The following is a 115,343-nucleotide window of genomic DNA, read 5'->3' on the forward strand; positions in this document are numbered from 1 at the left end:
CCGCTGCGAGTGTTGTAACGCTTCAAGCGTTAGAGGATAAAAAAACAGACACGACCTGCAAGGTATGAGCGAGAAACGAGCGATCCTTGTAGGTCTAACCAAGCATATGTACAAGAACCTAAAACCATGTTGATACCTCAGAGCAACCTCACGAAAAATGTGGAACACTTTGTAGGATAATTAAAAAAGTATGAAGCTGGAACAACTACAAAAAGATCATTATTACCACATATATAACCGTGGCATCAACGGCTGTACCATTTTCAAAAATGACAAAAACAAAGACTACTTTCTGAAATTATTCAATAAATATCTTTCTAAAAAAGTGTCCGTTCTGGCTTATTGTTTAATGCAAAATCATTATCATTTTGTAATACGAATTTCTTCAGAGGAAGATAGAGTAATCCAATCTTTTTCAAATTTTTTAATGCGTATGCCAAAGCTTTTAATAAGAGTGTAAATAGAACCGGTAGTTTATTTGAAAAACATTTTAAGCGAAAAGAAATCAGTGGCAATAATTATTTACGGAATCTTATCATTTATGTTCATCAAAATCCGCAAAATACGATTGGTGAACGTTTTTCCTCTTATGGGTTTTATTTAAGAAATAATAAACAATCTCCCTTTCCTTTAGCAACGAAAGAAGGAATTGAACTTTTTGAAAGTATAGAAAATTTTAGGTTTATGCATGAGAAAAAAGTTTTTGACAATGAAGAAGGCTTGGGCTTAGACCTACAAGGTACTCCGCCAAAAAGCGGAGAATACCTTGCAGGTCAGTCTGAGAAAAAAGGACATCCTTTAGGTATGAAAAACATGAAACAAGAATTTGTCAACTACATACATAACTTACAAGACCAGATCACCACTGCACTTGAGCAAGTAGATGGCAAGGCCAAATTTCACGAAGACCCCTGGGAGCGCGAAGAAGGGGGCGGTGGCCGTACCCGCGTTATAGAAGATGGCGCTGTGATTGAAAAAGGCGGTGTTAATATTTCTGAAGTGCACGGCGCGCTGGCACCTGCGATGCAGCAGTATTTTGGTGTAGGCGATGTTGATTTTTTTGCCTGCGGACTCAGTCTGGTCATTCATCCTAAAAATCCGTACGCGCCCACGGTGCACGCGAACTGGCGTTATTTTGAAATGTACGAGAAAGATGGTACGCTGGTTGACAGTTGGTTTGGTGGCGGGCAGGACCTTACCCCCTACTATCTTTTTGAAGAAGATGTGCAGCACTTTCACCAGGTTTGTAAAACTGCGTGTGATGCCCATGATCCCAATTTTTACCTGAAATTTAAAGCCAAGTGCGACGCTTATTTTTATAACGAGCACCGCGGGGAAGGCCGGGGTGTGGGCGGACTGTTTTTTGACCATTGCAAAGCTCAGGAAGGAAGGACAATGCAGGACTGGTACAATTTTGTGACCGAAGTGGGCAATAGCTTTCTGGATGCTTATTTACCTATTCTGAAAAAAAGAAAAGATATTGCCTACGGCGAAAAAGAAAGCACCTGGCAACAAATACGCCGGGGACGTTATGTAGAGTTTAACCTTGTACACGATAAGGGGACGCTCTTCGGTTTAAAAACAAACGGAAGGATAGAAAGTATTTTAATGAGCCTCCCTCCCATTGTACAATGGAAATACGACCACAACCCAGACCTGGGCAGTGAAGAGGAAAAGCTCCTTGAGGTACTCAAAAACCCTAAAAACTGGGTCTAAAATGAATTGTATATTGATTATTGTAAAATGTAAACTGAAAAATAAAATATCTTAAAAGAAATTGATAAGTGCATTTAACCAATATTCATCGTTATTTTATTTAGAAACGGCCTATCAAAAATTTATCGTGAAATTTGAGGTGAAGACACCGCAAAAACTTTAGGCTGTCTGAACCCGATTTTTCCTTGGGTGAGTTCCTAAAATTTAGGTGTTGAACAATAAAATTTAGATAAAGGTTTGTAAGCCTAGATTTTTTTTGGTTCGTTTTTTCATCAATGGAAAAAATGAACAGATTTCATTAAAAAATAGTGTTTAATCGTAAATAAAGAAAAACATGTATCCCTTACGCAGAAATAGAAGATTACGCACCACCCCGGCTCTACGCGCGCTTGTGCGGGAGATAAGCATTACGCCAGATGATTTTATCGTTCCCCTATTTGTGGTGGAGGGAAAAGGCAAAAAAGAGGAAATCAATTCTATGCCCGGCTATTACCGTTATAGCCTCGATACGCTTAAAACGGAGGTAAAAAGCCTCTGGGACTTAGGACTTAAGTCGGTATTGCTTTTTGTGAAAGTAAGTGATAAGCTGAAGGATAATGCGGGTACTGAAGCCATCAATCCTGATGGACTCATGCAGCACGCCATACAGACCGTTAAAGAAGTATGTCCCGATATGGTCGTAATGACCGATGTAGCGCTTGATCCCTATTCGCAATTTGGCCATGATGGTATTGTGGCAAATGGTCAGGTCATCAACGATGATTCTAACGCAATCCTGGCAGAAATGGCACTTTCGCACGCGCGTGCCGGTGCGGATATCGTGGCTCCCAGTGATATGATGGACGGCCGTATTTTTGAGATGCGCACACTGCTTGAAGATGAAGGTTTTGTAGATACCGGCATTATGAGCTATTCGGCTAAATATGCTTCGGCATTTTATGGGCCGTTTCGTGATGCGCTGGATTCTGCACCCGTAGATGCCCAGGATATCCCGAAAGATAAAAAAACGTATCAGATGGATCCTGCCAATAGAGATGAGGCCATTAAAGAAACACTCATGGATATCGAAGAAGGTGCTGATATTGTTATGGTAAAACCGGGTCTATGCTACCTGGATATTGTGCGCGATATCAAAAATACGGTCAATGTACCGGTAGCCGTTTATCAGGTAAGTGGTGAATATGCAATGATCAAAGCAGCTTCAGAGCGTGGCTGGTTAGATCACGATGCTGTTATGATGGAACAGGTTACCGCCATAAAACGCGCCGGTGCAAACCTGATTGCCAGTTATTTTGCCAAGGATGTGGTAAAGTTATTGGGATAAGAACTCAATTGCTTTTTAAAAGTTCTTTATTGAAAATTGTTTGCTATCAACGTATATCTACGTTTTCTGAATTGGAGAAAAATCAACGTTTCCGAAGTCTGGGACTTTGGAAACGATTTTCTCCCAATACAAATTTCCAGCCCTTTATGAAAATCCTCACTTTTCTCTTTTTTATTATGGTTTTCAACCTTTCCGCACAAGAAAAGCAGTCAACCTTTACTCTTTACAAAACTGCATATTTGGAAAAATTAGAGAATTCCAAAAAATATTTGATCGCTTTTGCGGAAGCAATGCCAGAAGAATATTATGATTTTAGACCTGCGCAGGTTGAGATGACTTTTAGTGAGCAATTAAACCACATTCAGCAAAATATGGAATGGCTTTCTTCAACTTATTTGAACAAAGAAGAAAGCGAATTATCAATGATAACGAATGAAAAACAGCGCATTATTGCCAATTTGAAATTTTCCTTCAATGCAGTGTCCAAATGTGTTCAAGATTTAAAAGAAGAAAATCTGGACGAAAAAGTGGATTTTTTTGCCGGGGAAAAAAACAAACTCCAAATCCTTAATCTCCTACAGGATCATGTAACCCACCATCGTGGTCAATTAGCGGTCTATCTTAATTTGAAAGGCATTAAACCGCCAGCTTATACAGGATGGTGATTTAAAAAAGCTTTAACCCTGCAACTTTTAACCCTTCGCTACTCCTGTAATTCTTTATAAATTCCTACCTGTAAGTCCCCATTTTCATTCATATACGCGCGGTACATACCGGGCGTATTGAACTCCATGGAAAGATTGCCGTTATGGTCTAGCGAAACCACACCGCCGGTACCGCCCATATCGGTAAGTTTTTTCTGAATTACCGCGTCTGTAGCTTCTTTTAGGGATATTCCACTATATTCCATCATTGCGGAAATATCGTAAGCTACCAGTCCGCGCATAAAATACTCACCCCAACCGGTAGAAGATACACCACAGGTTTTATTGTTCGCATAAGTTCCCGCGCCAATAATGGGCGCATCGCCAATACGATTATAACGCTTATTGTTCATGCCACCTGTGGAAGTTCCCGCAGCAAGATTTCCATTTTTATCAAGGGCAACACATCCTACGGTCCCATATTTATCATCTTTAATAAAAGGATCGTAAAAGGCTGTTTTTGTATCTTTTTCAGCTGTTTTTTCGGCTTCTAAAGTACGTTGCAGACCGTCATAGCGCTTTTGGGTAAAAAAGTAGGAAGGATCTACGATTTCCAGACCCTGTTCTTTGGCAAATTCTTCGGCACCTTTTCCGCTGAGCAGGACGTGTTCTGAGTTGGTCATGACTTCATAGGCCAGATTGATGGGGTTTTTAATAGTGGTTACCCCTGCAATTGCACCCGCATTCAATGTTTTACCATCCATGATAGAAGCGTCCAATTCATTTTTCCCATCATGGGTAAACACGGCGCCTTTGGCGGAATTGAACAACGGCGAATTCTCCATCACATTAATAGTGCGCTGTACCGCTTCTAAACTTGTGCCACCGTTTTGAAGGATTTTATAACCTGTTTTAATGGCTTCGGTAAGTTTTGCTTCATAAGCAGCTTCCAGGCTATCGGTCATATTTTCCTTTAAAATCGTTCCGGCACCGCCATGAATCACAATCGCGAAATCCTGAACGGAATCCTGCACCGTTTCCATATTGGTCGTGGTTGTTTCCCCATTTTCCGAAGGGTTCTCTTTGCAGCTATAAAGACAGCTGGCAATGGCAATAGCGTAAAAAAATTGTTTCATGTGGCGTGAGTTAGGTCTCTAAAGTAAGGAAAATCGATCAAAACTAATCTTCAAATATGTTCCATTATTGGCAATAAACGGGTAAATATCAGCTTAAAAAGACAATAAAATGAGCTATTCTTAATGCTTTGCTAAAGCTTATAAATTAAGTTCTGGCAGCCACCAAAATGACTATTTTTATGGAAACTGAAACCATGGCCATAAAAAAACCGTTCAACCTTAATAAGTGGGTAGAAGAAAACAGAAGTTCACTGAAACCGCCCGTGGGCAACAAGAATTTGTACCAGGATGCCGGGGATTATATTGTGATGGTCGTGGCGGGCCCCAACGCGAGAAAAGATTATCATTACAATGAAACCGAGGAGCTTTTTTACCAGCTGGAAGGGGAAATTGAAGTGCATGTGCAGGACGAAGGTAAAAAACAAACCATGACATTAGGGCCCGGGGATATGTATTTGCATCCTGCTAAAATTCCGCATTCCCCGGTACGCAAAGAAAATTCCATTGGTCTTGTGGTTGAGCGAAAACGTATCGATCTCAAAGGAAAAGACGGACTGTTATGGTTTTGCGATAATTGCAACAACAAACTTTACGAAGTCTATTTTCCCCTAAACAACATAGAAACCGACTTCTTAAAACATTTTAAGCATTTTTATGCCAGTAAAGAACTGCGCACGTGTGAGAATTGCGGTACGGTAATGCCGGTAGATCCCAAATTTGTCGCACAGGAATAGTTTCATTTAAAATGACATTTAGCATAGCAAATCAGTACCTTCACAACTAAGGTTTTAAAATAAAAGAATACTTATAATTATGGCTTCTACCACTGCAAATTTCAATTTAAATGAGGTACTTAAGGCGCTTTCTATTTCAGAAAAAAATGCCGGTACATCTACCGGTTCAAAAACATATGATAAGGGTGAGGTTTTTGAATCCATTTCGCCGGTAGATGGTAAAACGATCGCCCAGGTTACGACAACGACTTCAGAAGAGTACAATACGGTTTTGCAAACCGCTACAAAGGCTTTTAAGACCTGGCGGAAAATGCCAGCACCACAACGTGGGGAAATTGTACGCCAATTCAATGAAGAACTACGCAGACTCAAAGAACCGTTAGGCAAACTGGTTTCTTATGAAATGGGAAAATCCTATCAGGAAGGCCTAGGCGAAGTACAGGAAATGATAGATATCTGCGACTTTGCAGTGGGGCTATCGCGCCAACTGCACGGTCTTACCATGCATTCTGAACGGCCTGGACATCGTATGTACGAGCAATATCACCCGCTGGGAATAGTGGGCATTATATCAGCATTTAATTTTCCGGTGGCGGTATGGGCCTGGAATACGGCATTGGCCTGGGTTTGTGGTGATGTCACCGTGTGGAAACCTTCAGAAAAAACACCTTTGACCGGTGTGGCGTGCCAACATATAGCGGCCCGTATTTTCAAGAAAAATGATCTTCCGGAAGGAATTTCCAACCTTATCAGTGGGGATTATCATGTGGGGGAAATGATGACCGGTGATTCTCAGATTGCGCTTATTTCTGCAACAGGATCCATCAATATGGGTAAAAAAGTGGCTGCTGTTGTAGGTGAACGCCTGGGCAAGACCTTACTGGAACTTGGCGGTAACAACGCGATTATCGTTACCCCGGATGCTGATCTCAAAATGACGGTAATAGGTGCTGTATTTGGAGCGGTAGGAACTGCCGGGCAGCGCTGTACCTCTACCCGTAGGCTTATCGTGCATGAATCGCGCTACGATCAGGTAAAAAACGCCCTGGTCGAAGCTTATAAACAATTACGAATAGGCGACCCGTTAGACGAGACGAATCATGTAGGGCCATTGATTGATAAAGAGGCTGTTAAAAACTATCAGGTAGCCCTTGAAGAAGTGGTAAAAGAAGGTGGAAATATCATTGTGGAAGGTAGCGTCCTCAAAGGCGAAGGTTATGAGAGTGGTTGCTACGTAAAACCTGCGATCGTAGAAGCCAGTAATGACTATGAGATCGTACAACACGAGACTTTTGCCCCTATTTTATACCTCCTCAAGTACAGCGGAAATGTAGAAAATGCCCTTGATTTACAAAATGGCGTAAAACAAGGACTTTCATCTGCAATTATGACCAATAATTTGCGCGAAGCGGAACATTTTTTAAGTGTGGAAGGCAGTGACTGCGGAATCGCGAACGTGAATATAGGTACTTCTGGAGCGGAAATTGGTGGCGCTTTTGGTGGCGAGAAAGAGACCGGGGGCGGCCGCGAGAGTGGTTCTGATGCCTGGAAGATTTATATGCGCCGCCAGACCAATACCATCAATTATACCACGGAATTGCCATTGGCACAAGGGATAAAATTTGATTTGTAAGTTCTGCTGATCTTAAAAAGTAAAGATTTATAATCCATATAGTAAAAGACAAAAACCTCACAGGTTACGAGATCTGTGAGGTTTTTTAGTATGTTAATTCTAGATATTTTTTAAGTAAGTACTTTTAAAAGGTTCTGAAAGTTCTTAAATTTTAATTTACCTACTCCCCTCCCATTCCCCATAAAACTGCTCCAGGAAACCCTCCATATACTTATGACGGTCTTCAGCGATTTTTCTCGCGGTTTCCGTATTCATTCGGTCTTTTAGCAATAATAATTTCTCGTAAAAATGATTAATGGTGGGCGCCGCCGACTTTTTGTAGGTTTCTGCATCCATATCCATACGGGGTTTTACCTCAGGATCATGGAGTTTACGGTTTTTAAAGCCGCCATAATTGAATGTTCGCGCGATTCCAATAGCTCCTATCGCATCTAATCTGTCTGCATCCTGTACCACCTGTAATTCGGTAGAGTCAAACTCCTTTGCCCTATTGCCACCTTTAAAAGAAATGTTCTTTATAATTAGAATCACATGATCAGTAACACGCTTTTCAACTTTATGCTGATCCAGAAAATCCTGCGCTATTTTTGGCCCTACCGTTTCATCACCATCATAAAATTTTGAATCTGCGATGTCGTGCAACAGCGCTCCCAGTGCCACAATAAAAAGATCAACCTTCTCCCCTTTTGCAATGAGCATTGCGTTCTTGTACACGCGCTGCGTATGAAACCAGTCATGGCCACCTTCCGCATTTTTCAGCGTTTTTTGCACAAAATTAGCCGTAGCGGCTACAAAATCTGCCTGTTTTTCTGATAATTCCATCATACGTTGGTTTTTTTTGCAGTGGTTTTTCTTGGCTCTCTTTCGCGACGGCGCACTTCTGGGAAGTCTGCCAATACTATTTCCTGAACTTTCTGTACGAGCTGTCGTACAGGCATGGAAGACACAGGGATGGGCTCGTGCACGATATGCTTGACATTTACGCCCAGATCTATAGGATAATTGCCCCAGCGCATTAATTTCCAACTGTTATGAATGGTAAGCGGAAGCACCATTGCATCTGGCATTTCCGTAAATAAAGTAATTAAGCCACCAGGGGAAAATGCCCTGGGAATACCGTCTTTGCTTCGCGTTCCCTCAGGGAAAATCACCACGCTTCGTTTCGTTTCGTTCAACGTTTGCGTGAGCTCTTTTATCGTTCTAAGCGATTGTAGCTTATCGTTGCGGTCAATAAGTGCAGAACCGCCGTGACGCAAATTAAAAGAAATACTGGGCACCCCTTTTCCCAATTCCTTTTTACTGATGAATTTGGGATGCACGCGACGCAGATACCAGATTATGGGCGGAATATCATATGGACCCTGATGGTTTGCCACAATAATATAAGGCTGATCACGATTTAATGTATGCGGATTGTCAAAATGAAAAGTCGTTCCCAAAATATTCAAGGAACGCATGAGCATAAAATTGAGATAATCTACACTCTTTTTATGCGCCTGATAGCCAAAAACTTTCAAACACAACCACTGAATAGGATGGAAAAAGACAAGACTTCCAAAAAAACCAAGAAAGAAAAGGATGCTCAGCGGGTAAGCGAATATTTTTCTTAGTAATAGCATAACTCCATTTTTTTTAGAATTAGGCGAAACTATAATTCGCAAAATCTTCTTCTACGGCATCAAAAGCGGCAAAAACATCTGCAGAATCATCGCTGGTCACCATTCTCATACGGTATTCTTTAAAGTTTGGGATTCCCTTAAAATAATTTGTGTAATGTCTGCGGGTTTCAAAGACGCCCAACTTTTCCCCTTTCCAGTCAATGGCCATTTCCAGGTGCCTTCTAGCAGCATCCAGGCGGTCCTGCATACTGGGCGGTGGTAAATGTTCGCCAGTTTTAAAAAAGTGCTTTACTTCCTTAAAAAACCAGGGGTAACCTATGCTCGCACGGCCTATCATTGCCCCGTCCAGACCATAATCATCTCGCATTTGTACCGCTTTTTCAGGAGAATCCACATCCCCATTACCAAAAACTGGAATATGCATGCGCGCATTGTTTTTTACCTCAGCAATAGGTTTCCAGTCGGCTTCGCCCTTGTACATCTGAGCGCGCGTACGACCGTGAATGGCGATCGCTTTGCAACCCACGTCCTGCAAACGTTCGGACACTTCTACGATTTTTATGGAATCGTGGTCCCAGCCCAATCGCGTTTTAACGGTGATAGGAAGTTTAGTATGTTTTACCATAGCTTCGGTAAGCGAGACCATAAGGTCAATATCCTTGAGGATACCGGCACCAGCGCCTTTGGAAACCACCTTTTTTACCGGACAGCCAAAGTTGATATCAATCATATCTGGCCCAGAAGCTTCCACGATTTCCACACTGCGCAACATAGATTCTAAATTGGCTCCAAAAATCTGAATGCCCACAGGGCGTTCTTTCTCATAAATGTCCAGCTTCATGGTGCTTTTTGCCGCATCACGAATGAGGCCTTCACTAGAGATAAATTCGGTATACACCACATCTGCTCCCTGCTCTTTGCAAAGTGCGCGAAAAGGGGGATCGCTCACATCTTCCATGGGGGCGAGCAATAAGGGGAAATCCCCTACATCTATGGTATCAATTTTAGCCAAAACAGTTTTTTTGCAACTGCAAAATTACGAAGAAAAAACAAGATTAAACTGTCTGATAAAATAGCGTAGAAATAAAAGGTTTTGATTCCGAAGAACCATACTAAACATTTTATTTTCAGCACTGTACTTTCATTCCCAATAATTTTACGGCCTGTCCATAATACCTTGCTCTTTGAGGCGTTCACTTTCCTCAGTTGTACTTGCGCGTTCATTATCACTTAGTTTAAAGTTCCCAAAGTTGTAACGCAGTCCAAAACGAACCATACGTGACTCTGGGCGGGCAAAAAAGGAATTATCCTGATTGAGATAACGGGAAGACAAAGGGATATTCATTTGATTAAAAATATCATCAAAATCAATGGTAGCAACCAGGCGATCATCAAAAAACACTTTTCTCACACCCAGATTTACCCCCAGTTGCGATTCATCAAAATGATAGGATCCCGAAATATAATCTGTCATATAATACGTTGTCAGTAATGTCGAAAATGTGCCTTCTTTATCTAATGTAAAGGAATGAACTGTCTGTAAAAACGCACCATTTACATCAGTTTTTACCTGCTGTGCCCCACTTTCTATAGCTGTAAATTGATTTTCCATATTAAAAAAAGAACTATAAATAGATAAATAATACCAGTCCAGGGGAAAGCTGTTGTACGATATATCAAAACTATATTGCCGTGAATAATCCATATTTGTGGTAATAGACTGTAAAGTTCTATTTTGGTTATTTTGAAAGGGCAAAACCGCAGTGGCAGCATCTGTATGGTCATAATACAGATCAAAGGAAAGTTTATTCTTGAAAGTGTAATTAAGGGTAATATTATTTGTGATTGCAGGTTGAATATTAGGGTTTCCCTGATTGAAGTTGTTTTCATTGATAAAAGTCCTAAACGGATTTAAACTCTGGAAACGTGGTCGATCAATACGCCTGCTATAACTGAAACCAAAAGAATGAGTGTCATTTGGCATATGCATCAAATAGAACGTAGGGAAAGGCTCAAAATATTCCTGTGTGTTTACCTGGCCAAGAGAAAGGGAATTGCCCGAAACATCAGTATATTCTCCCCGCAGGCCTAACTGCAAGCTCCATTTGTCCCAATCACGGGAAATGCTCGCGTAAGCTGCATAGATATTTTCCCTGTAGTCGTAAAAATCAGAAAGCGCACCTATAAATTGAGGGTTTTGTTGTTGTATATTAAAAAATATCTGACGGCTTTCTGAATCAATTCCTGAGTACTTCACACCGCTTTCCAACGAAAAACTACCCAGAGCACCAGAATAATCAACCTGACCGGTATAAATATCTGAATTTTGGATCGGAAAGGTGCGGAAGGAATTTTCATTTAAAAGATCGCCATTTCCCATGGTATAGCGCGTAGCAACATCTTGTTGCTGCTCATCTTTGTAATTAATATAATTCGCCTGAGTGGAAATACTGGCGCCGTTTTCTCCCAATTGCCGTGTATAATTTAAATTAAAAAGATAATTATGACCTTCAGTAAGCAACTGACTCTGAGTTGTAAAAAGCGAGTCAAGTTGTGCCTGTGGACCATAAATTTCGGTAAGCCCACCAATGTCTGAATCACTTTTAGGAGTATAGAGCAGGTTTGCACTGACACTCAGCGTATTTTTTTCGTCTATCGTAAAATCCAAAATCGAATTTAAGCTGTGGGAATTGGTACGAGTTGTACGGTCAAAATCGGTTTCCCAATTGGAATTCGTACTTCCGTCAGGTTCAAAAAACCGAATACGGCTTTCTTCAAGTTTGTTATCCTTTCTCGTATTAAAATTATAGGAAGCAAAAGCGTTGAGCCAATCGTTCTTGTAAAATTGACTCGTACCAAAGGAATATTTAGGTACTCGCGCCTGTGTATTTGAGGCATTGACACTACCTTTATAACCTATTGAAATATTCTTTGAAGTAACTATATTTAAAATCGCACCACCCTCAGCATCATATTTTGCAGGCGGGTTTGTAATTACTTCCACAGATTTTACGTTTTCACCGCTAAAACCTTCCAGCAATTGCTGCAGTTCCTGCGCGGTTAGATATACGCGGCGATCGTTGATATACACCTGCGCCGGTCTATTTTTCACGAGGATCTGGTTCTGGCTAACAATAACACCAGGTGTTCTTCGTATAATATCATAGGTTGTACCAGAGGAAACCACGGTGTTTTCAACATTAAAAACCAGCCGGTCTATTTCTTTGCGTATCGTGGGTTTCTTTGTGATAATTATAACCTCATCCAGACTTTCGTGATCATTTTGTAAGATCATGAGCGGGGCTTCCGTAGATCCTTCCACTTCAAAAGGAGCAGAAAAATTGTCCAAAAAGCCCACAAAACTGCCTTTTAGCAGGTATTTTCCCTGCTTTACGGAAGCAAATGAAAAGCTGCCATTTTCTTCAGAAACCGCACCCAGTACAAAGGTGGAGTCTGCCGCAGCAAGCAAAAGAATATTGGCATATCCTATAGGCTCTTGCTGAGCATCCACAACATTACCGTTAATAATAAAATCTTGTGCAAGGCTAAGGTTGGCAATGCAAAAAAATAGCAGAAATAAAAGTCGGTTCTCCATAGGCAGTTAAAATTAAGTTAATAGTTAAATATACAATTAGGCTTTAGACATTTTAACGAAAATTTCGCAATGGATAGGTTAGATAAATTTATTAGCCATTGGGCAATCTAAGCCTTATATTTGCCGGTCAAAGCGGTACTTAAGTATCGGCCTAGGAACTTCTTATGAAAAACATCCGTAATTTTTGCATCATTGCCCATATAGATCACGGCAAGAGTACACTGGCAGACCGTCTGCTCGATTTTACAGGCTCTGTCACTTCCCGTGAAAAAAAGGAACAGCTTCTGGATAGTATGGACCTGGAACGCGAGCGCGGTATTACCATAAAGTCACATGCCATACAGATGGATTATGTACATAACGGTGAACCGTATGTACTAAATCTTATAGACACTCCTGGCCACGTTGATTTCTCTTATGAAGTATCGCGCAGCATCGCTGCCTGCGAAGGTGCACTTCTTATTGTGGATGCGGCACAGAGCATACAGGCGCAGACCATTTCAAATTTATACCTGGCGCTAGAGAATGATTTGGAAATTATTCCCGTGCTCAATAAAATTGACCTTCCCAGTGCAAATCCTGAAGAAGTTACAGACGATATCGTTGATCTTCTGGGTTGTAATGCGGAAGATGTAATCCCGGCGAGTGCAAAAACCGGTATTGGTATCCAGGAAATCCTCAATGCAATCATTGACCGTATCCCTGCGCCTAAAGGAACTGTTGACGAACCGCTACAGGCACTTATTTTTGATTCGGTTTACAACCCTTTTAGGGGCGTTGAAACCTATTTTAGGGTCATTAACGGAAGCATCAAAAAAGGGCAGGAGATCAAATTTATAGCAACAAATAAGTCTTATTTTGCTGATGAAGTAGGTACCTTAAAATTAGTTCAGGTACCTAAAAAAGAAATCAAAGCTGGTGATGTGGGCTATCTAATTACCGGTATCAAAGATGCTCGCGAGGTAAAAGTAGGGGACACCATTACCGATACAAAAGAACCCACTAAAAATCCAATTTCTGGATTTGAAGATGTAAAACCCATGGTTTTTGCGGGAATTTATCCGGTAGATACAGAAGACTATGAAGATCTGCGCTCTTCAATGGAGAAATTACAGCTCAACGATGCCTCCCTCGTATTTCAGCCAGAAAGTTCGGCCGCACTTGGTTTTGGATTCCGTTGTGGATTTTTGGGAATGTTGCACCTGGAAATTATTCAGGAGCGCCTGGAGCGTGAGTTTGATATGACCGTGATCACCACGGTACCTAACGTTTCCTATCACGCGTTCACCATCAGGGATAAAGAAACACCCATTTTAGTCAATAATCCTTCAGATTTACCAGATCCATCGGGAATGGATAGGGTTGAAGAGCCGTTTATCAAAGCTTCGATCATTACAAAAGCAGATTTTGTAGGTCCCGTAATGTCTTTGTGTATAGAAAAAAGAGGCCTGGTAACCAATCAAACCTATCTTACCACAGAACGTGTGGAACTTACATTTGATATGCCGCTGGCAGAGATTGTATTTGACTTTTATGACCGACTCAAAACGGTCTCCAAGGGTTATGCTTCGTTTGATTATGCGCCTATAGGTATGCGCGCTTCACATCTTGTAAAAGTAGATGTGCTGCTCAATGCAAATGTGGTCGATGCCTTGTCTGCACTTTTGCACAAGGACAATGCCTATGATATAGGGAAAAAAATGTGTGAAAAGTTAAAAGAGCTTATTCCGCGCCAGCAATTTGATATTCCCATACAAGCTGCCATAGGTGCTAAAATTATTGCCAGGGAGACCGTAAAAGCTCTTAGAAAGGATGTTACCGCAAAATGTTATGGTGGTGATATCTCACGGAAGCGAAAATTGCTTGAAAAACAGAAAAAAGGTAAAAAACGTATGCGCCAGGTAGGTAACGTGGAAATTCCACAGGAAGCCTTTATGGCCGTACTGAAGCTCAACGACTAATGAAGCAGGTTCAACTCCTTGGGCTGGGCCTCATAATACTCAGTGGCGCTTTATCGCAGTTTACGGGTATAAAGCAGGTTGAGTGGGGGGTATGGGCAATGGCGATCCTTGCGATGGTAGGGATGATACTTGTAATGTATAACTGGTTTAAAACCTGGAAATAAAGGTTTATCCATTTTCAATAAGAACATAAAACAAAAAACCCCGCGTGTGCGGGGTTTTTTGTTTCATATTCTTAAAAAGCTCTACGAATAGTTTAAATCTAAGATTTGCCTGATTCAGAAGGATTTATTTTATTTTTTTCGTCTTTTTCATTGGAGCCTTCCGTAGCGTCTGCTGTCTGTGAAGAAAGGGTCGATTCTTCTGCTTTATTTGTATTGTTTTCCTCTTCCTTCTCGTTAGTCCCTTCGGTCGCGTCTGCCGTTTGTGAAGAAAGGGTGGACTCTTCTTTCGGATTGGTTTCTATACCTTCCAGTTCTTCAACATCAAAAGGTTTACCCATATAGACCAGTTTACAGCCTTCAAACGTTTCTACTTCCAGTTCACTCATATCAGATTTTAAAATCTGAAGATCTTCCTCCTGATTTTTGATAAAAATTGGTATAATGCTTTTATCCTTACGGCTTATTTGTATTAGCCTTTTAAAAGAAGCCTCACTTTCTATCTCAATTTCCTGCATGGAGGGGTAGCTGCGGGCTACTTCGGTAAGGTTGATAAAGTCATCTGTGGGAGAAAATAGCGCCGCATCTGGGGTGGTGAGCGTATCGTTCATCTCATCTGGTGTGATTAAACGGTAAGAGCCATTTTCACCAAAAACATGCTCAAAACGATCAAGCGCGTACTTATTGATATCCCCATTACCGGTAAGGGCCATAAGGTAACCTATGTCATTAAGTTCTATATTGTTCATTAAACTATCGGAGTAAATACTTTCTTCAATAGCATCAAGACCGCGTTCTTTTGCTTTGGAAATATTACCGCTGTTACTATCTACAAGTACTACATGGCGACCGTTTTTCATAAGATATTCCGCGATAATTCGGGAAGCTTTTGAGGCGCCTATGATCACGATACCTTCAGAATTTTTAAGGAAAACACCTACTAATTTGGCAAAAAGCCTTGCCGTGGTGGCATTGAGCAATACCGTACCCAGCACGATCATAAAAACGAGCGGTGTAATATATTCTGCATTGTTAACGCCTTCACTGGCCAGTTTAAGACCAAAAAGGGAAGCGATACCGGCAGCCACAATACCCCGCGGACCTACCCAACTGATAAACAGTTTTTCATTGAACTTTAAACCAGATCCCTTTGCACTCAAGAATACGCCTATGGGTCGCAATACAAAAACCACAACGGCAAAAAGAAGGGCCGCATTCCAGTTATAAACCAGGAACAGATCGTTCATTTCAATATTTGCCGAAAGCAGGATAAAAAGAATGGAAATAAGCAGTACGCTCAAGGATTCCTTAAAGTAGAGCAGCTCTTTGATATTTGGCAATTTCATGTTCCCCATGACCATACCCATGACCACAACGGCAAGCAGGCCGCTCTCGTGGGCAAACATATCAGAAAGCACAAATACGCCCAGCACCGCAGCCAAGGTGAAAACATTGAGTAGATAATGCGGGATGACATTGCGTTTTATGGCAAAAGCCAAAGCGTGTGCAAAGGTGAACCCAAACGTAAATCCAAAAAGAACGATTTTACCAAATTCTTCAAGCGCCACAAGCGTAAATTCACTACCGGCTCCCACACTGATAAATTCAAATACCAAAACCGCAACAAGCGCACCTATGGGATCAATAAGAATCCCCTCCCATTTCAATACAGCAGAAACATCTTTCCGTAAAGGGATATTCCTTAATATCGGAGTAATAACGGTAGGACCGGTGACTATAATAAGCGCGGCAAACAAAAAGGAAATACGCAGATCCAGATCAAAAATATAATACGCGGCCGCACCAGCACCAAAAAAAGTTACCAGCGAACCTATTATAATAAGCTTCGTAATGACCGGGCCCACATTCTTAATTTCACCCAGGCGAAGGGTGAGTCCACCCTCAAAGAGAATAATACCTATGGCAAGGGACACAAAGTTAAAAAGTCGTTCGCCTGGGAAGATACCCAGACCGGTTTCGGCATTCCAAATGGGTTCAATCCATTTTCCACCATCATGGCTCAGTAATGTTGATATGGGACCTACAAAAAGCCCTATCAATATCAAGGGCAGGATGGCCGGAATCTTAAATTTCCAGGCTACCCATTGCGCCAAAATTCCCAATATTATAATTCCACCAAGTTCTAGCATGTATCAAATTTGTGCTATTATACGATTTTCCTATTAAAAACGTGGTAAAGCTAGTCGATTTGGTTGTTAAATATAGCTTAATGGCTACGCATATAAAATCCATTTTAAATGCCTTTCGTACTTTGCATGACTTGATCAAAACCTATGAAACTACATGCTATAGAAGCAGGAAATTTTAAGTTGGACGGTGGTGCCATGTTTGGTGTAGTACCAAAATCTTTATGGTCACGCACAAACCCGGCAGATGCTGATAATATGATAGATATTGCCGCGCGATGTCTGCTCATTGAAGATGGGAAGCGGCTAATTCTAATTGATACGGGAATGGGGGACAAACAAAGTGATAAGTTTTTTTCCTATTATCATCCCTGGGGCGATGCCACGCTTGAGCGTTCCCTAAAAACTAAAGGTTTTCATCCAGATGATATTACTGATGTTTTTCTTACCCATCTGCATTTTGATCATTCTGGAGGATGCATAAAAACTGCTGAAAATGGTCAAAAATTGCTCCCCAGCTTTAAAAATGCGACCTATTGGAGCAATAATGACCATTGGAAATGGGCTACTCAGCCCAATGCACGTGAAAAAGCTTCCTTTTTAAAAGAGAATATTCTTCCTATTGAAGAAAGTGGCCATCTTAAGTTTGTTGAAAAAGGCGAAAAGCCTTATTCTTTTTCCGAAGAAATGGGTTTCGGCATTCTGTTTGTAGATGGTCATACAGATAAACAAATGATCCCGCACATCACCTATAAAAATAAAACCGTTGTGTTTGCAGCAGATCTTTTACCTACGGTGGGCCATTTGCCGTTGCCCTACGTTATGGGTTTTGATACCCGGCCGTTGCTCACACTGGATGAAAAGGAACGTTTTTTAAACAAAGCAGCAGATGAAAATTTCTACCTCTGGCTTGAACATGATGCCCATAATCCCATAATAACGGTAAAACATACTGAAAAAGGGGTTCGTATGGACGAGCGTTTTGAACTTGAAGACTTTTTTGATTTATAAACTATACTACCTTGCCCCAGTGGCAAATAATTCTTGATTTACATGAAAAAAATGATGTTAGCGGCCGTAGGTGCTGCGCTATTTTTAAATGCCTGTGATACACCGGCCAGACTGATTTCCATCCCGGTGGAAAATGTTGATAATAATCCATTAAAAGTTGCTCCGCTAAGCGAGAATACAGAAAAAGCCTGGAGCGCAAAAGACCTGGTAAAAGATACGATCCCGGGAATGAGCGTAGAGCTCGCCTATGCTGAATTTATTAAAGAAGGCGGCGTACCGGTCATTGTAGGTGTCATAGACAGTGGGGTGGATATTGAGCATGAAGATCTCAAGAACAAAATATGGACCAATACAAAGGAAATTCCAAACAATGGAAAAGATGATGACAAAAACGGTTATGTAGATGATGTTCACGGTTGGAATTTTCTGGGAGATGTAGTGGAAGAGCAATTGGAATTCAGCCGAATCATTCAGCAATATGAGCCTATGTACAAAGGAAAAAGCCTTTCTGATATTCCAAAAAAAGAACAGGAGACTTTTAAGATGTACAAAAGCGCCCGGGAAGAATATGATAAGCAGTACAACGAACTTATTGAGCAGAAAAACCAGTACGACCAGATCGTTGAGGTGGTGAAAGCAGCGCATGCAGAAGTAAGCAAAAAACTGGGCAAAGAAGATTATACCGTAGAAGACCTTGAAAAAATGGATGCTAGCGCGCCAGATGCGCAACGCAACAAGGCCATACTTACCCAAATGCTGAGTTATGAACCCAGCATACCAGAATTCCTGACCATGATCACCGAAGGTCTTGAAGACATGAACAAGCGTTTAGAGACTAATTTTAGCCTGGATGCCAATTACCGCAACGTTTTGGGTGATAATCCTGACGATTTGAAAGATGATAACTACGGTAATAACAATGTTATGGGCCCAGACGCAGAGGGTGCCCTTCATGGTACACACGTTGCAGGGATCATCGCTGCACAACGTGACAACAATTTAGGTATGAACGGTGTTGCTAATGACAATATTAAAATCATGGTAGTGCGTGCAGTACCAGACGGTGATGAGCGCGACAAGGACATAGCCCTTGCTTTTAGATACGCAGTAGATAATGGCGCAAAAGTGATCAATACCAGTTTCGGTAAGTACTTTTCAACACATCCAGAATGGGTTTATGATGCGATTAAATACGCAGCAAAAAATGATGTACTGATCGTAAATGCAGCTGGAAATGATGCTGTAGATCTGGACGGCGGAAAAACCATCTATCCCAATGACCAATTAAACAATACAGAAGAATTTGCAAATAATTTTATCACCGTGGGCGCAATCAATGAAACCTATGGTGGAGAGCTTGTTGCTCCGTTTTCGAATTATGGAAAATCAAATGTTGATGTTTTTGCACCAGGAATGCGTATTTATTCTACCGTTCCCGGAAATGAATACAAATTTTTGCAAGGTACATCTATGGCTTCGCCAGAAGTTGCTGGCGTAGCCGCAATGTTACGTTCCTATTATCCGCAGTTTTCCGCAGCGCAGGTAAAAGAAATTTTAATGCAAAGTGGGGTAACTACGAATACGAAAGTAATTGTAGGCGGGGATGCCGAAAATATCCAAAACTTCAGCGCGCTTTCTAAGTCTGCCAAAATGGTAAATATGTACAACGCCTTTAAAATGGCGCAACTTTCAACACAGAACCAATAATTTATGAAGAATATTTTAAGCACTTTAAGTCTTTTAGTTGTCTTTGCTTCGGCAATGGCTCAAGAAAGTTCCTACTGGCAACAGCACGTAGACTACACGATGGATGTAGATATGAATGTGGAGGATTACAACTATACCGGTACGCAAAAACTGGTATATACCAATAATTCACCAGACACCTTAAATCAGGTGTTTTATCACCTGTATTTTAACGCTTTCCAACCCGGCAGCGAGATGGATGTACGTTCTCGTACGATCGAGGATCCAGATGGACGCGTCAAAGATCGTATCTCAAAACTGAGCGATACGGAAATGGGATTTCTCAAAGTCAATAATCTTATGCAGGACGGCAAAGAGCTAAACTATGAGGTAGCGGGTACCGTACTTGAAGTTAAACTGTCGCAACCTATCATGCCGGGAGCGAGTACCACCTTTGATATGGAATTCAACGGACAGGTTCCCGTCCAGATTCGACGTAGCGGTCGCAATAACGAAGAAGGTGTCGCGCTTTCCATGACCCAGTGGTATCCTAAATTAGCCGAATATGATGTGACCGGCTGGCACGCAGATCCTTATATAGGTAGGGAGTTTTATGGTGTTTGGGGTGATTTTGATGTAAATATCACCATTGATGCTGCCTATACCCTGGGCGGTACGGGTTATTTGCAGAACCCTGATGAAATAGGACATGGATATGATGACAAGAAAATGTCAAAAAAGAAGAAAAAAGGCAAACTTACCTGGCATTTTAAAGCACCACGCGTACACGATTTTGCCTGGGCCGCAGATCCTGAATTTGTTCATGATATGATAGATGGAGAAAATGGCGTAAAACTTCATTTTTTCTATAAAAACGATCCAAAACTTGCTGAAAACTGGAAAAAATTACAACCTAAAACCGCTGAATTATTGGCTTATTATAACGAGCATGTAGGTCCATATCCTTATGAGCAATATTCTGTCATACAAGGTGGCGATGGCGGTATGGAATATGCGATGTGCACCCTTATCACAGGAGATCGCAAATACGGCAGCCTGGTAGGGGTAACCGCGCACGAGATGGCGCACACGTGGTTTCAGTTTTTACTGGCCAGTAATGAAACTAAAAATGAGTGGATGGATGAAGGATTTACCACCTACATTTCTACAGAAGCGATGAACGTCATCATGGATGAGAAGAATCCCAACCCACAGTCTGGTAATTACGATTCCTACATCAGGTTAGCAAACAGTGGTATTGAACAACCACAATCTACAAATGCAGACCGTTATGCGCGCAATGCAGCGTATGGCGCTTCGGCGTATTCTAAAGGTGCTGTTTTTCTTGCACAACTGGGCTACATTATGGGAAAAGAGAACCTTGATGAAATGATTCATAAATACTTCCATGATTATAAATTCAAACATCCCAACCCAGAGAATGTAATTCGCACCGCAGAAAAAGTTTCGGGCATGCAATTGGATTGGTATTTGACTGACTGGACACAGACTACAAATACGATAGATTATGCGATAAAGGAAGTAAAAGACGCAGGTGAAGGCAAAACCGAAATTACGCTAGAACGCAAGGGACTTATGCCCATGCCCATAGATTTGTATACAGTGGCAAAAGACAGCACGCAGCAGAGTTATTACATCCCTTTGCGGATGATGCGCGCAGAAAAACCAAATCCTTTTTCTAACATAGAGCGTACGGTTGAAGAAGACTGGCCATGGGCGATGCCCACGTATACCTTTACCATAGATACGCCTTTTGCAGACCTCAAGGAAATCATGATTGATGCAGAGCAGCATATGGCAGATGTGGACCGCGATAATAATGGATGGTCGTCCCCAAAATAACAATTATTTGATTTTAAAAAGCCCGCAATGCTAACCGTTGCGGGCTTTTTTTATTACAAATAATGACATTTTTAACCATTTTTAAGGTTGAAAATGGCAATGAATCGGTTTTGTTTTACTTGTTTATCTTTACCGCAATAGATTTATATTCCACGGTAAAAGAGAATATACTGCACAGTTACTATGTCTCGTTGAGTATTTTGCGAGAAAAGTATTTTATGGCTGGTAGAGGCCACAATAATAAAGGTTCGTCCGCTGAGAAGTAACTTTATTCCTGGTTTCTTTAAGAGAAAAGAAATGTGTGATTTTTAGAAGGAACAATATCTTGATTATCTGATAGTTAACCAATATTTCATAATGCTAAGTAAAAATAAATAAATGGAAAAATTTAAAATATCAGAATCACATGTAATGTTAGGACTAAGAACTGCAATGTCTAATCTTATTATATCTAACTCTTTTATAGATAAAGAACTTCATAATAGTGCAAGCCTAGGAGAAACTATTTATCATTATACTTCATTAGATAGCTTTGTCTCAATTTTAGAAACACAGACATTGTTTTCATCAAATATAAATTTTTTAAATGACAGAAAAGAATACGAATATGGAGTTGACTTAATAAAAGAAGTTATTTCGGGATTTAAAAAAGATAAACAAAATGCACAAATTTTAAACTTATTAGAAAATCATTTAAACCTAATCTATAAATCCGAAAGATATATAACTTGCTTTTCGTTGGATGGTGATTTACTTAGTCAATGGAAGGCTTACGCCAATAACGGAAAAGGTGTTTCAATAGGTTTTGATACAATAAATATTGAGGATCAATGTTTTTCACAAATTATTGGTGGTAAATTAATTGAATATGATAAAGAAAGACAAATAAAGAATATAAAAAGTATTATTAGTCAAATAATACTTTTTTTTGAAACTAATAAACCCAATATTGATTGGGAAGGACACGATTATAACTCAGTAATTGTCCACACAATTTTAGATTTCTTGAGAGAAATTATATCCTCGTTTAAGCATCCAAGTTTTCAAACTGAAAAAGAATTTCGATTAGAATATGAAATAAATGATACATGGAATAAACATGATGATGAAGTTATTAATTTTAGAACAACAGAAAATCTAATAATTCCCTACATAAAATTAACTACACAATATCAAGATTACTTACAAGAACAAAGGGAATCACCAGATGGCTTTCCTGATACGTTTCCAATAAAAAGATTACCTATAAACCAAATTATTATTGGACCATCATTGGAATTCAAAGCTATAAAATTAGTTTTGAATAAATTATTGAAAAAAAAGGGTTACGACAATATCGATATTTCAAGTTCCACAATACCTTATAGAATTTAAAATAAGGGATTTAAAAGCCCGAAATACTTGATATTTCGGGCTTTTTTATGCCAAATAATACACTCTTTTTCAGGTTTTTTGGATTACAAAATCTTAGAAACTCAGTTTCGATTGACTTGTCTATCTTTGCCATTAATTTCCGCCGAAGGCGCACAACCATGAACGAGCAATTTCCCAAGCCCGAAAAACTTAAGCGCGATAAATTAATAGAACAGCTCTTTAAAAGCGGGAAAAGTGCAAAGGCGTTTCCACTGGTTTTAATTTATGGCCAGGCCATTCTTCCAGAAAAAGTACCCATACAAGCCGGTTTTTCGGTTCCTAAACGCAATCATAAGTTGGCCGTTACCCGCAATCGCCTCAAGCGTATTACAAGGGAAACCTACCGTAAAAATAAAACGCTTTTTGAAGTAGGGGAGCAGACCTACACATTTATGTTCATTTATGTGGGAAAAGAAAAAATGAACTACGCCCAGATCAACCGCAGTATGGAAAAACTTATCGCCAAGTTTAATACAGAAGTCAAGAAAGAACAGGAATCTTCTCCAGATTAGTTTGTAAAGTAATAGGATTAAAAAATCTATGATTTGGGAAGGATTCTTGCGTTAGGGATTGCAGTGGAAATCCTTTTTGTGAGGCACGAACAAAAAGATTGAAACGCAAAGCCCGACCCAAAGGGTAACGCCCAAAAACTATAAAAGAATAAAAGAATTAAGCTATTACGGATGTTGCGTTAGGGATTGCAGTGGAAATCCTTTTTATGAGGAACGAACAAAAAGATTGAAACGTAAAGCCCGACCCAAAGGGTAACGCCCATAATTAACTAAAAGTCCAAAAAGTAATTCATAAACTTAAAAATACAAGCTACCCTTAAGAACGTTAACTTCAAAATTGAGATGCTTTCCACTTCATTAACTTTCCCATTATCGATTTTAAAATTCCATTAAAAGTTAAAAAATCATAAAAAAATTTTAAATTCCCACCCAGAAGACAGGAGCCTAAAGCCAGTAGCGTGGGGATTAGGTACCAGCTTTAAACCTTCTTGTAAAAAAACTATCTAAATGTAAATAATTTCATTTCTATCAAAATATACTGATAGAGAATGAGTTAATACTATATGACCTTTACAAAGTAAGCACCGTATGAAAAAGAAAATACTTGTTAGCCTAAGTTTGGGAGTGCTCCTTTTTACCACCGTAAGCTTTAAGAGTGACTTTTTTGAAATAGCAAAACAGCTTGAAATTTTCACTACCCTTTTCAAGGAAATCAACATGAATTATGTGGATGAAGTAAATCCCGCAGAACTTATGGATAGTGCCATTAAGGGCATGTTGCAGGATCTTGATCCTTATACCAATTACTGGACAGAGCAGGAAGTGGAAGATGCCCGCATTACCAATAGCGGTCAATACACGGGGATAGGTGCCGCGGTACTTACAAAAGATAAAAATATAACCCTGATGGAGGTTTATAAGGGGTACCCCGCAGACCAGGCAGGCCTCAAAGCTGGTGATGAGCTCATAGCAATAGGTGGGGTCAACCTTGCGGAATTTGAAAATGATGCCGGCGATCTTCTTAAAGGTGCCCCCGGAACAGAAATCCCCATTGTTTATAAAAGACAGGAAAAGCAACTGGAAACCACTATTAAACGAGAAGAAATTGAAGTAAAAGCGGTTCCTTTTTATTCCCTGATGCCAAATAATGTGGGCTATATTGTACTGTCACAGTTCAATAGAAAAGCCTCTGCGGAAACCGAAGCGGCCATAAAGGATTTAAAAGAAAAAGGAGCAACCTCCCTTGTTCTCGATCTTAGGGGAAATCCCGGTGGCCTTCTTACCGAAGCCATAAATGTGAGCAACCTATTTTTACCTAAAGGGAAACTTATTACCACCACAAAATCTACCATAAAAAAATACAATAAGGATTATCTAACCACTAATGAACCGCTGGATGCGCAAATACCCCTTGCCGTATTGATAAATGGTCGCAGCGCTTCTGCCAGTGAGATCGTTTCAGGGTCACTGCAAGATTATGACCGTGCGGTTGTGATAGGGGCGAGAAGTTTTGGCAAAGGACTTGTGCAGCGCCCTAAAGAACTTACTTATGGCACACAGGTCAAAATAACAATTTCCCGCTATTATACACCCAGCGGCCGCTGTATACAGGCACTGGATTACTGGCATCGAGATGAAGAAGGAAATGCGGTACGTAGGGGAGTGGCAGACTATAACGAGTTTACGACGACTAACGGCAGAACCGTATATGATGGAGGCGGAATTTTGCCAGATGTAGAAGTTCCTTCTGCAAAATTAAGTGCCATCACTGAAGCCTTATTGAGCGATTTTGCCATTTTTGATTTTGCTACGCGGTATTATTATAACCATACTTTTAAAGATCTAAAGGATTTTAAGTTTACAAACGGAGATTATAGGGACTTTGAGGCCTATTTAAAGAGTTCTGGATTTGTTTATAGGACCGAAACAGAAAAGGCACTTGAGAAAGCCTATCTTATTTCAAAAACTGACGACTTGCAGCAGGATATTAGCAGTACTTTTAGTGAACTTTCCAAAACAATTGATATCGCCAAGGAAAAAGAACTTAAGGAAAAAGAGAATGAGATATCAAAACTGCTTATTGATGAACTTGTCAAACGTTATTTTTATAGGGACGGTCTTTACAGATATCAATTAGAAAACAATGAAGTCATCAAACAAGCGGTAGCAGTGTTACAAGATACCAGACAGTATACAGAAATTTTGAATCCGTAATCTCTATAGTTTTCAAAAACACCAGAAATATATCAAAAATTGACCATTATTTGTCTAAAAACGTTTCTCAATGGTGTAAATGCTTATCTCAAACTGGATTAGCTATGTGTTTTAACTAAAAGTTAAGGAAACTTTAAGTTTTTATAATTATCTTTACTGTATGATCACATTAGATAAAAGTACAGAGAAAAACACAGATTTTTTAAGTGAAACCATCCAATATCTAGAGGATAGGGGTTTTGAGAATATCAAAGCTGATATTGAAGGCTTTGAAACTCCAAAATCCTATTTAAAGAAAGGTAGTGAGGTTAGCATAACTCCAGATATCGTTGCTGAACGAGATGGAGAAAGGCATATTTTTGAGATTAGTCTCAAATCTAAAAAACCGAGATTGCTTAAATCCAAGTGGTTGTTTCTTGATGTTTTAAGCAACATGAAACAATACCGATTTAAAATCGTAACTACCCGGGGACATTATAAGTTTACTGATGAAACTTTAAGTTCAATAAATTTAGATAAAAAGATGATTAAAATCTGATTTTACTAACTTTTAAAATGACAAACCCTGATGATTAATTTTATCAGGGTTTCTTATTTTTGATCTTTTTATAGATAATGATTCAGTCAGAATGACATTATTTGGCGATCCTAAACATACGTATATGGGGAATATTATCTTCGAGATATCCTTCTCCCTGTTGCACAAAACCCAGTTCATTATAAAATTTTCTTAAGTATTCCTGAGCAGAAATTTCAATAATCAAGTTTCCGTAAAGTTTTATGACTTCATTTATTGATTGCTGCATAAGTTCTTTACCATAACCGTATTGACGCTCTTTTTTTGCAACTACAACCCTTCCTATACTCGCGTTCTCGAAATAACCACCTGGTTTAAAAATGCGGGTATACGCCACAAGTGATTCATTTTTATAGCCTAATATATGAACGGCTTTTTGATCTTTATTATCTACATCCTGATAGGGACAATCTTGCTCAACAACAAAAACTTCTGCCCTTAAACGTAAAATGGCATAAAGTTCATCTTTATTAAGTTCGGTGTAGGTCTTTATAGTATAAGTTAGGTTTTTTTCCATAACATGAAATAATGTGGTTTTATAGTGGGTAATCTGTTCTTAAGTGCAGGCAATTTTTGATACACGATCTAGGTGTCGCCCACCTTCAAAGGGCGTATTCAAAAAAGTTTCCACCAGTTCAACAGCTTGCTGTTCTGATGTGTACCTGGCGGGTATGCTTAGTATATTCGCATCGTTGTGCGCACGTGCGAGTTGGGCAATTTCCTTGATCCAGCAAAGGGCAGAACGCACTTGTTGATGTTTGTTAGCGGTGATGCTTGCGCCATTTCCGCTTCCGCAGATAATAATTCCATATTCTACTTGCTTACCCGCTACCGCTTCTGCCACAGGATGTACAAAATCAGGATAGTCTACACGATCATCAGAGTCTGAACCGAAATTCAGGACATCATGGCCTTGTTCCTTTAAATAATGCACAATACGGTTTTTATACGCTACACCGGCGTGATCATTACCTATGGCTAGTTTCATAAGGATAAATTTTAGAGATAAATTTCAAAAGTACTAAACAAAGTACTGCGAGTTTGAGCAAACAAAGCTATTTATTGAATTTTATGTATGTTTTCATGAAGTTCATAGGGCTGTGTATAAGTTGTCATCAACTTGTTACAACCAAAGTTTGTTTATTCAATTAAAAAAGCCATACGTGCTTACAAAGTTTCCGTGCAAACATTTATTTCATAAAATCATGAGCCGTTTGTACTCAAAAATAAAGTGCATTTTTAATAAACCCGATACAAAACTTATTAGAAAAAAATGGTTAGAGCGGGTTATCAACAGTTGTGAACAGTGTTCTACAAATCCTTGTAAAATAATTTATTACCTATCTAACAAGTGTTTCATGATACGTTAATAACTCTCAATAAAACATAATACCACAAAAGGAATGTAAAAGTTATACCGTTATTAACAAGCCATAATAAGCAGCATTTATATTTTAAAATTTAAAAAAAGAAAAATGTAATTATATAGAATGTTGATAACTGCAATACCCTAAAAAAAGTGACGTATTGTTTTTTTAAAAAAAAGGGAAAGATCCGTTTATGGAAAAAAAGAGGGTTGCAGGATTTGATCAAATAAGGATTCTGAACACAATCTTGACTATTTGTAAGAAAGAAAAATAGGATTCGAATTATTATCTATTAGAAGGATGAATTGATATACCCAATAACCATAAAAATTCCAGCAATAAAAATTAAAATGAAAAGCAATGACGGCAAATGTTCAGTATTCTTCAAGATTTTCATAGGTCTAATTTTGATTATAAACGAATATAAGCAACATATAGTGTAACAATATTATGATAAAATTATGATAACGTAAAGAAATAGCAAAGTTTTTTTTGCATTAATTCTTAATATACAGGGTATTAAAGGTATTTCACCTCGTAATATTAACGTAATGTTTATGCTGGCCTGCTGTTAGTCTCAAAGATTAGCCCTATTTTTGACAATTAATTTTAGAATACATTTAATGCCAAGGAACAAAAAGAAGAAAACTTCAAATAAATTATCAGATCTTACACAGAGAATACTCAAATTTCTTAGAAAGAGCCCCGGTAAAACTTTTGACCATAAAGAGATTGCAGAACATCTCAATGTAGATGATGCCAAAAGCCGCAATCAGATCGTTAAAGAACTCAATAAGCTAAGCGAAAAAAAGAAAGTCGTTCAACCCAATAAAGGCGAATTTGTCGTAAAAGACAGCAAGCATTACCATACTGGGATTCTGGACGTGGCCTCTAGGGGTGGTGGCTATGTAATGGTTGAAGGTCTGGAAGAGGATATTCACATTTCAGAAAAAAAATTAAACCACGCACTTCACGGTGACGAGGTGAAACTCTATATACATAAACAACGCAGAAGTAAAAAACACGAGGGCGAGATCGTTGAGATCATCAAACGTAAAACCGATGAATTTATAGGGGTTATACAGATACTTGATAATTTTGCTTTTGTTAATACCTCTGCAGAAGGAAAAATGTACACCGATGTTTTTGTACCAAAATCCAATTATAATGGTGCTAAAAACGGAGAAAAAGTACTCGTAAAGCTCGAGGAATGGGAAGAAAAGAGAGATTCACCCACGGGTAAAGTGATCAAAATCCTGGGTATGCCGGGTGAGCACAATACAGAAATACATGCGATACTTGCGCAATATGGTCTTCCCAGCGATTTCCCAGAAGAGGTTGATGATTTTGCCAATAAAATAGATACTTCCATCCAGGCTTCGGAAATTAAGAAAAGACGCGATATGCGCCGTGATCTTACGTTTACCATTGATCCTAAGGATGCCAAGGATTTTGATGACGCGTTAAGTTTTACCATCCTTCCTAACGGAAATTACGAAGTAGGGATTCACATCGCAGATGTGAGCCATTATTTAACTCCAGGTACTATCCTGGACGATGAGGCCTATGAGCGTGCAACATCCGTTTATCTGGTGGATAGGGTAGTGCCCATGTTGCCAGAGATCCTTTCCAATAATGCGTGTTCATTAAGGCCGCATGAAGAAAAATATACCTTTTCAGCAGTTTTTGAAGTAGATAAGGAAACCGCAAAAGTGCATAAAGAATGGTTTGGCCGCACGGTGACTTACAGTGATGCGCGTTTTGCCTATGAGGAAGCGCAGCAAATTATAGAGACTGGAAAAGGCTTTATCCCCGCAGATATTTCCATCAATGGAAAAGAATATTCCGCAGATGATAAAGTTGTTGAAGCCACTTTAGAACTTAATAAACTTGCAAAAATCATGCGCCGTCAGCGTATGAAAAACGGTGCTATTTCTTTTGATAAGGTGGAGGTTAAATTCAACCTTGATGAAGATAATGAACCGGTGGGCGTTTTCTTTAAAACTGCCAAAGATGCCAATAAACTTATTGAGGAGTTTATGCTTCTTGCTAACAGGAAAGTTGCTGAATATATAGGAAAACAAAGCCAGAAAAAGACTTTTGTGTACCGTATTCATGATGAACCTAATGAAGAAAAACTAGCTGCACTGGGTACAATTGCTGGTAAATTTGGTTATAAAACCAACTTTAAGGACCGTAAATCAACCGCTAATTCCCTTAATGGGCTTCTAGAGAACGTACAGGGTAAAAAGGAACAGAACCTTATAGATACCCTCACTATACGTACCATGAGCAAAGCGGTCTATAGTACAGAAAATATAGGCCATTACGGTCTTGCATTTGATTATTATACGCATTTTACATCCCCTATTAGACGTTATCCTGATGTTATGGTACATCGCCTACTACAGCGGTATCTGGACGGCGGTAAATCGGCCAGCGAGGACGAATATGATGCGAAGTGCAAGCACAGTTCAGATATGGAATATCTAGCGACCAGTGCAGAGCGTGATTCCATAAAGTACATGCAGGTGAAGTTTATGCAGGATCACAAAAACGAGATTTTCCTTGGGGTTATATCTGGTGTAACTACCTGGGGTATTTTTGTTGAAATCGTAGAAAATAAATGCGAGGGCATGATACGCGTACGGGATATTGAAGGCGATTATTATGAATTTGATCAAGAACAATATGCGGTTGTAGGCAGAAAAACAAAGAAAGTGCTCACTTTAGGTGATGAAATATACGTTCGCGTAAAAGAAGCAGATCTTGTCAAGAAGAATCTTGATTTTACTTTAGTAGGAAAACAAGAAGAAGTTGATGATGTTTAAAGGCTAACATTTTTGAATATATTTTAAAAGGGAATACAGCATTTGTTGTATTCCCTTTTTTTTTATTGACATACTTTTCCTTTCAGTTTTTATCTATTTAGCAGTATATAAGAAATTATAGAAAGCGATTTAATGATTGCAGGATTAAGATTATGCGGTAAAGAGGGCTAAAACTGCTACATTTGTACAAACGATCCTCCTTTTAAATGCTTCAAGATCTTTCTACAGCCATACCACTAGGATTTTTCCTAGCTTTTTTAGTCGGTCCCGTATTTTTTGTTCTTCTGGAAACGGCCGCAATTAAGGGATTTAGGGCTGCATTATTATTTGATATAGGCGTCATAACCGCAGATATTCTCTTTATTTTAATCGCTTACTTTAGTACAAATAAACTCCTCAACGAACTCAAAGACGATCCGGGCTTATTTATTTTTGGCGGCATGTTGCTTGCGACTTATGGAATTATAAGTTTTTTAAGGGCAAAAAGCAGAGATTTAGATGCTGAAGAAGAGCATCCCACCGTCATTATGAGCCGAAGGAATTATCTTGGAATGGTAATTAAAGGTTTCCTGCTGAATTTTATAAATATAGGGGTATTGGGATTTTGGTTGGTCCTATTAATATCTGCGGGTCCCACCATGGATATGAATCCTGACCGACTCATATTTTTCTTTTCGGTAATTCTATTGACCTATTTAATCGTTGACATTATTAAAATTCTGGTTGCAAAGAAACTGCGCAGCAAGCTAACGCCCTCCCGGGTTGCCAGGATCAAAAAAGGTATAAGTGTAGTGCTTTTTATCTTTGGTCTGGTTTTTATAGTAAAGGGTGCATTCCCTTCAGAGATCTCTAAAATTGAAGAAAAATTTGAGCAGTTTACCCCAGAAACACCTTTTCAGGAGCAGGAAAAGGCTCTTGATAGTGTCCACTAAGAATAAATCAACGGCATAAAAAAAGCTATCTTCTAATTGAAGACAGCTTTTAAAAAGAGAGGTGTCGAGCGGATTCGAACCGCTGTACGAGGTGTTGCAGACCTCTGCCTAGCCACTCGGCCACGACACCTTATATCTTTAAGGGGATGCAAATTTAACTAATTTATTGGGATTTTAAAGCGATTAACGTTTTTTAGTCAATTCTACGCTTACCGCATGTACATCACCATTTATGGGCGGGTTTAATTTACTGACTTCTACCTTTGCTTTTGTAACCATTGATAATTCATCAAGTGCCCTGTTTAGTATACGCTGGCAGACTTCTTCAAGCAATTTGCTTCGTATCGCCATTTCCTCTTTGACGATCTTGTTAAGATGCACATAATCCACCGTATCTTCCAGTTGGTCAGAAACGGAAGCTTCCGTTAAGTCTGCCCATACTTTTAAATCCACCCTGTAATCAGAGCCTATCATGCCCTCTTCCCGCATACAACCGTGATAGGCGTACACTTTTATGTTGTTCAATCGTATTATACCCATTGTTCAAAGGTATTCATTTTACAGAATTTTTTGTTGCTATAATACCTTTTATGAGGACAAAGTGAAAAGCATATGGAGCCGAAGGAATGATAAAGAATAAACCTTCGGCGGAAGCCTAACAGAAATAACCATTAAATAGATGGTAACAACGTATTTTTAGTAATTTTACCCCTTTACATAAACAATCATGGCTGAAGAATATAAAGCACTTAATTTTATAGAACAGATCGTAGAAGAAGATCTAAAAAATGGATACGATAAGAGCGATCTGAGGTTTCGTTTTCCACCAGAGCCTAATGGCTATTTACATATAGGACATTGCAAGGCCATCTGTTTAAACTTTGGCCTTGGGGAAAAATACAATGCCCCGGTCAACTTGCGTTTCGACGATACAAACCCTTCTAAAGAAGAAAAAGAATACGTAGATGCCATTAAACAGGATATAGAATGGCTGGGTTACAAATGGGACAAAGAGTGCTATTCTTCAGATTATTTTGAGCAGTTGTACATCTGGGCAGTTCAGCTTATCAAAGATGGCAAGGCCTATATAGATTCGCAGAGCAGCGAGGTTATGGCAGAACAAAAGGGAACACCTACCAGTCCCGGTACAAACAGCCCGTATAGAGATCGTAGTGTTTCAGAAAACCTGGAGCTTTTTGAACAAATGAAAGAAGGCAAGTTTGAGGAGGGAATGCATGTTCTAAGGGCAAAAATTGATATGCAGGCGCCTAACATGCTCTTGCGCGATCCTTTGTTGTATAGGGTTATAAAAAAAGCGCACCACCGTACTGGCACAAACTGGTCTATTTACCCTATGTACGACTGGGCACATGGCGAGAGCGATTACATTGAACAGATCAGTCACAGTTTGTGTTCGCTAGAGTTTAAGCCGCACCGGCCACTTTATGAATGGCTCGTGGACGAGGTGTATACCAGTAATACCAAACCAAAACAACGAGAGTTTGCGCGCTTAAATTTGAATTATACCATTATGAGCAAGCGTAAATTGCTTACGCTCGTAGAACAGCAGGTAGTCAACGGTTGGGACGATCCCCGTATGCCCACTATCTCTGGATTACGCAGAAGGGGCTACACACCAGGGGCTATACGTAGTTTTATTGACGCCGTAGGTGTTGCAAAAAGGGACAATATCATTGATGTTTCTTTGTTGGAATTCCATATACGTGAAGATCTTAATAAAACCGCGCCCCGGGTTATGGCGGTTCTTGATCCAATTAAAGTGGTCATAACCAATTATCCTGATGACAAAGTAGAATGGCTTGACGCGGAAAATAATCCTGAAGATGAAAGTGCCGGTGAACGTAAAGTGCCTTTTGCAAAAGAATTATACATAGAACGCGAGGATTTTAAAGAAGATGCTGGTAAAAAATTCTTCCGTCTAACGCTTGGAGAAGAAGTGCGGTTGAAAAACGCATACATCATAAAAGGGGAGCATGTCGTAAAGGATACCAGCGGAAACATTACCGAAATCCATTGTAGTTATGATGTGGATTCATTGAGTGGAAGCGGTACCGAGGCCAGTAAGCGCAAAGTTAAAGGGACGTTGCACTGGGTAGCGATAAATCATGCGATTAAGGCTGAAATCAGGCTTTATGACCGTCTTTTCTTAAATGAATCGCCAGATGGTGACAAAGAAAGAGACTTTATGGAGTTCCTAAACCCAAAAAGCCTGCAAAAAATCGTGGGCTACCTTGAACCCAGTTTGAAAGATGTACAGGTAGGGGAAATGTTCCAGTTTCAACGTATGGGTTATTTTAACGTAGATAAGGATAGTACGAGTGATCAACTGGTTTTTAACAGTACCGTACCGCTTCGCGATACCTGGGCTAAAGTTTCTCAGGAAAAACCCGCCGAAAAGAAACAAGCACCAAAACCCAAGCAGCAAATGCCTCAAAAATCTCCGATGGATTACATTAAAAAATCGGGTAAGAAACTGGCAAACCTACCGGATGCAAAACGTATCAATACCATTGCCCAGATCCAGGAGCATGCTAAAAAGGTTGATTACGAAGAGTTGAGTGAACTTTTCAATACTTCGGTAAAGAAAATAGGAACACGTCTGGCGGTTTTAGAAACCTTGAAAGTGCTGATAGCAATGAATAAAGCTAAAAAGACAGACCCTGAAGTCGCTCAATATATAGAAGATATGAGAACTTCTGGTAACGAACTGCTTGAAAACGCAGTTAGTGATCTTTAATTATTGGGTATTATAATCTTTATGCTTACTTATAAATGACAAATAATACGGGAATAGCTGATTTTCAGTCTAAAATAGCCGGTTTTTGAGCTGTTTTGACAAATATTTAAGCTTATTTCTTAATTATTAACCGGTTATTAACGGAGATATACTTGGAACCCTTGTATATTTGGGTTTACTAAACAAAACAATCACCATGTCAAAAACAGGAAACACTTTACTAGCCTTAATAACAGGAGCCGCAATAGGTTCTGTAGTTGCATTGCTTTATGCTCCAGAAAGCGGAGATGAAACACGCAAGAAGATTTCAAAAAATGCTAAAGACGCTAAAAGAAAGTTAGATAAGCAGATCAAAGAAACTTCGGAATCTTTAAGCAGTTCTGCTCAGAAGGCAAAAAAAAACTTTGATCACAAGTTAGAGGAAACCCTTAGCTCAGCAAGTGGAAAAGCAGACGATATTCTCGTTGCAATGGAAAAAAAGCTTGAAGATTTGAGAAGAAAAAATGCACATGCTACAGATAAAGCGGAAGGCGTTGTAGATAATGTAAAAGATATGAATGTACCTAGAGGTGCAAAAGCATAATCAGCCTATGTCTATTTTTAATTTATCTGAAAATTTTAAGATTTTAAGCGATGATTTTCAAACTGCCATGGAGAGCAGTATGGAATTTTACAAGCTTGATTTCTTCGGAAAATTTATGAAAGGTGCTGTTTCTATGGTCAATTTATTGATCATAGGAAGTGCTTTCATGATCTTTCTATTGTTTTTTTCAGTCGCAATTGCCATTGTTATTGGCGATGCTTTAGAAAGCCTCAGTGCCGGGTATTTTATCGTCGCGGGATTTTATTTTGTGTTATTCTTGTTCATGCTTATTTTTGGTAAGCCTATTATTACTAAAAAAGTATTGACTAAATATTCTAAAGTAGTCTTCAACGAGGAAACCCAAAAACAGGTCTTAGATGACAAATTTAAAAAATTAGTAGATTGATATGAAAGTATATTCTTCCTTCGAACAAATTGAGCACGATCTTAAAATTTTAAAATTGCAACAGCAGATCGATAAAGAACAGCTAAAGGCTGACGTTAACGATATGAAAAGCAATTTTAACCCTGTGGGTTCCATTGCTAATACCGTGGGGGCTATTGTCAAGAAAGCTTTTGTTTACAAGGCTGTTGATAAGCTAGTAGGTATTAAAAAGGTCAAGAATAAAAATTACGAATAGCATAAGTACATCAGTACAACTAAAAAATCCCAGATCAAGATTGATCTGGGATTTTTTTGGTTTTATAAAGTAGCTAATCACTTAGTCCAAAGAAGGATCAAAGTCGTCAGTATCTATGCGACCAATAGGAGGTTTTTTACGAGGCTTTTTATTCTTGCCAAGTCCATTTTCAGCATTTTGCTTCTTCATTTGTTCACCTATCTGATTAGAAGCGGCAAAACTAGCGATCATGTTATTGAGCATTTCACTTCCTGCCTGTGGCGAATTTGGCATAAGAATCAGGTTTGAATTGGTTGCCTCTCCCATAGATTGCAGGGTGTCGTAATGCTGCGTTACCACAATTAGTGCAGATGCTTCCTGAGAGTTTATGCCCACATTGTTCAAAACCTCTACAGACTCTTCCAGACCGCGTGCGATCTCCCTGCGCTGGTCTGCTATACCCTGACCCTGTAAACGCTTGCTTTCGGCTTCTGCACGCGCTTTTGCCACGATTTTAATACGATCTGCTTCTGCTTCATATTCTGCAGCAACTTTTTCCCGTTCTGAAGCGTTAATACGGTTCATGGCAATTTTTACCTGCTGGTCAGGATCAATATCTGTTACCAGTGTTTTGATAATATCATAACCATAATCAGTCATGGCCTGATTAAGTTCGCTTTTTACGGCAACGGCAATATCATCTTTTCTTTCAAATACATCATCCAGTTTCATTTTTGGCACTTCAGAACGTACCACGTCAAAAACATAAGAGGTAATCTGGTTTTGTGGATCTTCAAGTTCATAAAAGGCATCATATACGTTTGTTTTCACCACCCTGAACTGTACCGAAATCTTAAGACGTACAAAAACGTCATCTTTCGTCTTGGTTTCCACGATAACATCCAGCTGTTGAATACGCAGGTTTACGCGACCTACCACACGGTCTATAAAAGGGATTTTAAACTGAATACCAGATTTACGAACGCTGGTAAACTTACCCAGACGTTCAATTATTGCCGCAGTCTGCTGGCGCACAATAAATATGGAGGAAAAGAGCAGAATTAGGAGTAGGAAGCCTACAATGGGAAGAATAAACATAATTGTGAATTTAAGTGAAAATAAAAAACTGGGTAATGGCTTTAAAATTACCATTCCCAGTTCATATTTTCTAACTTAATAAACTATAGTTTATCTTTTTAGCTATTTAGAGGGACATCAAAGGCTTTCAATGGCAAAGCGAATACGTTCCAGCGTTTTTTCTTTACCAATGGAGGCAGCTATCTCAAATACATCAGGACCCTGCATCGCACCTACAAGACTCAACCTAAAAGGTTGCATTACCTTACCAAAGCCAAGACCAGATCCCTGAATCCATTCTTTTACGGCAGCAGAAAGAGCTTCTGCGTTAAAAGGTTCTGTTTTGTAGATTATTTCGCATATTTTACTCATGATCTCACCGGTATCCTCTTTCCATATTTTCTTCACTGCTTTTTCATCATAGGAGGTAGGACGTTCAAAAAAGTACCAGCCAGATTCCCATAAATCTGAGATAAAAACAGCACGTTCTTTTAGTAAATGAACCACTTTAGCTACATATTCAGCTGAACTTTCAATGCCTTTTTCTTCAAGGATTTCTTTAAAACCAGCTACTAAAACTGACTCATCTGCAAGCTGCAAATGTTGTTGTTGAAACCATTTGGTTTTATCAGGATCAAATTTTGCTCCGGATTTATGTACGGTATTCAGTTCAAAATCTGCAATAAGTTCTTCTAAAGAGTAGATTTCTTTTTCGATTCCGGGGTTCCATCCTAGAAAAGCGAGCATGTTAATAACCGCTTCTGGCAGGTAACCATCTTCCCGGTATCCGCTGGAACGTGTATCAGATTTTGGATCTTTCCATTCTAAAGGAAATACGGGAAAGCCCATTTTCTCACCATCCCTCTTGCTTAATTTTCCTTTACCTACGGGTTTCATGATCAGTGGGAGGTGGGCAAATTGTGGAGCATCCCAACCAAAGGCACGATAAAGCAACTTATGAAGTGCCAGGGAGGGCAACCATTCTTCACCACGTATTACATGCGTGATTTCCATAAGATGATCATCTACGATATTCGCAAGGTGATAGGTGGGCATGCCGTCACCTTTAAAAAGTACTTTATCATCAAGCACGCTAGTCTGAACTTCCATATCCCCACGTATAATATCATCAAGATAGAGCGTTTCATCTGCAGGTGATTTAAACCGGATCACATGTTCTTCCCCACCGTCCAGCCTTTTCTGAACCTCTTCCGCAGTAAGATTTAAAGAATTATCAAGCTTGTTGCGGTTGTGCCAGTTGTAAATAAAAGTTTTTCCCTGCGCTTCGTGTTCTTTTCGTTCTTTATCTAAAGCTTCTTCGCTATCAAAAGCGTAATATGCATCACCAGAATCAATAAGTTGTTTCGCAAAGGCGAAATACTTATCCTTGCGCTCACTTTGTCTATAGGGTCCAAAATCTCCTTCTTTCCCCGGGCCTTCATCAAATGGAATTCCGCACCAGTTCAACGAGTCAATAATATACTCTTCTGTACGTTCTACATAACGCTGCTGGTCTGTATCTTCAATACGCAAAATGAATGTACCGTTGTTCTTCTTTGCAAATAGATAATTGTATAATGCGGTACGTACGCCGCCTATATGAAGTGGGCCGGTGGGACTGGGTGCAAAGCGCACTCTGGGATTTTGTGACATGTTTGTGGTTTTTGGCCTGCAAAGGTAAATTAATTTTGAAGTACTGCCTATTCAGAACGCATTTGTAGCCTGACGAATACTAGCGGTCAAATTTTTGTAATTTATTTCAGTACAATGCGGTTTATAAATTTTTTAATATATATAGCTTGATGCTAATATACTGTGCACTACGCAGAAAACACGTAAATTTGTGTAAAGCTGCGGGTATTTATATACCTCAAAACACCGTTTTATCAATTTATAGAATAATTTAAGCCAAGGTGAAAAAGCATAATGTCATAGAGGCGAAGCTGGAAGCATTTATCAGCAAGTATTACAAAAACAAACTCCTGCGCGGACTTTTGTTCTTTGTGGCCATAGGTGTGAGCTATTTTCTCCTTGTATTGCTTATAGAATATTTTTTCTGGCTAAGGCCCGCAGGTAGGGCTTTCTTGTTTTGGTCCTTTGTGTTGGTAGAACTTTTTCTTCTTTACCGCTTTATAGGAATTCCCGCTGCGCGATTGTTTAAATTAACTAAAGGAATTGATTTTAGGGAAGCCTCTTATTTAATAGGAGCGCACTTTCCAGAGGTGAGCGACAAACTTACGAACACCCTCCAGCTAAAAGGGCAGGGGAGTGGCTCTGATCTTGCAATGGCCAGTATTGCTCAGAAAGAAAAAGAACTTGACCCCATACCTTTTTCCCTCGCTATAAACTACAGGAAGAATGCTAAATATCTAAAGTATGCCGTTATACCGTTGCTGCTTTTTGTAATTATCAATTTTGTCTTCGGGAAACCTATATTTAAGACCAGTTATGAGCGAATGGTTAATTACGATAAGGCCTATGCTCCGCCTGCTCCTTTCTCTTTTCTGATAGATGAAACAGATTTAAGCACCATTGAAAACAAAGATTTCACAATCCATGCTAATGTAGCAGGATCAGAAATTCCCGAAAATGTACAGGTTTTTATTGATGGTAATGCCTTTTATATGACCAGCGCTGGCGGCGGAAAATTCAGTTATAGGGTAGAGCAACCGGCTACGGACATTGATTTTCATTTGGAAGCGAATGACGTGCGCTCCAGGAATTATAAACTTTCCGTGGTAAAGGCTCCGTTAATTGTTGATTTTGAAATGGCTCTTGATTACCCGGCGTATACATCAAAAAAGGATGAAACTGTGGAAAATACGGGTAACCTTACCGTTCCCGAAGGAACACGCGTCACCTGGAATCTGCAAACTTTAAATACCGAAGAAATCAAATGGATTACTTCAGATTCTACGTTGAACTTTAAGCAGAAAAGCACAGAAGTTTTTAGCATACAACGCACCCTTAGCAGAACTCTTGCTTATGGAATCAGTACGAGTAATGCGGCACTTGCAAATTATGAAACATTGGATTATCGTATTGACGTTATTCGTGATGCCTATCCCACCATAAATGTTTCCATAAAAGAAGATACGGTTAACGGTTTGCAAAATTACCATCAAGGTAGGGTTTCAGATGATTATGGACTTCGAGAACTTCGTCTCGTTTATTATGAAGAAGGGAAGGAAAGAGATAAAAAGTCAAAAAAGTTAGACATTAATGATGGAAATGTGGACCAATTTATTGCCGCTTTTCCAGATACGTTAAACCTGATTCCCGGCACAGCGTATACTTATTATTTTGAAGTGACCGATAATGATGCGGTAAACAAGTATAAGAGCGTTCGTTCCAATGTTTTTAATTTTAAAAAATTAACAAAAGAAGAAGTACAGGATGAACAATTGGACAGGCAACAGGAAACCATAAAAAACCTTGATAAATCACTTGAGAAACGGGAAAAAACAGATGAAGAACTGAAGAAAATTGCCCAGCTTCAGAAGGAAAAACAGGAACTCAATTATAGCGAGCAGCAGCAGCTCAAAAGCTTTATCAATAAGCAACGGCAGCAAGACGCGCTAATGAAAAAATATTCCGAAAGGTTAAAGGAAAATTTGAGAAATTTTAGAGAGAAAAACCAACCGGAAGATAAACTAGATGAACAACTGCAAGAACGTCTTGAGCAAAATGAAGAAAAGTTAGAGGAGCAGGAAAAGTTACTCAAAGAACTTGATGAACTGCGCGAAAAAATAAGCAAAGAAGAACTCAGCGAAAAGTTGGAGAAAGTCAGTCAGCAAAATAAGAATTCAAAGAAGACTTTGAAACAATTGCTGGAACTAACGAAAAAGTACTACGTAGAGCAAAAAATGAAGCGTATTGCGGAGCAAATCAAAGAGTTAGGTGAAAAACAACAGGAATTAAGCAAAAAAGAGGACAATTCACCCGAAAAACAGGAAATATTGAACCAGGAGTTCAAAGAAGTTCAGGAAGATCTTGAAAATTTAGATAAAGAAAATGAAGAACTGACGAAGCCTGTTGACCTTCCAAAAGAGGAAAAACTGGAAGAGGAAATTATAAAAGAACAACAAGATGCTACGGAAGAATTAAAAAAGGAACAAGAAGATCAGGATGAAGGGGAGAAGCAAAACCCGGAAGAAAACAAAAGCGATAGTTCTAAGAAAAAGGCTGTTCAAAAACAACAAAAAGCAGCCGATAAAATGAAACAATTGGCTCAGAAAATGGAGTCACAAATGAATCAGGCCGGTGCGCAAACCTTAGAAGAAGATGTGGATATGTTGCGTCAAATCTTGGATAATCTTGTTCTGTTTTCCTTTAATCAAGAAGATTTAATGCTCGAGTTTAAGGAAATGGACGATCGTAACCCCATGTATTCAAAAAAGCTGGTTCAGCAAAACGTGCTAAGAGAGAATTTTGAACATATTGACGATAGCCTCTTTGCGCTTTCCCTGAGGTTACCTCAGTTGGGAGAGAAAATAAGTGAGGAACTCACAAATGTAGATTACAATTTAGGTCAATCCCTTGAGAGATTAGCTGAAAATCAAATTATGCAAGGAGCCGCAAGCCAACAGTATGTTGTTACCGGAGCGAACACGCTTGCAGATATGCTTTCTTCGATCTTGAATAACATGCAGCAACAGCTTTCCGGTAGTGGCAGCGGTAAGGGAGGTAAACCAACTCCCGGAGCTGGTAGTGCAGGGGAACAATTATCTGATATTATCATGTCACAGGAAGAATTGTCAGAAAAAATGGGAAAGGGTGAATCCCCCGGTAAAGGCGGAAAGAAAGGCGAAAAAGGCGAAGACGGTGATCAGGTTAAACAGGGCGAATCCGGTAAAGATGGTGAAGAAGGCGGTAATGGTGAATCTGGAAAAAATGGTGGTTCTGGTGGAAGTCAGGGTCAAAATGGAATGAAAGAAGGTGATAGATTGAGTGAGGAGCAACGTCTGAAACAATATGAGATTTTTAAAGAGCAGCAGCAAATACGGGAACAATTAGAAAATTTGATTCAGAAGGAAGGTTTAGGTGAAGATGCCAATAATCTGGTCAGGGAAATGAGAAATTTAGAAGATCAGTTATTAAGCGGTGGTATTGATGAAGCAGCTCATAAGCGTATGCAAAACTTGAAACACGAATTGATGAAGCTTAAAGTGGCAGAGCAAGAGCAAGGTCAGGATGAGGAAAGAGAATCCCAAAGCAATAGAAAAGTGTTTGATAATTCCGCCAAATCCATTGAGAAAGAAGCAAAAAATTATTTCAATACCGAAGAATTGTTGAACAGGGAGCCGCTTCCCCTTAATGGTGAATATAAAATTAAAGTGCAAAGTTATTTTAATGGAAACGATGATTGAATTTAATAGTCAGAATGAGTTCGAACTCAAGGGAGAAAGTGCCTATGAAAGTTGGTTAAATACCGTAGCCGAAGAAGAGAATAGAATCATTCAGGAATTGGGTTATGTTTTTTGCAGTGATGCATTTCTTTTAGACCTCAATCAGCAATATCTGGATCATGATACGTTTACTGATATCATAACATTTGATTATTGTGAGGAACAGTTCATTAGGGGTGAGATTTACATTAGTACAGATCGTGTTCGGGAAAATGCTGTAAAGTATGAAGTTTCTTATACGACAGAGCTTAAACGGGTTATGGTTCATGGTTTATTGCACTTGTGTGGGCATGGAGATAAGGGGGGTGCGGAGAAAGCCTTAATGCGCGATATGGAAACGTTTTACATTGATAAGTTCACTTCGTAAGTCTAATATTACCTATTTCTCTTATATTTAGTAACTTTGCGCCCCTTTTAGAAAGGATTGTTAATTAAATGTTTCACGTGGAACAATGAGTTTATTTCAAGATATATACGATGTTATTATAGTGGGAGGTGGACACGCTGGTTGTGAAGCTGCTGCTGCTGCCGCTAACAGAGGAAGCAAAACACTTCTTGTCACCATGAATTTACAGACCATCGCACAGATGTCCTGTAATCCCGCTATGGGCGGTATTGCAAAAGGCCAGATTGTGCGAGAAATAGATGCGATGGGTGGATATAGTGGTATTGTTTCAGATAAGACTGCCATTCAGTTTAAGATGCTCAATATGTCTAAAGGACCCGCAATGTGGAGCCCGCGGGTACAGAGTGATCGTATGCGCTTCGCGGAGGAGTGGAGGCACATGCTTGAGCGAACGCCAAATCTTGACTTTTATCAGGAAATGGTGAGTTCACTAATCGTGGAAGGAGACAATGTTCAGGGTGTGGTTACTTCCCTGGGTATAGAAATTAGATCAAAAAGTGTGGTGCTGACTAATGGTACTTTTCTTAATGGTTTAATACATATTGGAGAGAAAAATTTTGGTGGTGGACGTTCTGGAGAGCGAGCTTCAAGAGGTATAACAGAACAGCTAGTGGAACTTGGTTTCGAATCTGGCAGAATGAAAACAGGTACACCTCCGCGCGTAGATGGAAGGTCATTAGACTTTACTAAAATGGTCGAGCAACCTGGCGATGAACATCCTCAGAAATTTAGTTTTAGTGCTGCAACAAAGCCTTTGGAAACTCAGCGTTCTTGCCATATGGCATATACTAGCAATGAGGTCCACGAAATTTTAAAGACAGGCTTTGATCGATCGCCCATGTTTAATGGGAATATACAGAGTAGTGGTCCCAGATATTGCCCATCAATCGAGGATAAAATAAACAGGTTTGCAGATAAGGACAGACACCAGTTATTTGTTGAACCTGAAGGATGGAATACCGTCGAATATTATATTAATGGCTTTTCGACCAGTCTACCAGAAGATGTACAGTTTAAAGCTTTGAGTAGTGTAAAAGGATTTGAAAAAGTTAAGTTTTTTAGACCTGGTTACGCTATTGAATACGATTATTTTCCACCTACACAATTAAAACATACGCTTGAAACGAAATTGATTTCAGGACTCTATTTCGCCGGACAGATAAATGGTACCACCGGTTATGAAGAAGCTGCTTGCCAGGGAATGATGGCAGGTATTAACGCAAGTCTAAAAGTAGAAGAGCAAGAGCCTTTCATTCTCACCAGAAGTGAGGCCTATATAGGGGTTCTGATAGACGATCTTATTACTAAGGGTACAGAAGAGCCTTATCGTATGTTTACCTCCCGTGCAGAGTACCGTACGCTTATGAGACAGGATAATGCTGACGCCAGACTTACCCCACTATCCTATGCTATTGGTTTAGCTTCTAAAGAAAAATTGAACGCGGTAGAGCAGAAAAAGGAAGAAGCAAAAGATCTTATTGAGTTCTTTGAAAATACCAGCGTGGCTCCTGAAGAAATCAATCCTATTCTAGAAGATTATAATTCTTCTCCGATGTCTCAATCTGATAAAATGGTCAAGGTCTTTAGAAGGCCCCAAATAGCATTAAAAGATATGCTTCTTCTTCAAGATGTAAAGAAATACGTTTCTGATAATAACCTATCTCACGAAGTTTTAGAGCAAGCGGAAATTCAAATAAAATATGCAGGATATATAGAAAAGGAAAAGGCGAATGCCGATAAGTTACAACGCTTAGAAAATATTCGTATACCTGATAATTTTGATTATAAATTATTAAAATCTTTGTCCTACGAGGCACGCGAAAAGCTTACTAAAATACGGCCTACATCCATTTCACAGGCTTCAAGAATTAGTGGTGTATCACCAAGTGATATTTCGGTTATGCTTGTTTATATGGGAAGATAAGGTGATGTTCCACGTGAAACATTCGATAAAAAAGTTTCTATAGTATTTAAAAAATCTACTTGAACTAGGTTTCAATTCATTTAAAACAACTTTGTTTTGGGATACCCATCAAATAAAAATTTTACTGTAAAGGATTATTCGGTAAGTAAAAAAGAATTTGAACTTTGTTATGATGAGCATTATGATCTTTGGAACACGTATCCAAAACCATCCCCAGAAGAATTGAGCGAATATTACGATAGCTCAGATTATATTTCCCATACAGATTCACGACGCTCTTTAACAGATAAATTATATCAACAGGTCAAGAAATGGATGTTTTCCTATAAATTTAATGTTCTTCAAAAACATAAAAACAAAGGAAAAATTCTAGATATTGGGGCAGGAACGGGAGATTTTTTAGAGGAAGCGAAGAAAAGGAATTGGAAAATTACAGGGGTAGAACCTAATTCCGCCGCCAGGGAATTAGCAAAATATAAAGGTGTCAAACTTGAAAGTGAGCTTTCAGAAATTTCAGGTTTCTATGATGTCATTACGCTTTGGCACGTTCTTGAACATGTCTATGATTTGAAGGAATATATTCGATTTTTAAACGCGCATTTAGCTGAAAATGGAGTATTGTTAATAGCTGTTCCTAACTTTAAAAGTTGGGATGCCAGAAAATACAAAGCACAATGGGCGGCTAATGATGTGCCAAGACACTTATATCATTTTTCAAAATCAGCTATTGAACGCTTATTTGCCGAAGTAAATATGGAGCTCATAGATACAAAGCCACTTTTTTTTGATTCTTTCTATGTAAGCATACTTTCTGAAAAATATCGAGAAAACAATTCTCCTTTATTGCGCGGGCTATTATCAGGGTTGAAGTCCAATCTCTCTGCATTGCATTCAAAGGAATATTCTTCCCAAATTTACATTTTAAAACATCAAAACCGCACTACGAGCTCCTAAATCAATTCAGATCGCATTAAATGACATTGATAAGCTAATAATTTTAAAAGCCCTTAAACAGGTTTATACGGCTTTAGATTTAATAGTTTTTATAGATATTTACAATAAATACTATAAATAATAGCTATACGACAGTTTTTAAAGCTATTTCTTTAAAAATTGATCAGACTTTATATTTTTACGTAAAATTAGAAAAACATGAAACGAATATTAGGAGGTATACTTTTAGCAAGTACTTTTTTAAGTTGCAATCAGCAAAAGACTGCGTATGTAAATACCGAAAAAATTGTCAAGGAATATAAGACCATGGCAAATACGCAAGACAAATATGCTAAAATGAATGATGCGCTAATGGCAGAACTTGAGCAAAAAGCTAAAGCATATCAAACTCAGGTAGAGGAGTACCAAAAGAATCAAGGTTCTATGAGCAGTAGCCAGCGTGAGAAAGCAGAACAAGATCTTATGAGTCAGCGTCAACAATTGCAACAGGAACAGCAAATGCGTGGAAGACAAATACAACAAGAGAGTCAGGCGGCAATAGATTCTATTATTAAAGAAGTAAAGGACGAGGTAAAATCTTACGGAGAATCAAACGGCTATGACTTTATATATGGTCAAAACGATGCGGGTAGCATTATGTATGGTAAAGAAGAATACGATGTTACTGAAGAGGTAATCGCCGCTCTTAATAAAGACACCAAAGATTCGATTAAATAATGGCCTTAAAAGGACAAAAAATCAATAAAAAAAGCCCATTTTTCGGGCTTTTTTTATGCTTTTCGATGTAGTAAACGCGTGAGTTTTATAGATAAATCGGTTAAAATTATCTTGGCATTTCCGTTTCGTTCAATATGGTAAGCGGCATCTTGAAGCTCGGTTACAATAGCTTCAATATTATTCCCGTGTACAAAAGGTGCAAATTTAGAAAGATCAAATTGCGTTTGCGGTTGAAGGTACACTAAGGTCTCTGCTTTATAATTGAGCAGGAGCGCCTGTCTGAAAAAATCTACACAATAATCAAGAAAGTTCTTTTGAGTTTCCCTGCCCATACCTGCGATTTGTTCGCTCCAGGAAATAAGGTCCAGTATTGATTTTTTATTTCCCTTTGCCTTAAAAGCTGTTCTCACCCATGCAATAAACCAGAGTTCAAAGTCGTCATCTTCCCCATCATGTTGTAAGAGATGTAACGCTTTATTATAATCACCATTGGCCTGATGTGCTAATTTCTTAGCCAGGGCAGGATCGCAATCTTTGTTTTTTATGAGTGCATTTTGCAAAGCAGCTTCGCCCAGCGCAGGAAATTGTAAGAGTTGGCAGCGGGATTTAATAGTATCAATAATGCGGTCTGCATCTTCTGCGATCAATATAAAAACGGTCCTTTCTGGTGGTTCTTCAATTAATTTCAAGAGTTTATTAGCTCCAGCAGTGTTCATTTTTTCGGCCATCCAGATAATCATCACCTTATAACCGCCCTCGTAACTTTTTAAAGAAAGGGATTTGACCACATCCAGTGCCTCGTCAACACCTATCTGTCCCTGTTTTTTTTCAATACCGATGTGTTGATGCCACTCAAAAAGGCTTCCGTAGGGCTTTTTTGCTACAAAATCCCCCCATTCCTTCAAAAAATGGTTAGAAACCGGATGTTTTTTAACTGTTTCGTTAGTCGCGACAGGAAAAGCAAAATGAAGGTCTGGATGGGAAAGATGATTAAATTTAACGTTACAAGCCGCCGGTCCTCCTTGATTTTCCCCCTGTGAGTTATTGCATATGAGATACTGGGCAAAGGCGATGGCCATGGGCAATACTCCGCTACCGGCTTTACCCACAAAAAGCTGCGCATGTGCCACACGGTTTCTATCTACACTAGTAGTCAGATGATTTTTTATAAATTCCTGACCTATGATATCACTAAATTGCATGGCTCAAATATAACAGATTTGTAACGGTTTGTAAGTAGGCATCTGTTATATTTGTTTTGCTGAAATGGGCAAAATGACGGCCCTAAATCGCGATAATGATTAAAAAAAGTCAATATATTAGTGGAAAATCCCTAACGGACTAATTATTATAGAATACCAACCCTTTATAAAGGATCACATAAACAAATTTTGAAATGAAAACCATAGACGATTTTAATTTTGCAGACAAGAAAGCACTTTTACGTGTAGATTTTAATGTTCCCCTTAATAATGATCATGAGGTTACAGATGCAACACGTATTGAAGCGGCAAAGCCTACTATAATAAAAATCCTTGAAGATGGTGGCGCGGCCATTCTCATGTCTCATCTGGGCAGGCCAAAAGCGCAGGAATCTGAGTTTTCATTAAAGCATATAAAGGAGAAAGTTTCTGAGGTACTTGGAGTAGAGGTAAAGTTTGTGAGCGACTGCGTAGGTGATGAAGCAGAAAAAGCTGCTAAAGACCTAAAATCTGGTGAAGTCCTTTTGCTGGAAAACCTGCGTTACCACAAAGAAGAAGAAAAAGGGGATAAGGATTTTGCAAAAAAGCTGTCTAATTTGGCTGATATCTATGTAAATGATGCCTTTGGAACTGCACACCGCGCACATGCGTCTACAACCGTAGTTGCTCAATTCTTTCCTGAAAAAAAATGTTTTGGTTACTTGATAGCACAGGAAATTGAGAGCCTTGATAAAGTGATGCACAGCGATAAAAAACCAGTATTGGCTATTTTAGGCGGCGCGAAGGTTTCCTCTAAAATTACAGTTATCAAGAATATCCTTGATAAGGTTGATGATCTAATTATAGGTGGCGGGATGGCCTATACTTTTATTAAGGCGCAAGGTGGAAATATAGGCAGTTCAATTTGTGAAGACGATCTGCAGGATCTTGCCCTTGACATATTAAAACAGGCCAAGGAGAAAAACGTTAATATTCACCTACCCGTAGATGTTATTGCAGCAGACGCGTTTTCAGAATTTGCAAACACCCAGGTAGAAGACATTTACAAAATAGCAGATGGATGGCAGGGTCTGGATGCAGGTCCTAAAAGCCTAGAGCATTTTGCCGAAGTTGTAAAGAAAAGCAAAACCATTTTATGGAATGGCCCATTAGGGGTATTTGAGATAGAGCCTTTTTCTAACGGTACCATAAAGTTGGGCGAAGCTATTGCAGAAGCAACAAGCGATGGCGCATATTCCCTTGTGGGCGGTGGAGATAGTGTAGCTGCAGTCAAGGAATTTGGCTTTGATGATAAAGTAAGTTACGTTTCCACAGGGGGTGGCGCAATGTTAGAAATGCTAGAAGGAAAAACACTTCCTGGCATAGCAGCCATTCAAGATTAAGTCTAAAAATTAATCTGTTCCATTTTGATCAAAGAAAAAACGGTTAACAAGCTAGGCTTAGCTGTACTTTTTAGTGTTTCATTATTCGCAGGCGTACATGCCCAGAAAAACCAGAATTCTATTTTGAGGGATTCTCGGGAAAATGGGGTAGTACGCCGCGGTGACACGACTGTGCAATTAAAAAAAATGACAGATCTGCATAAGGATGAAACGGTTAATCTCATTCTTGAAAAGATAAAGGAAGGCGATTCACTGGTTTATCAACTTGATGATGATTCATACGCTTCCGCACTTGATGCGAAGTGGATTGAAGAACTTACCACAGAATCCCTTTATGACTCTATTACAGAAATGGTTCAGGAACAGGACCTGGGAGAAATAGAGTATTCTGAATTGCCTACAGATACCCTAAAAAAGCGTTTAGCGCGATTAAATGCTATTACACCGTTTGATATAGAGTATAACCCCTATCTGGAACGGGTGATCAAGAATTACCTAAAACGGCATAGACCTGCTATGGAAAGACTTATGGGTCTAAGTCATTTTTATTTTCCAGGTTTTGAAGAAACATTAGATAAGTATGACCTTCCATTAGAGCTTAAATATCTGGCCGTTGTAGAGTCCGCTTTGCGACCCCGCGTACGTTCTAGAGCGGGTGCCACGGGGATGTGGCAATTTATGTATGCCACAGCAAAAATACATGATCTGGAAATCAATTCGTACGTTGATGAGCGAATGGATCCTGAACGTTCCACCGAAGCAGCAAGCGAATATTTATCCCGGCTTTATGAGATTTTTGAAGATTGGGATCTTGCTTTGGCCGCCTACAACTCTGGACCTGGAAATGTTTCCAAAGCGATACGGCGGAGTGGGGGATATAAAAATTACTGGAACTTAAGGCCTTATTTACCCAGGGAAACGGCAGGTTATGTTCCTGCTTTTTATGCATTTATTTACGTTTTTGAATATGCAAAAGAACATGGCTATAATCCTGAAAAGCCGCAGTTTAATTACTTTCTCACAGATACTGTACATATCAAAGAGAGCCTGACCTTGAATGAAGTTTCTGAATTTACGGGCGTTTCACTCGCTGAGCTTGAATATCTCAACCCGGTTTATAAATTGAATATTATCCCTAAAACCGAAGATGATCAGTATGCGTTGCGACTTCCCAGAAAGGAAGTAGGTAAATTTGTATACAACGAAGACGCCATTTACGCCACCGTACAGGCAAAGAATGATCAGCGGGAGAAAACCCTTCCAGAACTGCTAGAACAGGCTGCAGGGATCAATTATAGGGTCAAAAGCGGTGATTTTTTAGGTAGGATAGCAAATCGTTATGGCGTTGGGATCTCTCAGATAAAACAATGGAACAATTTACGCTCCAATAAATTGAAAATAGGTCAGCGCCTGCTTATATATCCCAAATAATGCCGACTTAAAATTGAGTTTTCATAACTCAGTTATAGTTTCTCTGCGTATCGTTAAAACACTTTGCCTTACGCTGGAATACTTATATTTTTTCCAAAACAAATTGTACAACATCTATTTACGGAGTGATGGATATTTATTGGATTGAATTTTTGGAGCTAAAATCCACCTCTTTTTCTTCCGTAGGAACTATTTAGACCATTTTGGAATGATTTTAGTGATAGTCTAAAAAACTTCAACTAACAAAAAAGAAGAACCTATCATGCAAAAATTACCTTTGGCATTAATGCTATGCGCCTCCCTTATTTCCTGTAACGATAAGCCAGGCAAACGTATTCTCAGTAGTTCTTCAGGAGGCTTGAATACTTTGACCATCGTTATGCCAAATGAGCTTTGGCAGGGGCCTTTAGGTGAAACCGTTCGAGCAAAATTTGCAGGTTCGGTAGAGGGTTTGCCGCAGGTGGAACCTCTATTTGACATCAACCAAATGCCAATTGAAGCCTTTAAGGGGTTTATGCGCAAGCAGCGTACATTTCTTAAGATAGAAAAGAGCGACACTTTAGATCTAAGCATATTGAATAACCCTTACGCAAAACCACAAACAGGGATTGTCGTAAAAGGGCCAGATATAAATTCAATTATTGGTCTGATTGCAAAAGACAGTGCAACTATTGTAGAAACGTTTAAGAATACAGAGCGAAAAGAGAAGCTCCGTAGAGTCAATCTCGCCCCACAGGAAGACGATATGTTGAGGAAGAATTTTGGTATTTCAATGAAATTTCCCGATGCTTACCGTTATGCAGAAACCAAGAATGATTTTTTCTGGATAAGAAAGGATGTGCCTAATGGCGATATGGATATTACGGTGTACGAAGTACCATTTTCAATGATAGATAAGGATACCAATACTATTGCCGCAATCATAAAAATGCGTGATAGTATAAGCGGAGACAATATTTTGACAGATGAAGGTACTCGTTTTAGAACAGAGCCCGCGTACGCCCCTTATTTGAAAAAAACCACTATAGATGGTAAACCTGCCTGGGAGACAAAAGGCACATGGGATGTAAAAGGAAGGTTTATGGCGGGTCCTTTTGTGAATTACGCCATTAAGGATGAGAAAAATAAAAGGTATTTAATTCTTGAAGGTTTCGTATTTAAACCTTCCTCAAATAAAAGGGATAATATGTTTGAACTTGAATCGATACTGCGATCTGTTCGTTTTATCGATGAGAAATAATTAAATGAACCAAGAAAAAGCCCGATACAAGATTTTGTATCGGGCTTTTTTATTTTTTAAAAACTGTTGGATTGTTTAAGATTTTTTTTCTTCAATCTTTTCGTCAGCCAGCGGTGTGTTGTCTTCTTTAGAAGCATCTTTAAATTCTTTTATACCGCTTCCCAGACCGCGCATCATCTCTGGAATTTTCTTACCTCCAAAAAGAAGTAAAATAACCAGAACGATAATACCAATTTGCCAAGGGCCTACCATTCCTAAAAATATTGTCAATGCGTTCATAACTTTTTATTTAGAAAGTAAATATAAAAAGAAAAGTACAAACGCAAGCCTTTCTTAAGAAAAATTAGCATGTGTCATCCTATCATTTAATTTTATATTTGTCCTATGCTTTATTAACTATGACGGCAAAAAAGAAAATAAGTAAAATAAGACTAAAGAGAAGGCTCATGCACAAGTACCGCCTGGTCATTCTCAATGAGGATACCTTTGAGGAGCGGGTATCATTTAGACTTAATCGTCTGAATGTCTTTATACTGGTGGGTTTTTCTACAATTGCAATTATCCTTCTCACTTTTTTTTTAATCGCCTACACGCCCCTTCGGGAATATATTCCCGGCTATCCTTCCTCAAAGCTTAGAAAGCAAGCTACCCAGTTGATGTTTGAAACAGATTCTCTAAAACGTAGTTTTGATATTAACAGGCAATATTATGCGAGTATACGCAAAGTACTTACAGGTGATAGTCTGGCGGTAGATTTTAATAAGGATTCTACGATTGCGACAAATGAAAATCAAAGTTTCACCATTGATGTTCAGCCTTCAAGAGCTGACTCCCTATTGCGTGAAAAGGTGGCGCAAGAAGATCGCTATAACCTGTTTAGTCCAGCCACAGCAGCGGTGACCAATACCCTTTTCCCACCCGTCAAGGGAACCATCACCGAAGCGTATGATATAGATACCAAACATTATGCAGTTGATGTGGCCGTGGTAAATGACGAGCCCGTTAAAGCAGCGGCAGATGGGACGGTTATTTTTTCTGAGTGGACGGCAGATACAGGTTTTGTGATTATTTTAGAGCATGCCGGTAATTTGATTTCAGTATACAAACATAACGCTACCTTAAATAAAGAACAGGGTGATCTTGTAAAAGCGGGCGAAGTTATAGCTACGGTGGGCTCCACAGGTACTTTAAGTACGGGGCCTCATCTCCATTTTGAATTGTGGAGCGGCGGCTATCCAGTAAACCCCGTTAATTATATAAATTTTGAATAGCGCATGTCTATAAAGTCTTTTGCAGCAAAAATTTTTGCGCGTTATACCGTTTCCAAAACCCAAAAATGGTCTTCCCAACCCATAAAGACCCAGGAAAAAGTATTTCAGGAATTGATCAAAAAAGCAGCTTCAACAAAATTTGGCCAGGATCATCATTTTGATAAGATTGAAAATCCAGCACAATTTGCCAGGCAGGTGCCCGTACGGGATTATGAAGAACTCAAAGGGTATATAACACGTGTGGTAGATGGTGAAAGTGATATTCTCTGGCCTGGAAAGCCCATTTATTTTGCCAAAACTTCAGGTACAACTTCCGGGGCGAAATATATTCCTATTACCCATGAATCTATGCCCACTCACATTAAGGCGGCAAGAAACGCGATCTTAAGCTATATCGCAGAAACCGGTAACGCAGATTTTGTAGATGGAAAAATGATCTTTTTACAGGGAAGTCCCACCTTAGATGAAAAAAATGGAATTAAGTTGGGTCGGCTTTCCGGCATTGTGGCGCACTACGTACCAGGCTATCTGCAAAAGAACCGTTTACCCAGCTGGGAGACAAACTGTATTGATAACTGGGAGGATAAGGTGGAAGCTATCGTAGCGGAAACTACATCAGAAGATCTACGGGTAATAAGTGGCATTCCATCATGGGTGCAAATGTATTTTGAACGTTTACAGGCAAAAAATGGTCAAAAAGTAGGTAAAATCTTCCCCAATTTCAATCTTTTTATTTACGGTGGGGTTAATTATGAACCTTACCGAAAAAAGTTTGAAACCCTTATAGGCAGGCGCGTAGACAGTATAGAGCTTTTTCCTGCAAGTGAAGGTTTTTTTGCTTATCAGGATACCCAAAAAGAGAACGGAATGCTATTGCTGCTTGATTCCGGTATTTTTTATGAGTTCATAATCGCAGATCAATTTTTTGAAACAGACGCAAAGCGCTTGACCATTGGCGAAGTGGAACTGGGCGTTAATTATGTCATGATCATTTCAACAACGGTAGGTTTATGGGCTTATAATGTGGGAGATACCATTCAGTTTACGAGCAATTCCCCTTATAGGATCATTGTTACGGGACGCATAAAACATTTTATATCTGCGTTTGGTGAACACGTTATTGGTAATGAAGTAGAACGCGCGATCGCTTTGGCAGGAGCAGGTTTTGATGCAGAGGTAACCGAATTTTCGGTTGCTCCACAGATAAATCCCGTTGAGGGCCTTCCTTATCATGAATGGTTTATTGAATTTGAGAAAGAGCCAAAAAACCTTAACGCTTTCGCGGAAGCGATTGACAACGCGCTACAGGATCAGAATTCCTACTACAAGGATCTGATTACCGGCAAAGTATTACAAACCTTAAAGATAAGTCTCGTAAAGCGGGGTGGTTTTAACGATTATATGCGATCTCAAGGCAAGCTGGGCGGACAAAATAAACTACCGCGCCTGGCGAATGATCGAAAAATTGCAGATGCTTTACCAATAAGCGATTTTTAAAAAAAGTATATTTGCCCCTATGAGTATAACCAATACAGACGATAGAACGAGGGCTCAGGAAAGCTCTAGTGCAATTGAACGTATGTATATCACCATGCGCCACCTTTTTAATCGTGGTTTCTATAAGCCCATGGGCGTTTCTGGTGAGACTTTACGTGAATCGCTCCTTATCCTAAGGCCCGAAATTTATGGCGCGGTAGCTGAGCAAAAAGTAGAACTTGATGGACTTCTTTATGTCATAGACCGTCTTCCCGAAGGTATTGAAGAATGCCGTTACATAAACCTCACCAGTGACGAAGGTTATAAAAATTCGCATTTTAAGCCTATAATTCCCCCTAAAAGGAGAAGAAACTGTTACCGTATCGATGAGGAACAGATGAATATTGAAATTACGCGCGGCAGGTCTGAAATCTATGACATACTTACACACCTCACCTTTTTGTTTATAGAATCGCATAAAATAATGCGCCGTGTAATCATCAATGAAGAGGGCAGCACCACCAGAGACTGGAAAAAGTTGGAAAAAATGGTGCTGAGTGAAGAAGAGCCCACACAAGCCGAGCGCGAGATTGCACTTACACACACCGCAAATATCCTGGGCAGGACATTTCAGGAAGTAAGTACCATTTATGGAAAATTCGCCACTGTAAAAAACAATAAACGCTTCTTAAAAATCATTTACTGGTTAGGCAAACGCGCTATTGAAGAACGGCTGGAAAGTGATAAACGCATAGTTTCCTTTACTCCGGTATTACGAGAACGTCTAGGCCATCACATACACGGTGAGGTCTGGGCAAATAATATTAAAAAGACCCTTGTTGAGAATGGCCTGATCAACCGGCCACTTCATATCATAAGTGCTAATATGCACAGTGTGATGAATACCCTTTTTGCTCCCGTGGCATTAGAAAAGGAAATGAAGAAAAAGACTAACCTCGAAATCTATGAAATACTGAGCGATTCTTCTAACGGAAAATTGCGAACCAGGGTAGAAAAAACGGCCCTTGCAAATGGCATGTTATTTTTACCAGATCAAAGCGGGACCAATATAGATATACAGATTTTTGATACCTCAAAACTGGAGATTTCACTCAATAATTTTTGTCACAAAAAAGATTACGATAAAGGAAAAGAGCCCGTTATCATTGTAATGGATTATGCCTTTGGTGAGCAGGCCTATGAAACGATGGAAGAACTTCTTAAACCCTATGAAAAGGGAAGGGAAACCATTTATCTGGACGTTTCTTCCATTTCTATGATGGGTAAGGCCGGCGTTCTTGAAGGGGATAAAGGCGACATTATGATCCCTAAAGCGCATCTTTTTGAAGGTACGGCAGATAATTATCCATTTGATAATGAGCTTAAAAAGGAAGATCTGGAAGGCAATGATATCTCCGTATTTGAAGGTGCTATGATCACTGTTTTAGGTACTTCATTGCAAAACCGTGATATCCTTAAGTTCTTTTACGAGAGTTCCTGGAATGTTATAGGGCTGGAGATGGAAGGAGCCCACTATCAGAAAGCCATTCAGGCAGCAGCAAAATTGAGAGGAAATATAAGTGATAAAGTGAAAGTACGTTACGCTTACTACGCATCAGATAACCCGTTAAAGACAGGAAGTACGCTCGCAAGTGGTGGTTTAGGGACTTCTGGTGTAAAACCCACGTACCTTATTACCGAAAAAATCCTTGAACAAATATTCAATTCATGAGAAATGACAATGACGTTTATGTAGATGACGTTTTTGATAAGTTAAAGCAATTTATCAAACGTATTCTAAGGCTTATTTTTAAGTTTTTTAGTCTGCTATGGGCAAAAAAACTAATTTTTCTAGCCCTTATAATCATTGGTCTTGGTATTGGGTTTTTTCTGGATATGAACAAGGAAACGCATTATGAGTCAATTTTGCAGATCAGAACTTTTCAGCCCGGTACAGAATACGTTTATAATAGCATTGACAACCTCAATAAAAACCTGAGGGATTCTACTTATTTGAGAGAAAATGGTTTTGAAAGCCAGGAGTTGCAAAGCATTGAAATCACTCCTATGGCAAATATGGAAGATCTGCTTTCTACATTCGGGAGTGAGGATTCAAGGACGTTGGAAACCCTGATCCTTAATACAAGTACGCAGGATTTGCTTACTTCGGAATTTTTTAGGTCACAATATGCGCAGCACCGTATTGACATGAAATTCGGTAAGAACTTTGATAAAAATACGGTATCAAATTTTTTAAAATTTATAAACGAAAACCCTTATTATCAGGATCTTTATATACTCAATCATGAGTCTTTAGCCAAGCGGATTGAAGAAGATCAAAATTCCATCAAACAAATAGATTCCGTTATTATCAACTACAACGGAAATTTGAAAGAGGGAAATTCGAATGGACCAGTTACCGCCTTTATAAGTGAGCAGCGGGCAAGTAGTATTTTTGAGTTACTTCAGTTCAGAAATTCACTTGTAAAAGAAGTAGAAGTGCTCAAAGCAGAAATGCAAGAACTTAAATCCCCTGTCACCCTGACAAACAATCCCATTATATTAGAGCAGGATGGCCTTGTGAAAAACAGTACATTGTTTCTTCCGTTACTGTTAGCAGGTATTTTTATAGCCCTTTTACTTATAGTTGCATTGTATAGAAAAATGAAACTCTGGGTTCAACAACCTTGATCAATTTTATCATGAGGACACCCAGTTTACGTACCATATATACGGTTTTGTTCTTACTGGGTATGTTTTTTATACCATTCAATTCCTGGAGTGGAATTTCTGCTTTAGGAGAATATAGCAGGGAGTCTGCCACTCTTTTTTTTCTTATGGGTGGGGGTATACTTGGTCTCGAGTTCCTTTTAAATAGAAAGATTGTTTTCCCCTTGAAGAACGCAGTTTTTTGTTCTGTGCTTCTTTTTCTTATTTGGTGTGTTTTAACGACACTTTTTAATATTTCAGGTGTAAATAATCATTTTTACAAAGGTATCTCTGGTATTGAACGTTTTTACAGGCAATATTTGTCAATTTTGATCATTGCCTTTTTCTTTTATATTTTTTATATAAACGTTTTAAGAAAAATGACCACGATACTACTTTTAAAACGACTTCGCCTTGTATTTTTAGTTTCTCTAATTGTTATTTCTTTTTATTGCGCATTTGAAACTTTAATTGTTGTTTTTGGCTTAGTCCAATTAAAGCCCATACTTTCTATATTCAACTATTTTCCTTTTACTAAAGTATATTTTATAGGTGATCGCATCTCGGGTGTATCTTATGAAGCTCCCGCCCTGGCGCTTTATCTTATTACCATATGCGGGTGGATGCTTAGTTATATAATCACTTCAAAGGGAATATGGCGTTTTATCCCGGCATTTCTAGTGTTGGAGCTTACTTTTTTTTCTGGGTCCCGTACTGGACTTGTAGTCGTAACTTTACAATACCTGATCTTTTTTGCTGTTTTGGCTTTCTTCAAAAAACATCGAAAAAATATTATTTATCTTTTTTCGGGTTTTACACTTTTAGTGGCCGTTGTGCTGGCCATTAGTGGAGGTAAAATCATTGAGGAGGCCAAGGTTAAATTAAATTCTCTCAATTTTGAGCAAAATTTGCTTACCAGTATTTCAAACCGAAGTCGTTTTGGTATGCAGTATGCCTCGCTGCAGGTTTTTAAAGATAAGCCGGTGATAGGCGTTGGCTTTGGCCAGTTGGCATTTCAAGCCTATAAATATTATCCTGCATGGGCCATTACAGATAATTATGAATTTCGGTCAAATTATAAAAATCAGCGCCGGGATTCTTTTCCCCCTACATACAATCTTTATTTAAGAGTTATGGCAGAATGCGGTATCGTGGGACTTCTTTTGTTTGTGAGCATTATTGTTCTTGCCATATACAGATGCTTTAAATTGATTCGAGATCCAGATGACACTGTTAGAACGTTAGGGATTGTTACCTTGGTTTCGATAATAGGCTTTGCGCTAAACTGGTTCCAGACTGATGCTTTTAGGATCTTTGGATTTTGGATTTGCCTGGCTTTTTTAAGTATACCCTTAAAAACCAGTACAGCTGAACCCACTACAAAAAGCGTAACCAAGATCGTTTCTTAAACTCGAAATTTCACCTAATTTACCGAAACACATACTTTCCAATATTTTTACTTTTGTCGTGGTTTTCCAGTATTTTCGCAGAATAGATTTAAATATCTAAATGACAGTCTATACTTCATCCCTGAGCAAATTACAATTATGAAGTTATCGTATATCGTAGAAGTGGATCCTCTCGTGCATTCTGGGATTATAAAGAAAATAAACAATCAAATTCGTATTTGGAAGGGAATGGGTCACGTTGTGCAAATACTTGTACTCTGGCCAAAAGCTTCTACAACTGATTCAATTAAATATATTGAGGGAGATTATATTTCAAACAAATTTCTAGATAAATTACCACAGGGTTTTCTAAACACATACGCGACTAAAATAATAGGAATAAAAAAAGTTGAAAGCGCTTTACGCGTCTTTCAACCAGATGTAGTCTATATACGTCAGGGAATTTGGTATCCAGGGCTTACAAGCGTTTTAAAGCGTTATAGGACCATTATGGAATTAAATACAGTAGACTTTTTAGAAATGGAGTTTTATTCTGGTCTGAAGAAAAATGTCTATTTATGGGGTAAAAATCGGATTTTAGCATCGATTTCTGGACTCGTGGCGGTTACACCAGATATTTTGAAGCACTATAAAGACCTGGCCATTCCGCAAAAAGTAGTTTCTAACGGTATTGATTTAAGAAAATTTGAAGTCAGGTCAAATACAGATTCCACTCCATCTGTTAACCTTGTATTTGTGGGAAGCGAAAATATGTACTGGCACGGTCTTGATAAAATTCTTGAACTCGCCAACTTATTACCAGAATATCAATTCAATATTGTAGGTTATGATCGCAAAAACATAGAATCGCCTATTACAGATAACGTCAAATTTTATGGCTGGCTGAGTGCTCAGGAACTCAGCGCGGTTTATTCTAAAAGCAATTTAGGAATAGGCTCTTTTGGCAATTATCATGTGGGCAAAAATACAGATAGCACGCTCAAGGTTCTTGAGTATCTGGCTCACGGGCTACCTGTTCTTATGGGGCATCAAGATGTGGATTTTCACGACAGTGATTTTGTTTTTAAAGCAACGGATAAAGATCATAATTTTCTGCCTATAAGTATTATAAAATCATTCATTGAAAACAATAAAAATAGAAGAATTAACCCTACTGAAATAGAACAGGTGGACTCTTCAAATAAAGAGCGAGAACGTCTTGCTTTCTTTGAAGCAGTTGCTAAAGATGTTCCACCCACCGCAAATAATTTTTAACATTGAGTAGTAAGGCTGAAATTGCAATTCTAATTCCCCATTTTAATAATCCGCAGGGATTATTGAAGTCCATAAAATCCATTCAGGAAGATATAGCCTTAGATGTTATTATTGTAGACGATGGCAGTACGAATGAAAGGATCAACGAGGTAGCATTGGATATTTTTGAAAATGAATTACTTAAACTTCATTATATCTATTTGTCAAAAAACTCAGGTATTGAAAACGCATTAAATACGGGTTTAAATTATATCTTGAATAGATCCTATTCATTTATTGCACGTTTAGATTGTGGCGATCTCTGCGTTTCTCATAGGTTTGCTATTCAAAAAAAAGTCCTTTGTGCTGATAAAGCACTTGGCCTTGTAGGCACTTATGTAAAATACATAAACCTTGAGGGGGAGGTTGTACATTCTTTCAAAACCCCCACGAGCTATGGGGAAGTACGAAACAAAATGCATATCAATTCCATGTTTGTACACCCTACGGTAATGATAAAAAGAGAGGTTGTGGAAAATGTGGGTTTATATCCCTACGGTTATCCTGCTGCTGAAGATTTTGCATATTTTTTTAAAATAATCAAGACCTATAAAGCATTCAATATTCCGCAATATTTGCTTTATTATGAGATTAATCCTAATGGTATCTCTTTAAGCCGACGGAAAGAACAGCTTAACAGTCGGTTTAAAATCTTGAAAGAAGAATTTTATTGGGGTTTTTATCCCTGTTATGGCATAGTGCGCAATTTTATAATAAGCAAACTGCCATATTCACTTATTCACAAATTAAAAAAAATACTCAGATAGGAATGGTTGAGGAGTTTAAAAATGACCGCCTTGGTTTTTCTTATGATGTACTCCTGGCATTGCTCACACTCTGCATTCCGCTTTCGAGTGCATTTCCTAATGTATTGCTCGCGCCCATAGCAATTTTATTGTTTTTTAAATTTAACAGGAGAAATATTTACCTAAAACCAGTTTTGTTTTTTGTGCTTACGCTTGCTTTTTTAATACTGTTGGCCTTCATTAAATGGAGTATTTTCAGCGAATTTGACTTTTATTCCCGTATTTTTATAAGTCTTTTTTTACTGGTTTCCGTAGCACACACCACGCGTTTAAAATATATGGAGCGCGCTTTTATAATGGGTACCATACTCGCCATTTTTATTGCAGTTTACAATATAATGGCTTTTGAAAACTTTAAATTTTCGTTTTCCGCTTTTGGAAACACCGCAGAGGTGAATGAACTTTTGCATATAGAGCGCCCCTATTTTGGGTTTTTACTTGCACTGGTGGTTTTTTTATGCCTGCGCCGTAAGGGATGGTTGCATTGCAGTATAGCGGTTATTGCATCAGCTTTTTGCCTTCTTATCGCCGCTAGACTGAGCCTGGGCATTATTGTACTGTTGTGGGCGGTATGGTTTTTCCAGCTATTAAAACCCTTAAACAAATGGCGCATACCGCTTGTGCTGGGAACGATTTTTTTATGCGGAATTGCTCTTTTCAGTAATGAGAATATTCAAAAACGTTTCAAGATACAGGGCGATCTTGATCAAAGCATGGCAAAAGCACTTGATTATGAACCTCGCTACGTGATTTGGCCCTGTACATTTACCACCCTTGGCAGTACCGCAGAAATTCTTTTTGGAGTTGAAAGCAACCAGCAACTTGAACAGCGTCTGGTGGCTTGCTACGGAAACAGTATCAAAAATAACGACTCTAAAAAGACCTATTATTTAGATGAAAAATTCAATCCACACAATCAGTATTTACATATTTTATGTCTGGGCGGTGTGGTGACGTTACTCCTTTTTCTTTTGGGTTTTGGAAGGGTTTTATCTTCTGGTAAGGTACCATTTGACCTAAAAGTACTTACGGTAATGTTTTTACTTTTTTTTATGTTTGAAGCGTTGCTCTATAGGCAGTTAGGCTGTTATCTTTTTGGGATATTTCTTGGCTTATTGGCCAGGGAGGAAAATTATGTTGACGCGATTAAAAAAGCCTCTTTGTAGATTTCTATTAACTTCTTATAGTTTTTATTGCTGTCAAAGTAGGTTTTACAGCGCTCCAGGCTGTTTTTGCCCATAATTAATCGATTTTTTGACTCCTCAAGCTCTTTTAGGGCTTTATTGAAATCTTCGAGATTTTCACATAAAAAACCGGTTTTACCATCTATAACAACATCTTTGTTACCTATTATATTTGTGGCGACTATTGGTTTTTCAAAAGCCATTGCCTCAAGAAGTGCGATAGGCAGACCTTCCCAGGCTGAGGTTTGTAGGTATATATCTATTTCTGAGAGGTATTTTAGTCCAGAGGATCTGGAAATAAACCAGCCGGTTATTTCTATATTGGGTGCGCTAAGTTCTTTTTTCAATTCACCATCCCCTATCCATAAAAAGCGAATGTGAGGATTCTCAAGCGCTACTTTGTTGAATAAGGTGGGGTTTTTCTGTGGCATGGCGCGACCCAGCACACCTACGGTAAGTTTATGTTGGTATTCAGGTTTTGCTCCATAATGCGCGCGCAGTTCTTCTATATTAACACCGTTACGGACTAATTTTGCCGGACCTATTTTTTTTGCAAAGTCATATTCTGTATCACCACATGCGATCGTGGTGCCGGGCACAAAGAATTGAGCTGTTCTTTCTATGCCGTAGTACATTTTAAGGGTTGTGTTTGAAACATCCTTGCGCAAAAAAGAATACCCGTGCGGAGTATAGTAAAGTTTAGACTTAGAGCCTGAGAACAAATGTGCGGCACGACCTAATATACCTGCCTTTGAAGAATGCAAATGCAGCACATCAGGTTTAATTTCCTTTAAAACCTTTTTAAGACTTAAAAAGGAAGAGAAGTCAGCCCTAGGAGATAGCTCCCTTTCCATGGGCACAACAATAAGTTTTATTTTAGAACTTATTTTAGAGCGTATTTTGAGGGGGTCAATACCTTCTCTTTTTTCACTGTAAACGATAGTGGTCTCAAGCATTTCTTCTCCTTCCAAAACCGCTGAAAGATCTTTGAAATAGGAATAAATACCACCGGTTAATGCTTCCACGACATGAAGCACTTTTAACTTTCGCATAAGGTAAAATTGATTCGTGCGAAGGTAAAGTTTTTTTAAAGATTGGGTATGGGGTATGCCATGTACTTGCATTATAACGATGAAGTTTATCATGCATATGTACGGGTAGGACATATTTGTTAGTTAGTTGCTTGAGGTATGCATTCAGATACTTCAATAGTTCCACTCTGTTAATTTTTGGAATGTACGATTACTTTAATATGTTTTAATTTTGAGGTATCTTCGCGCCCCCTTTCTTTTAAAAGGTAATAGGATAACTGATTGATTATGAATTCGAGTTCTGGCAAATATTCATTTGTGATAAGGCCCATACTTTATGTACTGGACTTGCTCATAATATTGAGCCTGGCTCAGATTTTCATAAGTACTTCGCGCGGCTATTTTATTTTCTGCTTTTATATGATCGCCAGTTGGTTAATTACCGCTATGGGGCTGGATTTTTATAAAGTTTACCGTTTTACACCGCTTACCAGAATAGGATATTTACTTCTAAAGCAGTTTGTGGTCTTTACCATGCTGGTCTTTGCTTTTTTTGGCTTTTATAAAGAGTATAACCCGGCATTTATAGTGCTTGCAAAATATATAATGCTATGTTTTGGTGGTGTGGGCTTGTTGCGTATTATTCTATTTATCCTGCTAAAAAAGTACCGTATCCTCATAAGGCGCAATATTCGCAGAGTTGTAATATTAGGTGAAAATCCCAAAACACAGAGATTGAAGGACTTTTTCAGTAATCCTGAATATGGATATCAAATTATATGCGCTTTTGACTTTAAAAGTAAGCATACTGATATAGAAGAAGTTATAGAATTTATTATCAACGAAGATATTGATGAGATATATTGTTCAATAGCAGAACTCAAAAACACTGAAATTAGCAGGATGGTTGATTTTGCTGAAAATAACTTAAAAACCATCAAGTTTTTACCAGATAATAAGGAGATTCTAAGCCGAAAGCTCAATTATCAGTACTACGGTATCACTCCCATACTTTCCCTGCGTACGATCCCTTTAGACACTCCCCTTAACGCCTTTTTAAAACGTGCGCTTGATATCACTATTTCCCTGCTTGTTATTGTAGGTGTTTTATGGTGGCTCACTATCATTCTCTCTATCATCATTTACCGTCAATCTGGTTTGACGGTATTCTTTAAACAAAAGCGTTCTGGGCTTGATAATAAACCTTTCTATTGCTATAAATACCGGTCAATGGCACAAGTGGATTCTACCAAGCAGGTAGAAAAAAATGACCAGAGGGTTACAAAAATTGGTCGTTTTATACGTAAAACGAGTATTGACGAGCTGCCTCAGTTTATAAATGTGCTTAAAGGTGAAATGTCTACCGTGGGCCCCAGACCGCACCCGCTTTACCAGACTGATTTCTATCATTTGCGCGTAGACCGTTTTATGATAAGGCATCTCATCAAGCCCGGTATAACGGGCCTTGCTCAGGTAAGTGGTTATCGCGGTGAAGTTGCTAACGAGATGGACATTAAAAACAGGGTTCGGTTTGATATTTTTTATATAGAAAACTGGTCAATCCTTATGGATCTGCGCATCATGCTAAAGACGATTATCAATGCTATTCAAGGGGAGGAAAAGGCCTATTAATCCCTTTAAATACTTAGATTGATAATAATTCGCATTGAGAATTAGCAAAACTTTAAAAATTACCTATATTTCAAACGATTTAAATACAATTGTTCTATTGAGGATTAATTTAAAAGGACAATCGTGGACCTCCGTAGAGGTTTTTGAAAATCAGTAATTTAAAGCAATTGCAATTCATGGCATCCCGAGCCGGCAGATATTCTTATTTACTTAGACCATTGTTACTGGGCGTAGACTTAAGTGTTTTACTGGCAGCAACATTCTTAATATCACTGCCTCCTGACATTCGGCCAGTGTTATCGGTTTATATAATTGCAAGCTGGTTTATAACGGCAGTCGGTAATGCGTTTTATCAAGTATACAGATTTACAACGCTCTTAAAACTCATCTATTTACTACTAAGACAGTTTATCCTTTTTACTGTTGTCATTTTTGCGTTTTATGGCCTGATCAAAGAGATTAGTATTCAGCTTTTTGAGATCTTTGAATATATCCTTACTTGCCTCATCACTATTTCCTTTATTAAAATAGGTATTTTCAACCTGTTGAAGAAGTATAGAATTTTTTTCGGTCAAAATAAACGGCGGGTCATTATCTTAGGAAAAAATGCAAAGACACAGCGCTTAAAAGGATTTTTTGAAAAAAATCCCGCATACGGTTATGAACTGATACAAACAATTGACCTTAAAAGAAAAGAAATAAGCCTGACTGAAATAAAAGAATTTGTCTTGAACAATAAGATAGATGAGCTTTATTGTTCTATCGCTGAACTTAAAAATGACCAACTTGCAGAACTCGTAAATTTTGCCGAAAACAACCTGAAAACCTTAAAATTTATACCAGACAGTAAAAATATTTTCACAAAAAAAATCGAGTATCAATATTATGGGATCACGCCCATCATTTCCCTGCGTTCCCTCCCTGCCGAAAAACCCGTGAACCAGTTTTTAAAACGGTTTTTGGACTTCATTATGGCGCTTCTTGTAATCGTTTGTATCCTTTCCTGGCTGGTTCCTATAATTGCCCTTTTTATAATAGCAGAATCTAAAGGCCCTGTTTTCTTCAAACAAAAACGCAATGGTCTGGACGGCAAAGAATTTTACTGCTTTAAATTCAGGTCAATGTACGTCAATGAACGGGCGCATTCTAAACTGGTCAGTAAAAATGATATACGCATAACAACCGTGGGTCGTTTTCTGCGGAAGACCAGCATAGACGAACTTCCACAATTTGTAAATGTGCTGCTGGGTGATATGTCTGTCGTGGGACCACGGCCTCATATGGTAAGCATTACGCATTTATATGCCGCAAAAGTTGATAAATTCATGGTGCGCCATCTTGTAAAACCCGGTATTACCGGCCTTGCCCAGGTAAGTGGTTACCGCGGTGAGATGGAAACCGAGAACGATATTAAAAACCGGGTTCGTTTTGATATATTTTATATTGAAAACTGGTCTGTACTCATGGATCTGCGTATTATCGCAAAAACCATGGTAAAATCCTTAGAAGGTGATTCGCGTGCTTATTAAGTTATATCATGGTCTCCATAATAACCCCTTTCTTTAATGCTGAAAAATTTCTTGCCGAAAGCATAGAAAGTGTACTGTCACAAACCTACATCAATTGGGAATTACTGCTTATTGACGATTGTTCTACAGATGATAGTTCGGTAATTGCGTTTTCGTACGCACAAATGGATGCTCGAATCAAAATCATCACTTTTACTGAAAATAAAGGTGCAGGCATTGCCAGGAATGAAGGTATAAAAAATGCCAGCGGAAATAAAATTGCCTTTTTAGATTCAGATGATCGCTGGAAACCTCAAAAACTAGAAGTTCAGCTTGCATTTATGGAACGGCACAGCGCAACGGTCTGTTACAGCAGCTATGCGCTGATAAAGGAAGATGGAACTCCGCTGAACATTAAAATTCAGGCTTTGCCCATTTTGGGTTATAAAAAAATGCTTCGGGCGAATTATATTGGGAATCTTACCGGGATATACGATGTACAACAACTGGGCAAAACCTTTGCCCCTACGTTGAGAAAACGTCAGGACTGGGCCTTGTGGCTTGATCTGGTAGAAAAAGCTGGCCGTGCTCATGGTATTCAAGAAGTGCTCGCTTATTACAGGGTTCGAAAAGGTTCCCTATCAAGTATTAAATGGAAAATGCTGAGGTATAATTTAGACATTTACCAGAAGCATTTAGGCTACGGCTTCTTAAAAAGCCATTGGTTTATGCTTCGGTTTTTAGGGGAACAATTGCTTATAAAACCGCTTCAGACCAAAAAATTCAAAGCAAAGAACAAAATTGTTTGAGCTTTCCATTTTTGCTGCGCTGTAAGGTTTCAACCTTAAGGATAGAAGTTGTAAGACCAGGTTCCAGATAATCCTGCATTGCTTTTCTAACAGCGAGTTCTTCTTTGTGATCAAGGGGACGATCACTTACATACGTGATTTCAAAGTTGGATAGGGAAGTCTGGGTAATTACAAATTCTTTCACGTTTGATGTGGTTTCCATGGCAGACTTGGTGACATAATAAAAAGCCAGTCCGGGAATTGATTTTCCACTGGGCAGTTGCACATTGTCGTTGCTCCTTCCGCTCAGTTCCTTTAAAAACAACTTCCCGGTTTTTTGATCACGGTTCAATATCCCAAGATCACCAATTGCATAACGTATAAAAGGCTGGGCTTTGTTGTAAAGCGCGGTGATTACAATTTGGCCCTTTTCGCCATTGGGCAAAACATTTCCGGCTTCGTCCACGATTTCAATAAATAGTAGTTTATGGTCAATAATTAGCTGTTTTTGCTCATTTTCAAAGGCAATTAGACCGGTTTCTGAAGCACCATATTCGTTTATCAGAGGCACGCCCAACTGTTTTTCCATTAAATCCCGGTCTCTTTCATAAAGCATCTCACTGGTGACAATACACGCTTTCAACGTAGGGCAAAGGGCTTTTAAAACCAGTTGTCTATCCCGTAAAAATTTAGAAAACAGTAAAATACTGCTGGTATACCCATTTATATAGCCAAAAGGCTTGTTTTTAAACGTTTTAAGGGCATTTTCCATTTGTTTTGAACCCGTGTCAAATACAGGAAAACGGTACCGGTTGCCCAGCAGATCTTTAAATTTTTCTGTATATCGGTCTTTTCCGCGAAGCGGAATACCATAAAAACGTGCCTGCTTATCGCCAGAAAGATCAATATCCCTGGAAGCATAGCTTGCATAAAACGAAGCCCAGGTCAGGGCATGGCACCATTTGTCTTTTGCAAAATTGAAAGGTTCTCCTGAAGATCCTGAAGTTTTACCTTGATAGATTTTGTCTTTGGAATACCCTGCCGAAAGTAGCTTTTCCAGCGGTTGCTGCAGATCACTTTTAGTAAGAATGGGCAATTCGGCCCAATTTTCACAGGATTTAAAACCGGTAAAACCAGCGTAAAACGGGTTGTTTTTGAGGTGATAATTGGCAATTTCAAGCTTTTTTTCGGCTACATAAAGCTTATGCGCTTTGGCATCCTGTTTTTCCAGCCGGTTTAGTTCTTTCCGGGCCTCATCAATGGGATAACCTTGAAGGCGCAAACTAAGATCAAAGAGATTCAAAGGCTTAAAATTAGTAAGGCAAGTTACAAACAATTATTTTTGATGCATCTTAAAAAAGAACTTCACATTATGCACATACTTATATTAGGCTCAGGCGGCCGTGAACATACATTTGCCCATAAAATTGCTGAAAGCAGCCAATGCAGTAAACTTTTTGTAGCTCCTGGAAATGCCGGTACTGCTGCCATTGCCACGAATTACGATCTTGATCCCACAGATTTTGATGCGGTCAAAGAAATGGTTCTTGAACATGAAATTGATATGCTTATCGTAGGCCCAGAAGCACCACTTGTAAAAGGTATTTTTGATTTTTTCAAGGATGATGCAGCACTTCAGCATGTTAATGTGATAGGCCCGTCTAAACGTGGCGCCTTGCTAGAGGGCAGCAAAGAACGCGCTAAAGAATTTATGGGATTGTACAACATTCCTACAGCCGCGTTCAACAGCTTTACCGAAAAGAGCTTAGAAGCCGGTAAAATGTTTCTGGAAAAAATGAAAGCTCCTTATGTTTTAAAAGCTGACGGACTCGCTGCCGGCAAAGGGGTCGTCATTCTCAACAATCTGGAAGCTGCCAAGGAAGAACTGACCCAGATGCTCACGCATCAAAAATTCGGTGCAGCCAGTGAAAAAGTGGTGATAGAAGAATTTCTTGACGGTATAGAACTCAGCGTTTTTGTACTTACTGATGGTGAAAATTACATCACGTTACCTACCGCTAAGGATTACAAACGCATAGGTGAAGGTGATACAGGCCTAAATACGGGCGGTATGGGTGCTGTATCGCCAGTTCCATTTGCTGACGATGCATTTATGCAGAAAGTGGAAGAACGTGTCATAAAACCTACCATAAAAGGTCTCAAAGAAGAGGAAATCGCCTACAAAGGCTTCATTTTTATCGGTCTTATTAAAATTGATGATGATCCTTATGTGATTGAATATAACGTGCGTATGGGAGATCCTGAAACGGAAGTCGTACTGCCAAGGATCAAAAATGATCTGATCGAACTTTTCTCAAAAGTAGGTCAGCAAAAAGTGAATGAAATTGAACTGGAGCTTGATCCCAGAGCTGCCGCTACGGTTATGCTTGTGGCTGGAGGTTATCCTGAAAATTATGAAAAAGGGAAGCTCATGAAAGGTATGGAAAACGTGCAGGACGCACTGGTTTTTCATGCAGGCACCCGTTTAGAAAATAAAGAGGTACTTACTTCTGGCGGAAGGGTGATGGCCGTGACTGCACTTGATGCAGATTTTAGAAAGGCACTCAAAAAAGCATATACCGAAGTTGAAAAAATAAGCTTTGAAGGAATGAACTTCCGTAAGGATATAGGTTTCGACCTTTAAAATAGAAAAAGGTCTAAAAAGAAAACTATTACCTTTTATGAGATACGCTAAAAGGGTTGTTTCATTTTTAGACCTTTGACTTACAGCTTAATGGCTGGCCGTATGGTCTTTCCCCACGAAAAATTCAATGGATTTTCCAGAATCCCGGTGAGATTCAGCATAATAATCACGCTCATCTTCTTGAAACAAGTTGAGTTTAAATACCCAAAAAGAAAACGCAACGGCCATAATAAGGATGAAGATCCAGTTTATTGAATTTGCAAGAAACCAATTTTCAAGCTGGAAGGAGCGCAACCAGTCTAGGGGTGCAAAGGCAACATTCACAAAAAAATCTTCAATGCCGTAAAAAAAATCTTTCAATTCCATAATAGTATATTTTTGCCTGCTCAGCCTAAATACGAGCAATAGCTAGGCAAAAATATAAAAACATGGCCTTGTTTTGATTTTTATTTCTGAAAATTTGCAGTAGCCGCTCCGTTATGGACATTGATATTAAAAACATATATTTTAACCGCTTATGGATCATCTGTTATGCTAAGACGCTTCTTTGCTTCTTCAAAACCCATCAATTTTGCTGTCATTGCCTTTATTGTGATCGCTTTTCTGATCACTTTTCTGCTGGCCAATTCGCCGGCACTTTCCGTATGGGATCTTATCCTGCGTCAACTAGGTGTCCTTCTTGGTTTTATGATTACTATTGGTACGCTTGATTTTGTGGTGAAGAAAAATGTGCTTACCCGTAAAAATAGCTATGCAGTGCTGTGTTTTGCACTTTTTTGCCTTGCATTACCTTCTGTATTCCTCCATTTGCGTATTATTTTTGCCGGGCTCTTTATCATGTTGGCACTGCGCCGTATTTTCAGTTTACGATCTAAGACAGATACCCATAAAAAGATTTTTGATGCGGCCTTCTGGATTTTTGTTGCCTCCCTTTTTTATTTTTCGAGTTTATTGTTCTTGATCCTACTGTATTTCGCAATTCTCTTTTACTGTGCCGGTAATTACCGCAACTGGCTTATGCCCTTTGCTTCACTGCTCGTTGTGGCTTTGTTAAGTACCACTTATGCCATGTACACGGGTGGTATCATGAACTTTATAGCGGGCTATCGTGTTTTGCCCACCTATGATTTTACAAATTACAGCAGCCCAGAACTTCTTGTGCCCCTCACATTTTTTCTGGCACTTTATCTCTGGACAAGCTTGAAATATTTTATTTTACTCAATGCGGCCTCCCAGCGTCACAAACCAGCTTTTGTACTGGTACTTATTGCATCTATCATTGCGCTGGTCAGCGCAGTGGGTTTTGCACCGGTACGAGATGGCAGTGAATTTTATTTCTTTTTTGGCCCGCTGGCCATTATCAGTTCACGTTATGTTGAAAAGGGTAAAAGCAAGTGGTTCAATGAGCTTTTACTCTGGGCAATTGTTGCCTTACCGGTAGTGGTACTCTTTTTTCTGTAGGAACTCATCGTAGGAGCAGGGCAGCAACTTGCTCAAAAAATAATATCTTTACCATAATCCATAGTGTTTTAAAGGACTTCTTGTTCAACCAGACTTGATTAGTTCTTTTAACCTAACCGCACAATCCAATAAGCATGATTACACATACCGCCAACCGTATTTTTCAAAAGGTCATTGAAGTCTATCACGATAAGAATGACGTGGACCAGCCTTTTAAAAATTTATATGATAAAGAAATTGACCAGCTTGAACATTTGTTGTACAAAAAATGCTGGATTGACACGGTACAGTGGCATTATGAAGACATCATACGTGATCCCAATATCAACCCGGAGGAAGCGCTAAAACTGAAAAGAAAAATTGACGCTTCAAACCAGGAACGTACAGATATGGTAGAATATATTGACTCGTATTTTCTGGAGCAATACCGTGGTATTGACATTAAACAAGATGCCACTATAAATACCGAAAGTCCGGCCTGGGCGCTGGATCGTCTTTCTATTCTTGCATTGAAGATCTACCACATGCGTGAAGAAGCAGATCGTGAGGATGCCTCAAATTCCCACCGTACCGAATGTCAGAACAAGCTGGATATCCTACTGGAACAGCGCGCCGACCTAACCGCTGCAATAGACCGTTTGATAAGGGATATTGAAGAAGGTCATAAATACATGAAAGTCTATAAACAGATGAAGATGTATAACGACGACGAATTAAACCCGGTATTGCGTGGGCGAAAAGCTAAATAAAAATACCGCGAAGAATAACACAATTCTTGTTATCCGGTTGTCTGCTATGGGTGATGTGGCAATGACCGTCCCGGTGCTCATCGCGCTTACCTCACAATATCCTCACCTGCGGTTGACCGTATTGAGCAAAGCCTTCTTAAAACCGCTATTTGAACAGTTGCCACAGGTTACCTTCAAAGCTGCTGAAGTTAAGGGCAAACACAGCGGAGTAGGAGGTTTGTACAAATTGTTTCTCGAACTTAAAAGAGATAAACCTACCGCCGTAGCAGATCTCCATGGCGTAATTCGGTCTAATGTACTGGGTGGTTTTTTTAGGACTGCTGGTATCAAAGTTAAGAAAATTGACAAAGGCAGAAAGGAGAAAAAGGCACTGACCAGATCAAAAAATAAAGTTTTCAAACCCTTAAGATCCACCCAGGAACGCTATGTTGAGGTTTTTGAAAAACTGGGTTTCCCCATTGATTTAAAACAGTCCTACACCTTAGAAAAACGCTCAATTAATAAGGAAATAAGTCAAAAATTGGCCATTTCTGGTCAGAAATTGATCGGTTTTGCCCCTTTTGCTGCGCATGAAGGGAAGAAATATCCTTTAAATCGTGTAGAGGAAGTGATAGCTGAATTGTCAAAGCAAAAGGACCAAAAAATCCTGCTTTTTGGCGGTGGGAAAGAGGAAGAAAGACAACTTGAGCTTTTAACTGAAACGCACGAGAACGTAATTAACGTTGCCGGCAAATTCTCTTTTTCCGAAGAACTTGATATCATCTCAAATCTCCATGTAATGGTCGCGATGGACAGTGGGAACGGCCATCTTGCGGGAATTTTTGGGGTTCCGGTCATAACGGTGTGGGGCGTTACGCATCCTTATCTTGGTTTTGCGGTTTATAATCAACCACAAGAGCATCAAATCATGGCAAACAGGGAAGATTTTCCGTTGATCCCTACTTCGGTTTACGGTAATAAAATGCCTACTGGTTATGAAAAAGTGATGGAAGGTATTCCGGCTCAAAAAATTGTAGATCAGGTCAATAAAGTGTTGGGCAACTAATTTTTTATATTATTTGATTGTTGAAAAAATTTTGATTTTTTGTTGGTTTAGGGCGTTTCCCTTCGGGTCGGGCTTTGCGTTTCAATCTTTTTGATCGTTCCTCACAAAAAGGATTTTCACTTCAATCCCTAACGCGAAATACGTAGGGTATACTTAATTTAAGTTTGGGCGTTTCCCTTCGGGTCGGGCTTTGCGTTTCAATCTTTTTGATCGTTCCTCACAAAAAGGATTTCAACCACAATCCCTAACGCGAAATACGTAAGTCATATTTAATTTAGTTTTTGGCGTTTCCCTTCGGGTCGGGCTTTGCGTTTCAATCTTTTTGATCGTTCCTCACAAAAAGGATTTCCACCACAATCCCTAACGCGAAATACGTAGGGTATGCTTAATTTAAGTTTGGGCGTTTCCCTTCGGGTCGGGCTTTGTGTTACAATCTTTTTGATCGTTCCTTACAAAAAGGATTTCCACTTCAATCCCTAACGCGAGATTCGTTTCCAAAACACAGTATTATTTTTGGACTACTAATAGGATATATAATGAAGATTTAAAATAATTCCGATTTTACGAGAGCATATATTGCAATCAATTTTAACACATTTCTATTTAGAACTAATCTAAATAATGTTTAAGTTTGTTAAAAATAGAGTTATGAAACGTGCAGCTATTATCTACGAAAATGAATTTGGCATCGCTTATCATCTTCCTACGCCTAACAGTAGTAATACGGCTGCGCAACTGGTTTTTAGGGATCTTGGATTTTACCTAACGCTTGACGAACTCAAGAATTTCTCTTGTCACGCCGCAAATGGACTTGAAAAAATGAAATGTGTTGATTGCCCGCATCATAACAATTGTCGCAGTTCTTTGTTGAGGACCCCGTCTTCAAAAATGGATATGGCTATTAGCCACAACGAACTTTTATTCCTGCGGGAATTATTGGACGAGACGATTCTACGTATAGAAACTAAGGATTATTTGAGGTTTGCGTTTAATTAGGATCGAATGTTTTGAGTTCAAATTGTTTCCCGTCAAAAACGCCATACGTATAGTGGTTGATCCAGTCGCCCAGATTATGATAGGTTGAATGAGCGCCTACTTGAATTTGCATGGGCAAGTGCCTATGACCGAATATAAAATAATCATAGTGCGCGGTTTCCAGTTTTCTTTTGGCATACGCGGCGAGCCACTCGTTCTCTTCTCCTAAAAAAACCGAATCTTCATCGCCAGAAATCAATTTGTTCTTTACCGAAAGATGCTGCGCAAGGCGTACCCCTACGTCTGGATGCACCCATCTGAAAAGCCATTGAAAAAAAGGGGCTTTAAAGACTTTTTTCATACGCTTGTAACCTTTGTCACCAGGTCCCAGACCATCACCGTGGCCTATAAAAAATCGTTTATCGCCCAGTTGAAAAACCTGCGGTTTGTGAAAAACGGGAATATGGAGTTCTTCTTTGAAGTAATCATTCATCCAGAGGTCGTGATTGCCCACAAAAAAATAAATAGATATACCGCTGTCACGCAGTTCGGCGAGTTTGCCCAGGACACGTACAAAGCCTTTGGGAACGACTGTTTTGTATTCAAACCAAAAATCAAAAAGATCACCCAGTAAAAAAATCGCCTCTGCGTCTGTTTTTATGGTATCAAGCCATTTTACGAATTTTTTTTCGCGGGGTTTGCTCTCGGCTGCGGTAGGGGCGCCAAGATGGTTATCGCTGGAAAAATAAATTTTTTTCCCGGCAGAAAGGTTTATGCTGGTAAAAGGTTGATTCATGGGTCAAAGATAGCAAAAACATGCGTTAGGGATAGCTGCGTAAATCCCACAGCTGCCGAAGCCCTAGCGCAGGCAACGCGGAATTGAAGTGTATAGCCCGGCGGCTCTTTCCCTGAGCCGCAACGCTCCCTCAACTATTATAATTTATTATTGCTATTTTTATTAAAAAGCTGGATAAGGTTTGATTACTCCCCCTTTGGGGGCTGGGGGGATTGATCTGCCGCATACCACTCTGCAAAGCTGGTATCGGTTTCCTGTAGTTTCAGTGAAAAAAGACTGATGTTTTTAGGGAGGCGCTGTTTGATTTTTTCGGCAAAATCTATGACCATCATTTCGCTGGTAGGCTGATAATCTACGAGCAGCACATTATGGCCACGGGAAGAAAGTTCGTTTGCAAGATCAACGTGTGGCGTGTTTTTATTAAAGACGGTCGCATGATCAAAAACATCTACAATTTCTTCTTTTACAATCTTTTTAAGATCTCCAAAGTCGATCACCATCCCAAATTTTACATGCTCCCCATCGCTTATGGGCGTTCCTATCACCGTTACCGAAAGCTTGTAGCTATGGCCGTGTACATTGCGGCACTTCCCGTCATAGCCATAGAGGGCGTGCCCTGTTTCAAATGAAAATAATTTGGTAATGCGTATGTTACTCATAGAATTTTTTCTTTTAGGGGTTTTCCTTTATTAAGGTGCCAGTTACAAAGGTGAGAAAACCGCTATAAACATCCATTTTTAGCTATAAAATGGCCTTTTTTTAACCGAAATCACAGGTTTTATACTTATTCGTTTAATATAGGATATAGCGTAAAACATTATTTATTTCCGCAGTTTTTTATAAATGACCACAATGATAAGGGCCACGGCCAGTAGCATCCAGAATCCATAACCACTTAAAAATTGTAGAATATCCATGGGGTATCAATTATGATTTCACCACAAATGTAACAAAGTCTCTGCTGCGCGCCTAAGGATAATTTTATATAAAGAAATTATGACCAATGCGTACTGGCTAAGGTTTAAATTCGCACTTATGAAAGAACAACTTTTTGAGCAATTGGATTTTGTAGAAAATCCTGTTTACGAGCGTATCATTGACGATCTGCTGCAGCAGAAATACGCAATAGTTGAAAATTTTTTTGATGTAAGCGAAGTTGAAGAATTGCGCCAGTCCCTAAGGGATATTTATGAGGCTGATAGTTTTAAAAAAGCGGCAATAGGCAATAAATTTAACGAAGAGATTGATAAGACCATACGTGGCGATTTTATTAAATGGATCAATGAAGCCGAAAATCGCAAAGAAGAGGCCAGGTTTTTTTCTAAAACCAATGACCTTGTTGCTTACCTTAACCGCACCTGCTTTTTAGGAATAATACAAAAGGAATTTCACTATGCGGTCTACCCAAAAGGTACTTTTTATAGAAGGCATTTAGATACCTTTCAAAACGATTCCCGAAGGAAACTGTCGCTGGTATGTTACCTTAATGATGATAGTTGGGAAGCAAGTAATGGTGGCGAACTCATTTTATACCTGCCTACTGAAAAAGGGGAAGAACAATTAAAAATACTTCCGCAGGCAGGCAAAATGGTTATTTTTGAAAGTCAGGTTTTAGAGCACGAAGTAAAACCGGTATTGGCTTCAGAACGCCTAAGCATCACGGGATGGCTAAAAACAAGATAAAATTCACCGCTATTTTTATTTGTTATTTGGCCTAAAACTAATTTTTCATATTGCTTCGGAGACCTTCGGTTTAAAACGTTTTCTGAATTTTAGTATCAGTGCGACACCACGAATAAGCATCCATACGCTAAAGGCGATCCAGATGGAATAAAGTTCCAACCCGAAGTAATCACCGATGAAAATCGCGGGTACAAAGCCAAAGAATGTGGCCAACAACAACACGTTGCGCAGGTATTTCATCTCGCCCATTCCTTTGAAAATCCCGTCAAAGATGAAAGCGATTGCATTAATGGGCTGCATCAGTATGATAATAAAGAAAATTGCGGAATACCGTGCAATAACCGCAGGTTCTTTACTAAAAATAAGTCCAAGGGGTTCATAAAAAAGCATTCCCACAACCATTAAAAAAATGGAAACGCCCACGCCGTACAAACTTACTTTTTTGCTCAGTTGCCACAGCCCATCATAGTCTTTTGCACCCAGCAAACGCCCTGCCAGGATATTGCCCGCCGCTGCATAACCGTCTATAAAAAAGGAGGAAAACAACCAGATATTTATCAATATGGTCTGCGCGGCGATAAAAGAAGGACCATAATCTGTCGCGAACGAGTTGGCCAGGTACAAAGCGAGATTGAGCGCAATGGTACGCACAAAAAGGTTGAGCGCCATACCGATGAGTCGGTATAATTCTGGATTTATGGGGAAACGTAATTTTAGGGAAATATCGGTTTTCCAGAACAACAAAATAAGGGAAAGCAGGGCCATGACCGCCTGTGCGATAAGACTGGCGTAGGCCGCGCCGCGCAGGCCCATTTCAGGAAGCCAGTCTGCTATACCATACACAAGGGCAAAATCAAGACCTATATTGAGCAGCGCACCAATAATTGCTACCACCATAGGCCAAAACGTATTCTGTAATCCACGGAAAATACCAAAAATTGCAAAGGTAAGCAGCGTAAGGGGAAATCCCCAAACGCGAATACCATAATACTCCACACAATACTCCAGGATTAGGTCCTGAGCGTTATAAAGTGAGAATATACCATTGATAAAAGGCAGCGTTCCTCCCAGAATCAGTATGCTGAGAATTATGTTTAAATAAACAGCCTGTGCAGGGAGATTCTTGATTTCGTCAATTTTGCCGGCGCCATAATACTGAGCGATTATGGCCTGCAATGCGCTTCTTGTTTGTCCCAGCACCCAGATCAAAGCTGATAGAAAAGAGCCCACAATACCTACCGCGGCAAGTGCTTCGGTGGGATTGATCTCAATATTTCCCACCACGGCGGCATCAGTCGCAGAAAGTATAGGTTCTGCGATGCCGGTGAGCAGAGCAGGAATTGCAAGCCTGTTTATGTTTTTAAAGGAAAGTGGGGATGTTGTGCGCATTAGGTAAAGTATTGTTTTTTTTTTCAGTATGCTCCTCTCTTTGTGAGGGGATGGGAGGCGGAAAAATCAACCATTTAGTGGCAGTTCGTAGCAGTAAAAAGGATGTTTGCTCTGTTTGAGGAAATAAATGGCACCCAGTTTTTGATAACCGCGTTTTTCATAAAATTTCTGATTCCGCTCATTCTGACTGAACGTATCCAGCCGTACCGACTGAAAATTACCCTCTTTCGCCAGATTTTCGGCAAAAAACATCAATTTTGGGCGATTCCCTGACCTTGATAATCAGGATGAACCGCTAATCTATGGATATAAACGGAAGGTTTATCATCATTTGACAACCAGGTTACTTCCTTATAAAAAAGATCTTCAAAAGTGGAAATTACAACACAGCCCAAAAGATTTTCTGCTTCCTCAAGAACATAAAGCTCCTGGCGCGCTATGTCATTGTCAAAAGCAGCGCGGGAAGGATATTCCTCGTTCCACTGAAAAATGCCGACATCGATCATTTTTTGTGCGCAGGCGCGGGTTAATTTAAGAATTGCGTCAATATCTCCTTTTCTTGCCAAACGGATCATAGTAAAATTTTAAGGACGTAAAATACAAACTTAAACTATGCGCAAATACCTTGTTTTTTTAATGCGGAATTTAGTTATATTTGCCCACTCAAATAAAAATGGGGATGTAGCTCAGTTGGCTAGAGCGCTTGACTGGCAGTCAAGAGGTCGTCGGTTCGAGCCCGATCTTCTCCACGTAATGGAAACCACAACGTCGATACATTGTGGTTTTTTTGTTTTTGGCCTACTGTTTTAGGGCGAGAAGTTTATCCTGAGCAAGGAACGCGCCGAAGGAAGCCCGATCTTCTCCACGTAATGGAAACCACAACGTCGATACATTGTGGTTTTTTTGTTTTTGGCCTACTGTTTTAGGGCGAGAAGTTTATCCTGAGCAAGGAACGCGCCGAAGGAAGCCCGATCTTCTCCACGTAATGGAAACCACAACGTCGATACATTGTGGTTTTTTTGTTTTTGGCCTACTGTTTTAGGGCGAGAAGTTTATCCTGAGCAAGGAACGCGCCGAAGGAAGCCCGATCTTTTTTACAAATTTTAAGCCTCAGCAATCATTAGATTGACGAGGTTTTTTATTTACGAGATTTTACTTTGTTCTAAAAGTAACTTTAGCGGATTAAGGCGCTATCATAAGAAAGAGTGATCTTAACCTTAACAAAGCTTATATGAAATCCTGTTTTCGGAAATGGAGAGTTGTAACTTGCGAATAAAATCACAGCTATGAAAAAAGGCGTTTTAATGGTCAATCTGGGTTCGCCAGAAAGTACAGATCCTAAAGATGTGAAGAATTACCTGGGTGAGTTCCTAATGGATGGCCGCGTGATCGATCTTCCTTACTGGGCGCGCACCTTGCTTGTAAAAGGGATCATACTTAACACACGACCCAAACAATCTGCCGCAGCGTATTCAAAAATCTGGTGGGATGAAGGTTCGCCCTTGATCGTTCTAAGTGAGCGTTTACAAAAAAAGGTTCGTGAGAATGTGGATGTTCCCGTGGAACTTGCCATGCGTTATGGAACACCAAATATGCTCAGCGGACTCAAAAAACTTGATGAACAAGGAGTTGATGAGGTTTTGATCCTTCCGTTGTATCCACAGTTTGCCATGGCAACAACAGAAACTATTCTTGTCCTCGCAGAAGAATTGCGCAAAAAGCATTTTCCGCATATGCGCTTCTCAGATATACCGGCTTTTTACAACAGACCCGAATATATTGAAGTGCTGTCGAATAGTATAGGCGAGAAATTGAAGGATCTGGATTACGAGCACCTGCTGTTCAGCTATCATGGCGTACCTAAAAGACATATCAGAAAAAGCGATGTGACCAAGAGCCATTGTAAAATAGACGGCCAGTGTTGCCAGACGCCCTCTGCCGCGCACCAGTTTTGTTACCGCCACCAGTGTTATGATACGACCAGGCAGGTTGCCGAATTCTTAAACCTGAAAGAAGGTACTTATTCCACTTCATTTCAATCGCGTCTGGGCTTTGATCCCTGGTTGCAGCCCTATACAGACCGCACCATTGAGCGCATGGGTAAAGAAGGCATTAAAAAAATGGCCATCGTAACACCCGCATTTGTAAGTGATTGCCTTGAAACACTTGAAGAAATCGCTATGGAGGGAGAAGAAATCTTTCATGAAATGGGGGGTAAAGAGTTTACTACGATCCCCTGCCTAAACGACCGTGATGATTGGTCCTTTGTTGTTTCCACCTGGATCAATGACTGGGCGATCGTAGAAGCGAGCAAGGCGATTGCTTAATTTTACAAAGCCTTAAAATGGGAGCGATTATATTGCACTCAAAAAAATATCAGTCAAATTGCGTTAACTTTACCTAAAACCATTGGGAAAATGCTTACAAAGGCAAAAATACTGGAGAAGCTTCAGGCGCTAATGCCTGAACTTCGGGATCGCTTTGGCGTGGAAACCATTGGGTTTTTTGGGTCCTTTTCAAGAGATGAAGCATCAGAAGATAGTGATATTGATCTTGTGGTTACGTATAAACAAAGACCTAAAGGATGGGATTATTTTTCATTGGGGATATACCTGGAAGATGTATTTGGAAGAAAAGTGGATCTTGCTGAACCGCACTGCATAAAACATCAAATTAGGGAAAAGGTAATGAGCCAGGTAAATTATATTTGATTGAAAAACCAAAGCCGAAATTATCTTATGTATTTAGAGGATATTCAATTCTCTATGAATGAGATTTTGGAATATACTTATAAGATGGACTTTGAAGATTTTATTGAAGACAGAAAAACCCTGTATTCTGTTTTAATGCATTTTACAATTATTGGAGAAGCCGCTAATAAAATACCTGATCTCATTCAGAAAAAATATAATGAGGTTCCATGGAGAAAGATGTATGGGTTACGGAATTTTGTTACTCATGGATATTTTGCAGTAAATAAAAAGCAAATCCGGGAAATTATCACGACGAATCTCCCTGAAAATAAAAAACAATTAGAACACATACTGCAGCTTGAGCGCAACTCCTAATAAATCAGAAAAACTGGGCATAGAGCCCATAGGTACTTTATTAATAAAACAGGCGGTGCCTTCGGCGATTGGGATTCTGGTCATGTCGCTCAATATCTTGGTTGACACTATTTTTGTGGGCAACTGGATAGGTTCTATTGCCATTGCCGCTATTAATGTGGTGCTTCCGGTTTCCTTTTTTATAGCAGCGTTGGGCATGTCCATAGGGATTGGTGGTGCGAGTATCATCTCGCGTGCGCTGGGTTCTGGCGACAGGCCTAAAGCACTAAAAACCTTCGGAAATCAAATTACCATTACCCTGGCACTTACCATTGGCATGGTCATTCTGGGCCTTGTTTTTATCGATGATCTTATTCCCGCTTTTGGCGGAAAGGGAGATATTTTTGAGCCGGCAAAAGTCTACTACCGTATTGTACTTTATGGTGTGCCCATTTTGGCCCTTTCCATGATGGGTAACAATGTGATTAGGGCAGAGGGCAACCCAAAATTCGCGATGGTGGCCATGATTTTTCCTTCGGTGGGGAATCTATTGCTTGATTATCTTTTGATCAATGTCCTTGATATGGGCATGGCGGGGGCGGCCTGGGCAACCACGGTTTCCTATGGTTTTTGTTTTCTTTATATTCTCTGGTATTTTCTCAGTAAAAACTCCGAATTAAAGATCAATTTTGGCCATTTTGGGATCAATTTTGGCATTTTAAAGGAGATTTCTGCCCTGGGTTTTGTGACCCTTGCACGGCAGGCGGTTGTGAGCATTACCTATTTGCTCATGAACAATATCCTTTTTGATCTGGGCGGTGAAGCCTCGGTTACGGTTTATGCGATCATTGGCCGTATGCTCATGTTTGCCCTATTCCCAGTTCTAGGAGTAACACAGGGATTTTTACCTATTGCAGGATATAATTATGGTGCAAAAAAATACACGCGCGTACGCGAGACGATCAACAAAGCAATTTATTATTCCTGCGGACTCGCGGTTTTGATTTTTGCCTTGATCATGATTTTCCCCCAGGAAATCGTTTCGGTTTTTACCACAGATGTAGCGGTGCTCCAGGATACGCCCTGGGCCATGCGCTGGGTTTTTGCAGCCATTCCCATTATTGGTATTCAGTTGATAGGATCGGCGTATTTTCAGGCGATTGGTAAAGCAAGACCTGCGCTATTGCTCACGCTTACGCGGCAGGGATTTTTCTTTATACCGCTAGTGCTTATTTTGCCCAACTATTTTGGTGAACTGGGTGTATGGATCTCTTTTCCCATCGCAGATGTGCTATCTACCATTGTTACCGGATATTTTCTAAACAGGGAGATCAGGAAGACGTTGGTTGAAAATTAAATTTCAGGAAAGCGCAGTAGCGCAAAACTAAACAACTTCAATATTAACCTGATTTTGTTAATTCTTATACTGTTTTTTGGCTAATTCGCCGGTTTTTTGGGCGTTTCCCTGTGGGTCGGGCTTTACGTTTCAATCTTTTTGTGAGGAACGAGCAAAAAGGATTTCCACTGCAATCCCTAACGCGTCGAGAATTTTTTTTACCGTAGTACTTATTTTGCCCAATTATTTGGCAAACTAGGTGTAGGGATTTCTTTTCTATTGCCAATGTACTTTCTAATATTGTTAACTAGATATTGCTTGAATAGGGAAATGATAAAGACGTTGCTGTAGTATCAAGAAATATTTATTGTTGATTTTCCTTTGGAATAAGTTCGTATAGATGTCCTTTTTCATATTTCATAACCCATAAGAATGGAACCAAGAAGAAAACACCTCCAATTAATGGTGCTACAGCCACCTTTTCATCTTTTGAAAAAGACGTTTTATAAGAATTATATCCTTCTTTTTCTATTCTAATGGAATTTGAACTACCGACAATCTTTGAATCTCTATGTTTATATGGAGTCTGACCGACATTTTGATCATTAATATATAAATTAGCATTTGAGGGTATGGAATCAATAACAGTTGTACTTCCGCAGCCCATGAGGAGTATAGCAACTAAAATTAGCGAAACCGACCGATTTATAAAGTTGTAGATCATTCATTCAAAATTAAAAATCGGATTTAACGAAGACATCCGGAAAATCCGATTTAATGTTAAAATTTATCTTATTTAAACTGTACAATATCTGCCGTGACATAGCATTTATAGGTGGCGATAAGACCTAAAAAGTTAGAGTATTTGAAATTAACCGTTGTATTCGCTAAGGTCTGGCCATCTTTTAAAGAATAGTTTTCTAACATATTCTGTTTGGCCTCATTAACAATGGCTTCTCTATTCATTCCACCAATACCCAAAACATAGGTCGCTTGGGCTTTACCCAAAAGGTTTTTTTGTACGTAACTAAAATTATTCGAGCTCAAGGCGGCAGAATCATTCAAAGATCCGGCTAGGCCAGCTGCACAACTTGAGAAAAGAATTGAGATTAATAAAATAAAAAAAGTGTGTAAAAGTAATTTTTTCATATTTTAATTTTGTTTAAACCCTACTCTTAAGGCTTTTCGGTTTCCCCTCGTTTTTTTAAGTGATTTCTGAGCTTCACTTTTACTGGATTCAAATGTTGAATCCCTGTACAAAAATCAAATTAATGGGTTTACGATGAATTTACTTTACGGTATTCCGTAATGGGATATGATCTTTCTAATTAGAATTATAAAAAGGTGTTGCTTTTGAGAAGCTTTTTACTCTCTTTTAGTAATAGACCAAATTGGCTATCTCCATCTTATGAGCAAAAATTCTGAAGAACACTGGGTTTTTAACTATATTTAATGTTCAATTAATGCTATGGAAATCAACGAAATAAAACAGGCGATTAGAGAACAGCTCAATACATGTGATGACCGCGATAAACTGCTCGATGTGTTGGTCAAACTCATCCCAGACTCCCCATATTCTGAAGATAACATGTATGCTGAAGAGCCAGAGACCGAATATAAAAGTTCTTCTGCCGTTCCTAAAGCGCATTATAAACTCTTACTTGAGGACAGAAAAAAACTATTGAAAGGTGAATTACAGGGTAAACCTTGGAGTGAAGTTTTTAAAAGGCTCAAGGATAGGAGACAATGAGTTTAATCCTTATAATTTTACCAAGAGCAGAGCTTGAAATAGAAAAAAGTTTTCATTTTTATAATGTCTCGAGAACGGATCTTGGTAACAATTTTCTAAAAGAGCTTGATTACTATTTTGATCTTATTTTACAGAACCCGCGGACGTTCAGAAAAAATAATCTAGGATTTAGAGAGGCGGTCATAAAGCGTTTTCCTTTTCTTATAATTTATGAACAATTAGAGGACTATTTATACATATATTCTGTTTTCAATACCAACAGAAATCCTTCCACTAAGCCAAAATAAACTCAATCGCCCTCCCCAAAAGCCCATCTCAAAAACTCGGGAAAAACTTTTGCCCACGTTGGCAGATCATGTTTTCCGCCTTCTACTTGCACATAAGTTATATCGCCCGGAAAAGAATAGCCCTTTGTCTGTAATTCTTTCACCAGATCCAGCGTGTCGTCAATTGAATCTATAATCCCATTGTCGTTGCGGTCTGCACGCTCATCCTGGCTACCGCACTGAAACCAGAATTTAAGATGGGAGTCATGCTCCGCATTTTTGACCATATCAAGCACAATACGGCTTCGGTCAACCATATCCCCTTTTATATACGGTTTTTTGCGCCACCAGAAAGAACCACTAAAAACGCCAATTTTGTCAAAATAATCGGGATTATTGAAGCCAATATCAAAAGCATTGAGTCCGCCAAGGGACATCCCGCAGAATACCCAGTCGGCTTTTTCATGTGAAGCATTGAACTCTTTTTTAAGAAATGGAATGAGTTCCTTCAGTATAAACCTACTGTATTTTTCTGCCCGTGCACCACGACCTTTAAAATCGGCACAACCAGCTGTACCGTATTCCTGTAGGCGGTTACCGGCAGAAATCCCCACATAGATAAACGATTTGATTTGTTCAGAAGCAAACGCATGGGAAAGTGTCTTTTCCAGCTCCATTTTCTCAAAGTCCTGACCGTCGTTCATGAGCAATACCGGAAACTTCTCTGGATTGTTCCAAAAAGTAGGCGGGGCAAAGAGCCGAAAATCCACCGTACGTTCCAAATGATCAGAATACAGGCAGCCTTTTATGCTAATATGGTTTATGTGAAAATGCATGACAACGTTTATAATGCAAGTATAAGGATTCTGAAAATAAAATAATTATAGCGCTGAATTATTCTGTTTTTATTTGACAATTCCTTTTTTTAATTCATTTTTATTATAAATTTAAAGCAATGGCAACTGTTTCACACATTCCCTATTTCTCGAATATATTAAACCGAATCATTGATATTGAGGTGACGGGTCACTGGGGGCACCCCATATTAATGTTCCCTTCTTCATACGGCACTTATACCCAAAACAGGGATTTTGGCCTTAATGAGACGGTCATGCATTATGTGGATCAGGGAAGGATAAAACTCTATAATATTGAAACGCTTGACGGCTGGTCTTTTTATGCAGACCATATGTCTTCTGAGAACAAGATTGCTAATTATGAACAGTACTTGGAGTTTATGGTGCAGGAGTTGATTCCCAAGATTCAGCAGGATTGCAATACGCACCGCGTGGCGGTTGCGGGGTGCAGTTTTGGTGGTTATCACGCAGGGAACATTGCTTTCCGGTTTCCAGACCTGGTATCGCATCTGTTTTCCATGTCTGGCGTGTTCAATATTCGTAACCTTACGCCACTCTCTGATGATATGCGCATTTATTTTAACTGCCCAGACGAATTTGTGCTTAACGATGAGCCCTGGAAGTATAACCACATGCATATCGTGCTCAATACTTCAGACTGGGATATTTGCCTTTCCAGAAACCAGCGTATGCATCATGTACTCAATACAAAAGGTATCACGCACTGGTATGATGAGCGCAGATGGATGGAGCATGACTGGCCTTTATGGAAAATGGTGTTCCCGGAATATATAGCAACTTATTTTTAAAGAACAATACAGATAAACCAATTTTAAACAATATAGATCATGACAAAAAAAGTAGGAATAATATTCGGTATGGAAGATACGTTTCCATGGGCTTTTATTGATCGCGTCAACGCACTGGGCGAGGGCAAGATCGTTGCAGAAGCGGTACAGATAGATAAAGTACAGCAAGGGGTTGATTATGGATATCATGTCATTTTTGACCGTCTTTCTCATGAAGTCCCGTTTTATCGCGCATATTTGAAAAATGCCGCTTTAATGGGATCTGCAGTTATCAATAATCCGTTCTGGTTTAGTGCAGATGAGAAATTTTTCAATAACTGCCTTGCCATGCAACTGGGCGTACCGGTGCCAAAAACAATCTTGCTGCCTTCTAACCACAGGCCAGACAATACTTCAGAAACTTCTTTCAGGAACCTGAAAAACCCTATGGACTGGGAATATATATTTGATTACATCGGCTTCCCAGCATTTATGAAACCCTTTGACGGCGGTGGCTGGAAGAATGTGTATAAAGTAAACAACGCGGAAGATCTTTTTAAATGTCATGCAGAAACGGGCCAGCTGGTCATGATGCTTCAGGAAGAAATTGTTTTTGACGATTACTACCGTGTGTATTGCCTGGGTCAAAAGTATGTGCACATTATGCCCTACGAACCCAGAAATGAATTTCACGACCGCTACGCAACCGAACCAAAAACAACGGGTGCAGAGCATAAAAAATTGATGAAAACCATTACAGATTATACCCTAAAACTTAACCAGGCATTAGGATATGACTTTAATACGGTAGAATTTGCCATTCGTGATGGTGTGCCTTATGCCATAGATTTTTGCAATCCTGCGCCAGACGCAGATATAAATTCAGTAGGTAAAGATAATTTTGAATGGATCGTGGAGCATGCGGCTAAATATGCCATCGAAAAGGCAAAAGCCCACAAACCGAAGCAGGACAATACCTCATGGGGAACCTTTGTTCAGGACGCAGTTTCTAAATCAAAGCCCAAAACTAAGAAAGTACCCTTGAAAAATGCTGCGGAAGCCAAAAAAACCTCAGTCAAAAAACCTGCCGCAAAGACAAAAAAACCGACTGCAACCAAGGAAAAATCCACCGAAGCAAAAGCTAAGGCTCCTGCAAAAGGAAAAGCAAAAAAATAGTCATTTTCACTGCTTTTGTTATTTTAAAATAGTCTATACCTGTATCACCTTATCCTAATTGTTTAGGTGATATCAGGGATATGCTATGTTTTCTTCGACCCGTACGTTAGCCAAAACCCAACTTTATGAAAAACTTTACTTTAGGAATTGAAGAAGAATTCCAGATTCTTGATAGTGATACGCTGATGCTGCGCTCCCACATGTCTAAAATTCTGGACGGTGGCAAGGTTTTTCTGCAGGAACGCATTAAAGAAGAAATGCACCAGGCCGTGGTGGAAATGGGAACCAATGTTTGTGAGAACATCAACCAGGCGAGGGATGAGGTTTCTTATCTGCGCCAGCAGGTAATTCAGTTGGCCGATAATGAAGGAATGAAGGTAGCCGCGGCGGGTACACACCCTTTTTCGCATTGGAGCGACCAGTTGATCACACCAAACCCACGTTACGATGCGCTCATCGAGGAAATGAAAGATGTGGCGCGCTCCAATCTTATTTTTGGACTGCATGTACATGTGGGTATTCCTGACCGGGAGGAGGGTCTGCAAATTATGAACGTAGCGCGGTACTTTCTTCCGCATTTGTATGCGTTGTCCACAAATTCGCCTTTCTGGGAAGCGCGCGATACCGGTTTTAAATCCTACCGCTCTAAGATTTTTGATAAATTTCCACGTACGGGCATTCCACCATATTTCAGCAGTGTGGCAGAATATGATAAGTTTGTTGAGATCCTGGTTAAAACTAATTGTATTGATAACGGTAAGAAAATCTGGTGGGATATTCGGTTACATCCATTTTTTCCCACGGTAGAATTTCGCATTTGCGACATGGCCATGACGGTTGATGAAGTGATCTGTATAGCCGCGCTCATGCAGTGCATTATTGCAAAGCTGCACAAGCTGCAGGAGCAAAACCTTACGTTTAGAACGTATCGCCGCGTACTTATCAATGAAAATAAGTGGCGGGCGGCGCGCTGGGGAGTAGATGCAAAGCTCATTGACTTTGGTAAAAAAGAAGAGGTGAATTTTACGGTTTTGATCAACGAACTTTTAGAATTTATAGATGATGTGGTTGATGAGTTGGGCTGCCGTAAAGAGGTCAACTTCGTTCATAATATGATTCAGCAGGGATCTGGGGCAGACCGCCAGCTGGCAGTATTTAAGGAAACCGGGGATCTCAAGGAAGTGGTGCGCTACATTGTGGGTGAAACAGGAAAGGGGCTTTAACTTCCCAATATCCCCACCCAGCCTCCCCTAAGGGGAGGAGTTTATGAAGTTATAATCAAAAAAATATTTATTTAATTGTTAGGTTTATCTCCCTTCCCTTGGGGAAGGGTTGGGGATGGGAATTTTAACAACCAGCCATAAGAAATAGCCTACAGAATCCGTAATTTTGCCCGTTACAAAAGATTGAATGATGGAGAATACGTATCGAATTGCAATTTTAGACATGAATGCGGGTGTGCAAAATGAAGGTATGCGCTGCATACAAATGATCAGTGGGCAATTTTTAGAGCAAGAAGGAATAAAGGGAAATTATGATATTTTTTCGGTGCGTACCGAAAATGAACTTCCAGATATTAAGGATTACGACATTTTTATTTCCTCTGGCGGTCCTGGGTCACCGCTAGTGCAGGGCGAATCCTGGGAAGCGCCATATTTTGATTTTTTAGATTCAATATTGACCCACAACCTGATCAACCACAATAAAAAATTTGTGTTTTTGATCTGCCACTCGTTCCAGTTGGCCGTATTGCACTGGGATCTGGCCAAAGTAACCAAGCGCAAATCGACATCCTTCGGGATCATGCCCGTGCACAAGACAGATTTTGGCAAGACCGATGAATTGCTGGAAGGGCTTTACAATCCTTTCTATGCGGTAGATTCGCGCGATTATCAGGTTGTGCGACCCAATAAGCTGAAAATTGAGAATATGGGAGGTTCCATTTTGTGCAAGGAAAAAATGCGGAACCATATACAGTTGGAACGTGCTATAATGGCCATTCGCTTTAGTGAAGAGATTATTGGCGTTCAGTTTCATCCCGAGGCAGACGCTGAGGGCATGATGCGCTACTTTCAAAAAAAGGAAAAACGAAGCCAGATCGTAAAGCGCTACGGAAGCAAAAAATACATCCAAATGATGGATTTTCTGGATGACGATGATAAAATATTAATGACCCATAAACTGATAATCCCGCGCTTTTTAGCAAGGGCAGCAGAGCATATTGAAGAAAACAGATACGTACCCTTATGATCCCAGAAATCCGAAACAAATTCAATGCAAGTTATAAAGAAGAGTATTATCAAAACTTGCAGCAGGAAGTGCTGGACACTTTTGGCGAACCCTGCGGATTTCGGATTTCAGAAACACCTGTTTTTATCAATAAAGCACTAAAAAAGAAGGTTTTTGACGCTTGTGGGGCAATTATTGAACAACTGGAAACGATCGATCTGGAAGCAATAAGGGAGCAATTTATCCCGAAAGGATTGCAATGTCCTGCACCGCTGGGCAAACCTCATTTCCTGGCCATCGATTTTGGACTTTGCACCGCAGAAAATGGCGAGGTCGTCCCGCAGTTGATAGAACTACAGGCTTTCCCTTCGCTATTTTTCTATCAGCCCTTTCTGGGCAACGCTTATTTGAAAAATTACCCCAATTTTCCCAAGGGGGATTTTCATTACTTTTTCAGTAATCTGAACGAAGATCAGTACATAGAAGAACTAAAAAAACTGATTCTTGACGGGCACCCAAAAGAAGAAGTAATCCTGATGGAAATCTTTCCGGAAAAGCAAAAAACAAGTATCGATTTCAAGGCTACAGAACAGGCGCTGGGCATTGCAACGGTCTGCATGACCAAAATTACGAAAGAGGGAAAACAGCTTTTTTACACTAAAAATGGCCAAAAAACACGTATAAAACGTATTTATAACCGTGTTATCGTTGACGAACTCAAGAATATCCCAGAGCTCAAGACACAATTTCAGCTTACTGATGACCTGGATGTGGAATGGGTGACGCACCCGGACTGGTTTTTTATGATTTCCAAGTGTATTTTGCCACTTTTAAAACACGATTTCATTCCAAAGTCTTATTACTTGAATGATTTTCCACAGGATTTAGTATTAGAGGATTATGTACTGAAACCTTTGTTTTCTTTCGCGGGAAAAGGTATCAACCTACATCCTGATCTGGAAACTATTAATGCCATTACAGATAAGGAAAATTACATTCTGCAGAAAAAAGTGGAATACGCCCCGCTCATCAAAACAAATACCGAAAAGAATTCAAAAGTAGAGCTGCGCATGCTCTACATTTGGGATAAGGAACAAGATAAACTTAAACCTGTGGTCAATCTTACGCGCATGAGCAAAGGCGAACTCATAAACGTTTCTTACTTAACGCAAGATACGTGGATAGGTTCTTCTATCAGTTTTTTTCAGGAATAGATAAATATTTTATATCTCAAAAAACCGGTGTTTTAGGTAGAAAATTGATTAAAAACGCTTTAAATTCGGACAATTTTCACCTGTTTTTCGCTATTTTTAGAAATTTATTTCATAAAAAATCCTCTAAATGAATATTAATGAACTCAAAAAAGCGATCCAAGATGAGCTGAAAGAATGCAATGACAGTGATTTGCTGTTAGATGTGTTACTTAGATTTTATCCTTATCCCGGGACTGAGAAAGATCAAAAAAATCAGCAAGCTGCTGAAAGCGAAACTACTTATACTGTAAATACGGGATTTCAAATTCCTGATTGGAAATGGAAACAACTTGAAGAGGAAAGTCAAAAACTTAAAAGAGGAACTCTGGAATTGACTGATTGGGTAGATTTTGAGTCAGAACTTAGAAAGGAGTATGGCTTATAGAATTAAGCTAACCCCCATAGCAACAATTGAATTAAAGGATTCCATTGATTATTATTCAAACATTAATCGAAGAGTTGCTCAAGATTTTTTGAGTCGCATCAGCGATATGCTTGACGACATAGAGCAAGAACCATTTCATTACAGGGAAATAGGTAAAGGCTTTAGGCAGGTACCTGTCCATAAATTTGCATTTGTTATTATTTATGAAATAATAGCTGAAACCGTAGCTGTTCATTCTTTTTTACACACCAGTAGAAACCCTAACCAAAAACCACCTAAAACATGATTAAAACTACAAAAAACCTACTTTTATTACTCCTTTTAATTGCTTTTGCAAAACCAGATGAACTCAAGGCGCAAGCTTTTGATGAATCCCTTTATTCTGCGCTTGAATATCGCTTGATAGGTCCTTTTCGTGGGGGACGAAGTGCTGCAGTTACCGGCGTTGCCGGTAAACCAGACCTCTTTTATTTTGGTGCTACCGGCGGTGGCGTTTGGCGTACTACCAATGGCGGCCGGGAATGGGAAAACATCTCCGATGGCTTTTTTGGTGGGAGCATTGGTTCTGTTGAGGTTGCTCCCAGCGATCCCAATATCATTTATGTGGGCGGCGGTGAAGAAACGGTGCGCGGTAACGTTTCTTCCGGTTATGGGGCGTATAAATCCATAGATGCCGGGAAGACCTGGAAACACATTGGGCTTGAGAACAGCAGGCATATTCCGCGTATGCGCGTGCATCCCACAAACCCTGATATTGTTTACGCAGCGGTTTTGGGCAACATCTATAAACCTACCGAAGAACGCGGTGTTTACAAGTCCGTAGACGGTGGTACAACCTGGAAAAAAGTACTTTTTGCCAATGAAAATGCCGGCGCTGTAGATCTTTTACTTGATCCCAATAATCCGCGTATTTTATATGCTTCCACATGGAATATGCAACGCACCCCTTACAGCCTGAGCAGTGGCGGCCCTGGTTCTGCGCTGTGGAAAAGTACCGATAGCGGTGAAAACTGGACCGAAATCTCCAAAAATGAAGGCTTTCCGCAGGATACTTTAGGCATTATTGGCGTTACGGTTTCGCCCGTAAATTCTGAGCGCGTGTGGGCAATTGTGGAAAATAAAGAAAAAGGCGGACTTTACCGTAGCGATGATGCCGGGGAGACCTGGTCGCTTATCAATACAGACCGAAGCCTGCAGCAACGCGCGTGGTATTACATGCGCGTGTATGCAGATACGCAAGATGAGAATACGGTGTATGTACTCAACGTAGATTATCACAAAAGCACCGATGGCGGAAAAACTTTTGAGGCACATGAAGCGCCACATGGCGATCACCACGATTTATGGATCGCTCCAAACGATCCAAAACGCATGATCATGGCAGACGATGGGGGCGGCCAGGTAACTTACAATGGTGGAGAGACCTGGAGTACCTACTACAATCAGCCCACTGCGCAATTTTACCGCATTACTACAGATAATCATTTCCCGTACCGTATTTATGCCGCGCAGCAGGACAATTCTACCGTGCGCATACAACATCGCAGTGGCGCCAGTTCCATTGGGGACGAGGACTGGGAGTCTACAGCCGGTGGCGAAAGTGCCCATATCGCCGTGGATCCAGAAAACCCGGAGATTGTTTATGGCGGCAGTTATGATGGTTTTCTTACCCGTATGAATCATGAGAAAAACACGGTGCGATCAGTTTCGGTATGGCCAGATAACCCTATGGGACACGGGGCCGAGGATATGAAATTCCGTTTTCAATGGAATTTTCCCATTATGTTTTCAAAACACGATCCCAACAAACTATATACCTTTTCTAACCACGTACATGTCACTACAAATGAAGGCCAGAGATGGGAAGTTATAAGTCCAGACCTGACCAGAAACGATTCTACCACGCTAAAATCTTCCGGCGGACCGATTACTCAGGATAACACTTCCGTGGAATATTACGGGACCATTTTTGCTGCAAATGAAAGTCCGTTAGAAGAAGGGTTAATCTGGGTGGGCAGCGATGATGGACGCATTCATGTTACCCGTGATGGAGGGAAAAACTGGGAAGATGTAACGCCGAAGAAAATGCCAGAATGGATGATGATCAACAGCATTGAACCCAGTGCCTTTGATGCGGGAACATGTTATGTGGCCGGAACAAAATATAAATCAGGGGATTTTGCGCCGTATTTGTACAAAACGGAAGACTACGGTAAGTCCTGGGAGAAGATCACCAAGGGAATTCCTGAAGAACATTTTACGCGTGTGGTTCGGGAAGATCCCAAGCAAGAAGGTTTGCTCTATGCCGGTACAGAAACCGGGATGTATATTTCCTTTGACGATGGTGAAAACTGGAAACCTTTTCAGTTGAATTTGCCCATTGTACCCATAACCGACCTGGCGATAAAAGACAATGACCTTATTGTCGCAACCCAGGGCAGAAGCCTCTGGATCATTGATGACCTTACCCTTTTACATCAATTATACGATGTGAAAAATACAGATAAACCGATGATCTTTCAGCCAGAAAAAGTATATAGGACAGAGGGTGGTAGCCGGGAGAGCAAAACGGCTGGTACAAATCATCCCAATGGCGTGATAACCTATTATTACCTGCCGGAATTTGATGCGGAAAATGACAGTATTTCCCTTACCTATTTTGATGCGCAAAACGACACCATAAAATCTTACAATTCTAAAAGCGATAAGAACAAATTAGAACCGAAAAAAGGAGGTAACGAGTTTGTCTGGGATATGACCTATGAAGGCGCAGAGCGCCTTGACGGTATGATTTTATGGTGGGCAAGCACAGATGGGCCAAAACAAATTCCCGGTGATTATACCGTAAAACTCAATGTAAACGGCACAGATTATGAGCAAAATTATACCGTTGTCCCAGATCCTCGTGCAGAGTCTACCGTAGCCGATTTGCAGGCGCAATTTGATTTTATCACCGAAGTAAACAAAACAGTGGATGACGCACATAAAAGCATTAAGAAAATACGGAATATCAATGACCAACTTAAAGCTTTTACAAAACAGTACAAAGATGATTCAGCGTTGAAAGAACTACGGGAAAAGGCTGAAACGCTTTCTGATAGCCTGGAATCTGTAGAAAAAGCATTGTACCAGACCAAAAACAGAAGTGGACAAGATCCTTTGAATTTTCCTATCAAATTGACCAATAAATTGGCGCATTTGAACAGTTTAGTAGGTATGGGCGATTTTGGACCCACTGATCAGGATCTGGCCGTCAAAAAAGAGCTGACCAAAAAAATAGATAAACAGTTGTCTGAATTTAATGCGTTGCTATCCCAGCAAGTTGTAGAATTCAACAAAGCGTTTAATGAGAAAAACCTGAATTATTTGTTTGTGGAAGTTTCCGAATAGTGTTGATTAAGGCTTAGAATTGATCTGTAAAAGTCTAGACCTCACAGATCCCAGCTATTGGAATCTGTGAGGTCTTCTTATTTGTTGAATTCAAATTTTCTTTACATCTTTTAAGCATGGTTTATATAAAGAGGTTATCATAACAATTTCGCATGCTTTTCATTATAAATCCAACACAGTCAAAATATTACGCTTCACTTCAACTAGATATCGAGTAGGTAATACACCAATTTTTTCTACCAATCTTTGATTGTCAATTACCCTTATCTGATCAATCATGATGTCGCAATCTTCATTGAGACCGGCGATTCCTTTGTTTAGATGAACACGTAATAATTTGGTCTCTTTTCTTACTTGCGTGGTCAATGGACAAATCAACGTACTGGGGTGGGGAACCGCGTTGAGGAGATCGGTTTGAATGATAAGTACTGGTCTTGTTTTGCCGGGTTCTGTTCCTTTATTAGGGTTGAGGTTGGCTATCCAAATTTCATATTGTTTAATCTGCATGCTCCATATCATCAAATTCCTTTAATACTTCTAGAGAGTCGGCACCCACAAGTTCAGACTCCTTCCTTAGCTGTTTTTCAGTAAATTCCCTATATTTTATTTTATTATAATGGTCAATAGCTTCATTGATATATCTATTTCTAGACTTCTTCAAATCCTTCAAAAGCAGTTCGGTTTCTCCAAAAATGGAATCGTCGATTTTGAGTGAAACGGTTTTCATAGAAAATAATTTAAGAGTAAATATACATCATTTTAATATATACTTTAATACTATCATTTAATGGAAGTTTAGGTCAATTTTTAAGCGGATAATAGAAAGTATTGAACCCAGGATCAAGGAAGTAAAGCTTTCTTTAAAATGCAGCTTGCTTTAAATAAACATTTTTATGACTATCTAGCGCCTCACCGTGATTAAAAAAGACGTTTTTACCCTCAAAATCGGCCTGAATCAGGTAGAAATTACCCTTAAAATAGCTTTTTTTGACGGTCACTTCCAGAGATGTTCTTGATTGTGAAACAACCAGTTGATGCGGAAGTAAAAGCAGTTCCTGATCTTCAATATTTTCAAAAAGCGCTCCAGATAAATGGATAACATCGCCAAAAAATGAGGCTACATACGCGTTTTTAGGGTGTTTATAGAGATTTTCTGGAGTAGCCGTCTGCATAAACATGCCATCGCGCATTATTTTTATTTCATCAGAAAAAGAAAGCGCTTCCTCGCTATCGTGAGTAGCGGTTATGCATGTAATATTTTCTTTTTTTAAATAAATATACAGCCGTCGCCGAAGATCATTTCTCCTAAAATTGTCTATATGACTAAAGGGTTCGTCGAGCAGCAGCAATTCTGGTTCCTTAGCGATAGCGCGAGCCAGCGCCACACGTTGTTTTTGGCCACCGCTGAGCAGTTTTACATGTACATCTTTAAAAGCTGTAAGATCTACGACTTCAAGTAATTCTGCTACGCGCGCATTACGTTCTTTCATAAAATTGCGCGACAGGAACTTCCCAATATTATCAGCCACGGAAATGTAAGGCATCAGATCAAAATCCTGCGCGAGGTATTTGATAAACGGTTCGCCGGGAACAAGGTTGAAATTAGGCCCAAGCAGTTCCTTTTCTTTCCAGAAAATCTGTCCGTTTTCCAGATGATAAAGGCCATAAATAAGCTGTAAAAGGGTGCTTTTTCCGCAGCCACTTTCGCCCAGTATAGAAATATGCCGCCCTTCAGAAACTGTAAAATCCATATCCTGAAGAACGATTTCCTGATCGTAGGCGAATTTATCTATTTTGACTTGGAGCATTTTTAGTATATAAAAACCTCACAGTCGCTATAGTTATACGGTGCTGTGAGGTCTGGTTATGTATTTTCTCGAAAGTAGTCAGATCGAGTTTGATCGTGAAGAGCGTGCATTAAGATCCCTTCATAAACGAAAAGCTTCTCGATATATTTTCAATTTCGCTACCGCTTCATTGAAAACACTCGAAGTGACACTTCTCGATGTATTTTCCAATCGCGCTACCGCTTTATTAAAACACCCGAAGTAACACTTCGTATGCTATCTTGTTTTTCAATGTTTCCAATTGCTTATTTCGGTAGCTTTTCAAACCCCATAGTATAGAATGTAAAGGCAAAAATGTCTGCGGTTTGCTCGATGGTTTTGCTCACGGGTGTTCCTGCGCCATGACCGGCATCTGTTTCAATGCGAATGAGAACAGGAGCATTACCCGTTTGTTTTTCCTGCAATTCCGCAGCAAATTTAAAGCTGTGTGCCGGTACTACGCGGTCATCATGATCGCCCGTGGTTACCAGTGTCGCGGGATAATCATTGCCAGCTTTTACATTGTGTACCGGTGAATAACCTTTGATGTATTCAAACATTTCCTTACTATCTTCAGAAGTTCCATAATCATACGCCCAGCCTGCACCGGCAGTAAAAGTGTGGTAACGTAGCATATCCATAACACCTACCGCGGGAAGCGCAACCTGCATAAGATCTGGCCGCTGGGTCATGGTGGCACCCACTAAAAGTCCACCGTTTGAACCACCACGAATGGCAAGATATTCTTTTGAAGTATAATCATTCGCGATCAGATATTCCGCAGCTGCGATAAAATCATCAAAAACATTCTGTTTCTTCATCTTGATGCCCCCGTCGTGCCACTCTTTACCATATTCGCCACCGCCTCTAAGGTTGGGCACCGCATAAATACCTCCCATTTCCATCCAGATTGCATTGGTGATGCTGAAAGAAGGGGTGAGGCTAATGTCAAAACCACCGTAGCCGTATAGCATTGTAGGATTTTTACCATCAAGTTTAATTCCTTTTTTATGGGTAATGATCATGGGCACTTTGGTGCCATCTTTTGAAGTATAAAAAACCTGCTTGCTTTCATACTGTTCAGGATCAAAATTGATACCTGGTTTTTGAAACAGTTCTGACTTTCCACTGGAGATATCATATTTGTAAATGTTACCGGGAGTAACATAGTTTGTAAAAGAATAATAAAGTGCTTTATCTTCTTTTTCGGCACCAAAACCACCTACGCTCCCCACGCCCGGAAGTTCTACTTCACGAATCAATTTACCATCATAATCGTATTGTTTTACCTGTGATACAGCATCAACCATATATTCTGCAAAAATGGAACCGCCGCCGGTAGAAGGGGAAAGCACATTTTTTGTTTCTGGAATAAAGTCTACCCAATTCTCAGGCGTTGGGTTTGTCGCATCTACGGTAACTATTTTTCGGTTGGGCGCGTTCCTATTTGTCGCGATGTAAAGTTTTGAACCTACATTATCCAATACACCAGAATCAGTGTCCGTATTGTCAAGAATAGTCACAAAATCACTTCCGGGTTTTGTAAGGTCTTTGATCATCAATTTATTTCCAGAAGTTGAGGTACGTGGATTAATGATGAGGTAATGATCATCTTCTGTTACCTGTGCACTAATATAACGGTGCTTTTGATCTTCGGTCCCACCATAAATTAGCGCATCATCTCTTTGCGGCGTGCCCAATTTGTGATAATAAACTTTATGCTGATCTGTTTTTGCCGAAAGTTCGCTGCCCTCTGGTTTGTCATAACTGGAGTAATAAAAACCTTCATTTCCCAACCAGGACATACCACTAAATTTAATATCTTTGAGAGTATCTTCCATAATCTCGCTATTTTCAGCGTTCATGACAAGTACCTTGCGCCAGTCGCTCCCTCCTTCAGAAATACTGTAGGCTGCAAGTTTTCCATTTTTTGAAAAATTCATACCGCCCAGGGACACCGTTCCGTCTTCAGAAAATGTATTGGGATCCAGAAAAACAGTCGCTGTATCAGGATTTTCCCCTGTTTTATATCTGTAAATGACGTACTGGTTCTGCAGGCCATCATTTTTATAGAAATAGGTATAATTACCTTCTTTAAAAGGCGCGCCTATTTTTTCATAATTCCAGATTTTCTCCAGTTTTTGCTTTATTTCTTCGCGGTAGGGGATTTTTTCTAAATAATCATACGTGACTTTGTTTTCTGCCTTTACCCAGGCTTCGGTTTCTGCGCTGCGATCGTCTTCAAGCCAGCGGTAAGGGTCTTTTACTTCTTCGCCAAAATAGGTGTCAATAGTATCTACCTTCTTGGTTTCAGGATATTCTAAGCTCATGCTATTAACTTTAGTTGAATCTTTCTGGCTGTAGCCTAATGTGGCAAGCAGAAAAAATAAGTAGTTTATTTTTTTCATGGTGGAAACGCGTTGGTTTTCTCAAATATAACCCAAAAAAAACCTCCCGAACATGCCGTTCGGGAGGTTTTAACGTTTAACAAAGTGCCTGTTATACCAGTTCTTTTTCTACCAGATATTCAGAAATCTGTACGGCATTTGTGGCTGCGCCCTTGCGTAAATTATCTGCCACCACCCACATGTTCAGCGTGTTGGGCTGCGAGTAGTCGCGGCGTAAACGACCTACAAAAACGTCATTTTTACCTTCGGCATAAATGGGCATGGGATACGTATTGGTTTCTGGATTGTCCTGTAAGGTAATACCAGCACTTTCCTTCAATAAATTGCGAACATCCTGAAGGTCAAAATCCTGCTCAAATTCTACATTGATCGCTTCACTATGACCTCCTACCACGGGAATGCGTACAGCGGTTGCGGTGACTGCGATCGTATTGTCGTTGAGGATTTTCTGGGTTTCATTGACCAGTTTCATCTCTTCTTTAGTATAGCCATTGTCCTGAAACACATCGCATGCAGGGATCGCATTACGGTGAATGGGATAAGGATATGCCATAAGGCCTTTTTCGCCAGCGTATTCATTTTCTAACTGCTGTACCGCTTTTACACCGGTACCGGTTATGGACTGGTACGTAGATATTACCAGACGTTTGATCTTGTATTTTTTGTGCAATGGCGCCAGGGCAACCACCATTTGAATGGTAGAACAGTTAGGGTTTGCGATGATTTTGTCGTCTTTAGTAAGTTCTGCGGCATTGATTTCTGGCACGATCAATTTTTTTGTACCGTCCATTCTCCAGGCAGATGAATTGTCGACCACTGTTGTACCCACCTGGGCAAACTGTGGAGCAAACTCCAATGAAGTAGCGCCACCGGCAGAAAAAATAGCGATATCTGGACGGGCCTTAATGGCTTCGGCCATGGAGAAAATAGTATACTCCTGATCTTTAAAAACGATTTTCTTACCCACAGATCGTTCCGATGCTACTGGGATTAATTGAGTAATGGGAAAATTACGTTCCGCTAATACTTTCAACATGACTTGACCTACCATACCGGTGGCACCTACAACTGCTACTTTCATATATTGATCTTCTATTTTGAATCCTAAATGTGGACCTATTCTGCTTATTTACCTTGAGCGTTTTGAACAAGGTAGTTGATTTTTATATGTGTAAAAATAAGAAGTTGCTAAGGGATGACCTTATATCTTAATTAAAAAATACACATTTAAGGGAATTGTTATTTTAAAGAAGCGTTTTTAAAGAAATAGATCGAATTAAAGGTTGAATCAATTATTTCAATGTTATTTTCATTAAATTATATACGTTTTGAACGATTCAAAGCCACGATTTAGATCGTAATGATTTGCTATCTTTATAAAAAGAATCAAAATGAATATAGAAGCTGAAAAAATTTCACTGACAAAATTGTTGCTGGAAACGGAAGATATCAACGTGCTCAACCAAGTCAAGGAAATCTTAGAACAGGGCCATCAGAAAACCGATTTTTGGGACGAACTGACCGATGTGCAAAAAGAGGAGATCAATCTTGGGTCTGACCAACTAGAGAATGGTGAATACGTGCGTTATGAAGATTATATTGCTAAACATAGAAAATGATCAGGGATATAATTATTTCTAAAACAGCAGAAAAAAATTTAGACAAGATCTTTGAATATTTAGAAGGCAGATGGTCTTTGAATGTAAAACACAATTTTGTCGAAAAATTGGATACGGCTCTAGAATTATTGAAAAGGGATCCAAATATGTTTCCCGAATCACTTTCCAACCAAGGATTGCACAAATGTGTTATTACAAAGCACAATTTCATATTCTATAGATTCAATAGCAGATGGGTAAAAATTATCACCATTTTTGATACCCGTCAAAATCCCAAAAAAACTGAACAAATTTAAATAAAAAAGAACCCCGGCCAGTAGCCGGGGTTTAGTTAAAATAAAAATCTGCATGGTGCAGCGGTCCTCAGGGAAAACCTGAGTTTATGTTGGAAAATGGTGTTTTTTAGTCCGTTTTTAGACTAAAAAGACTTATTTTTTCCTCAATTCGTCCCTAATTTCAATAAGTAATTCTTCCTGCGTAGGTCCTTTAGGTGCTGCTGGTTTTGCTTCTTCTTTTTTCTTGGTTTTTTCATAACCGCGCAGCAACCAGAAAATTACGAAACCTATGATTATAAAATCGATTACAGCCTGTAAAAAATTTCCGTAGGTTAAGATGGCGCCGCCAGCTTCTGTAGCTGCTTCAACAGTCTCATAGTTGTTGCCATCAAGTGAAAAGAACAGGTTATTTACGTTTTGCCCATCAAGTAAAAGCCCTATTAGGGGCATAATCACATCTTTTACGAGTGATCCTACAATTTTATTGAAGGCCTGGCCTATAATTACGGCTGTGGCCAGTGCAACGATGTCTCCCTTAAGAAGGAATTTTTTGAAGTCCGCTAAAAATGCCATGTTTTGATATTTTGATGGTTAAGACGCGAAAATAGAAAAAAATTAATGGATTTCTTATAAATATCGGTTATTTAAGTATTTACGATTTTCCTTTTTACACGTTGGGAAATTGCGGTCAACAATTCATAGGAAATGGAACCTACTTTTTTGGCCAGTTCAGGAAGTGGTGCTCCTTTGCCAAAAATGATTACCTCGTCACCTTCCTCGCACGCAATCTGGGTTACATCCACCATAACCATATCCATACAGACATTGCCCAGAATAGGCGCTTTTTTACCTTTTATGGTAACATAGCCTTTTCCATTACCGTATTCGCGCGAGATACCATCGGCGTGGCCCAGTGGGATCGTGGCGCTGCGTTCTGGTTTTTCTGCAAAATGCGCGCGATTGTAGCCCACGCTTTCTCCTGGTTCAATCTCATGGATCTGTGAAATTAAACTTTTTAAGGTAGCCACCGGTTTAAGATGGGCGTCTTCCCCGGGATCATTGCCATAACCATACAAACCTATGCCGGTGCGCACCATATCAAACTGTGCTTCTTCAAAATTGATAATACCAGAGGTATTGCTTTGATGTAAAATAGGCGCGTAGCCCAGACCAGTAATCATTTTGCTGGCGCAGCTTTTAAATTTGGAAATCTGGTTGCGCGTAAATTCTTGTTCGTTGAGATCTTCGCTCGCTACAAGGTGGGAAAAGAGCGATTTAACTCGAATAACCTCATTTTTTTTAAGGGTTTTAAGGAGCTGGTCTTCGTTTCCTGGCTTAAAGCCCAGCCGGTTGAGGCCGGTGTTGAATTTGATATGAACGGGATAATCCTGTAATTTTTTTTCTTCCGCGATAGCGATAAACGCTTCCAGCACCCGGTAGCTATAGATATTGGGCTCCAGGCAATGGGTAATGATTTCCTCAAAGGTTTCCAACTGGGGATGCAGTACGAGAATGGGAGTAGTTATACCGCCTTTGCGCAGGGCGACTCCTTCTGCGGCGTAGGCCACGGCAAAGTAATCCACATGGAGGCTTTCCAGTTTTTGCGCTACCGCTACCGCATCTGTACCGTAACCAAAGGCTTTTGTGACCGCGAGCATTTTAACGCCCGGTTTTACCTTTGATTTCAAATAATTGAAATTATGGGCGAGCGCTGCCAAATCTATTTCCAGAACCGTCGCCATTATTTGGAATTTGTAGAAGGTTTTTTGTCGCTGGGCTGCGGCACATCCACTTTTTTTGAACGTTCGCGCGCCATTGCTTTATAAAATGCACCACGGCTCAAGGGTTCATATTCTTCGGTTTCACCTAATAGAACCAAATCTTCGCTCGCCGCCTTTCTGTAACTGAACTGCGCAAGATTCCCCGTACGTGTACATACGGCGTGTACTTTTGTGACATATTCTGCCGTGGCCATCAAAGCGGGCATGGGACCAAAGGGATTTCCCTTAAAATCCATATCCAGACCGGCCACGATCACGCGCACACCGCGGTTTGCAAGATCATTGCAAACCTTCACGATTTCATTGTCAAAAAACTGTGCTTCGTCTATACCCACCACATCGCAATCATCTGCCAGGATGGGGATATTTGCCGCTGCGGGAACGGGGGTGGAACGAATTTCATTGGCATCATGGGAGATTACCAGATCTTCGTCATAGCGCACATCTATGGCCGGTTTAAAAATTTCAACCTTCTGTTTTGCAAACTTGGCGCGTTTGAGTCGGCGTATCAATTCTTCGGTTTTGCCCGAAAACATGGAGCCGCAAATGACTTCTATCCAACCAAATTGCTCTTTGTGATTAACGGTATTTTCGAGAAACATTTTGTACTTTTCAATTCCCAAACGGCAGGTTTACCGTCTGAAGGTGCAAGGCAGGACAAATTTAGTAAATAGTATGAACCTTCCGCACACGGCCATCCTCATTTTTATAAAGGCCTTTAGGATCCTTAATTTTACCGTTTATATTAATTATAAGTAGCGAATTAATAAAAAAGTTATGAAGAAGCAGTTAAAGTCTGAACTGGTGAGCCTTGCCCACCGCATCCTTCAGATGAACTCAGAGGTTAATTATACCGGCATGCAGCAGGAAGCTAAAAAGCTGTATGATACGCTTACCGTTTTGGCTTTCGCCGAAAAACACTTTGACGGGGTAAACCCTACCATAGGCAAAGCCGAAATCATCGAGGCGCTACAGGATAAAAATGAAGCCGAACTACAGGAAATCATTGAAGTGGCCGAAGAAAAGCAGGAAAAAGTTGGGCTAGAGGATGAGAACACCCGCCGTATGGATGAGATCGCAAAGGCTAATGAAATACTATTTGAACAAGCGCGGAATAGAAGGCAAAATCCGCCAATACGTACCGAAAATCGACCTGATAACACAGAAAACAAACCACCAAGTCAGGCTTCTTTATACGAACCGGTAATAGAGAAGATCAAGGATATGGTGGCCATGATGCCTCCAGAAGCAGACGAAATTGACGATATGTTCAAAAAAATCACCGGTCAGGATTATATCAAGAATGACCGTGATGAAATAGGTGAATACGGTCGCATGCCTGAATTTGAAGAGAAAAAAGAAGATCAGGAAAAGCGTCAGGACAAAGAAGACCGAACGCTAAAACAGGAGGATTCCTACGAGGAAAAGCAGCAGGAAGAGATAGAGGGAACGCGCAAATCCCTGAACGACCGCTTGACCAAAGGTTTAAAAATAGGCCTCAATGATCGTCTCGTTTTTATAAAGCATTTGTTTAATGGAAGTGCAGCCGACTATAACCGGGTGCTTTCCCAACTCAATACGCAGCGAAGTGCACCAGAAGCGCTCAATTTTATAGACCAGATGATCAAACCTGATTATAACAACTGGGATGGAAAAGAGGTTTATGAAATGCGTTTTAAAGAAATGGTCGAGAAAAAATTTAATGCCTAAACTTCATTTTATATGCTTAAAATGACCGTTTTTACGGTGTTTTGGGTAGTTTTTCTTCAATTATAGCTATTTATTAAAATATAGAAATGGGTAAATTATACCTCGTTCCCACGCCCATCGGTAATCTGGACGATATGACTTTTAGAGCAGTAAAAGTGCTTGAAGAAGCAGATCTTATCCTTGCCGAAGACACCCGTACCAGCGGTAAATTACTTAAACATTTTGAAATTACCACTCAGATGCATTCGCACCACATGCACAATGAGCACAAGACGGTAGATACTATTGTAGAACGTATAAAAGGTGGCGATACTATCGCTTTGATAAGTGATGCGGGTACGCCGGCGATTTCAGACCCTGGTTTTTTATTGACACGTGCTTGCGTAGAGGCCGGTCTTGAGGTGGATTGCCTGCCCGGTGCGACCGCTTTTGTGCCTGCGCTCGTAAATAGTGGCCTGCCCAACGATAAGTTCGTTTTTGAGGGGTTTTTACCCGTAAAAAAAGGAAGACAAACCCGCTTTCTGATCCTTGCGGAAGAAGAGCGCACCATGATTTTTTATGAAAGTCCGCACAAATTGATAAAAACGCTGGGGCATATGGTGGAGTATTTTGGCGCAGCCCGAAGAATTTCCGTATCCAGGGAAATCTCCAAATTGCACGAGGAAACCGTACGTGGCTCCATAGAAGAAGTTTTAGCCCACTTTACAGCTAAACCACCTAAAGGGGAACTGGTTATCGTTGTTGCAGGCAAATAAGGAACAAGTTATCTGCGCTGAATTCGCACTGTTCATAATTCTTTCATTGTAAAGCTTCTGGATATATTAAAGTATAGCTAAGAGTAGGTATGGGCTACGCATGTAGTTGTAATTTTGTGGCTTACACTCTTTAAAGCCACTTGAAAACTTTGACTCCACAAACCTTACAAAAACGTACCGTAGCAATAATAGGCGTGGGTCCCCGCGGACTCGCAGCTCTTGAACAGCTCTATAGTTCCCAGGAACAGGCAAGCACCACAACAAAAATTGTGGCAATTCTATTTGAAACCAGTAAGTACCCTGGGGCAGGCGAAATTTGGTCGCCAGATCAGGTAAACACGAACTTAACTAACGTGCACGAGCGATTGTTGTGCGAGTATTTAAAAGGAAGGCCTGAAGTAAACCTGGGATACTTACAAATACCGTCGTTTCCCGAGTATTCCAAATGGTTGGAAAATAACAAATCAAAAGAAGCAGATATAGACGCCGACTATTTTCCGCCAAGGGCAAAACTGGGACGTTATCTTCGGGAGCGTTTTCTTAGTATTCAAAAGGCACTTGAAGCCCAGGATCTTCTGAATATTTATCAGGAAACGGCCGTTAAAATAGAAACTACTTCTGCAACTATTTTTATTGAAACCAAAGACAACCGCTACACGGCAGACGAGGTATTGTTAACCATAGGGCATCAACCCACGCAAAGCTCGAAGCAATTAGATAAATGGGAAGAGCATGCTGAAAAGCATGAGGGATTAATGTTATATAAAAATCCATATCCTGTAGATGCTTTGAAAACGGATCTGATCACGTCAAAAACGACCATTGGCATTCGCGGTTTTGGATTGTCTATGGTTGATCAGGTAAGGGCTTTGACCCTGGGATATGACGGAAAATTTGCTGATAAAACGGATCTGGAATTTAACTATATACCTTCGGGAAAAGAGCCAGCAAAAATTGTTGTTTTTTCATTAGATGGTCTCCCGCCCGCACCTAAACCCCTGAATGCTGAGGTTGACGGCTGGTTTGAACTTTCCTCAGAAGACTATGAGGAATTTAGTAAGGTCCTGGAAAAGGCCAGAGATAATCCTGAAGATATTCAGGATGCTTCTTTTTTGATCAAAGGTATTGCATCTGCGACTGTCTCTATTTTTTTACGTCTGGGCAGAAGAGCCTATACGCATGAGCTGAACCGGAGTGAATTGTACGATATTATTGAAAAATTGATCAAAAACCCAGATTTTAAACATGAGTTGATTTTATCTCAAGAGTTAAGTCCCGTAGATATGATGAGCGCGTTCTTAAAAATGGCCGTAGGCAAGCAAAAAATCAGTCTTGACTATTGTCTGGGTCAGGTGTGGCGCTTTGCCCTTGACGTGCTTTATAAAGAATATTATGATCTGGGCCTCAATGATAAAGCAATGACTGATGTGGTGAAGTATATCGAGGCGAGCAAACGCTATTCTTATGGGCCGCCCGTAGAAAGTTTAAAACAACTTCTTGCATTGGTCGCTGCTGAAAAACTCACTTTTGACTTTGCTAATGATCCTGATATAACCTTATGTGCAGAGGGTTGGAAGCTTCAGCAAAACGGTGAGGAGCGCGTAGCACAGGTGATGGTAAATGCGGTAATAGATGCCCCTCAACTGGTTAAGGTAAAAAGCGATCTTATCAAGAATCTTCTGCTTGATACTAAAATTGACCCCGTTGACTACTCCCTGGGGCTGCACACAAAACAAGATGGGAAAATCCTAAAAGATACAAAAGTAGTTGACGAGCGTATTTGCTTTATGGGCAGGCTTACCAAGGGAAGCATCTTTGGCGTTGACAATCTGGTAGAATGTTTTGGTGATCCTGCCACTAAGTGGGCGAACGGTGCTACAAAACGACTACACTAAAATCCTAGAATCAGTATCAGAAAAACTTTAAGACTTATTTAAATTAAATATAAATAAGTTTTAAAGTTTAAGTACTGAACATTACATTTGCGCTCTATTTAAATTAAGTCTAAATAAAGTATTTGTAATGAATAAGAAGAATATCCTGATCGTTTTATTAAGTATAATAACGCAACTTGGCTTTGCCCAGACAAAGGGAAGCCTTGAAGGGAAAATAATAAACAGCGCTGGTGTCGCTGTTTCTGATGCTAACGTAAAAGTAGTAGGTACAGATTTTGGTAGCCAGTCTGATAAAAATGGAGATTTTCGATTTGATGCTATTTCTTTCGGAAATTATATCCTGCGCGTATCGTATGTAGGTTATCAAACACAGGAAATTGCCGTTAGTGTTGACAATGTGCAGGGCAATAGCATTAGTGATATTGTTCTTTCAAGTAGCGAAGAGCAGTTGGGCGAAGTGGTATTACAGGGAAGTGGCAACATCAATGACTTTACCCGCGCAAAGAGTGATTTTGTTGCTAAAATGCCATTAAAAGAGATCGAAAATCCACAGGTTTACAATACAATTACTTCAGAATTACTACAGGAACAGGTTATCACTACTTTTGATGACGCATTAAAAAATGCTCCGGGAATCACAAAATTATGGGAAGCTACCGGTAGGGGAAGTGATGGCGCAGGTTATTATTCCTTACGTGGTTTTGCAGTACAACCCACAATGATAAACGGTCTTCCCGGTGTAACCAATGGCAGTCCTGACCCAGCGAATATAGAAAGTATTGAGGTGCTTAAAGGACCATCTGGCACATTGTACGGCAGTAGTTTGATCTCGTATGGCGGTCTTATTAATATCGTAACAAAAAAGCCTTATTCATACTTTGGCGGCAATGTCTCTTATGTAATGGGCAGCAATGGCCTTAATCGCGTAACCGCAGACATCAACACGCCGCTTGATGAAGAAGGTGATGTTGCACTCCGAGTAAATACCGCTTATGACACCAGAAACAGTTTTCAGGATGCCGGTTATAGTAAGTCGTTTTTTGTAGCTCCTTCCTTAAGCTATAAAGTAAACGACCGACTATCTTTTCTCATCAATACCGAATTTTATCATGGGGAAAGTACAAATACCACCATGCTATTTTTGGATCGCGGAGCACCATTACAGGTCAATACCATAGACCAATTAGGTTACGACCCAGAACGTTCTTTTACAAGTAATGATCTGGTTCTGGAAAATCCAAATTTCAGCCTGCAGGGTCAGATGAATTACAAAATTTCAGACGAATGGACCTCGCAAACCGTTGTTTCCCGCGGTTCAACCAAATCTAAGGGTATCTATTCTTACCTTTATGAGGGTACCCAGTTTTTTCAAGGGAGGGATGAGGTTCCCGGTGAAGTAACAAATCTTGACGAGGGCATTGCACTTAACCGTTATATCAGCGATCAGAATTCTACTACCTTGACCACAGATATTCAGCAGAATTTTATTGGTGATTTTGAAATTGATGGTCTGCGTAACCGCGTGGTTGCCGGTCTAGATTATTATAGTAGGGAAGTGATAGACAATAGTTCGGGATATTTTGGGAACGGCATTATTTACATAGGGAATGCGAGCTTGCAAAATGTTAATGAGAGTGTTTATGGTATTTATAATGCAGACAATTACATAACAACTAACGACAGCGGCGTACTTTCAAAGGCCGGAAGCTTCGATATACTAGCCAATGCGCAGCGAAATAATAATAAAGTAAAACAAGAAGTGTACAGCGCCTATGTTTCGGATGTGTTGAATATTCTACCTAACCTTTCGGCAATGACCAGTTTGCGCATAGATCAGTTTGAAAGCGACAGCAATAGCCAGACTGCATTTTCACCAAAGTTTGGCTTGGTTTATCAGCCTATTTTGGATCGCGTAGCGCTTTTTGCCAATTATATGGATGGTTTTAGCAATTTGGCACCACAAAATATAGGTGACCTTGAAAGTGGAGTGCCGCTACAAACAGTAACTTTTGATCCTGAGCATGCGAAACAATTTGAAGTGGGTACAAAATTGAATATTGTTCAGAATAAACTGGCCGCAACGTTTAGTTACTATGATATTCAGGTTTCTAATACAGTCGTACAAATTGATCCATTTACGTATTCTCAAAGTGGAGAGCGCTATAGTAGAGGTTTTGAAGCCAGCCTTACGGCAAGCCCTGTGGAGGGCCTGAATGTAATAGCAGGTTACAGCTACAACAGCAGTGAACTGACCGAATCTGACGACATCGACTTTTTAAACCGCAGGCCAGAATCTGCCGGCCCGGAAAGCCTGGCCAATTTATGGATAAGCTACCGCCTACCAGAAACTGTTCTTGAAGGAGTTGGTATAGGATTTGGCGGAAATTATGCCAGTGAAAACATGATTTTCAACCGACAACTGGCCGGAGTGTTTACCCTTCCAGAATATACGGTGCTCAACGCATCTGTTTTTTACGACGTTGATAAATTTTCAATCAATTTGAAATTAAACAATCTGGCCGATAAGCAATATTATACGGGCTGGTCAACAATTACCCCACAGATACGCAGAAATTTTGCGGCAGCAGTAACCTATAAATTCTAAATTATTTAGGATCAGAAGGGCGGAAATGTCTAAATTCTATTAGTTTTAGCCGTCAAAAAGGGTGTTTTTGAGTTCTTTTTGACGGTTTTTTATATGAAGGAAAAGAAAAAAAAGAAAAGAGTAAAAAAATGGATTGGCAGGCTGCATTTATGGCTGGGCCTTAGCTCCGGTATTGTGGTATTTATCGTTGCCATTACCGGATGCATTTTTGCTTTTCAGGATGAAATCCAGGATTTAATTTATGACTGGAGAATGGTGCCTGTTGAAGAACGGCAGTTTGTTGCACCAGCGCAACTTTTTGAAAAAACAGAGGCTCTTATCCCGGGATCTTCCGCAGATTATGTGATGTATTACGGGAAAGATAGGCCTGCCTATGTCTACGTTGCGGTAGATGAAACCCCATATTTTGCCAACTTCAATCCTTATTCTGGCGAAGTGCTGCATGTTCAGAACCTCAATGAGGATTTTTTTAAGATCATAGAAAACCTGCACATGTACCTGCTTCTTCCGCAGAGTATTGGCAAACAGATCGTAGGTATCTCAACACTCGTTTTTATAGTCATGCTCCTTACCGGAATCATCCTGTGGTGGCCCAAAAAGAAAAAACAACTGGGAAGTCATCTCAAAGTCAAATGGAGTGCGCGCTGGCGACGTGTCAATTATGATCTTCATCGCACTGCTGGGATATATGCTGCCATCATTGCCTTGATCCTCGCCATTACCGGTCTGGGCATTGCTTATGAATGGATGCATGAATCTTTTTATAGCGTAGCTAATTTAGGCCAGGAGTATCCTGATGATCATAAAGATGAGATTATATCCGAAATACCAGATGTTGTTGTTCCTGAGGCCTTAAATAAAGCGCTTTACGCTACGATGGAAAAATTTAAAGAAGATCAGATGTTTTTTGTATGGAACCTTGGAGTAAAAAAAGCGATACTTACGGGTGCTTATCCTACATCTTTGATTTATGACCATCAATCCAATATGTCTTTTCATCCCAAAACAGGCGAAGTGCTATCCTCTTATCTTTATAGAAACAAAAGCCCCGGACTCAAATTGCAGGAAATGACTTACAGCCTTCATACCGGTCAATATTTGGGTCTTTTCGGTAAATTTTTGGCCTTTTTAACCAGTTTATTTGTTGCGGGACTTCCCGTGAGCGGTTTGATGATCTGGTGGGGAAGACGCACTAAAAAAAAGAGATTCGGGCGTAACTAAGTAAAGGAATAAGAAATCTTAAGTTTTCACTTTCTGCAGTAAATTTTCAAAATTTAGAAGAACAAGCAACATCTTAAAATGAATGTAGTCTTTCATATAAAGTCTTCTTTCATTTTAAACCCTGTTAATCAAATATGGTCTAAAATTTGCCTTACAGATACTAAAACCTTGTATTATGCGCTAAATGCATATATTGGCCCAACTTTTAAAAGTGATTCAATGATAAAATATATTTCTTTATTCTTAATCGCCTTTGCGCTGTCTTTCCAGGCCAAGGCACAAAGCAAAGAAGTCGCGCACATAAACATGAACAAATTGCTTGATCTTATGCCTGAAATGCAGCAGGCAAAAGCCGAAATTGATCGTACAGAACGCGCGTATCGCGAGGATTTTCAAATGTCGTACAGGGAATATCAAGCCAAGTTTCAAAAGCTGGAAGAAGAAAAAGCCTCGCTAACACCAGAGCAAACGGCAAAAAGACAAAGTGATTTGCAACTAATAGAGCGCAACCTGGCGCAAACACAACAAAATATAGATTTACAGATCAAAGAAAAGCAGGACATGCTTTATAAGCCCATAAGGGAAAAAGCCATTAAAATAGTTGATCAGGTGGCTGATGCTCAGGGATTTTTCTACGTATTGGATTCATCTGCAGATGCTGGGATAATCATGGCAAAAGGCAAAGACCTGCTGGCCGATGTAAAAAAAATGATAGGTTTATAATTTCATATAAACAGCAAGAAAACATATAAAAACGACCGATTTTCCATTGAAATCGGTCGTTTTTATTGATATTCACCTCGATTTTCAGCTTAGCTAAACTATATAAAAAAATCTAAAAGGATTTTAAACGCAAACCATTAAGGAGCTGGATTGGGCGTTGCGGTATGTACGGCCTCTATTTCTTCCATCACTTCCTGAGAAAGATCAACGTCTATACTTGCGATGTTTTCTTTGAGCTGTTCCATTTTTGTAGCACCAATGATGTTAGCGGTCATAAACGGTCTGGTGTTCACAAAAGCGAGTGCCATTTGAGCCAGTGATAGTCCGTGGGATTCTGCTATTTCTTTATATTTTCTTGTGGCCGCGATACTGTTTTCATTGCTGTACCGGTCATACTGCGGAAAAAGGGAAAGGCGTGTGTTTTTTTGGATGCCATCCAGATGCTTTCCGCTCAGGGTTCCAAAACCCAAAGGGGAATAGGCAAGCATGCCCACTTCTTCACGCATCATGATTTCGGTCAAGCCAATTTCATCCTTGCGGTTGAGCAGATTATACGGGTTTTGTACGGTAATCATTTTTGGCAACTCCGCATGTCTGGATTCCTCTAAAAAGCGTGAAAGTCCATATGCGGTCTCGTTGCTCAGGCCTATGTGGCGAATCAAACCTTCTTTTACAAATTCATTAAGGCTTTCCAGAACTTCCTTAAAGTTGTCGTTCCAGGCTTCATCAGGATCATGGCTGTAGTTTAGTTTGCCAAAATAATTGGTATTGCGTTCCGGCCAGTGCAATTGGTACAGGTCAATGTAATCGGTTTGCAGGCGTTTAAGGCTTTTGTGGATCGCATCCTTGATTTCCGCTTTAGCGTAACCGCCCGTACGAATGTGCCTGGTCATTTCGGCGGGACCGGCAATCTTAGAATTAATGATCAGGTCATCACGTTTGCCACTTTTGTTGAGCCAGGTACCTATTATTTTTTCTGTACTGCCATAGGTTTCGGCCCTTGCGGGCACGCTGTAAAGTTCTGCCGTGTCAATAAAATTGACTCCTTGCTCCAGGGCATAATCCAGCTGGGCGTGTCCTTCGGCTTCGGTATTCTGCTCGCCCCAGGTCATGGTGCCCAGGCAGATTTTACTTACTTTAATATCTGTATTGGGAAGTGTGGTAAATTTCATAGTTTGGTTTTTGGGTTAAAAGTTGCAAGTTTGAGGTTGAAAAAAATCAATCCAATTCCACTAAAATAGGGCAATGGTCGCTGTGTTTTGCTTCGCTTAAAATAACGGCGCGTTTGATTTTTTCCTGGAGTGGCGCGCTTACCATATTGTAATCTATTCTCCAGCCCTTGTTGTTCTGGCGTGCATTTGCACGATAGCTCCACCAGGAATACTGCTCTGAATCTTCGTTGAGGTGGCGGAAGGAATCTATAAAACCACTATTAATAAAATCACCTATCCAGGCGCGTTCTACCGGTAGGAATCCACTGGTGTTTTTGAGGCGTACGGGATCGTGAATGTCAATAGCTTCATGACAAATATTGTAGTCACCGGCAATGACCAGATTGGGACGATCTATTTTCAGGTTATTTATATAGTCCTGAAAAAGGGCCATATATTCCAGTTTATGGTCTAATCTGGCCGAATTTGTACCTGATGGTAAATACAGGCTCATTACTGATAAATCGCCAAAATCTGCCCTGATATTGCGGCCCTCAGCATCCATAGAAGGGATTCCCGTACCGTATTCAACATGGTCTGGTTGTTTTTTGCTCAAGATGGCCACGCCGCTATAGCCTTTTTTTTGCGCGCTGAACCAATAAGCGTGATAACCGGCTTCCTCAAAAATCCCGAGTTCCAGTTGTTCTTTATTGGCTTTGATTTCCTGAATGCAAACGACATCAGGATCAGCGCTTTTTAGCCAGCCCATAAAGTTTTTTCTCAGTGCGGCACGTATACCGTTAACGTTATAAGAGATGATTTTCATAGACGGCGAAGATACTGAATCCCGACTTAAATCCCCACCCGGCCTCAATCCCCTCCCGGCCTCCCCCAGGGGGAGGGGTTAAATTGCATACGGTTCCCCTCCTTTTTAAGGAGGGGTGGCAGCGCGAAGCGCTGAAGGGGTGGTTAAACACGGATTTTGAGGTTAATTTAAAATTCGTGTTCCCAACCTTCCGGCCGTAAAAGGCGGCCACCTTCCCTTGCTAAGGGAAGGAACTTTAAAAAATTCATTTTTTTGCTAAACAACTCAACAACTCAACAGTTCAACAAATAAACAAACAGCGATTCTTCCGAAAACTCAGATTTCCATGAGACATTGCTTATTTTTGGCCAGTTTATACTAACGGGGCTTTCTTCCAGTTAACTATTTGATGCGTCATATCTTACTGTTTTTGTTGGTTTCACTTCCTACGCTGCTCCTGGCGCAGGAGATCAGTGATCCCAATGCCCGCGAGAAACAGGTTATTGTTCAGGATTCGGTTGTATTGGACAGTGTAAGCCTCAATCCGGTTTTGTTTGAGGTACAGTTCAAGAATGGCAAAATGCTGGACAGTACGCTTTATGACATAGATTATGGCCGGGCTGTCTTCCGCTTCCGCGAAAAAAACAAAGGTTCGCTTGATACGTTGACATTTAAATACCGCGTATATCCTGAATTCCTTTCCAGAAAATACTTTTTATATGACCCAGAGCGGGTAGTGAGCAGTTCTGGCGCGCTTGATAAGGTACAGGCCCTTAGGGAGGAGCGTAATACGCCAGATTTTATGCCTTTTGACGGTCTCAATGTCTCTGGAAGTATCGTGCGTGGCGTGACCGTGGGCAATAACCAGAACAGCACGCTCAATTCTGAACTTGATCTGCAGATCAGTGGGCAGTTGAGCGAGAAAGTGGGTCTGCGGGCGTCTATACAAGATGCGAATATCCCGCAGCAAAACGGGGGTTACTCCCAGCGACTGGATGAATTTGACCAGATTTTTATTGAACTCTACAGCGATAATTGGAACATACGGGCGGGCGATATAAACCTGGAGGAAAATACATCCTATTTTGGCCGTTTCAATAAGAAAGTACAGGGGCTCTCCCTTGCCGGTACGCTGGATCATGAAGAAAGTAAAACGTCCCTTTTTGCCGCTGGTGCCCTGGTACGAGGAGTATTTACACAGAGCCGGTTTACCGGTCAGGAAGGGAATCAGGGCCCTTATAAACTGACTGGTCCCAATGGCGAGCTCTACGTTCTTATTGTGAGCGGCAGCGAGCGGGTTTATGTGAATGGCGTACTGTTGCAACGCGGCGAAACCGAGGATTATGTGATAGATTACAATGCCGGCGAACTGAGTTTTAACCCCACATTTCCCATTACCAGTGAGATGCGTATTTCGGTGGAGTATCAATACAGCGAACAGAATTTTACGCGGGTGATCGCTTACGGCGGAAGTGGCTTTCAAACGGATGATGAAAAATTTTCCCTGCGGGCACATGTTTATTCTGAAAGTGATGCAAAAAATCAGCCCCTTCTACAAAACCTCAACGAAGCGCAAGTGGATATCCTAAAGTCCGCTGGGGATGATCGCAGCCTCATGATCGCTCCCAGCGTTACGCCAGACAGTTATGACGAAAATAAAATCCTATATCGAACGGAAGTCCGTAATGGGCAGGATATCTATGTTTTTTCAACAGACCCAGAGGACCAACTTTTTAATGTTCGGTTTACGCAAGTTGGTGCCGGGCAGGGCGATTATATACTGGCTTACGGCAATGCGATCTCTAATATTTATGAATACAGCGCGCCCATAAATGGCATCTCTCAGGGTGATTATGCGCCAGTTGTACAACTTTTTGCCCCTACAAAATTACAAATGGCGGTCGTGCAGGGCCAGTATGCACCTTCTGAAAAAACTGAAATTACCTTTGAAGGCGCTGGGAGCAAAAATGATCTCAATCTTTTTTCTGACCTTGACAATACCAATAATGACGGTTTTGCCGGTAAAATTGCTATAAATCAGCAGCTTTTTGAAAGACCTGAAAAAGACCAGTTGGAAGCCTTTGCCAATGTGGATTACATCCAGAAGGACTTTCGCAATGTGGAACGGACCTATAACATTGAATTTTCGCGGGATTGGAACCTTCCGCTCCAGCCACAGGGGGACCAGACCTTTCTTACCACCGGCTTAAATTATGTGGAAAATGAACATTCCATGCTCAGTTACCGTTTTGAAAATCTTACCTATTCAAATACGTATTCCGGTAACAGGCACAGTGTTTTAGGGGCTTATACAGGTTCAAAATTCCGTGCCAATATAAATACCAGTTTTCTCAACACTAAAGCTGATACGGCAACCACACGCTTTTTTCGCTTACATTCCCGTGGAGTTTATGATCTGGGTAAATCCTGGGTGGGCGCGCGGGTCAACGCAGAGGATAACGTTCAGGAAGACAATGCAGGGATAAATCCATTGAGCCAGCGTTTTCAGGCTTATGATGTGTTTGCCGGTTTAGGCGACAGTACCCGTGTTTTTGCGGAAATTGGTTACCGGTATCGTCTAAATGACAGTGTGCGCGATACAAACTTACAACGGGTAAATACCAGTAATACCTACTATTTGAAATCGCAATTTGTACAAAATGAAAATACGCGCCTCGGAATTTTTGTAAATTTCCGAAATCTAAACTACACCGAAGCCGAACGCGAAAACGAACAATCCATCAATAGCAGGTTGATCTATGATCAGGGTTTTTTCAACCAAATGCTTCGCTGGAATACCGTTTTTGAAACAAGTAGCGGCACCTTGCCCAGGCAGGAATTCACCTATGTAAATGTGGATGAAGGCCGCGGGACGCATACATGGAATGATTATAATAACGACGGAGTACAACAATTACAGGAATTTGAAATCGCCCAATTTCAGGATCAGGCGGATTATATTCGGGTTTTGTTGCCTAACCGCGTTTTTGTAAAAACGCATCAGAATAAATTGAGTCAGTTGCTTACCCTTAACCCACAACAATGGTCTGGTCAGCAGGGGTTTAAAAAAGTATTTTCCCATTTTTACAATCAGACCAGTTATCTTATAGATCGCAAAGTGCTTCGGGAAGGAAATGTATTCAATTTGAATCCTTTTGAAAGCAGTGATAATGAACTGAGCCTGAATTTGAGTTTGAGAAACACGCTTTTTTTTAACCGCGGTATTCAGAAATTTACGACGAGTTATACCTATTTAAGTACTAAAAGCACCAATTTACTGGCCATTGGCCTTCAGGAAAATGACCTGCACAGCCATCAATTCAATTTTCTGCATAAAGTGAAGGAAAGTTATCTGGTAAATTTCAAAACCGAACTGGGCACAAATAGCAGCGCGTCAGAGAATTTTGAACAGCGCAATTTCAAACTGGAAACGCTTGATCTACAACCCAGGCTCTCGTATTTGTT

The 115,343-nt window shown here is 39.9% G+C and carries 101 protein-coding genes, 2 tRNA genes and 2 pseudogenes (2 of these 105 running past the window's edge); 71 read left to right on the forward strand and 34 right to left on the reverse strand.

What is annotated here, in order from left to right; genetic code table 11:
• From P162_RS08230 to P162_RS08250, 5 genes are all read left to right on the forward strand, one after another.
• Positions 1 to 68: the end of an EI24 domain-containing protein gene (locus P162_RS08230; RefSeq protein WP_031426827.1), read on the forward strand. The gene continues 691 nt to the left of window position 1, outside the view; only the last 68 of its 759 coding nucleotides appear in the window; its start codon lies beyond the left edge, outside the window; the stop codon is at positions 66 to 68.
• Positions 69 to 190: 122 nt separating this feature from the next.
• Positions 191 to 460 (forward strand): transposase, encoded by a 270-nt coding sequence (locus tag P162_RS18050; protein WP_051907828.1) that lies wholly within the window; start codon positions 191 to 193, stop codon positions 458 to 460.
• A 353-nt stretch (positions 461 to 813) separates the two neighbouring features.
• Positions 814 to 1,716, forward strand: coding sequence for an oxygen-dependent coproporphyrinogen oxidase (gene hemF, locus P162_RS08240; protein ID WP_031428762.1), 903 nt, complete (start codon positions 814 to 816; stop codon positions 1,714 to 1,716).
• Between the two features lie 334 nt (positions 1,717 to 2,050).
• The gene (hemB, locus tag P162_RS08245; protein WP_031426828.1) at positions 2,051 to 3,040 is read left to right on the forward strand and encodes a porphobilinogen synthase; all 990 of its coding nucleotides are present in this window, start codon (positions 2,051 to 2,053) and stop codon (positions 3,038 to 3,040) included.
• Between the two features lie 239 nt (positions 3,041 to 3,279).
• Entirely contained in the window at positions 3,280 to 3,705 is a 426-nt protein-coding gene (locus tag P162_RS08250; protein ID WP_241077748.1) for a DinB family protein, read from the forward strand.
• 38 nt (positions 3,706 to 3,743) lie between these two features.
• Here P162_RS08250 and P162_RS08255 read toward each other — a convergent pair whose 3' ends face one another.
• On the reverse strand, positions 3,744 to 4,820 hold the full coding sequence (locus tag P162_RS08255) for an isoaspartyl peptidase/L-asparaginase family protein (protein ID WP_031426830.1): 1,077 nt from the start codon (positions 4,818 to 4,820) through the stop codon (positions 3,744 to 3,746).
• Between the two features lie 194 nt (positions 4,821 to 5,014).
• On the opposite strand from P162_RS08255, the gene P162_RS08260 reads away from it, so the two are divergent.
• Both P162_RS08260 and P162_RS08265 read left to right on the forward strand, forming a co-directional pair.
• Complete coding sequence (locus tag P162_RS08260; RefSeq protein ID WP_031426831.1) at positions 5,015 to 5,554, forward strand: 3-hydroxyanthranilate 3,4-dioxygenase; 540 nt, start codon at positions 5,015 to 5,017, stop codon at positions 5,552 to 5,554.
• Between the two features lie 79 nt (positions 5,555 to 5,633).
• Positions 5,634 to 7,187: an aldehyde dehydrogenase family protein gene (locus P162_RS08265; RefSeq protein ID WP_031426832.1), complete on the forward strand. Its 1,554-nt coding sequence runs from the start codon at positions 5,634 to 5,636 to the stop codon at positions 7,185 to 7,187.
• Positions 7,188 to 7,343: 156 nt separating this feature from the next.
• Here the strand turns inward: P162_RS08265 and P162_RS08270 are convergent, their stop codons facing one another.
• From P162_RS08270 to P162_RS08285, 4 genes are all read right to left on the reverse strand, one after another.
• On the reverse strand, positions 7,344 to 8,012 hold the full coding sequence (locus P162_RS08270; protein WP_031426833.1) for an HD domain-containing protein: 669 nt from the start codon (positions 8,010 to 8,012) through the stop codon (positions 7,344 to 7,346).
• A complete protein-coding gene (locus tag P162_RS08275; protein WP_035916953.1) occupies positions 8,009 to 8,806 on the reverse strand; it encodes a lysophospholipid acyltransferase family protein in 798 nt (265 codons plus the stop codon). The genes P162_RS08270 and P162_RS08275 overlap by 4 nt, the downstream gene beginning before the upstream one ends.
• 19 nt (positions 8,807 to 8,825) lie before the next feature.
• Complete coding sequence (gene dusB, locus P162_RS08280) at positions 8,826 to 9,818, reverse strand: tRNA dihydrouridine synthase DusB (RefSeq protein WP_031426835.1); 993 nt, start codon at positions 9,816 to 9,818, stop codon at positions 8,826 to 8,828.
• Positions 9,819 to 9,962: 144 nt separating this feature from the next.
• A complete protein-coding gene (locus P162_RS08285; RefSeq protein WP_031426836.1) occupies positions 9,963 to 12,401 on the reverse strand; it encodes an outer membrane beta-barrel family protein in 2,439 nt (812 codons plus the stop codon).
• Between the two features lie 164 nt (positions 12,402 to 12,565).
• Here P162_RS08285 and lepA point away from each other — a divergent pair, with 164 nt between their 5' ends.
• A complete protein-coding gene (lepA, locus tag P162_RS08290) occupies positions 12,566 to 14,362 on the forward strand; it encodes a translation elongation factor 4 (RefSeq protein ID WP_031426837.1) in 1,797 nt (598 codons plus the stop codon).
• Positions 14,362 to 14,526, forward strand: a complete 165-nt coding sequence (locus P162_RS17685; protein ID WP_164076236.1) for a hypothetical protein — start codon at positions 14,362 to 14,364, stop codon at positions 14,524 to 14,526. Before lepA ends, P162_RS17685 begins: the two co-directional genes overlap by 1 nt.
• Before the next feature lie 98 nt (positions 14,527 to 14,624).
• Here the strand turns inward: P162_RS17685 and P162_RS08295 are convergent, their stop codons facing one another.
• Positions 14,625 to 16,673 (reverse strand): cation:proton antiporter, encoded by a 2,049-nt coding sequence (locus P162_RS08295; RefSeq protein WP_081868397.1) that lies wholly within the window; start codon positions 16,671 to 16,673, stop codon positions 14,625 to 14,627.
• A gap of 144 nt (positions 16,674 to 16,817) precedes the next feature.
• Between P162_RS08295 and P162_RS08300 the strand changes: the two genes are divergently transcribed.
• From P162_RS08300 to P162_RS08335, 7 genes are all read left to right on the forward strand, one after another.
• Positions 16,818 to 17,681: an MBL fold metallo-hydrolase gene (locus P162_RS08300; protein WP_031426839.1), complete on the forward strand. Its 864-nt coding sequence runs from the start codon at positions 16,818 to 16,820 to the stop codon at positions 17,679 to 17,681.
• 42 nt (positions 17,682 to 17,723) lie between these two features.
• Positions 17,724 to 19,388: a S8 family peptidase gene (locus P162_RS08305; RefSeq protein WP_031426840.1), complete on the forward strand. Its 1,665-nt coding sequence runs from the start codon at positions 17,724 to 17,726 to the stop codon at positions 19,386 to 19,388.
• Positions 19,389 to 19,391: 3 nt separating this feature from the next.
• Entirely contained in the window at positions 19,392 to 21,230 is a 1,839-nt protein-coding gene (locus P162_RS08310) for a M1 family metallopeptidase (protein ID WP_031426841.1), read from the forward strand.
• Between the two features lie 378 nt (positions 21,231 to 21,608).
• Positions 21,609 to 22,604 (forward strand): DUF2971 domain-containing protein, encoded by a 996-nt coding sequence (locus P162_RS08320; RefSeq protein WP_031426843.1) that lies wholly within the window; start codon positions 21,609 to 21,611, stop codon positions 22,602 to 22,604.
• A gap of 158 nt (positions 22,605 to 22,762) precedes the next feature.
• Positions 22,763 to 23,155: a ribonuclease P protein component gene (gene rnpA, locus P162_RS08325; RefSeq protein ID WP_031426844.1), complete on the forward strand. Its 393-nt coding sequence runs from the start codon at positions 22,763 to 22,765 to the stop codon at positions 23,153 to 23,155.
• A 588-nt stretch (positions 23,156 to 23,743) separates the two neighbouring features.
• Entirely contained in the window at positions 23,744 to 25,369 is a 1,626-nt protein-coding gene (locus tag P162_RS08330; RefSeq protein ID WP_031426845.1) for a S41 family peptidase, read from the forward strand.
• 160 nt (positions 25,370 to 25,529) lie between these two features.
• Positions 25,530 to 25,907, forward strand: coding sequence for a hypothetical protein (locus P162_RS08335; protein WP_031426846.1), 378 nt, complete (start codon positions 25,530 to 25,532; stop codon positions 25,905 to 25,907).
• Positions 25,908 to 26,004: 97 nt separating this feature from the next.
• Here P162_RS08335 and P162_RS08340 read toward each other — a convergent pair whose 3' ends face one another.
• Together P162_RS08340 and rpiB are read right to left on the reverse strand one after the other, a co-directional pair.
• On the reverse strand, positions 26,005 to 26,463 hold the full coding sequence (locus tag P162_RS08340; RefSeq protein WP_031426847.1) for a GNAT family N-acetyltransferase: 459 nt from the start codon (positions 26,461 to 26,463) through the stop codon (positions 26,005 to 26,007).
• A 39-nt stretch (positions 26,464 to 26,502) separates the two neighbouring features.
• Positions 26,503 to 26,934 carry a ribose 5-phosphate isomerase B gene (rpiB, locus tag P162_RS08345; protein ID WP_031426848.1) on the reverse strand — a complete coding sequence of 144 codons (432 nt, stop codon included), beginning with the start codon at positions 26,932 to 26,934 and terminating at the stop codon, positions 26,503 to 26,505.
• A gap of 1,002 nt (positions 26,935 to 27,936) precedes the next feature.
• On the opposite strand from rpiB, the gene rnr reads away from it, so the two are divergent.
• Both rnr and P162_RS08355 read left to right on the forward strand, forming a co-directional pair.
• Positions 27,937 to 30,144 carry a ribonuclease R gene (gene rnr / locus P162_RS08350; protein ID WP_031426849.1) on the forward strand — a complete coding sequence of 736 codons (2,208 nt, stop codon included), beginning with the start codon at positions 27,937 to 27,939 and terminating at the stop codon, positions 30,142 to 30,144.
• Between the two features lie 206 nt (positions 30,145 to 30,350).
• Complete coding sequence (locus P162_RS08355) at positions 30,351 to 31,076, forward strand: LysE family translocator (protein WP_031426850.1); 726 nt, start codon at positions 30,351 to 30,353, stop codon at positions 31,074 to 31,076.
• Positions 31,077 to 31,135: 59 nt separating this feature from the next.
• On the opposite strand, the gene P162_RS08360 is transcribed toward P162_RS08355, so the two are convergent.
• Positions 31,136 to 31,206 (reverse strand) — tRNA-Cys (locus P162_RS08360).
• 53 nt (positions 31,207 to 31,259) lie between these two features.
• Complete coding sequence (gene folB / locus P162_RS08365; protein ID WP_031426851.1) at positions 31,260 to 31,616, reverse strand: dihydroneopterin aldolase; 357 nt, start codon at positions 31,614 to 31,616, stop codon at positions 31,260 to 31,262.
• 187 nt (positions 31,617 to 31,803) lie between these two features.
• Between folB and P162_RS08370 the strand changes: the two genes are divergently transcribed.
• The 4 genes from P162_RS08370 to P162_RS08385 all read left to right on the forward strand — a co-directional run bounded on the left by P162_RS08370 (position 31,804) and on the right by P162_RS08385 (position 35,058).
• Positions 31,804 to 33,834, forward strand: coding sequence for a glutamine--tRNA ligase/YqeY domain fusion protein (locus P162_RS08370; RefSeq protein ID WP_031426852.1), 2,031 nt, complete (start codon positions 31,804 to 31,806; stop codon positions 33,832 to 33,834).
• 196 nt (positions 33,835 to 34,030) lie between these two features.
• Positions 34,031 to 34,417 carry a YtxH domain-containing protein gene (locus P162_RS08375; protein ID WP_031426853.1) on the forward strand — a complete coding sequence of 129 codons (387 nt, stop codon included), beginning with the start codon at positions 34,031 to 34,033 and terminating at the stop codon, positions 34,415 to 34,417.
• Positions 34,418 to 34,424: 7 nt separating this feature from the next.
• The gene (locus tag P162_RS08380; RefSeq protein ID WP_164076237.1) at positions 34,425 to 34,823 is read left to right on the forward strand and encodes a phage holin family protein; all 399 of its coding nucleotides are present in this window, start codon (positions 34,425 to 34,427) and stop codon (positions 34,821 to 34,823) included.
• 1 nt (position 34,824) lies between these two features.
• Entirely contained in the window at positions 34,825 to 35,058 is a 234-nt protein-coding gene (locus P162_RS08385) for a DUF6327 family protein (RefSeq protein WP_031426856.1), read from the forward strand.
• 81 nt (positions 35,059 to 35,139) lie between these two features.
• Here P162_RS08385 and P162_RS08390 read toward each other — a convergent pair whose 3' ends face one another.
• Complete coding sequence (locus P162_RS08390; protein ID WP_031426857.1) at positions 35,140 to 36,135, reverse strand: SPFH domain-containing protein; 996 nt, start codon at positions 36,133 to 36,135, stop codon at positions 35,140 to 35,142.
• Between the two features lie 117 nt (positions 36,136 to 36,252).
• On the reverse strand, positions 36,253 to 37,767 hold the full coding sequence (gene gltX, locus P162_RS08395; RefSeq protein WP_031426858.1) for a glutamate--tRNA ligase: 1,515 nt from the start codon (positions 37,765 to 37,767) through the stop codon (positions 36,253 to 36,255).
• 260 nt (positions 37,768 to 38,027) lie between these two features.
• On the opposite strand from gltX, the gene P162_RS08400 reads away from it, so the two are divergent.
• The 5 genes from P162_RS08400 (at position 38,028) to P162_RS08420 (ending at position 45,523) form a co-directional block, all read left to right on the forward strand.
• On the forward strand, positions 38,028 to 41,483 hold the full coding sequence (locus P162_RS08400) for a DUF4175 family protein (RefSeq protein ID WP_031426859.1): 3,456 nt from the start codon (positions 38,028 to 38,030) through the stop codon (positions 41,481 to 41,483).
• Entirely contained in the window at positions 41,467 to 41,889 is a 423-nt protein-coding gene (gene ybeY / locus P162_RS08405; RefSeq protein WP_081868398.1) for an rRNA maturation RNase YbeY, read from the forward strand. Before P162_RS08400 ends, ybeY begins: the two co-directional genes overlap by 17 nt.
• A gap of 85 nt (positions 41,890 to 41,974) precedes the next feature.
• Entirely contained in the window at positions 41,975 to 43,852 is a 1,878-nt protein-coding gene (mnmG, locus tag P162_RS08410) for a tRNA uridine-5-carboxymethylaminomethyl(34) synthesis enzyme MnmG (RefSeq protein WP_031426861.1), read from the forward strand.
• A gap of 222 nt (positions 43,853 to 44,074) precedes the next feature.
• Positions 44,075 to 44,806 carry a class I SAM-dependent methyltransferase gene (locus tag P162_RS08415; protein WP_316931593.1) on the forward strand — a complete coding sequence of 244 codons (732 nt, stop codon included), beginning with the start codon at positions 44,075 to 44,077 and terminating at the stop codon, positions 44,804 to 44,806.
• Positions 44,807 to 45,004: 198 nt separating this feature from the next.
• Positions 45,005 to 45,523, forward strand: coding sequence for an OmpH family outer membrane protein (locus P162_RS08420; protein ID WP_031426863.1), 519 nt, complete (start codon positions 45,005 to 45,007; stop codon positions 45,521 to 45,523).
• Between the two features lie 53 nt (positions 45,524 to 45,576).
• On the opposite strand, the gene P162_RS08425 is transcribed toward P162_RS08420, so the two are convergent.
• Complete coding sequence (locus P162_RS08425; protein WP_031426864.1) at positions 45,577 to 46,725, reverse strand: ATP-binding protein; 1,149 nt, start codon at positions 46,723 to 46,725, stop codon at positions 45,577 to 45,579.
• Positions 46,726 to 46,919: 194 nt separating this feature from the next.
• Between P162_RS08425 and P162_RS08430 the strand changes: the two genes are divergently transcribed.
• From P162_RS08430 to P162_RS08440, 3 genes are all read left to right on the forward strand, one after another.
• Positions 46,920 to 48,107 carry a phosphoglycerate kinase gene (locus P162_RS08430; protein ID WP_031426865.1) on the forward strand — a complete coding sequence of 396 codons (1,188 nt, stop codon included), beginning with the start codon at positions 46,920 to 46,922 and terminating at the stop codon, positions 48,105 to 48,107.
• Between the two features lie 24 nt (positions 48,108 to 48,131).
• The gene (locus tag P162_RS08435) at positions 48,132 to 49,538 is read left to right on the forward strand and encodes a lytic transglycosylase domain-containing protein (protein WP_051907830.1); all 1,407 of its coding nucleotides are present in this window, start codon (positions 48,132 to 48,134) and stop codon (positions 49,536 to 49,538) included.
• A gap of 262 nt (positions 49,539 to 49,800) precedes the next feature.
• Complete coding sequence (locus P162_RS08440; protein ID WP_031426867.1) at positions 49,801 to 50,778, forward strand: DUF4837 family protein; 978 nt, start codon at positions 49,801 to 49,803, stop codon at positions 50,776 to 50,778.
• Positions 50,779 to 50,853: 75 nt separating this feature from the next.
• Here P162_RS08440 and tatA read toward each other — a convergent pair whose 3' ends face one another.
• Complete coding sequence (tatA, locus tag P162_RS08445; protein WP_031426868.1) at positions 50,854 to 51,057, reverse strand: twin-arginine translocase TatA/TatE family subunit; 204 nt, start codon at positions 51,055 to 51,057, stop codon at positions 50,854 to 50,856.
• 167 nt (positions 51,058 to 51,224) lie between these two features.
• Between tatA and P162_RS08450 the strand changes: the two genes are divergently transcribed.
• The 8 genes from P162_RS08450 to P162_RS08485 all read left to right on the forward strand — a co-directional run bounded on the left by P162_RS08450 (position 51,225) and on the right by P162_RS08485 (position 60,908).
• Positions 51,225 to 52,049 carry a M23 family metallopeptidase gene (locus tag P162_RS08450; RefSeq protein ID WP_241077749.1) on the forward strand — a complete coding sequence of 275 codons (825 nt, stop codon included), beginning with the start codon at positions 51,225 to 51,227 and terminating at the stop codon, positions 52,047 to 52,049.
• Between the two features lie 3 nt (positions 52,050 to 52,052).
• Positions 52,053 to 53,546, forward strand: coding sequence for a GH3 auxin-responsive promoter family protein (locus P162_RS08455; protein ID WP_031426870.1), 1,494 nt, complete (start codon positions 52,053 to 52,055; stop codon positions 53,544 to 53,546).
• Between the two features lie 19 nt (positions 53,547 to 53,565).
• A complete protein-coding gene (locus P162_RS08460; protein ID WP_031426871.1) occupies positions 53,566 to 55,257 on the forward strand; it encodes a DUF6909 family protein in 1,692 nt (563 codons plus the stop codon).
• The gene (locus tag P162_RS08465; RefSeq protein WP_031426872.1) at positions 55,254 to 56,216 is read left to right on the forward strand and encodes a hypothetical protein; all 963 of its coding nucleotides are present in this window, start codon (positions 55,254 to 55,256) and stop codon (positions 56,214 to 56,216) included. The genes P162_RS08460 and P162_RS08465 overlap by 4 nt, the downstream gene beginning before the upstream one ends.
• Positions 56,217 to 56,614: 398 nt before the next feature.
• The gene (locus P162_RS08470; RefSeq protein WP_164076238.1) at positions 56,615 to 57,643 is read left to right on the forward strand and encodes an O-antigen ligase family protein; all 1,029 of its coding nucleotides are present in this window, start codon (positions 56,615 to 56,617) and stop codon (positions 57,641 to 57,643) included.
• Between the two features lie 138 nt (positions 57,644 to 57,781).
• A complete protein-coding gene (locus P162_RS08475; RefSeq protein ID WP_031426874.1) occupies positions 57,782 to 58,897 on the forward strand; it encodes a glycosyltransferase in 1,116 nt (371 codons plus the stop codon).
• A gap of 2 nt (positions 58,898 to 58,899) precedes the next feature.
• Positions 58,900 to 59,703: a glycosyltransferase gene (locus tag P162_RS08480; protein ID WP_031426876.1), complete on the forward strand. Its 804-nt coding sequence runs from the start codon at positions 58,900 to 58,902 to the stop codon at positions 59,701 to 59,703.
• 2 nt (positions 59,704 to 59,705) lie between these two features.
• Entirely contained in the window at positions 59,706 to 60,908 is a 1,203-nt protein-coding gene (locus P162_RS08485) for an O-antigen ligase family protein (RefSeq protein ID WP_031426877.1), read from the forward strand.
• Here the strand turns inward: P162_RS08485 and P162_RS08490 are convergent.
• Entirely contained in the window at positions 60,875 to 61,978 is a 1,104-nt protein-coding gene (locus tag P162_RS08490; RefSeq protein ID WP_031426878.1) for a glycosyltransferase, read from the reverse strand. The genes P162_RS08485 and P162_RS08490 overlap by 34 nt on opposite strands.
• A 267-nt stretch (positions 61,979 to 62,245) precedes the next feature.
• On the opposite strand from P162_RS08490, the gene P162_RS08495 reads away from it, so the two are divergent.
• The 3 genes from P162_RS08495 (at position 62,246) to P162_RS08505 (ending at position 65,906) form a co-directional block, all read left to right on the forward strand.
• Positions 62,246 to 63,589 carry an exopolysaccharide biosynthesis polyprenyl glycosylphosphotransferase gene (locus P162_RS08495; RefSeq protein ID WP_031426879.1) on the forward strand — a complete coding sequence of 448 codons (1,344 nt, stop codon included), beginning with the start codon at positions 62,246 to 62,248 and terminating at the stop codon, positions 63,587 to 63,589.
• A gap of 176 nt (positions 63,590 to 63,765) precedes the next feature.
• Positions 63,766 to 65,118, forward strand: coding sequence for an exopolysaccharide biosynthesis polyprenyl glycosylphosphotransferase (locus P162_RS08500; RefSeq protein ID WP_031426880.1), 1,353 nt, complete (start codon positions 63,766 to 63,768; stop codon positions 65,116 to 65,118).
• 8 nt (positions 65,119 to 65,126) lie between these two features.
• On the forward strand, positions 65,127 to 65,906 hold the full coding sequence (locus P162_RS08505; RefSeq protein ID WP_031426881.1) for a glycosyltransferase family 2 protein: 780 nt from the start codon (positions 65,127 to 65,129) through the stop codon (positions 65,904 to 65,906).
• On the opposite strand, the gene P162_RS08510 is transcribed toward P162_RS08505, so the two are convergent.
• Positions 65,881 to 67,188 carry a phenylacetate--CoA ligase family protein gene (locus P162_RS08510; protein WP_031426882.1) on the reverse strand — a complete coding sequence of 436 codons (1,308 nt, stop codon included), beginning with the start codon at positions 67,186 to 67,188 and terminating at the stop codon, positions 65,881 to 65,883. The genes P162_RS08505 and P162_RS08510 overlap by 26 nt on opposite strands.
• A 69-nt stretch (positions 67,189 to 67,257) precedes the next feature.
• Here P162_RS08510 and purD point away from each other — a divergent pair, with 69 nt between their 5' ends.
• Positions 67,258 to 68,529, forward strand: a complete 1,272-nt coding sequence (gene purD / locus P162_RS08515) for a phosphoribosylamine--glycine ligase (protein WP_031426883.1) — start codon at positions 67,258 to 67,260, stop codon at positions 68,527 to 68,529.
• A gap of 87 nt (positions 68,530 to 68,616) precedes the next feature.
• Here the strand turns inward: purD and P162_RS08520 are convergent, their stop codons facing one another.
• A complete protein-coding gene (locus tag P162_RS08520; protein WP_316931594.1) occupies positions 68,617 to 68,895 on the reverse strand; it encodes a DUF6341 family protein in 279 nt (92 codons plus the stop codon).
• A 165-nt stretch (positions 68,896 to 69,060) separates the two neighbouring features.
• Here P162_RS08520 and P162_RS08525 point away from each other — a divergent pair, with 165 nt between their 5' ends.
• From P162_RS08525 to P162_RS08540, 4 genes are all read left to right on the forward strand, one after another.
• On the forward strand, positions 69,061 to 69,990 hold the full coding sequence (locus tag P162_RS08525) for a DUF6427 family protein (protein WP_031426886.1): 930 nt from the start codon (positions 69,061 to 69,063) through the stop codon (positions 69,988 to 69,990).
• Positions 69,991 to 70,124: 134 nt separating this feature from the next.
• The gene (locus P162_RS08530; RefSeq protein ID WP_031426888.1) at positions 70,125 to 70,739 is read left to right on the forward strand and encodes a DUF4254 domain-containing protein; all 615 of its coding nucleotides are present in this window, start codon (positions 70,125 to 70,127) and stop codon (positions 70,737 to 70,739) included.
• Entirely contained in the window at positions 70,720 to 71,784 is a 1,065-nt protein-coding gene (locus P162_RS08535; protein ID WP_031426889.1) for a glycosyltransferase family 9 protein, read from the forward strand. The genes P162_RS08530 and P162_RS08535 overlap by 20 nt, the downstream gene beginning before the upstream one ends.
• Before the next feature lie 648 nt (positions 71,785 to 72,432).
• Positions 72,433 to 72,780, forward strand: coding sequence for a hypothetical protein (locus tag P162_RS08540; protein ID WP_031426890.1), 348 nt, complete (start codon positions 72,433 to 72,435; stop codon positions 72,778 to 72,780).
• Here the strand turns inward: P162_RS08540 and P162_RS08545 are convergent.
• Both P162_RS08545 and P162_RS08550 read right to left on the reverse strand, forming a co-directional pair.
• Positions 72,773 to 73,555 (reverse strand): UDP-2,3-diacylglucosamine diphosphatase, encoded by a 783-nt coding sequence (locus P162_RS08545; RefSeq protein WP_031426891.1) that lies wholly within the window; start codon positions 73,553 to 73,555, stop codon positions 72,773 to 72,775. The genes P162_RS08540 and P162_RS08545 overlap by 8 nt on opposite strands.
• A gap of 185 nt (positions 73,556 to 73,740) precedes the next feature.
• The gene (locus P162_RS08550; RefSeq protein WP_031426892.1) at positions 73,741 to 74,214 is read right to left on the reverse strand and encodes a 6-pyruvoyl trahydropterin synthase family protein; all 474 of its coding nucleotides are present in this window, start codon (positions 74,212 to 74,214) and stop codon (positions 73,741 to 73,743) included.
• A gap of 376 nt (positions 74,215 to 74,590) precedes the next feature.
• On the opposite strand from P162_RS08550, the gene P162_RS08555 reads away from it, so the two are divergent.
• On the forward strand, positions 74,591 to 75,238 hold the full coding sequence (locus P162_RS08555) for a 2OG-Fe(II) oxygenase (protein ID WP_031426893.1): 648 nt from the start codon (positions 74,591 to 74,593) through the stop codon (positions 75,236 to 75,238).
• Between the two features lie 45 nt (positions 75,239 to 75,283).
• Here the strand turns inward: P162_RS08555 and P162_RS08560 are convergent, their stop codons facing one another.
• Both P162_RS08560 and P162_RS18055 read right to left on the reverse strand, forming a co-directional pair.
• Positions 75,284 to 76,627: an MATE family efflux transporter gene (locus P162_RS08560; RefSeq protein WP_031426894.1), complete on the reverse strand. Its 1,344-nt coding sequence runs from the start codon at positions 76,625 to 76,627 to the stop codon at positions 75,284 to 75,286.
• 66 nt (positions 76,628 to 76,693) lie between these two features.
• A pseudogene (locus tag P162_RS18055) lies at positions 76,694 to 77,202 on the reverse strand (GNAT family N-acetyltransferase).
• A gap of 100 nt (positions 77,203 to 77,302) precedes the next feature.
• On the opposite strand from P162_RS18055, the gene P162_RS08570 reads away from it, so the two are divergent.
• The 5 genes from P162_RS08570 to P162_RS08590 all read left to right on the forward strand — a co-directional run bounded on the left by P162_RS08570 (position 77,303) and on the right by P162_RS08590 (position 81,031).
• Positions 77,303 to 77,376 (forward strand) — tRNA-Ala (locus tag P162_RS08570).
• Positions 77,377 to 77,913: 537 nt separating this feature from the next.
• Positions 77,914 to 78,954, forward strand: a complete 1,041-nt coding sequence (gene hemH, locus P162_RS08575; RefSeq protein WP_031426895.1) for a ferrochelatase — start codon at positions 77,914 to 77,916, stop codon at positions 78,952 to 78,954.
• Positions 78,955 to 79,044: 90 nt separating this feature from the next.
• A complete protein-coding gene (locus tag P162_RS08580; protein ID WP_031426896.1) occupies positions 79,045 to 79,338 on the forward strand; it encodes a nucleotidyltransferase family protein in 294 nt (97 codons plus the stop codon).
• Positions 79,339 to 79,365: 27 nt separating this feature from the next.
• A complete protein-coding gene (locus P162_RS08585) occupies positions 79,366 to 79,695 on the forward strand; it encodes a DUF86 domain-containing protein (RefSeq protein WP_031426897.1) in 330 nt (109 codons plus the stop codon).
• The gene (locus P162_RS08590; RefSeq protein WP_031426898.1) at positions 79,679 to 81,031 is read left to right on the forward strand and encodes an MATE family efflux transporter; all 1,353 of its coding nucleotides are present in this window, start codon (positions 79,679 to 79,681) and stop codon (positions 81,029 to 81,031) included. Before P162_RS08585 ends, P162_RS08590 begins: the two co-directional genes overlap by 17 nt.
• A 343-nt stretch (positions 81,032 to 81,374) precedes the next feature.
• Here P162_RS08590 and P162_RS08595 read toward each other — a convergent pair whose 3' ends face one another.
• Together P162_RS08595 and P162_RS08600 are read right to left on the reverse strand one after the other, a co-directional pair.
• The gene (locus P162_RS08595; protein WP_031426899.1) at positions 81,375 to 81,734 is read right to left on the reverse strand and encodes a PEGA domain-containing protein; all 360 of its coding nucleotides are present in this window, start codon (positions 81,732 to 81,734) and stop codon (positions 81,375 to 81,377) included.
• Positions 81,735 to 81,802: 68 nt separating this feature from the next.
• Positions 81,803 to 82,159, reverse strand: coding sequence for a DUF6567 family protein (locus tag P162_RS08600; protein WP_051907833.1), 357 nt, complete (start codon positions 82,157 to 82,159; stop codon positions 81,803 to 81,805).
• Positions 82,160 to 82,478: 319 nt separating this feature from the next.
• On the opposite strand from P162_RS08600, the gene P162_RS08605 reads away from it, so the two are divergent.
• Together P162_RS08605 and P162_RS18060 are read left to right on the forward strand one after the other, a co-directional pair.
• Complete coding sequence (locus P162_RS08605) at positions 82,479 to 82,760, forward strand: hypothetical protein (RefSeq protein ID WP_031426901.1); 282 nt, start codon at positions 82,479 to 82,481, stop codon at positions 82,758 to 82,760.
• Complete coding sequence (locus P162_RS18060; protein WP_031426902.1) at positions 82,757 to 83,047, forward strand: type II toxin-antitoxin system RelE/ParE family toxin; 291 nt, start codon at positions 82,757 to 82,759, stop codon at positions 83,045 to 83,047. The genes P162_RS08605 and P162_RS18060 overlap by 4 nt, the downstream gene beginning before the upstream one ends.
• A gap of 2 nt (positions 83,048 to 83,049) precedes the next feature.
• On the opposite strand, the gene P162_RS08615 is transcribed toward P162_RS18060, so the two are convergent.
• The gene (locus P162_RS08615; protein WP_051907834.1) at positions 83,050 to 83,862 is read right to left on the reverse strand and encodes an alpha/beta hydrolase; all 813 of its coding nucleotides are present in this window, start codon (positions 83,860 to 83,862) and stop codon (positions 83,050 to 83,052) included.
• Positions 83,863 to 83,981: 119 nt separating this feature from the next.
• On the opposite strand from P162_RS08615, the gene P162_RS08620 reads away from it, so the two are divergent.
• The 8 genes and pseudogenes from P162_RS08620 to P162_RS08655 all read left to right on the forward strand — a co-directional run bounded on the left by P162_RS08620 (position 83,982) and on the right by P162_RS08655 (position 93,104).
• Complete coding sequence (locus P162_RS08620; protein WP_031426904.1) at positions 83,982 to 84,692, forward strand: alpha/beta hydrolase-fold protein; 711 nt, start codon at positions 83,982 to 83,984, stop codon at positions 84,690 to 84,692.
• A 39-nt stretch (positions 84,693 to 84,731) separates the two neighbouring features.
• A pseudogene (locus P162_RS08625) lies at positions 84,732 to 85,679 on the forward strand (RimK family alpha-L-glutamate ligase); the annotation flags it as partial.
• Positions 85,680 to 85,972: 293 nt separating this feature from the next.
• On the forward strand, positions 85,973 to 87,070 hold the full coding sequence (locus P162_RS08630; RefSeq protein ID WP_031426906.1) for a carboxylate-amine ligase: 1,098 nt from the start codon (positions 85,973 to 85,975) through the stop codon (positions 87,068 to 87,070).
• A 190-nt stretch (positions 87,071 to 87,260) separates the two neighbouring features.
• Positions 87,261 to 88,097 carry a type 1 glutamine amidotransferase gene (locus tag P162_RS08635; protein WP_031426907.1) on the forward strand — a complete coding sequence of 279 codons (837 nt, stop codon included), beginning with the start codon at positions 87,261 to 87,263 and terminating at the stop codon, positions 88,095 to 88,097.
• Positions 88,094 to 89,290, forward strand: coding sequence for a hypothetical protein (locus P162_RS08640; RefSeq protein WP_031426908.1), 1,197 nt, complete (start codon positions 88,094 to 88,096; stop codon positions 89,288 to 89,290). The genes P162_RS08635 and P162_RS08640 overlap by 4 nt, the downstream gene beginning before the upstream one ends.
• A 127-nt stretch (positions 89,291 to 89,417) precedes the next feature.
• Positions 89,418 to 89,714: a hypothetical protein gene (locus tag P162_RS08645; protein WP_031426909.1), complete on the forward strand. Its 297-nt coding sequence runs from the start codon at positions 89,418 to 89,420 to the stop codon at positions 89,712 to 89,714.
• Positions 89,704 to 90,000: a type II toxin-antitoxin system RelE/ParE family toxin gene (locus tag P162_RS08650; protein WP_031426910.1), complete on the forward strand. Its 297-nt coding sequence runs from the start codon at positions 89,704 to 89,706 to the stop codon at positions 89,998 to 90,000. Before P162_RS08645 ends, P162_RS08650 begins: the two co-directional genes overlap by 11 nt.
• Positions 89,997 to 93,104: a WD40/YVTN/BNR-like repeat-containing protein gene (locus P162_RS08655; protein WP_031426911.1), complete on the forward strand. Its 3,108-nt coding sequence runs from the start codon at positions 89,997 to 89,999 to the stop codon at positions 93,102 to 93,104. Before P162_RS08650 ends, P162_RS08655 begins: the two co-directional genes overlap by 4 nt.
• Before the next feature lie 162 nt (positions 93,105 to 93,266).
• Here the strand turns inward: P162_RS08655 and P162_RS08660 are convergent, their stop codons facing one another.
• The 5 genes from P162_RS08660 to P162_RS08680 form a co-directional block, all read right to left on the reverse strand.
• Positions 93,267 to 93,611, reverse strand: coding sequence for a type II toxin-antitoxin system PemK/MazF family toxin (locus P162_RS08660; protein WP_031426912.1), 345 nt, complete (start codon positions 93,609 to 93,611; stop codon positions 93,267 to 93,269).
• Positions 93,601 to 93,831 carry a hypothetical protein gene (locus tag P162_RS08665; RefSeq protein ID WP_031426913.1) on the reverse strand — a complete coding sequence of 77 codons (231 nt, stop codon included), beginning with the start codon at positions 93,829 to 93,831 and terminating at the stop codon, positions 93,601 to 93,603. Before P162_RS08665 ends, P162_RS08660 begins: the two co-directional genes overlap by 11 nt.
• 133 nt (positions 93,832 to 93,964) lie before the next feature.
• Positions 93,965 to 94,912: an ABC transporter ATP-binding protein gene (locus tag P162_RS08670; protein ID WP_031426914.1), complete on the reverse strand. Its 948-nt coding sequence runs from the start codon at positions 94,910 to 94,912 to the stop codon at positions 93,965 to 93,967.
• A gap of 284 nt (positions 94,913 to 95,196) precedes the next feature.
• The gene (locus tag P162_RS08675) at positions 95,197 to 97,260 is read right to left on the reverse strand and encodes a prolyl oligopeptidase family serine peptidase (RefSeq protein WP_410471165.1); all 2,064 of its coding nucleotides are present in this window, start codon (positions 97,258 to 97,260) and stop codon (positions 95,197 to 95,199) included.
• Between the two features lie 169 nt (positions 97,261 to 97,429).
• Positions 97,430 to 98,419: an aspartate-semialdehyde dehydrogenase gene (locus tag P162_RS08680; RefSeq protein ID WP_031426916.1), complete on the reverse strand. Its 990-nt coding sequence runs from the start codon at positions 98,417 to 98,419 to the stop codon at positions 97,430 to 97,432.
• A 310-nt stretch (positions 98,420 to 98,729) separates the two neighbouring features.
• On the opposite strand from P162_RS08680, the gene P162_RS08685 reads away from it, so the two are divergent.
• Together P162_RS08685 and P162_RS08690 are read left to right on the forward strand one after the other, a co-directional pair.
• Positions 98,730 to 98,957, forward strand: coding sequence for a hypothetical protein (locus P162_RS08685; RefSeq protein ID WP_031426918.1), 228 nt, complete (start codon positions 98,730 to 98,732; stop codon positions 98,955 to 98,957).
• A complete protein-coding gene (locus tag P162_RS08690) occupies positions 98,954 to 99,253 on the forward strand; it encodes a type II toxin-antitoxin system RelE/ParE family toxin (RefSeq protein WP_031426919.1) in 300 nt (99 codons plus the stop codon). Before P162_RS08685 ends, P162_RS08690 begins: the two co-directional genes overlap by 4 nt.
• A gap of 132 nt (positions 99,254 to 99,385) precedes the next feature.
• On the opposite strand, the gene mscL is transcribed toward P162_RS08690, so the two are convergent.
• From mscL to P162_RS08705, 3 genes are all read right to left on the reverse strand, one after another.
• Complete coding sequence (gene mscL, locus P162_RS08695) at positions 99,386 to 99,805, reverse strand: large conductance mechanosensitive channel protein MscL (protein ID WP_031426921.1); 420 nt, start codon at positions 99,803 to 99,805, stop codon at positions 99,386 to 99,388.
• Positions 99,806 to 99,876: 71 nt separating this feature from the next.
• Positions 99,877 to 100,974: an alanine racemase gene (gene alr, locus P162_RS08700; RefSeq protein ID WP_031426922.1), complete on the reverse strand. Its 1,098-nt coding sequence runs from the start codon at positions 100,972 to 100,974 to the stop codon at positions 99,877 to 99,879.
• On the reverse strand, positions 100,974 to 101,615 hold the full coding sequence (locus P162_RS08705) for a thymidine kinase (RefSeq protein ID WP_031426923.1): 642 nt from the start codon (positions 101,613 to 101,615) through the stop codon (positions 100,974 to 100,976). Before P162_RS08705 ends, alr begins: the two co-directional genes overlap by 1 nt.
• A 175-nt stretch (positions 101,616 to 101,790) precedes the next feature.
• Here P162_RS08705 and P162_RS08710 point away from each other — a divergent pair, with 175 nt between their 5' ends.
• From P162_RS08710 to P162_RS08735, 6 genes are all read left to right on the forward strand, one after another.
• Positions 101,791 to 102,723 carry a hypothetical protein gene (locus P162_RS08710; RefSeq protein WP_035916962.1) on the forward strand — a complete coding sequence of 311 codons (933 nt, stop codon included), beginning with the start codon at positions 101,791 to 101,793 and terminating at the stop codon, positions 102,721 to 102,723.
• An 86-nt stretch (positions 102,724 to 102,809) separates the two neighbouring features.
• Positions 102,810 to 103,478: a 16S rRNA (cytidine(1402)-2'-O)-methyltransferase gene (gene rsmI, locus P162_RS08715; protein ID WP_031426925.1), complete on the forward strand. Its 669-nt coding sequence runs from the start codon at positions 102,810 to 102,812 to the stop codon at positions 103,476 to 103,478.
• Between the two features lie 140 nt (positions 103,479 to 103,618).
• Positions 103,619 to 105,373 (forward strand): FAD/NAD(P)-binding protein, encoded by a 1,755-nt coding sequence (locus P162_RS08720; RefSeq protein WP_081868401.1) that lies wholly within the window; start codon positions 103,619 to 103,621, stop codon positions 105,371 to 105,373.
• A 127-nt stretch (positions 105,374 to 105,500) separates the two neighbouring features.
• On the forward strand, positions 105,501 to 107,978 hold the full coding sequence (locus tag P162_RS08725; RefSeq protein WP_031426927.1) for a TonB-dependent receptor: 2,478 nt from the start codon (positions 105,501 to 105,503) through the stop codon (positions 107,976 to 107,978).
• Between the two features lie 93 nt (positions 107,979 to 108,071).
• Positions 108,072 to 109,199: a PepSY-associated TM helix domain-containing protein gene (locus P162_RS08730; RefSeq protein ID WP_051908040.1), complete on the forward strand. Its 1,128-nt coding sequence runs from the start codon at positions 108,072 to 108,074 to the stop codon at positions 109,197 to 109,199.
• Between the two features lie 219 nt (positions 109,200 to 109,418).
• Positions 109,419 to 109,922: an OmpH family outer membrane protein gene (locus P162_RS08735; protein ID WP_031426929.1), complete on the forward strand. Its 504-nt coding sequence runs from the start codon at positions 109,419 to 109,421 to the stop codon at positions 109,920 to 109,922.
• Positions 109,923 to 110,059: 137 nt separating this feature from the next.
• Here P162_RS08735 and P162_RS08740 read toward each other — a convergent pair whose 3' ends face one another.
• A complete protein-coding gene (locus P162_RS08740) occupies positions 110,060 to 111,094 on the reverse strand; it encodes an aldo/keto reductase (protein ID WP_031426930.1) in 1,035 nt (344 codons plus the stop codon).
• 46 nt (positions 111,095 to 111,140) lie between these two features.
• Positions 111,141 to 111,899: an exodeoxyribonuclease III gene (locus P162_RS08745; protein ID WP_031426931.1), complete on the reverse strand. Its 759-nt coding sequence runs from the start codon at positions 111,897 to 111,899 to the stop codon at positions 111,141 to 111,143.
• 388 nt (positions 111,900 to 112,287) lie between these two features.
• Here P162_RS08745 and P162_RS08750 point away from each other — a divergent pair, with 388 nt between their 5' ends.
• Positions 112,288 to 115,343, forward strand: partial view of a hypothetical protein gene (locus tag P162_RS08750; RefSeq protein WP_031426932.1) — the 5' portion only. The gene runs 361 nt beyond the window's last position; the window shows 3,056 of its 3,417 coding nt (coding positions 1–3,056); it begins with the start codon at positions 112,288 to 112,290; its stop codon lies off the right edge, out of view.

Origin of the sequence: Flavimarina sp. Hel_I_48, assembly GCF_000733945.1 — a bacterium.
GTDB lineage: Bacteria > Bacteroidota > Bacteroidia > Flavobacteriales > Flavobacteriaceae > Leeuwenhoekiella.

What these genes read in the sequence shown, in the direction of transcription:
- P162_RS08555 (WP_031426893.1), top strand. Translation starts at nt 74,591, where the DNA reads ATGAAAGAACAACTTTTTGAGCAATTGGATTTTGTAGAAAATCCTGTT.
- hemB (WP_031426828.1), top strand. Translation starts at nt 2,051, where the DNA reads ATGTATCCCTTACGCAGAAATAGAAGATTACGCACCACCCCGGCTCTA.
- P162_RS08705 (WP_031426923.1), bottom strand. Translation starts at nt 101,615, where the DNA reads ATGTTTCTCGAAAATACCGTTAATCACAAAGAGCAATTTGGTTGGATA.
- P162_RS08490 (WP_031426878.1), bottom strand. Translation starts at nt 61,978, where the DNA reads ATGCGAAAGTTAAAAGTGCTTCATGTCGTGGAAGCATTAACCGGTGGT.
- P162_RS08740 (WP_031426930.1), bottom strand. Translation starts at nt 111,094, where the DNA reads ATGAAATTTACCACACTTCCCAATACAGATATTAAAGTAAGTAAAATC.
- P162_RS08285 (WP_031426836.1), bottom strand. Translation starts at nt 12,401, where the DNA reads ATGGAGAACCGACTTTTATTTCTGCTATTTTTTTGCATTGCCAACCTT.
- P162_RS08470 (WP_164076238.1), top strand. Translation starts at nt 56,615, where the DNA reads ATGACCACGATACTACTTTTAAAACGACTTCGCCTTGTATTTTTAGTT.
- P162_RS08375 (WP_031426853.1), top strand. Translation starts at nt 34,031, where the DNA reads ATGTCAAAAACAGGAAACACTTTACTAGCCTTAATAACAGGAGCCGCA.
- mnmG (WP_031426861.1), top strand. Translation starts at nt 41,975, where the DNA reads ATGAGTTTATTTCAAGATATATACGATGTTATTATAGTGGGAGGTGGA.
- hemH (WP_031426895.1), top strand. Translation starts at nt 77,914, where the DNA reads ATGAAAAAAGGCGTTTTAATGGTCAATCTGGGTTCGCCAGAAAGTACA.
- P162_RS08730 (WP_051908040.1), top strand. Translation starts at nt 108,072, where the DNA reads ATGAAGGAAAAGAAAAAAAAGAAAAGAGTAAAAAAATGGATTGGCAGG.
- folB (WP_031426851.1), bottom strand. Translation starts at nt 31,616, where the DNA reads ATGGGTATAATACGATTGAACAACATAAAAGTGTACGCCTATCACGGT.
- P162_RS08580 (WP_031426896.1), top strand. Translation starts at nt 79,045, where the DNA reads ATGCTTACAAAGGCAAAAATACTGGAGAAGCTTCAGGCGCTAATGCCT.
- P162_RS08530 (WP_031426888.1), top strand. Translation starts at nt 70,125, where the DNA reads ATGATTACACATACCGCCAACCGTATTTTTCAAAAGGTCATTGAAGTC.
- P162_RS08545 (WP_031426891.1), bottom strand. Translation starts at nt 73,555, where the DNA reads ATGAATCAACCTTTTACCAGCATAAACCTTTCTGCCGGGAAAAAAATT.
- P162_RS08630 (WP_031426906.1), top strand. Translation starts at nt 85,973, where the DNA reads ATGAAAAACTTTACTTTAGGAATTGAAGAAGAATTCCAGATTCTTGAT.
- alr (WP_031426922.1), bottom strand. Translation starts at nt 100,974, where the DNA reads ATGGCGACGGTTCTGGAAATAGATTTGGCAGCGCTCGCCCATAATTTC.
- P162_RS08600 (WP_051907833.1), bottom strand. Translation starts at nt 82,159, where the DNA reads ATGAAAAAATTACTTTTACACACTTTTTTTATTTTATTAATCTCAATT.
- P162_RS08710 (WP_035916962.1), top strand. Translation starts at nt 101,791, where the DNA reads ATGAAGAAGCAGTTAAAGTCTGAACTGGTGAGCCTTGCCCACCGCATC.
- P162_RS08300 (WP_031426839.1), top strand. Translation starts at nt 16,818, where the DNA reads ATGAAACTACATGCTATAGAAGCAGGAAATTTTAAGTTGGACGGTGGT.
- P162_RS08255 (WP_031426830.1), bottom strand. Translation starts at nt 4,820, where the DNA reads ATGAAACAATTTTTTTACGCTATTGCCATTGCCAGCTGTCTTTATAGC.
- P162_RS08655 (WP_031426911.1), top strand. Translation starts at nt 89,997, where the DNA reads ATGATTAAAACTACAAAAAACCTACTTTTATTACTCCTTTTAATTGCT.
- P162_RS08465 (WP_031426872.1), top strand. Translation starts at nt 55,254, where the DNA reads ATGAGAAATGACAATGACGTTTATGTAGATGACGTTTTTGATAAGTTA.
- P162_RS08450 (WP_241077749.1), top strand. Translation starts at nt 51,225, where the DNA reads ATGCACAAGTACCGCCTGGTCATTCTCAATGAGGATACCTTTGAGGAG.
- P162_RS08330 (WP_031426845.1), top strand. Translation starts at nt 23,744, where the DNA reads ATGAAAAAGAAAATACTTGTTAGCCTAAGTTTGGGAGTGCTCCTTTTT.
- P162_RS08420 (WP_031426863.1), top strand. Translation starts at nt 45,005, where the DNA reads ATGAAACGAATATTAGGAGGTATACTTTTAGCAAGTACTTTTTTAAGT.
- P162_RS08620 (WP_031426904.1), top strand. Translation starts at nt 83,982, where the DNA reads ATGGCAACTGTTTCACACATTCCCTATTTCTCGAATATATTAAACCGA.
- P162_RS08680 (WP_031426916.1), bottom strand. Translation starts at nt 98,419, where the DNA reads ATGAAAGTAGCAGTTGTAGGTGCCACCGGTATGGTAGGTCAAGTCATG.
- P162_RS08520 (WP_316931594.1), bottom strand. Translation starts at nt 68,895, where the DNA reads ATGGAATTGAAAGATTTTTTTTACGGCATTGAAGATTTTTTTGTGAAT.
- P162_RS08645 (WP_031426909.1), top strand. Translation starts at nt 89,418, where the DNA reads ATGAATATTAATGAACTCAAAAAAGCGATCCAAGATGAGCTGAAAGAA.
- P162_RS08665 (WP_031426913.1), bottom strand. Translation starts at nt 93,831, where the DNA reads ATGAAAACCGTTTCACTCAAAATCGACGATTCCATTTTTGGAGAAACC.
- P162_RS08335 (WP_031426846.1), top strand. Translation starts at nt 25,530, where the DNA reads ATGATCACATTAGATAAAAGTACAGAGAAAAACACAGATTTTTTAAGT.
- P162_RS08455 (WP_031426870.1), top strand. Translation starts at nt 52,053, where the DNA reads ATGTCTATAAAGTCTTTTGCAGCAAAAATTTTTGCGCGTTATACCGTT.
- rnr (WP_031426849.1), top strand. Translation starts at nt 27,937, where the DNA reads ATGCCAAGGAACAAAAAGAAGAAAACTTCAAATAAATTATCAGATCTT.
- P162_RS08735 (WP_031426929.1), top strand. Translation starts at nt 109,419, where the DNA reads ATGATAAAATATATTTCTTTATTCTTAATCGCCTTTGCGCTGTCTTTC.
- P162_RS08380 (WP_164076237.1), top strand. Translation starts at nt 34,425, where the DNA reads ATGTCTATTTTTAATTTATCTGAAAATTTTAAGATTTTAAGCGATGAT.
- P162_RS18060 (WP_031426902.1), top strand. Translation starts at nt 82,757, where the DNA reads ATGAGTTTAATCCTTATAATTTTACCAAGAGCAGAGCTTGAAATAGAA.
- P162_RS08270 (WP_031426833.1), bottom strand. Translation starts at nt 8,012, where the DNA reads ATGATGGAATTATCAGAAAAACAGGCAGATTTTGTAGCCGCTACGGCT.
- P162_RS08320 (WP_031426843.1), top strand. Translation starts at nt 21,609, where the DNA reads ATGGAAAAATTTAAAATATCAGAATCACATGTAATGTTAGGACTAAGA.
- P162_RS08560 (WP_031426894.1), bottom strand. Translation starts at nt 76,627, where the DNA reads ATGCGCACAACATCCCCACTTTCCTTTAAAAACATAAACAGGCTTGCA.
- P162_RS08370 (WP_031426852.1), top strand. Translation starts at nt 31,804, where the DNA reads ATGGCTGAAGAATATAAAGCACTTAATTTTATAGAACAGATCGTAGAA.
- P162_RS08390 (WP_031426857.1), bottom strand. Translation starts at nt 36,135, where the DNA reads ATGTTTATTCTTCCCATTGTAGGCTTCCTACTCCTAATTCTGCTCTTT.
- P162_RS08635 (WP_031426907.1), top strand. Translation starts at nt 87,261, where the DNA reads ATGGAGAATACGTATCGAATTGCAATTTTAGACATGAATGCGGGTGTG.
- purD (WP_031426883.1), top strand. Translation starts at nt 67,258, where the DNA reads ATGCACATACTTATATTAGGCTCAGGCGGCCGTGAACATACATTTGCC.
- rpiB (WP_031426848.1), bottom strand. Translation starts at nt 26,934, where the DNA reads ATGAAACTAGCCATAGGTAATGATCACGCCGGTGTAGCGTATAAAAAC.
- P162_RS08745 (WP_031426931.1), bottom strand. Translation starts at nt 111,899, where the DNA reads ATGAAAATCATCTCTTATAACGTTAACGGTATACGTGCCGCACTGAGA.
- P162_RS08460 (WP_031426871.1), top strand. Translation starts at nt 53,566, where the DNA reads ATGAGTATAACCAATACAGACGATAGAACGAGGGCTCAGGAAAGCTCT.
- P162_RS08685 (WP_031426918.1), top strand. Translation starts at nt 98,730, where the DNA reads ATGAATATAGAAGCTGAAAAAATTTCACTGACAAAATTGTTGCTGGAA.
- P162_RS08305 (WP_031426840.1), top strand. Translation starts at nt 17,724, where the DNA reads ATGAAAAAAATGATGTTAGCGGCCGTAGGTGCTGCGCTATTTTTAAAT.
- P162_RS08675 (WP_410471165.1), bottom strand. Translation starts at nt 97,260, where the DNA reads ATGAGCTTAGAATATCCTGAAACCAAGAAGGTAGATACTATTGACACC.
- P162_RS08505 (WP_031426881.1), top strand. Translation starts at nt 65,127, where the DNA reads ATGGTCTCCATAATAACCCCTTTCTTTAATGCTGAAAAATTTCTTGCC.
- P162_RS08640 (WP_031426908.1), top strand. Translation starts at nt 88,094, where the DNA reads ATGATCCCAGAAATCCGAAACAAATTCAATGCAAGTTATAAAGAAGAG.
- P162_RS08485 (WP_031426877.1), top strand. Translation starts at nt 59,706, where the DNA reads ATGGTTGAGGAGTTTAAAAATGACCGCCTTGGTTTTTCTTATGATGTA.
- P162_RS08495 (WP_031426879.1), top strand. Translation starts at nt 62,246, where the DNA reads ATGAATTCGAGTTCTGGCAAATATTCATTTGTGATAAGGCCCATACTT.
- P162_RS08355 (WP_031426850.1), top strand. Translation starts at nt 30,351, where the DNA reads ATGCTTCAAGATCTTTCTACAGCCATACCACTAGGATTTTTCCTAGCT.
- mscL (WP_031426921.1), bottom strand. Translation starts at nt 99,805, where the DNA reads ATGGCATTTTTAGCGGACTTCAAAAAATTCCTTCTTAAGGGAGACATC.
- P162_RS08585 (WP_031426897.1), top strand. Translation starts at nt 79,366, where the DNA reads ATGTATTTAGAGGATATTCAATTCTCTATGAATGAGATTTTGGAATAT.
- P162_RS08425 (WP_031426864.1), bottom strand. Translation starts at nt 46,725, where the DNA reads ATGCAATTTAGTGATATCATAGGTCAGGAATTTATAAAAAATCATCTG.
- P162_RS08475 (WP_031426874.1), top strand. Translation starts at nt 57,782, where the DNA reads ATGAAGTTATCGTATATCGTAGAAGTGGATCCTCTCGTGCATTCTGGG.
- gltX (WP_031426858.1), bottom strand. Translation starts at nt 37,767, where the DNA reads ATGTCACAAAATCCCAGAGTGCGCTTTGCACCCAGTCCCACCGGCCCA.
- P162_RS08440 (WP_031426867.1), top strand. Translation starts at nt 49,801, where the DNA reads ATGCAAAAATTACCTTTGGCATTAATGCTATGCGCCTCCCTTATTTCC.
- rnpA (WP_031426844.1), top strand. Translation starts at nt 22,763, where the DNA reads ATGAACGAGCAATTTCCCAAGCCCGAAAAACTTAAGCGCGATAAATTA.
- hemF (WP_031428762.1), top strand. Translation starts at nt 814, where the DNA reads ATGAAACAAGAATTTGTCAACTACATACATAACTTACAAGACCAGATC.
- P162_RS08550 (WP_031426892.1), bottom strand. Translation starts at nt 74,214, where the DNA reads ATGAGTAACATACGCATTACCAAATTATTTTCATTTGAAACAGGGCAC.
- P162_RS08595 (WP_031426899.1), bottom strand. Translation starts at nt 81,734, where the DNA reads ATGATCTACAACTTTATAAATCGGTCGGTTTCGCTAATTTTAGTTGCT.
- P162_RS08660 (WP_031426912.1), bottom strand. Translation starts at nt 93,611, where the DNA reads ATGCAGATTAAACAATATGAAATTTGGATAGCCAACCTCAACCCTAAT.
- P162_RS08650 (WP_031426910.1), top strand. Translation starts at nt 89,704, where the DNA reads ATGGCTTATAGAATTAAGCTAACCCCCATAGCAACAATTGAATTAAAG.
- P162_RS08260 (WP_031426831.1), top strand. Translation starts at nt 5,015, where the DNA reads ATGGCCATAAAAAAACCGTTCAACCTTAATAAGTGGGTAGAAGAAAAC.
- P162_RS08605 (WP_031426901.1), top strand. Translation starts at nt 82,479, where the DNA reads ATGGAAATCAACGAAATAAAACAGGCGATTAGAGAACAGCTCAATACA.
- P162_RS08690 (WP_031426919.1), top strand. Translation starts at nt 98,954, where the DNA reads ATGATCAGGGATATAATTATTTCTAAAACAGCAGAAAAAAATTTAGAC.
- P162_RS08430 (WP_031426865.1), top strand. Translation starts at nt 46,920, where the DNA reads ATGAAAACCATAGACGATTTTAATTTTGCAGACAAGAAAGCACTTTTA.
- P162_RS08500 (WP_031426880.1), top strand. Translation starts at nt 63,766, where the DNA reads ATGGCATCCCGAGCCGGCAGATATTCTTATTTACTTAGACCATTGTTA.
- rsmI (WP_031426925.1), top strand. Translation starts at nt 102,810, where the DNA reads ATGGGTAAATTATACCTCGTTCCCACGCCCATCGGTAATCTGGACGAT.
- tatA (WP_031426868.1), bottom strand. Translation starts at nt 51,057, where the DNA reads ATGAACGCATTGACAATATTTTTAGGAATGGTAGGCCCTTGGCAAATT.
- P162_RS17685 (WP_164076236.1), top strand. Translation starts at nt 14,362, where the DNA reads ATGAAGCAGGTTCAACTCCTTGGGCTGGGCCTCATAATACTCAGTGGC.
- P162_RS08295 (WP_081868397.1), bottom strand. Translation starts at nt 16,673, where the DNA reads ATGCTAGAACTTGGTGGAATTATAATATTGGGAATTTTGGCGCAATGG.
- P162_RS08265 (WP_031426832.1), top strand. Translation starts at nt 5,634, where the DNA reads ATGGCTTCTACCACTGCAAATTTCAATTTAAATGAGGTACTTAAGGCG.
- lepA (WP_031426837.1), top strand. Translation starts at nt 12,566, where the DNA reads ATGAAAAACATCCGTAATTTTTGCATCATTGCCCATATAGATCACGGC.
- P162_RS08275 (WP_035916953.1), bottom strand. Translation starts at nt 8,806, where the DNA reads ATGCTATTACTAAGAAAAATATTCGCTTACCCGCTGAGCATCCTTTTC.
- P162_RS18050 (WP_051907828.1), top strand. Translation starts at nt 191, where the DNA reads ATGAAGCTGGAACAACTACAAAAAGATCATTATTACCACATATATAAC.
- P162_RS08540 (WP_031426890.1), top strand. Translation starts at nt 72,433, where the DNA reads ATGAAACGTGCAGCTATTATCTACGAAAATGAATTTGGCATCGCTTAT.
- P162_RS08385 (WP_031426856.1), top strand. Translation starts at nt 34,825, where the DNA reads ATGAAAGTATATTCTTCCTTCGAACAAATTGAGCACGATCTTAAAATT.
- P162_RS08725 (WP_031426927.1), top strand. Translation starts at nt 105,501, where the DNA reads ATGAATAAGAAGAATATCCTGATCGTTTTATTAAGTATAATAACGCAA.
- P162_RS08615 (WP_051907834.1), bottom strand. Translation starts at nt 83,862, where the DNA reads ATGCATTTTCACATAAACCATATTAGCATAAAAGGCTGCCTGTATTCT.
- P162_RS08310 (WP_031426841.1), top strand. Translation starts at nt 19,392, where the DNA reads ATGAAGAATATTTTAAGCACTTTAAGTCTTTTAGTTGTCTTTGCTTCG.
- P162_RS08340 (WP_031426847.1), bottom strand. Translation starts at nt 26,463, where the DNA reads ATGGAAAAAAACCTAACTTATACTATAAAGACCTACACCGAACTTAAT.
- P162_RS08525 (WP_031426886.1), top strand. Translation starts at nt 69,061, where the DNA reads ATGCTAAGACGCTTCTTTGCTTCTTCAAAACCCATCAATTTTGCTGTC.
- P162_RS08670 (WP_031426914.1), bottom strand. Translation starts at nt 94,912, where the DNA reads ATGCTCCAAGTCAAAATAGATAAATTCGCCTACGATCAGGAAATCGTT.
- ybeY (WP_081868398.1), top strand. Translation starts at nt 41,467, where the DNA reads ATGGAAACGATGATTGAATTTAATAGTCAGAATGAGTTCGAACTCAAG.